Source organism: Streptomyces sp. NPDC043996 (assembly GCF_056435225.1).
Map to the genome: position 1 here is coordinate 1 of NZ_JBWKEY010000009.1, position 114,075 is coordinate 114,075.

92 protein-coding genes and 1 riboswitch (1 of these 93 only partly in view) are annotated in these 114,075 nt (G+C 73.6%); of the genes, 40 read left to right on the forward strand and 52 right to left on the reverse strand.

Going from position 1 to position 114,075, the window contains the following annotated elements; genetic code table 11:
• Nucleotides 1-489 precede the first annotated feature (489 nt).
• On the forward strand, nt 490-939 hold the full coding sequence (locus AC07A4_RS23240) for a PTS sugar transporter subunit IIA (protein ID WP_478601720.1): 450 nt from the start codon (nt 490-492) through the stop codon (nt 937-939).
• An 80-nt stretch (nt 940-1,019) separates the two neighbouring features.
• Nucleotides 1,020-2,690 carry a phosphoenolpyruvate--protein phosphotransferase gene (gene ptsP, locus AC07A4_RS23245; RefSeq protein WP_478601722.1) on the forward strand — a complete coding sequence of 557 codons (1,671 nt, stop codon included), beginning with the start codon at nt 1,020-1,022 and terminating at the stop codon, nt 2,688-2,690.
• Between the two features lie 85 nt (nt 2,691-2,775).
• Here ptsP and AC07A4_RS23250 read toward each other — a convergent pair whose 3' ends face one another.
• Nucleotides 2,776-3,666 carry a hypothetical protein gene (locus tag AC07A4_RS23250; protein ID WP_478601724.1) on the reverse strand — a complete coding sequence of 297 codons (891 nt, stop codon included), beginning with the start codon at nt 3,664-3,666 and terminating at the stop codon, nt 2,776-2,778.
• Nucleotides 3,667-3,741: 75 nt separating this feature from the next.
• Nucleotides 3,742-5,724, reverse strand: coding sequence for an acetoacetate--CoA ligase (locus AC07A4_RS23255; protein WP_478601726.1), 1,983 nt, complete (start codon nt 5,722-5,724; stop codon nt 3,742-3,744).
• A gap of 212 nt (nt 5,725-5,936) precedes the next feature.
• On the opposite strand from AC07A4_RS23255, the gene AC07A4_RS23260 reads away from it, so the two are divergent.
• The gene (locus tag AC07A4_RS23260; RefSeq protein ID WP_478601728.1) at nt 5,937-8,300 is read left to right on the forward strand and encodes a glycoside hydrolase family 31 protein; all 2,364 of its coding nucleotides are present in this window, start codon (nt 5,937-5,939) and stop codon (nt 8,298-8,300) included.
• Nucleotides 8,301-8,373: 73 nt separating this feature from the next.
• On the opposite strand, the gene AC07A4_RS23265 is transcribed toward AC07A4_RS23260, so the two are convergent.
• Nucleotides 8,374-8,907, reverse strand: coding sequence for an NUDIX domain-containing protein (locus AC07A4_RS23265; protein WP_478601730.1), 534 nt, complete (start codon nt 8,905-8,907; stop codon nt 8,374-8,376).
• Between the two features lie 71 nt (nt 8,908-8,978).
• Here AC07A4_RS23265 and AC07A4_RS23270 point away from each other — a divergent pair, with 71 nt between their 5' ends.
• From AC07A4_RS23270 to glpK, 5 genes are all read left to right on the forward strand, one after another.
• Nucleotides 8,979-9,782, forward strand: coding sequence for a M15 family metallopeptidase (locus tag AC07A4_RS23270; RefSeq protein ID WP_478601732.1), 804 nt, complete (start codon nt 8,979-8,981; stop codon nt 9,780-9,782).
• A gap of 107 nt (nt 9,783-9,889) precedes the next feature.
• Nucleotides 9,890-10,315, forward strand: a complete 426-nt coding sequence (locus tag AC07A4_RS23275; protein WP_478602432.1) for a Zn-ribbon domain-containing OB-fold protein — start codon at nt 9,890-9,892, stop codon at nt 10,313-10,315.
• Nucleotides 10,312-11,502, forward strand: coding sequence for a lipid-transfer protein (locus AC07A4_RS23280; RefSeq protein ID WP_478601734.1), 1,191 nt, complete (start codon nt 10,312-10,314; stop codon nt 11,500-11,502). The genes AC07A4_RS23275 and AC07A4_RS23280 overlap by 4 nt, the downstream gene beginning before the upstream one ends.
• Nucleotides 11,503-11,888: 386 nt before the next feature.
• Complete coding sequence (locus AC07A4_RS23285; protein WP_478601736.1) at nt 11,889-12,644, forward strand: MIP/aquaporin family protein; 756 nt, start codon at nt 11,889-11,891, stop codon at nt 12,642-12,644.
• Between the two features lie 77 nt (nt 12,645-12,721).
• Entirely contained in the window at nt 12,722-14,257 is a 1,536-nt protein-coding gene (gene glpK, locus AC07A4_RS23290) for a glycerol kinase GlpK (RefSeq protein ID WP_478601738.1), read from the forward strand.
• A 140-nt stretch (nt 14,258-14,397) separates the two neighbouring features.
• On the opposite strand, the gene AC07A4_RS23295 is transcribed toward glpK, so the two are convergent.
• The 5 genes from AC07A4_RS23295 to AC07A4_RS23315 are packed head-to-tail and all read right to left on the reverse strand — an operon-like array spanning nt 14,398 to nt 22,592.
• On the reverse strand, nt 14,398-15,003 hold the full coding sequence (locus AC07A4_RS23295; protein ID WP_478601740.1) for a GTP-binding protein: 606 nt from the start codon (nt 15,001-15,003) through the stop codon (nt 14,398-14,400).
• A 17-nt stretch (nt 15,004-15,020) separates the two neighbouring features.
• A complete protein-coding gene (locus AC07A4_RS23300) occupies nt 15,021-18,764 on the reverse strand; it encodes a hydantoinase B/oxoprolinase family protein (protein WP_478601742.1) in 3,744 nt (1,247 codons plus the stop codon).
• A 25-nt stretch (nt 18,765-18,789) separates the two neighbouring features.
• Entirely contained in the window at nt 18,790-19,197 is a 408-nt protein-coding gene (locus AC07A4_RS23305; RefSeq protein WP_478601744.1) for a DUF742 domain-containing protein, read from the reverse strand.
• A gap of 9 nt (nt 19,198-19,206) precedes the next feature.
• Nucleotides 19,207-19,647, reverse strand: coding sequence for a roadblock/LC7 domain-containing protein (locus tag AC07A4_RS23310; RefSeq protein ID WP_016642949.1), 441 nt, complete (start codon nt 19,645-19,647; stop codon nt 19,207-19,209).
• Complete coding sequence (locus AC07A4_RS23315) at nt 19,644-22,592, reverse strand: sensor histidine kinase (RefSeq protein WP_478601746.1); 2,949 nt, start codon at nt 22,590-22,592, stop codon at nt 19,644-19,646. The genes AC07A4_RS23310 and AC07A4_RS23315 overlap by 4 nt, the downstream gene beginning before the upstream one ends.
• Before the next feature lie 605 nt (nt 22,593-23,197).
• On the opposite strand from AC07A4_RS23315, the gene AC07A4_RS23320 reads away from it, so the two are divergent.
• On the forward strand, nt 23,198-23,854 hold the full coding sequence (locus tag AC07A4_RS23320) for a hypothetical protein (RefSeq protein WP_478601748.1): 657 nt from the start codon (nt 23,198-23,200) through the stop codon (nt 23,852-23,854).
• Nucleotides 23,855-23,871: 17 nt separating this feature from the next.
• Here the strand turns inward: AC07A4_RS23320 and AC07A4_RS23325 are convergent, their stop codons facing one another.
• The gene (locus AC07A4_RS23325) at nt 23,872-25,203 is read right to left on the reverse strand and encodes an NAD(P)/FAD-dependent oxidoreductase (RefSeq protein ID WP_478601750.1); all 1,332 of its coding nucleotides are present in this window, start codon (nt 25,201-25,203) and stop codon (nt 23,872-23,874) included.
• Complete coding sequence (locus AC07A4_RS23330) at nt 25,203-25,607, reverse strand: bifunctional 3-phenylpropionate/cinnamic acid dioxygenase ferredoxin subunit (protein ID WP_478601752.1); 405 nt, start codon at nt 25,605-25,607, stop codon at nt 25,203-25,205. The genes AC07A4_RS23325 and AC07A4_RS23330 overlap by 1 nt, the downstream gene beginning before the upstream one ends.
• A gap of 418 nt (nt 25,608-26,025) precedes the next feature.
• Here AC07A4_RS23330 and AC07A4_RS23335 point away from each other — a divergent pair, with 418 nt between their 5' ends.
• The 5 genes from AC07A4_RS23335 to AC07A4_RS23355 all read left to right on the forward strand — a co-directional run bounded on the left by AC07A4_RS23335 (nt 26,026) and on the right by AC07A4_RS23355 (nt 33,110).
• Nucleotides 26,026-26,838, forward strand: a complete 813-nt coding sequence (locus AC07A4_RS23335) for an IclR family transcriptional regulator (protein ID WP_478601754.1) — start codon at nt 26,026-26,028, stop codon at nt 26,836-26,838.
• A 284-nt stretch (nt 26,839-27,122) separates the two neighbouring features.
• Complete coding sequence (locus AC07A4_RS23340) at nt 27,123-28,208, forward strand: S-(hydroxymethyl)mycothiol dehydrogenase (RefSeq protein ID WP_478601756.1); 1,086 nt, start codon at nt 27,123-27,125, stop codon at nt 28,206-28,208.
• 38 nt (nt 28,209-28,246) lie between these two features.
• Nucleotides 28,247-30,736 carry a GcvT family protein gene (locus tag AC07A4_RS23345; RefSeq protein WP_478602434.1) on the forward strand — a complete coding sequence of 830 codons (2,490 nt, stop codon included), beginning with the start codon at nt 28,247-28,249 and terminating at the stop codon, nt 30,734-30,736.
• Between the two features lie 56 nt (nt 30,737-30,792).
• Complete coding sequence (gene solA, locus AC07A4_RS23350; RefSeq protein ID WP_478601758.1) at nt 30,793-31,980, forward strand: N-methyl-L-tryptophan oxidase; 1,188 nt, start codon at nt 30,793-30,795, stop codon at nt 31,978-31,980.
• Nucleotides 31,981-31,991: 11 nt separating this feature from the next.
• Nucleotides 31,992-33,110, forward strand: coding sequence for an aromatic ring-hydroxylating oxygenase subunit alpha (locus AC07A4_RS23355; protein ID WP_478601760.1), 1,119 nt, complete (start codon nt 31,992-31,994; stop codon nt 33,108-33,110).
• Between the two features lie 58 nt (nt 33,111-33,168).
• On the opposite strand, the gene AC07A4_RS23360 is transcribed toward AC07A4_RS23355, so the two are convergent.
• From AC07A4_RS23360 to AC07A4_RS23375, 4 genes are all read right to left on the reverse strand, one after another.
• Nucleotides 33,169-37,836 carry a hypothetical protein gene (locus AC07A4_RS23360; RefSeq protein WP_478601762.1) on the reverse strand — a complete coding sequence of 1,556 codons (4,668 nt, stop codon included), beginning with the start codon at nt 37,834-37,836 and terminating at the stop codon, nt 33,169-33,171.
• Nucleotides 37,837-37,906: 70 nt separating this feature from the next.
• Complete coding sequence (locus AC07A4_RS23365) at nt 37,907-38,800, reverse strand: hypothetical protein (protein WP_478601764.1); 894 nt, start codon at nt 38,798-38,800, stop codon at nt 37,907-37,909.
• A gap of 67 nt (nt 38,801-38,867) precedes the next feature.
• On the reverse strand, nt 38,868-40,394 hold the full coding sequence (locus AC07A4_RS23370) for a hypothetical protein (RefSeq protein ID WP_478601766.1): 1,527 nt from the start codon (nt 40,392-40,394) through the stop codon (nt 38,868-38,870).
• 138 nt (nt 40,395-40,532) lie between these two features.
• Nucleotides 40,533-41,237, reverse strand: coding sequence for a GntR family transcriptional regulator (locus AC07A4_RS23375; RefSeq protein WP_478601768.1), 705 nt, complete (start codon nt 41,235-41,237; stop codon nt 40,533-40,535).
• 189 nt (nt 41,238-41,426) lie between these two features.
• Here AC07A4_RS23375 and AC07A4_RS23380 point away from each other — a divergent pair, with 189 nt between their 5' ends.
• The 5 genes from AC07A4_RS23380 to AC07A4_RS23400 all read left to right on the forward strand — a co-directional run bounded on the left by AC07A4_RS23380 (nt 41,427) and on the right by AC07A4_RS23400 (nt 45,882).
• The gene (locus tag AC07A4_RS23380) at nt 41,427-42,731 is read left to right on the forward strand and encodes an MFS transporter (protein ID WP_478601770.1); all 1,305 of its coding nucleotides are present in this window, start codon (nt 41,427-41,429) and stop codon (nt 42,729-42,731) included.
• Complete coding sequence (locus AC07A4_RS23385) at nt 42,728-43,495, forward strand: putative hydro-lyase (protein ID WP_478601772.1); 768 nt, start codon at nt 42,728-42,730, stop codon at nt 43,493-43,495. Before AC07A4_RS23380 ends, AC07A4_RS23385 begins: the two co-directional genes overlap by 4 nt.
• A 61-nt stretch (nt 43,496-43,556) precedes the next feature.
• Nucleotides 43,557-44,321, forward strand: a complete 765-nt coding sequence (locus AC07A4_RS23390; RefSeq protein WP_478601774.1) for a LamB/YcsF family protein — start codon at nt 43,557-43,559, stop codon at nt 44,319-44,321.
• A gap of 23 nt (nt 44,322-44,344) precedes the next feature.
• Nucleotides 44,345-44,959: a 5-oxoprolinase subunit B family protein gene (locus AC07A4_RS23395; RefSeq protein ID WP_478602436.1), complete on the forward strand. Its 615-nt coding sequence runs from the start codon at nt 44,345-44,347 to the stop codon at nt 44,957-44,959.
• Complete coding sequence (locus AC07A4_RS23400; protein ID WP_478601776.1) at nt 44,956-45,882, forward strand: 5-oxoprolinase subunit C family protein; 927 nt, start codon at nt 44,956-44,958, stop codon at nt 45,880-45,882. The genes AC07A4_RS23395 and AC07A4_RS23400 overlap by 4 nt, the downstream gene beginning before the upstream one ends.
• Before the next feature lie 50 nt (nt 45,883-45,932).
• On the opposite strand, the gene AC07A4_RS23405 is transcribed toward AC07A4_RS23400, so the two are convergent.
• From AC07A4_RS23405 to AC07A4_RS23425, 5 genes are all read right to left on the reverse strand, one after another.
• Entirely contained in the window at nt 45,933-46,769 is an 837-nt protein-coding gene (locus AC07A4_RS23405; RefSeq protein WP_478601778.1) for an SGNH/GDSL hydrolase family protein, read from the reverse strand.
• Entirely contained in the window at nt 46,766-48,136 is a 1,371-nt protein-coding gene (locus AC07A4_RS23410; protein ID WP_478601780.1) for a glycosyltransferase, read from the reverse strand. The genes AC07A4_RS23405 and AC07A4_RS23410 overlap by 4 nt, the downstream gene beginning before the upstream one ends.
• Nucleotides 48,133-49,257, reverse strand: a complete 1,125-nt coding sequence (locus tag AC07A4_RS23415; RefSeq protein WP_478601782.1) for a glycosyltransferase family 4 protein — start codon at nt 49,255-49,257, stop codon at nt 48,133-48,135. Before AC07A4_RS23415 ends, AC07A4_RS23410 begins: the two co-directional genes overlap by 4 nt.
• Before the next feature lie 411 nt (nt 49,258-49,668).
• Nucleotides 49,669-51,087 (reverse strand): HEAT repeat domain-containing protein, encoded by a 1,419-nt coding sequence (locus AC07A4_RS23420; RefSeq protein ID WP_478601785.1) that lies wholly within the window; start codon nt 51,085-51,087, stop codon nt 49,669-49,671.
• A gap of 298 nt (nt 51,088-51,385) precedes the next feature.
• Nucleotides 51,386-51,778, reverse strand: a complete 393-nt coding sequence (locus tag AC07A4_RS23425; RefSeq protein WP_478601788.1) for an ankyrin repeat domain-containing protein — start codon at nt 51,776-51,778, stop codon at nt 51,386-51,388.
• Between the two features lie 323 nt (nt 51,779-52,101).
• Here AC07A4_RS23425 and AC07A4_RS23430 point away from each other — a divergent pair, with 323 nt between their 5' ends.
• Entirely contained in the window at nt 52,102-52,296 is a 195-nt protein-coding gene (locus AC07A4_RS23430) for a hypothetical protein (RefSeq protein ID WP_030560547.1), read from the forward strand.
• A 34-nt stretch (nt 52,297-52,330) separates the two neighbouring features.
• Nucleotides 52,331-53,908 (forward strand): hypothetical protein, encoded by a 1,578-nt coding sequence (locus AC07A4_RS23435; protein ID WP_478601793.1) that lies wholly within the window; start codon nt 52,331-52,333, stop codon nt 53,906-53,908.
• Between the two features lie 79 nt (nt 53,909-53,987).
• Here AC07A4_RS23435 and AC07A4_RS23440 read toward each other — a convergent pair whose 3' ends face one another.
• Nucleotides 53,988-55,484, reverse strand: a complete 1,497-nt coding sequence (locus AC07A4_RS23440; protein WP_478601796.1) for an SCO1417 family PLP biosynthesis transcription factor — start codon at nt 55,482-55,484, stop codon at nt 53,988-53,990.
• A gap of 287 nt (nt 55,485-55,771) precedes the next feature.
• Between AC07A4_RS23440 and yczE the strand changes: the two genes are divergently transcribed.
• The 3 genes from yczE (at nt 55,772) to AC07A4_RS23455 (ending at nt 57,891) form a co-directional block, all read left to right on the forward strand.
• A complete protein-coding gene (gene yczE, locus AC07A4_RS23445) occupies nt 55,772-56,392 on the forward strand; it encodes a membrane protein YczE (protein ID WP_478602438.1) in 621 nt (206 codons plus the stop codon).
• On the forward strand, nt 56,389-57,156 hold the full coding sequence (locus AC07A4_RS23450; RefSeq protein WP_478601799.1) for a glycerophosphodiester phosphodiesterase family protein: 768 nt from the start codon (nt 56,389-56,391) through the stop codon (nt 57,154-57,156). Before yczE ends, AC07A4_RS23450 begins: the two co-directional genes overlap by 4 nt.
• 360 nt (nt 57,157-57,516) lie before the next feature.
• Entirely contained in the window at nt 57,517-57,891 is a 375-nt protein-coding gene (locus AC07A4_RS23455) for an RNA polymerase-binding protein RbpA (RefSeq protein WP_030360404.1), read from the forward strand.
• A gap of 169 nt (nt 57,892-58,060) precedes the next feature.
• Here the strand turns inward: AC07A4_RS23455 and fxsA are convergent, their stop codons facing one another.
• The 4 genes from fxsA to AC07A4_RS23475 all read right to left on the reverse strand — a co-directional run bounded on the left by fxsA (nt 58,061) and on the right by AC07A4_RS23475 (nt 62,361).
• Entirely contained in the window at nt 58,061-58,660 is a 600-nt protein-coding gene (gene fxsA / locus AC07A4_RS23460; RefSeq protein WP_478601802.1) for an FxsA family membrane protein, read from the reverse strand.
• Nucleotides 58,661-58,706: 46 nt separating this feature from the next.
• Nucleotides 58,707-59,510 carry a polyprenol monophosphomannose synthase gene (locus tag AC07A4_RS23465; protein WP_478601805.1) on the reverse strand — a complete coding sequence of 268 codons (804 nt, stop codon included), beginning with the start codon at nt 59,508-59,510 and terminating at the stop codon, nt 58,707-58,709.
• Between the two features lie 686 nt (nt 59,511-60,196).
• Nucleotides 60,197-61,834: an amidohydrolase gene (locus AC07A4_RS23470; protein ID WP_478601808.1), complete on the reverse strand. Its 1,638-nt coding sequence runs from the start codon at nt 61,832-61,834 to the stop codon at nt 60,197-60,199.
• A gap of 86 nt (nt 61,835-61,920) precedes the next feature.
• The gene (locus AC07A4_RS23475; RefSeq protein WP_478601811.1) at nt 61,921-62,361 is read right to left on the reverse strand and encodes an Lrp/AsnC family transcriptional regulator; all 441 of its coding nucleotides are present in this window, start codon (nt 62,359-62,361) and stop codon (nt 61,921-61,923) included.
• A 383-nt stretch (nt 62,362-62,744) separates the two neighbouring features.
• On the opposite strand from AC07A4_RS23475, the gene AC07A4_RS23480 reads away from it, so the two are divergent.
• On the forward strand, nt 62,745-63,185 hold the full coding sequence (locus AC07A4_RS23480; protein WP_478601814.1) for a hypothetical protein: 441 nt from the start codon (nt 62,745-62,747) through the stop codon (nt 63,183-63,185).
• Between the two features lie 4 nt (nt 63,186-63,189).
• On the opposite strand, the gene AC07A4_RS23485 is transcribed toward AC07A4_RS23480, so the two are convergent.
• Both AC07A4_RS23485 and AC07A4_RS23490 read right to left on the reverse strand, forming a co-directional pair.
• Nucleotides 63,190-64,281, reverse strand: coding sequence for a phosphotransferase family protein (locus AC07A4_RS23485; RefSeq protein ID WP_478601817.1), 1,092 nt, complete (start codon nt 64,279-64,281; stop codon nt 63,190-63,192).
• Between the two features lie 38 nt (nt 64,282-64,319).
• A complete protein-coding gene (locus AC07A4_RS23490) occupies nt 64,320-65,447 on the reverse strand; it encodes an Rv3169 family protein (RefSeq protein ID WP_478601820.1) in 1,128 nt (375 codons plus the stop codon).
• A gap of 250 nt (nt 65,448-65,697) precedes the next feature.
• Between AC07A4_RS23490 and AC07A4_RS23495 the strand changes: the two genes are divergently transcribed.
• On the forward strand, nt 65,698-66,459 hold the full coding sequence (locus AC07A4_RS23495) for a hypothetical protein (RefSeq protein ID WP_478601823.1): 762 nt from the start codon (nt 65,698-65,700) through the stop codon (nt 66,457-66,459).
• Here AC07A4_RS23495 and AC07A4_RS23500 read toward each other — a convergent pair.
• Nucleotides 66,451-67,623 (reverse strand): acyl-CoA dehydrogenase family protein, encoded by a 1,173-nt coding sequence (locus AC07A4_RS23500; RefSeq protein WP_478601826.1) that lies wholly within the window; start codon nt 67,621-67,623, stop codon nt 66,451-66,453. The genes AC07A4_RS23495 and AC07A4_RS23500 overlap by 9 nt on opposite strands.
• A 558-nt stretch (nt 67,624-68,181) precedes the next feature.
• On the opposite strand from AC07A4_RS23500, the gene AC07A4_RS23505 reads away from it, so the two are divergent.
• A complete protein-coding gene (locus AC07A4_RS23505; protein ID WP_478601829.1) occupies nt 68,182-69,438 on the forward strand; it encodes a glycoside hydrolase family 18 protein in 1,257 nt (418 codons plus the stop codon).
• Nucleotides 69,439-69,503: 65 nt separating this feature from the next.
• Here AC07A4_RS23505 and AC07A4_RS23510 read toward each other — a convergent pair whose 3' ends face one another.
• On the reverse strand, nt 69,504-70,175 hold the full coding sequence (locus AC07A4_RS23510; protein ID WP_478601832.1) for a TetR/AcrR family transcriptional regulator: 672 nt from the start codon (nt 70,173-70,175) through the stop codon (nt 69,504-69,506).
• A gap of 256 nt (nt 70,176-70,431) precedes the next feature.
• On the opposite strand from AC07A4_RS23510, the gene AC07A4_RS23515 reads away from it, so the two are divergent.
• Genes AC07A4_RS23515 through AC07A4_RS23525 form a run of 3 tightly spaced genes read left to right on the forward strand, consistent with a single transcriptional unit; the run spans nt 70,432 to nt 72,834 of the window.
• The gene (locus tag AC07A4_RS23515; RefSeq protein ID WP_478602440.1) at nt 70,432-70,953 is read left to right on the forward strand and encodes a DUF6230 family protein; all 522 of its coding nucleotides are present in this window, start codon (nt 70,432-70,434) and stop codon (nt 70,951-70,953) included.
• Complete coding sequence (locus tag AC07A4_RS23520; RefSeq protein ID WP_478601834.1) at nt 70,944-71,900, forward strand: DUF6114 domain-containing protein; 957 nt, start codon at nt 70,944-70,946, stop codon at nt 71,898-71,900. The genes AC07A4_RS23515 and AC07A4_RS23520 overlap by 10 nt, the downstream gene beginning before the upstream one ends.
• A 10-nt stretch (nt 71,901-71,910) precedes the next feature.
• Nucleotides 71,911-72,834 (forward strand): hypothetical protein, encoded by a 924-nt coding sequence (locus AC07A4_RS23525; protein ID WP_478601837.1) that lies wholly within the window; start codon nt 71,911-71,913, stop codon nt 72,832-72,834.
• Here the strand turns inward: AC07A4_RS23525 and AC07A4_RS23530 are convergent.
• The gene (locus AC07A4_RS23530) at nt 72,812-72,976 is read right to left on the reverse strand and encodes an SCO1431 family membrane protein (RefSeq protein ID WP_478601839.1); all 165 of its coding nucleotides are present in this window, start codon (nt 72,974-72,976) and stop codon (nt 72,812-72,814) included. The two genes, AC07A4_RS23525 and AC07A4_RS23530, sit on opposite strands and share 23 nt — an antisense overlap.
• Nucleotides 72,977-73,166: 190 nt before the next feature.
• Here AC07A4_RS23530 and AC07A4_RS23535 point away from each other — a divergent pair, with 190 nt between their 5' ends.
• Nucleotides 73,167-74,672: a M1 family metallopeptidase gene (locus AC07A4_RS23535; protein WP_478601841.1), complete on the forward strand. Its 1,506-nt coding sequence runs from the start codon at nt 73,167-73,169 to the stop codon at nt 74,670-74,672.
• Nucleotides 74,673-74,724: 52 nt separating this feature from the next.
• Here AC07A4_RS23535 and AC07A4_RS23540 read toward each other — a convergent pair whose 3' ends face one another.
• A complete protein-coding gene (locus AC07A4_RS23540; protein WP_478601844.1) occupies nt 74,725-76,089 on the reverse strand; it encodes a peptidase C39 family protein in 1,365 nt (454 codons plus the stop codon).
• A gap of 144 nt (nt 76,090-76,233) precedes the next feature.
• Here AC07A4_RS23540 and AC07A4_RS23545 point away from each other — a divergent pair, with 144 nt between their 5' ends.
• The 3 genes from AC07A4_RS23545 to AC07A4_RS23555 all read left to right on the forward strand — a co-directional run bounded on the left by AC07A4_RS23545 (nt 76,234) and on the right by AC07A4_RS23555 (nt 81,317).
• Nucleotides 76,234-76,893, forward strand: a complete 660-nt coding sequence (locus AC07A4_RS23545) for a uridine kinase family protein (RefSeq protein ID WP_478601847.1) — start codon at nt 76,234-76,236, stop codon at nt 76,891-76,893.
• Between the two features lie 449 nt (nt 76,894-77,342).
• Nucleotides 77,343-79,229: an AAA family ATPase gene (locus AC07A4_RS23550; protein ID WP_478601850.1), complete on the forward strand. Its 1,887-nt coding sequence runs from the start codon at nt 77,343-77,345 to the stop codon at nt 79,227-79,229.
• A 126-nt stretch (nt 79,230-79,355) separates the two neighbouring features.
• On the forward strand, nt 79,356-81,317 hold the full coding sequence (locus AC07A4_RS23555) for a sensor histidine kinase (RefSeq protein ID WP_478601852.1): 1,962 nt from the start codon (nt 79,356-79,358) through the stop codon (nt 81,315-81,317).
• Between the two features lie 58 nt (nt 81,318-81,375).
• On the opposite strand, the gene AC07A4_RS23560 is transcribed toward AC07A4_RS23555, so the two are convergent.
• The gene (locus AC07A4_RS23560; RefSeq protein WP_478601855.1) at nt 81,376-81,549 is read right to left on the reverse strand and encodes a hypothetical protein; all 174 of its coding nucleotides are present in this window, start codon (nt 81,547-81,549) and stop codon (nt 81,376-81,378) included.
• Nucleotides 81,550-81,872: 323 nt separating this feature from the next.
• Here AC07A4_RS23560 and AC07A4_RS23565 point away from each other — a divergent pair, with 323 nt between their 5' ends.
• Nucleotides 81,873-82,544, forward strand: coding sequence for a response regulator (locus AC07A4_RS23565; protein WP_478601858.1), 672 nt, complete (start codon nt 81,873-81,875; stop codon nt 82,542-82,544).
• A 95-nt stretch (nt 82,545-82,639) separates the two neighbouring features.
• Here AC07A4_RS23565 and AC07A4_RS23570 read toward each other — a convergent pair whose 3' ends face one another.
• The 10 genes from AC07A4_RS23570 to ribD all read right to left on the reverse strand — a co-directional run bounded on the left by AC07A4_RS23570 (nt 82,640) and on the right by ribD (nt 91,196).
• The gene (locus tag AC07A4_RS23570) at nt 82,640-83,701 is read right to left on the reverse strand and encodes a hemolysin family protein (RefSeq protein ID WP_478601861.1); all 1,062 of its coding nucleotides are present in this window, start codon (nt 83,699-83,701) and stop codon (nt 82,640-82,642) included.
• A complete protein-coding gene (locus AC07A4_RS23575) occupies nt 83,698-85,062 on the reverse strand; it encodes a hemolysin family protein (RefSeq protein ID WP_478601864.1) in 1,365 nt (454 codons plus the stop codon). The genes AC07A4_RS23570 and AC07A4_RS23575 overlap by 4 nt, the downstream gene beginning before the upstream one ends.
• Before the next feature lie 198 nt (nt 85,063-85,260).
• The gene (locus tag AC07A4_RS23580; RefSeq protein ID WP_478601867.1) at nt 85,261-85,713 is read right to left on the reverse strand and encodes a PH domain-containing protein; all 453 of its coding nucleotides are present in this window, start codon (nt 85,711-85,713) and stop codon (nt 85,261-85,263) included.
• A 17-nt stretch (nt 85,714-85,730) separates the two neighbouring features.
• On the reverse strand, nt 85,731-86,579 hold the full coding sequence (gene hisG / locus AC07A4_RS23585; RefSeq protein WP_478601870.1) for an ATP phosphoribosyltransferase: 849 nt from the start codon (nt 86,577-86,579) through the stop codon (nt 85,731-85,733).
• 94 nt (nt 86,580-86,673) lie between these two features.
• Nucleotides 86,674-86,946 carry a phosphoribosyl-ATP diphosphatase gene (locus AC07A4_RS23590; RefSeq protein WP_384793960.1) on the reverse strand — a complete coding sequence of 91 codons (273 nt, stop codon included), beginning with the start codon at nt 86,944-86,946 and terminating at the stop codon, nt 86,674-86,676.
• A 35-nt stretch (nt 86,947-86,981) separates the two neighbouring features.
• Nucleotides 86,982-87,467, reverse strand: coding sequence for a 6,7-dimethyl-8-ribityllumazine synthase (ribH, locus tag AC07A4_RS23595; RefSeq protein ID WP_478601873.1), 486 nt, complete (start codon nt 87,465-87,467; stop codon nt 86,982-86,984).
• A gap of 36 nt (nt 87,468-87,503) precedes the next feature.
• Nucleotides 87,504-88,829 carry a bifunctional 3,4-dihydroxy-2-butanone-4-phosphate synthase/GTP cyclohydrolase II gene (locus AC07A4_RS23600; RefSeq protein ID WP_478601876.1) on the reverse strand — a complete coding sequence of 442 codons (1,326 nt, stop codon included), beginning with the start codon at nt 88,827-88,829 and terminating at the stop codon, nt 87,504-87,506.
• Nucleotides 88,826-89,491 carry a nicotinamide mononucleotide transporter family protein gene (locus tag AC07A4_RS23605; protein WP_478601879.1) on the reverse strand — a complete coding sequence of 222 codons (666 nt, stop codon included), beginning with the start codon at nt 89,489-89,491 and terminating at the stop codon, nt 88,826-88,828. Before AC07A4_RS23605 ends, AC07A4_RS23600 begins: the two co-directional genes overlap by 4 nt.
• Nucleotides 89,488-90,102: a riboflavin synthase gene (locus AC07A4_RS23610; RefSeq protein WP_478601882.1), complete on the reverse strand. Its 615-nt coding sequence runs from the start codon at nt 90,100-90,102 to the stop codon at nt 89,488-89,490. The genes AC07A4_RS23605 and AC07A4_RS23610 overlap by 4 nt, the downstream gene beginning before the upstream one ends.
• Nucleotides 90,103-90,104: 2 nt before the next feature.
• Nucleotides 90,105-91,196 carry a bifunctional diaminohydroxyphosphoribosylaminopyrimidine deaminase/5-amino-6-(5-phosphoribosylamino)uracil reductase RibD gene (gene ribD / locus AC07A4_RS23615; protein WP_478601885.1) on the reverse strand — a complete coding sequence of 364 codons (1,092 nt, stop codon included), beginning with the start codon at nt 91,194-91,196 and terminating at the stop codon, nt 90,105-90,107.
• 176 nt (nt 91,197-91,372) lie between these two features.
• Nucleotides 91,373-91,503, reverse strand: a riboswitch (FMN riboswitch).
• Between the two features lie 313 nt (nt 91,504-91,816).
• On the opposite strand from ribD, the gene AC07A4_RS23620 reads away from it, so the two are divergent.
• Nucleotides 91,817-94,138, forward strand: a complete 2,322-nt coding sequence (locus tag AC07A4_RS23620) for a chitinase C-terminal domain-containing protein (RefSeq protein WP_478601888.1) — start codon at nt 91,817-91,819, stop codon at nt 94,136-94,138.
• Nucleotides 94,139-94,323: 185 nt separating this feature from the next.
• On the opposite strand, the gene AC07A4_RS23625 is transcribed toward AC07A4_RS23620, so the two are convergent.
• Nucleotides 94,324-95,490, reverse strand: a complete 1,167-nt coding sequence (locus AC07A4_RS23625; protein WP_478601891.1) for an ROK family transcriptional regulator — start codon at nt 95,488-95,490, stop codon at nt 94,324-94,326.
• Between the two features lie 149 nt (nt 95,491-95,639).
• On the opposite strand from AC07A4_RS23625, the gene AC07A4_RS23630 reads away from it, so the two are divergent.
• A complete protein-coding gene (locus AC07A4_RS23630) occupies nt 95,640-96,860 on the forward strand; it encodes an MFS transporter (RefSeq protein ID WP_478601894.1) in 1,221 nt (406 codons plus the stop codon).
• 14 nt (nt 96,861-96,874) lie between these two features.
• Here the strand turns inward: AC07A4_RS23630 and AC07A4_RS23635 are convergent, their stop codons facing one another.
• On the reverse strand, nt 96,875-98,173 hold the full coding sequence (locus AC07A4_RS23635) for an alginate lyase family protein (protein ID WP_478601897.1): 1,299 nt from the start codon (nt 98,171-98,173) through the stop codon (nt 96,875-96,877).
• A gap of 138 nt (nt 98,174-98,311) precedes the next feature.
• On the opposite strand from AC07A4_RS23635, the gene AC07A4_RS23640 reads away from it, so the two are divergent.
• On the forward strand, nt 98,312-99,748 hold the full coding sequence (locus AC07A4_RS23640; protein WP_478602442.1) for a uracil-xanthine permease family protein: 1,437 nt from the start codon (nt 98,312-98,314) through the stop codon (nt 99,746-99,748).
• Here AC07A4_RS23640 and AC07A4_RS23645 read toward each other — a convergent pair.
• On the reverse strand, nt 99,727-100,893 hold the full coding sequence (locus AC07A4_RS23645; protein ID WP_478601900.1) for a glycoside hydrolase family 6 protein: 1,167 nt from the start codon (nt 100,891-100,893) through the stop codon (nt 99,727-99,729). The two genes, AC07A4_RS23640 and AC07A4_RS23645, sit on opposite strands and share 22 nt — an antisense overlap.
• A gap of 114 nt (nt 100,894-101,007) precedes the next feature.
• Between AC07A4_RS23645 and AC07A4_RS23650 the strand changes: the two genes are divergently transcribed.
• Nucleotides 101,008-101,712, forward strand: a complete 705-nt coding sequence (locus AC07A4_RS23650; protein ID WP_478601903.1) for a DUF5995 family protein — start codon at nt 101,008-101,010, stop codon at nt 101,710-101,712.
• 25 nt (nt 101,713-101,737) lie between these two features.
• On the opposite strand, the gene AC07A4_RS23655 is transcribed toward AC07A4_RS23650, so the two are convergent.
• The gene (locus AC07A4_RS23655) at nt 101,738-103,435 is read right to left on the reverse strand and encodes a flavin monoamine oxidase family protein (protein ID WP_478601906.1); all 1,698 of its coding nucleotides are present in this window, start codon (nt 103,433-103,435) and stop codon (nt 101,738-101,740) included.
• 51 nt (nt 103,436-103,486) lie between these two features.
• Complete coding sequence (locus tag AC07A4_RS23660; RefSeq protein ID WP_478601909.1) at nt 103,487-104,290, reverse strand: carbon-nitrogen hydrolase family protein; 804 nt, start codon at nt 104,288-104,290, stop codon at nt 103,487-103,489.
• 372 nt (nt 104,291-104,662) lie between these two features.
• Between AC07A4_RS23660 and AC07A4_RS23665 the strand changes: the two genes are divergently transcribed.
• Nucleotides 104,663-105,283 carry a Repetin gene (locus tag AC07A4_RS23665; RefSeq protein ID WP_478601912.1) on the forward strand — a complete coding sequence of 207 codons (621 nt, stop codon included), beginning with the start codon at nt 104,663-104,665 and terminating at the stop codon, nt 105,281-105,283.
• 57 nt (nt 105,284-105,340) lie between these two features.
• Here AC07A4_RS23665 and AC07A4_RS23670 read toward each other — a convergent pair whose 3' ends face one another.
• From AC07A4_RS23670 to AC07A4_RS23695, 6 genes are all read right to left on the reverse strand, one after another.
• The gene (locus AC07A4_RS23670; RefSeq protein WP_478601915.1) at nt 105,341-105,796 is read right to left on the reverse strand and encodes an Lrp/AsnC family transcriptional regulator; all 456 of its coding nucleotides are present in this window, start codon (nt 105,794-105,796) and stop codon (nt 105,341-105,343) included.
• Between the two features lie 25 nt (nt 105,797-105,821).
• Nucleotides 105,822-107,312: an amino acid permease gene (locus tag AC07A4_RS23675; protein WP_478601918.1), complete on the reverse strand. Its 1,491-nt coding sequence runs from the start codon at nt 107,310-107,312 to the stop codon at nt 105,822-105,824.
• A gap of 422 nt (nt 107,313-107,734) precedes the next feature.
• Nucleotides 107,735-109,177 carry a GuaB1 family IMP dehydrogenase-related protein gene (locus AC07A4_RS23680; RefSeq protein WP_478601921.1) on the reverse strand — a complete coding sequence of 481 codons (1,443 nt, stop codon included), beginning with the start codon at nt 109,175-109,177 and terminating at the stop codon, nt 107,735-107,737.
• 156 nt (nt 109,178-109,333) lie between these two features.
• Nucleotides 109,334-110,551, reverse strand: a complete 1,218-nt coding sequence (locus AC07A4_RS23685; protein WP_478601924.1) for an MFS transporter — start codon at nt 110,549-110,551, stop codon at nt 109,334-109,336.
• A gap of 213 nt (nt 110,552-110,764) precedes the next feature.
• Nucleotides 110,765-113,641 (reverse strand): helix-turn-helix transcriptional regulator, encoded by a 2,877-nt coding sequence (locus AC07A4_RS23690; RefSeq protein ID WP_478601927.1) that lies wholly within the window; start codon nt 113,639-113,641, stop codon nt 110,765-110,767.
• 43 nt (nt 113,642-113,684) lie between these two features.
• Nucleotides 113,685-114,075 carry the 3' portion of a barstar family protein gene (locus AC07A4_RS23695; protein WP_478601930.1) on the reverse strand. Its footprint extends 47 nt past the window's final position, so only the last 391 of its 438 coding nucleotides appear in the window; the start codon falls outside the window, past its right edge; it ends in the stop codon at nt 113,685-113,687.

The window sequence follows — 114,075 nt, forward strand, 5'->3', positions numbered from 1 at the left end:
AGTTCTCAAGGAACGGACGCTTCCTTTGTACTCACCCTCTCGGGCTTTCCTCCGGGCGCTTCCCTTCGGTATTTCGTGTTTCCGACTCTATCAGATCTTTCCGGCTTCCCGGTCCGTTCCGATTTCCTCGGTGCCTTTCAGGGACTCGCTTTCGCGTTTCCCTTTCCGGCGGTTCCGACTCTATCAAGTCTTTTTCGCTCCGCTGACCACGATCTTCCGTAAGCATGCGGAACCAGACCCCGCGATAGGATCTGACTTAAAAGAGGCTGCCGAGCCGAGGCGCTGATCGCGCCGCTTGGCCTTGGGCAGGAACCCGACTCTACATGGGGGTCCCGGGCTGCGCAAATCGTTTGTGCAGCGCTCCTACGTCCGCCAACCAGGACCTTCGTGCGGAACCGGGACTTCCTATGACTTACCCTTCTGAACAGTGCGTCGTCCAGGACAGGTAGTGGCGGCGGTTACGAATCTCCACCCCCTGGGAGGCTTGCCATGACTAGCGTTACGTCCCCGCTCGCTGGGCGCGCGATCGGACTCGCTGCCGTACCCGACCCCGTCTTCTCTGGCGCCATGGTCGGCCCCGGCACGGCGATCGACCCCGTACGGGAGCCCTCCGAGGCCGTCGCCCCCGTGGACGGCATCATCGTCTCGCTCCACCCCCACGCCTTCGTCGTCGTCGACGACCAGGGTCACGGCGTCCTCACCCACCTGGGCATCGACACCGTTCAGCTCAACGGCGAGGGTTTTGAACTTCTTGTCAATAAGGGTGACACGGTACAGCGCGGCCAGGCCGTCGTGCGCTGGAACCCGGCGGCGGTCGAGGCCGCCGGCAAGTCTCCGGTGTGCCCCGTCGTGGCGCTCGAGGCGACGGCCGAGTCCCTGGCCGACGTCGTCGAGGACGGCGACGTGAAGTCCGGAGACGCTCTCTTCAGCTGGAAGTGACGTCGGCGCCGTCGGGATGCGACGGCAGGCAGTACAACCACCGCGGCGGCCCGGCCCGCCGCACTATCGGAGACGGTGAGATGGAGACAACGCTGCGAGGCGTCGGCGTGAGCCACGGGGTGGCCATCGGCGAGGTTCGGCACATGGGAACGGCGGTGCTCGAACCGCCGGCCAAGCAGATCCCGGCGGACGAGGCGGAGCGCGAACAGGGGCGCGCTCGCCAGGCCGTCGAGGCTGTCGCCGCCGACCTGATGGCCCGCGGCAACCTGGCCGGTGGCGAGGCCCAGGCGGTGCTCGAGGCCCAGGCGCTGATCGCTCAGGACCCGGAGCTCATGTCCGACGTGGACCGGCGCATCGCCGTCGGCAGCTCGGCGGAGCGCGCCGTCTACGACGCCTTCTCCCACTACCGCGAGCTCCTCGCGGGCGCGGGTGAGTACATGGCCGGTCGCGTCGCGGACCTCGACGACGTGCGGAATCGTATCGTCGCCCGTCTCTTGGGCGTTCCGATGCCGGGTGTGCCGGACAGCGACGAGCCGTACGTCCTCATCGCCCGTGACCTGGCGCCCGCGGACACCGCTCTGCTCGACCCGGCCCTCGTGCTCGGCTTCGTGACCGAAGAGGGCGGGCCGACCAGCCACAGCGCGATCCTGGCGCGGGCGCTCGGCGTGCCCGCCATCGTGGCGCTGCCCGGCGCCGGTGAGCTCGCCGAGGGCACCGTGATCGCCGTGGACGGCAGCACCGGTGAGATCTTCGTGGACCCGAGCGCGGAGAAGCGGGCCGCGCTCCAGGCCGCGGCCGCCGAGCGCAAGGCCGCGCTCGCCGCGTCCACCGGTCCTGGCGCGACGTCCGACGGGCACAAGGTGCCGCTGCTCGCGAACGTCGGCGGTCCCGCCGACGTGCCCGCCGCGGTCGAGGCAGGCGCCGAGGGCGTCGGCCTGTTCCGCACCGAGTTCCTCTTCCTCGACGACAGCGCCAAGGCGCCGAGCGAGGAGAAGCAGGTCGAGGCGTACCGCAAGGTGCTCGAGGCCTTCCCCGAGGGGCGCGTCGTCGTGCGTGTCCTGGACGCGGGCGCGGACAAGCCGCTGGACTTCCTCACCCCGGCCGACGAGCCGAACCCGGCGCTCGGCGTGCGGGGCCTGCGGTCGCTGCTCGACCACCCCGAGGTGCTCCGTACGCAGCTGACCGCGCTGGCCAAGGCCGTCGAGGGGCTGCCCGTCTACCTTGAGGTCATGGCGCCGATGGTCGCCGACCGCGCCGACGCCAAGGCGTTCGCCGACGCCTGCCGCGAGGCCGGGCTCCAGGCGAAGTTCGGCGCGATGGTGGAGATCCCCTCCGCCGCGCTGCGGGCGCGCTCGATCCTCCAGGAGGTCGAGTTCCTGTCGCTCGGCACCAATGACCTGGCGCAGTACACCTTCGCCGCCGACCGGCAGGTCGGTGCCGTGTCCCGGCTGCAGGACCCGTGGCAGCCCGCGCTGCTCGACCTGGTCGCGCTGTCCGCTGAGGCGGCGAAGGCCGAGGGCAAGAGCTGTGGCGTCTGTGGTGAGGCGGCGTCCGATCCGCTGCTCGCCTGTGTGCTGACCGGTCTGGGGGTCACCTCCCTGTCGATGGGTGCCGCGTCGATTCCCTACGTGCGGGCGACGCTCGGCAAGTACACGCTGGCCCAGTGCGAGCGTGCCGCGGCCGCGGCACGGGCCGCTGACAGCGCCGAAGAGGCGCGCAAGGCCGCGCAGGCGGTGCTGTCCGGCGAGTAGCCGGACTCGTACCGACGCGGTCCTGTCCGTAGGACGGCTGTTTCCGAGGGGCGCTCCACCACTGGGTGGGGCGCCCCTCGGGCGTTCAGTGGCGGTGGGGTTCTTCCGGGCCGTCGTCGCCGAGGTCGGGTGCCGCGCTGTAGTCGACGCCCGACTCCGGGGAGATCAGGTCGCCGGAGAGGGCGTCCGTGCAGTAGGCGTCGAAGACCTCGGCGGCCGTCAGGGGGTTCAGGCGGTCCCCTGACAGGCGCCAGCCTTGGACGCGGTCGCCCGCGTCGCCGCGCGTGCGCATGACGAGGCCGCCGGGGCCGCGGGTGGCGATGCCCACGGCGAGGACCGTGGTGAACTGCAGGGCTTCCGTCTCGTCCAGGTGCGCGCTGCCGTCCGCGTTCCGGTCGGCGTGCAGCGCGGCGAGGAGTGTCTGGCCGTCACTCGGGACGCTGCACACCAGGTGGCGGGAGCCGGAGCCGGGTGTCGCCAGGACGCGCATGAGCAGGTCCGAGGCGCGGGCGAAGGCGGCCCTGCCGATGTCCACGCCGCAGTCGGCGCAGGCGCCGATGCCGGCCAGGAGCATCGTCGCGTACTCCCAGGTGGTCTGGCGGACGGTCTCGTCGACGAGGTCGGGGACGAGATCGGCCAGGGCCTGGCCGTCGTACGCGACCGTGGGACCCGCCGATGCCAGCTCCGCCGTGAAGCGGGTGCGGCTGGCGGGGGCGTCGGGGTCGAGTCCCGCGTCCGCGCAGAACTCCGCGTACTCCTCCGGGTCGAAGAGGGCGAGGCTGGTGTGTCCGCCCTGGGCTGCCAGGGATTTGAGCAGCCCCTCCACCTGCTGGAGGTAGGTGAGGTGGTCGTCGAAGGTGAAGGTGCGATAGCGGCGCATCGCCGCGAAGTCGTCCGCGTCGGCCAGCAGGCCGATGGTTCCGGCGACTTCGCGGCGCAGCGCGCGGCGCATGGTGTGGTGCTGGGTGTTCCCCATGGTTTCCCCCTGCGGTCAGTCGATCAACGCTCACCCAACGTAGCGGGAGGCACTGACAACGGCCGCCGGGCGGGGTCAGGCGCGGTCGCGGGCGAGCTGCTCGTAGAAGTGGAGGAGCTCGATGTTGTCCACGGAGCCGGGGTTGACGGCCTTGTCGAGTGGCGTGCCCTGGAGGAGTCGCTTGACCGGGACTTCGATGCGCTTGCCGGTGAGGGTGTGCGGGATGCCGGGGACCTCGATGACCTCGTCGGGGACGTGGCGGGGCGAGAGCTGTGCGCGGATGGTCGTCTTGATGCGGGTGCGCAGGCTGTCGTCGAGCGTGGCGCCGGGGGCGAGGTGGATGAACAGCGGCATCCAGTAGCCGCCGTCGGGCAGTTCGACGCCGATGACGAGGGATTCGCGGATCTCCGGGAGGCGCTCGACCGCTTCGTAGATGTCGGCGGAGCCCATGCGGACGCCCTGGCGGTTGAGCGTGGAGTCGGAGCGGCCGTGGATGACGACCGAGCCGCGTGAGGTGAGGGTGATCCAGTCGCCGTGGCGCCAGACGCCGGGGTAGGTGTCGAAGTAGCTGTCGTGGTAGCGGCTGCCGTCGGGGTCGTTCCAGAAGTGGATCGGCATGGACGGCATGGGGTTGGTGACGACGAGTTCGCCGACCTCGTCGACGAGGGGCTTGCCCTGGGGGTCCCAGGCCTGGAGGTCGGTGCCGAGGCAGGGGGCCTGGAGTTCGCCGATGTGGACGGGAAGGGTGGGTACGGCGCCGGCGAAGCAGGAGCAGACGTCGGTGCCGCCGCTGACGGACGCGATCCACACGGGTCCTGTGACCTCGGCGAAGGCGTCGTGCAGCCAGCGGAAGCCGTCAGGAGGCAGCGGTGATCCTGTGGTGGCGACGCACTTGACGCGCGAGAGGTCGAAGTCGCGCGCGGGGTGCACGTCCGCCTTGCGGCAGGCCATGACGTACGCGGCCGAGGTGCCGAAGAGCGTCGCTCCGGTGCGCTCGGCGATGCGCCACTGGGCGCCGGTGTCGGGGTGGCCGGGGCTGCCGTCGTAGAGGACGATCGTCGTCCCCGTGAGCAGGCCGGAGACGAGGAAGTTCCACATCATCCAGCCGGTCGAGGTGTACCAGAAGAACCGGTCGTCGGGTCCGAGGTCGCAGTGCAGGCCGACCTGCTTCAGGTGCTCTACGAGGATGCCGCCCTGGGACTGCACGATGGCCTTGGGCAGCCCTGTGGTGCCCGAGGAGTAGAGCACCCACAGGGGGTGGTCGAAGGCGACGGGCTCGAAGACGGGGGTGGTGTCCGCGGCGGTGAGGGCGGACCACTCCAGGGTGCCTTCTGGGGCCTTGGTGCCGAGCAGGGGGATGTGGACGACGGCGCGCAGGGTGGGCAGTTCGCGGCGCAGTTCGGCGACGGTGTCGCGGCGGTCGTGCTCCTTGCCTCCGTAGCGGTAGCCGTCGACGGTGAAGAGGACCACCGGCTCGACCTGCTGGAAGCGGTCGAGGACGCTGCGGGCGCCGAAGTCAGGTGCGCAGGACGTCCAGACGGCGCCGACGGCGGCGGTGGCCAGGAGGGCGACGACGGCCTGCGGGATGTTCGGGAGGTAGCCGCTGACGCGGTCCCCCGGGCGCACTCCCAGGGCGCGCAGTTCGGCGGCCAGGGAGCCGACCTGGCGGCGCAGCTCGGCCCAGGTGACGGGGGTGGGCTCGTGGGTCTCGTCGACGTGGAGGAGGGCGGGGGTGTCCGCGCGCGCGGGGTCCTCGCCGGCGCGCAGGGCGTGCTCGGCGTAGTTCAGGGTGGCGCCGGGGAACCATGCGGCGCCGGGCATGGAGCGGTCGCCGAGCACGCGTGTGTAGGGCGTGCTGAAGCGCACGTCGAACCACTCGGTGACGGCCTTCCAGAAGGTGTCGAGTTCGTCCACGGACCAGCGGTGCAGTGCCGCGTAGCCGCCCGTGGCGGGAGCTCCGTGGTGTGCGGCCGCCCATGCCTGGAAGCGCGTGATCTGGGCGCCGGCGATCCGCTCCTGGTCCGGCTGCCAGAGCGGCGAGGGGTTCGCTGGGGACATGCGGCTGCTCCTGGGCTCTACGCGTCGTGGGCGTCTGTCGTGCGCACGGGCTCGGTGTGCGCGTGACACGGCTGACAGGACGATCCCACGTGATCGACTCGTGCACCAGGGTGTGCCGTCACAGGGCGGTGGGTGACCTTGGGTTGTGCCCTTGGGTGAACGGCAGTTGAACGCGGTGCACCCGCTGGAGCTTCGGTGGCAGGGTGAGCGGCATGAACGGTCGTGACCTGGTGCGTTCGGTGAAGGCGGTCGGCTTGTCCGACACGGCCCAGAGGGTGCGCCGGGTGCGCTCCGCGTGGCGTCGGCGGCGGGCCGACGCGGCCGGTCTGGTGCCCCGGGGCGCCGAGCGGGCGCGGACGCCCGGTCCGGTGACGATGGTGGAGCCCGGTCCCGGCGGGGGTGTGGTGCGGTTCGCCCGGTCGGAGCTGCGGGTGCGGGTGACGGCGGGCGGGGCTGTGTTCTGGGGCTGGGACGGGGCGGAGCCGGATCCGTCGTACGCGCTGGTGGGAGGCAGCCCCGAGGCGGATCCCAGGGCCGTTCTCGAGCCCGACAAGGAGGGCGGCTGGCGGGTGGTGTCGGAGCGGGCGACGGTGGTTGTCTCGCGGCACGGCGCGGTGGAGCTGCGGACGCCCGGTGGGGTGATGCTGCGCCGCGATCTGCCGCCGCGCTGGTGGGAGCCGGTCGGGGGCGGGACGGCACGCTGGGCGCAGCGGTCGGAGGTGGCGGCGGACGCGCGGTTCTTCGGGCTCGGGGGGCGGGCGGCGGGACCGCGGCTGCGGAACGGGACGTACCGCTTGTGGAACACCGATCCTGGGGGTTCGTTCGGTCCTGGCGACGATCCGCTGTACATCACGATGCCGGTGCAGCTGGTGGTCGCGGACGTGGGGACGCACCTGGTGTTCCACGACAACAGCTGGGACGGCACGGTCACGCTGCGCGAGGGCCAGGAGGGCGCGGGTTCGGGTCATGACCGGACGGGGCTGTGCGAGGTGCGCATGGACGGCGGCCCGTTGCGGTGCTGGGTGATGGTCGGCACTCCCGCGCGCGTGCTGCACTCCTGGGTGTCGCTGACGGGTGCGCCCGCGGTGCCGCCGTCATGGGCGCTGGGGTATCACCACGCGCGGTGGGGCTTCGGGAGCGAGCGGGAGGTGCGGCGGGTCGTCGAGGGCTATCGGGAGCGGGGGCTGCCGCTGGACGCCGTGCACTTGGACATCGACCACTTCGACGCGCATCAGGTGTTCACGGTGGACGAGGAGCGCTTTCCGGGGCTGCCGCGGCTGGCGGCGGAGCTGTCGCGGGAGGGGACGCGGCTGGTGTCGATCGTGGACCCGGCGGTGAAGGCCGCGCCGGGCAACGCCGTGTTCGACAGCGGGCTTGCCGCTGACGCGTTCGTGCGGGACGCGGCGGGGCGGGTGGTGCGGGGGCTTGTGTGGCCCGGGGACGCGGTGTTCCCGGACTTCACGGCGGGGCGGGTGCGCAAGTGGTGGGGCGGCTTGTACGACGAGCGCCTGGAGCGGGGTTTCGCGGGCTTCTGGCATGACATGAACGAGCCAGTGTCCTTCGCCGCCTTCGGGGAGACGACGCTGCCGCGTTCGGCCCGGCACGCTCTGGAGGGCCGGGGCGGGGACCATCAGGAGGCGCACAACGTGTACGCCTTGGGGATGGCGCGCGCGGGGTACGAGGCGGTGCGCGAGCTGCGGCCTTCGGAGCGGCCGTTCTTGTTCTCGCGCTCCGGCTGGGCGGGGATGCAGCGCTACGGAGGGACGTGGTCGGGCGACGTGGCCACCGGTTGGCCGGGGCTGCGGGCGTCGCTGGCGCTGGTCCTGGGGCTCGGCCTGTGCGGGGTGCCGTACTCGGGCCCCGATGTCGGCGGCTTCGACGGCAGCCCCTCCCCCGAGCTGTATCTGCGGTGGTTCCAACTCGGCGCGTATCTGCCGCTGTTCCGTACGCACGCGGCCTGGGACGCCGGTCGCAGGGAGCCCTGGGAGTTTGGCCCCGAGGTGTTGGGGCACGCGCGCGTGGCGCTCGCCGAGCGCCGTCGGCTGCTGCCGTACTTCGTGACGCTGGCGCAGCTGGCGCGGCGTACGGGGGCGCCCTACGCACGCCCTCTGTGGTGGAGCTGTCCCGAGGACAGGGGGTTGCGGGACTGCGAGGACGCCTTCCTCCTGGGCGACTGTCTGCTGGTGGCGCCGGTGTTGTGGGAGGGGGCGACACGGAGGTCCGTGCGGCTGCCTCCGGGACGGTGGTACGACACCGCGACCGGGAAGGCGTACGAGGGGCCCGGGAAGGTGCTCGTGGACGCGCCGCTGTCCCGGGTGCCGGTGCTGGCCCGCGCGGGCGCGGTGCTGCCCGTGCGCGGCGAGGACGGGCGGCTCGCGCTGGAGGTGTGGGCGCCCGCCAAGGGGCGTGCCGGCGGGGGTCTTGTGGTCGCGGACGCCGATGACGGGTGGGACGAGCCGGAGCTCCAGCGCTACGGGGTGCGCTGGAGCGGGACCGAGCTGCTGGTGGAGCGGGAGGGTGAGAGGGCGGGCGCCGGGGCGCGGCTTCCGGTGCGGGTGCGGGGGCTCACGGAGTGACGCGTGGCCCTGGGGCGGCCCGCCGCGGCATCGGGTGCTTCGTGCCGGTCCGGTGGCCTTAGATGCAGCGGCCTTAGATGTAGCGGCCTTCGAACCACGCCCGCACCACTGCCGTGTGCAGCGGGAAGGCGAGTTCGGCGGGCCGGTAGAGCAGCTCCCAGCCTTCGGTCTCGTCCGTGGGCGTGGACTGCGGGAGGTCGGCCGCGGGCCGTTCGGGCAGCAGGCCGAACAGGAGCAGGTGGCCGTCAGGAGAGCTGAGGGCCTCGACCATGCGTACGTCCCGGCTCGCCACGCTGATGCCGGTCTCTTCCTTGAGCTCCCGGGCGACGGCGTGACGCCAGTCCTCCCTGTGGTCCACGTAGCCGCCGGGCAGGGCGGTGCCTCCGCGCGCGGGGGCGATGGAGCGGGTCACGACGACCAGGGCGGTGCCTGTCGTGTCGTACACCGGCTGGAGGGCGATGGCCACGGGGAGGGGGTTGCGGTAGACCACGGCCTCGCACGCGGAACAGGTGCGGGGCCAGCCTGTGACGTGGTCTCCGTAGCGCGCGCCGCAGTGTGAGCAGTGGGAGTCCGGCGCGGAGTCGGTGGGGTGCTGGGATGGGGACACGCGGCGGACTGTATCCGATCTCCGGGTGCCGGTCTTCCCTGGAGGGCCGAGATGCTGATAGACGCTCGGGCATGACTGCTTTCGCCCCCGCTCTGCGGAAACTCGCCGTCACCGCCGCCGCTTTGCTCACTCTGGCCGCCGCGCCCGCGCCCGCCGCGGCACGGTCCGAACCTCAGGCTCCGGAAGGGTTCGTGGCACTCAGAGACGTCGACCCGACGATCATCCAGGAGATGCGGTACATCACGCCGCACAACTTCGTGGGCACGCGCGTGGACGGCTATCGGCAGCCCTTGTGCATCCTCACCGATCCGGCGGCCAAAGCCCTCCGCAAGGCGCAGCGCGCACTGCTCCGGAAGGGCTACTCCCTGAAGGTGTACGACTGTTATCGGCCGCAGCGGGCGGTCGATCACTTCGTGCGCTGGGCGGAGGATCTCAAGGACGAGCGGATGAAGGCGGAGTTCTATCCCCGAGTCGACAAGTCGAGGCTCTTCGAAGACGGCTACATCGCGAAGAAGTCCGGTCACAGCCGCGGCTCGACGCTCGATGTGACGATCGTGCGGCTGCCCGCGCGGCCCACTCGGCCGTACATCCCCGGTGAGCCCTTGAAGCCGTGCTACGGGCCCCAGGCGGAGCGTTTCCCGGACAACTCCGTGGACATGGGCACGGGGTTCGACTGCTTCGACACGCTGTCGCACACGGACGACCCGCGCGTCACGGGCACCCAGCGCGCTCACCGGGACCTGTTGCGCGGCACGCTGGCCAAGGCCGGTTTCGTGAACCTGCCCGAGGAATGGTGGCACTTCACGTACAAGCCGGAGCTGTTCCCGGACACCTACTTCGACTTCCCCGTGTCGCGGCGTTCGCTGCCCCACTGACGCGCCGGCCACCTCCGTACTGACGCGGCGGCCATCCCCGTGACACACTTCTGACGTATCGTCAGATTCGTTGTCCTGGAGGGGTCGTGTCGCGAAAGCGTGCACCAGTGGTGGCGCAGTGGTTCGACGGCGAGGGGAACGCCTTCCGGCTCCTGGGGACGCGGTGCGCGCGGTGCGCCGCCGTGTACTTCCCCCGCGAGGACGACTTCTGCCGCAACCCCGGGTGCGCGGGCGACGAACTGGTCGAGGTGGCGCTGTCCCGGCGCGGGCGGGTGTGGTCGTACACCGACGGCCGCTACCGCCCGCCCGAGCCGTACGTGTCCGACCCGGAACTTCCCTGGCGGCCCTACACGTTGATCGCTGTGGAGCTCGCCGCCGAGCGCATGGTGGTGCTCGGGCAGGCGGCTCCCGGCGTGACCGTCGCCGACCTGGAGGTCGGCATGGAGGTCGAGGTCGTCCCCGGCGTGCTCCATGAGGACGCCGAGACGACGTGGACGACGTGGCACTGGCGTCCCGTGGAGGTGAGGGCGTGACGGACGAGGTGGCGGTGCTCGGCGCGGGCATGCACCCCTGGGGCAAGTGGGGTCGCTCCTTTCGCACGTACGGCACGGCGGCGGCGCGCGCGGCGCTCGCGGACGCCGGGGTCGAGTGGCGGGACGTCGGATCGATCGTCGGCGCGGACACCGTGCGCGGCGGCTATCCGGGGTATGTCGCGGGCGCGACGTTCGCGAAGGCGCTCGGCTGGCAGGGAGCGCGGGCCACGAGCGTGTACGCGGCGTGCGCGTCCGGCGCCCAGGCCATCGGCGCGGCCCGCGCGCAGCTCTTGGCGGGCCTCGCGGACGTCGTGCTCGTCGTCGGGGCCGACGCGGCCCCCAAGGGGTTCTTCCGGCCTGCGGGCGGCGACCGCCCGGACGACCCGGACTGGCTGCGCTTCCGCGTCCTCGGCGCGACGAACCCGGCGTACTTCGGGCTGTACGCCCGGCGCCGGATGGCCGTGCACGGCGACACCCTGGAGGATTTCGCCCGGGTCAAGGTGAAGAACGCCGCCCAGGGGGCGCTGAATCCCTACGCGCGCTACCGCAAGGCCGTCACCGGCGAGGAGGTCGCCGCGTCCGCCGTCGTCGCCGACCCGCTGCGGCTGCTCGACATCTGCGCGACCTCGGACGGCGCGGCCGCGCTCGTCCTGTCCACCCTGGAGTTCGCCCGCCGCCACGGCGCCCGGGACCCGGTGCGCATCCGCGCCGTGTCCACGGTCACGCCGACGTATCCGAACACGGTCCTGGACCTCCCGGACATCGCCACCGACTCCGCCACCGCCGCACCACCCCCCGAGCGCACCTTCCGGGCGTCCATCGCGCACACGGCCTACGAGGAGGCGGGCATCGGCCCGGAAGACCTCTCCCTGGCCGAGGTGTACGACCTGTCGACGGCCCTGGAGCTCCAGTGGTACGAGGACCTGGGACTCTGCGCCGAGGGCGAAGGCGCCAAGCTGCTCCAGGAGGGAGCGACGGCCGTCGGCGGGCGCATACCGGTGAACACCAGTGGCGGGCTCGCCTCCTTCGGAGAGGCCGTACCGGCCCAGGCCCTTGCCCAAGTCTGTGAGCTCACCTGGCAGTTGCGGGGCACGGCGGGCGGGCGGCAGGTCGAGGGGGCCCGGGTGGGCATCACCGCGAACCAGGGGCTTTTCGGCCACGGCTCCTCGGTGATCGCCGTGCGCTGACGGCGGCACACGGCGCTCCGCCGGGCCGTCCGGGGGCGGGCCGCCTCGGAAGGCGACGCGCCGGTTAACCAGTGACGTCGGCGACCTTGACGCTCCATCACCTCCGGTGAACACTTCCCGGTGTCAGTCGGCATCGCCGTTCTCCGGCTCCTTGCCGTTCAGGGCCCGCGCATTCCCAGGCTCCTTCCCAAAGGGCCTGGCCAGCGGGTCATCCCCCCAGGGGCGATGCGACTGTGACGGCACGCTCGCCACCGGGCCGAAACGGGGCGCGGGAGCCCCCTGCCCGCGATGGACGCGGCCGTCCGTGACCGGGCAGCAGTCGTGGGAAACACACCCTGCACGGAGTTCCGGGGCCCGTAGCCCCGGGCGAGGGCCTAGGAGCCGCCATGCACTCAAATGGGGACATCTTCGTCGGTGAGATCATCGGCACCGCCATTCTGATTCTCTTCGGGGCCGGCGTGTGTGCCGCCGTCACCCTCAACCACTCGAAGGCCAAGGCCTCCGGATGGATCGTCATCGCCTTCGGCTGGGGCTTCGGTGTGCTCGCGGGGGCCTACACCGCGGCGCCGCTGTCCGGCGGGCACCTCAACCCCGCCGTCACCCTCGGCATCGCCATCGACACCGACGAGTGGGACAAGGTCTGGATCTACCTGGCGGGACAGATGGTCGGCGCGATGCTCGGCGCCGCCCTCGCCTACCTCGCGTATCTGGCGCAGTTCAACGCCAATGTGCCGCAGGGCGGCAAGGGTGCCACGGCGGGGGCGGAGGGCCCCACGCCGACCCTCGGCATCTTCTCCACCATCCCGGAGATCCGGAACCCGGTCGCCAACCTCATCACCGAGGTCATCGGCACCATCGGCCTGGTCCTGCCCATCCTCGCCTTCGGGCTCACCAAGGGGCTCGGCGAGTCCGGCACCCAGACCCTGATCGTCGCCTTCCTAGTCGTCGGCATCGGGCTCTCGCTCGGCGGCCCCACCGGCTACGCCATCAACCCGGCCCGCGACCTCGGTCCGCGCATCGTGCACCACTTCCTGCCGATCCCCAACAAGGGCACGTCCGACTGGAGCTACGCCTGGATTCCGGTGGCCGGACCGCTGATCGGCGGCGCCCTCGCGGGCCTCATCTACAACGCAGCCTTCTGAGCGGCGGCCCGGGGGACACACCGGCGCTCCGGGCCGCCTCCGACGCCCCCCGAGCAGCCTTCCGACAAGGAGGAGCCATGACGGAAAGCTCCGAGAAATTCGTCGCCGCGATCGACCAGGGCACCACCTCGAGCCGCTGCATCATCTTCGACCACGGCGGTGCCATCGTCGCCGTGGACCAGCGCGAGCACCGCCAGATCTTTCCCAAGCCAGGCTGGGTGGAGCACGACGCCACCGAGATCTGGTCGAAGGTGCAGGCCGTGGTGGCGGGCGCGCTCGCCAAGGCCGGCCTGCGTGCGGACCAGCTCAGCGCGCTCGGCATCACCAACCAGCGCGAGACGACCGTCCTGTGGGACCGCTCGACCGGCAAGCCGGTGCACAACGCCGTCGTCTGGCAGGACACGCGCACCTCGGCCCTGTGCAACGAACTGGGCGGGACGGACGGCCAGGACCGCTTCCGCGAGCAGACGGGACTGCCCCTGGCGAGCTACTTCTCCGGGCCGAAGGCGGCCTGGCTGCTCGACAACGTCCCCGGTCTGAGGGCGCGGGCCGAGCGCGGCGACATCGCCTTCGGCACCATCGACTCCTGGCTCATCTGGAACCTCACCGGCGGCACCGACGGCGGCATCCACGTCACGGACGTCACCAACGCCGGACGCACCATGCTGATGAACCTGGAGACCCTCCAGTGGGACTCCTCGATCCTGTCGGCCATGAACGTGCCCGAGGCGGTCCTGCCGGAGATCAGGTCGTCGGCCGAGGTGTACGGAACGGCCGTCGGGCAGCTCTCCGGCGTGCCCGTCGCCGCCGCCCTGGGTGACCAGCAGGCCGCCGTCTTCGGGCAGGCCTGCTACGACACCGGGACGGCCAAGAACACGTACGGGACGGGCAGCTTCCTGCTGCTCAACACCGGCAACAGGCCCGTGCCCTCGAAGAGCGGGCTCCTGACGACGATGGGCTACAAGATCGGCGGTGAGGCGCCCGTCTACTGCCTGGAGGGGTCCATCGCGATCACCGGTGCGCTCGTGCAGTGGTTCCGCGACCAGCTCGGCATCATCCGCTCGGCCGACGAGATCGAGACGCTCGCGGCGAGCGTGGACGACAACGGCGGCGCGTACATCGTGCCCGCGTTCTCCGGCCTGTTCGCGCCCTACTGGCGTTCCGACGCGCGCGGGGTCGTCACGGGCCTCACGCGGTACGTCACCAAGGCGCACCTGGCGCGCGCGGTCCTGGAGGCGACGAGCTGGCAGACCCGTGAGGTCGTCGACGCCATGTACCAGGACTCCGGCGTACGGATCAGCACCCTGAAGGTCGACGGCGGCATGACGAAGAACAACCTCCTGATGCAGCACCAGGCGGACGTGCTCGGCGTGCCCGTGATCCGCCCGCGGATCGCCGAGACGACGTGCCTGGGCGCCGCGTACGCCGCCGGGCTCGCCACGGGCGTGTGGCACGACCTGGACGAGCTGAAGGCGCACTGGCAGCGCGACGTGGAGTGGACACCGCGGATGGAGGCCCCGGAGCGCGAGCGGGAGTACCAGAACTGGCGCAAGGCGGTGGAGCGCAGCTTCGGCTGGCACGACGACGGCGCCGGTGCGGACGGCGAGGGCTGAGCCGCCGCACGAAGGGCACGCGCGCGTGGCGGGCCGTCGAGCCGCACGCGCGCGCGTGGCAGCGGCTCGTACCCCGGTCGGCGGGGGTACGGGCCGCACCCGCGCACCCCGGTCCGTGGGCCCACGCGCGCGGGCGGGGCTTAGGTGGCGACCGGTTCGCGGGCGGTGGCGCCGATCGCCATGGCGTGCTCCACGACGTCGATCAGGACCTCCTTGACGGACTCCTTCTCGCGCGCGTCGCACAGGACCACGGGCGTGCCCGGGTCGAGGTCGAGCGCCTGGCGCACCTCGTCGGCCGGGTAACGGTTCGCGCCCTCGAAGCAGTTGACACCGACGACGAAGGGTATGGAGCGGCGCTCGAAGTAGTCGACGGCGGCGAAGCAGTCCTCCAGGCGGCGCGTGTCGGCGAGCACGACGGCGCCGAGCGCGCCGGTGGCGAGCTCGTCCCACAGGAACCAGAAGCGGTCCTGTCCGGGGGTGCCGAACAGATACAGGACCAGGTCCTCGCGGAGGGTGATCCGGCCGAAGTCCATGGCGACGGTGGTGGTGTGCTTGCCGGGGACGCCGTTGACGTCGTCGACGGGGCGGCCCGCCTCGCTGAGCGTCTCCTCCGTGCGCAGCGGTTTGATCTCGCTGACCGCGCCGACGAGGGTCGTTTTGCCCACGCCGAAGCCGCCCGCCACCAGGATCTTCAGCGTGACCGGCTCGACGGGGGCCGTGCCGCGCTCAGAACGCTTGAAGATCATTGTTCTCTTCTCCTGCATCAGTCATCGACGGTGTCGCGTGCGTCAGTCGGGTCGGGTGGGGCGGAGTGCGCCGGGAGCGCCGACGCGGGCGGCGGGCCGTAACCGCCGCCTCCGGGGGTCTCGATCACGAGGACGTCGCCGGGGCCCGCGTCCACGGTGTCGCTGCCTTCGAGTCGTACGACGGAGCCGTCGGCGCGCTCCAGGCGGCCCGAGCCGAGCGCGCCCGGCCCGCCGCCCGCCATGCCGTAGGGCGCCACCCTGCGGTGCTGGGACAGCGTGGAGACCGTCATGGGCTCCTGGAAGCGGATGCGGCGCACGGCTCCGTCTCCGCCGCGCCAGCGGCCCTCGCCGCCGCTGCCGGACCGGATCGCGAACTCTTCGAGCCGGACGGGCAGTCGCCACTCCAGGACTTCGGGGTCGGTCAGGCGCGAGTTGGTCATGTGGGTCTGCACGACGGACGCGCCCGGGAAGCCGTCGCCCGCTCCGGAGCCGGAGGCCACGGTCTCGTAGTACTGGTGGCGGTCGTTGCCGAAGGTGACGTTGTTCATGGTGCCGGAGCCCTCGGCCTGGACGCCGAGGGCCGCGTACAGCGCCCCCGTGATGGCCTGCGAGGTCTCCACGTTGCCCGCGACGACGGCCGCGGGTGGCTCGGGCGACAGGAACGTTCCGGGCGGCACGATGATGCGCAAGGGGCGCAGGCACCCGTCGTTGAGGGGGATGTCGTCGGCGACCAGGGTGCGGAAGACGTACAGGACGGCGGCGTTGACCACGGCGAACGGCGCGTTGAAGTTGGTGGTCAGCTGGGGCGAGGTGCCGGTGAAGTCGAGGGTGGCCGAACGCTGCTCGCGGTCGACCAGGACGCGGACGCGGATGACGGCGCCGGAGTCGGTTGGGTAAGTGAACTCGCCCTCTTCTAGGGCGTCGATAACGCGTCGTACCGCGTCTTCGGCATTGTCCTGGACGTGGCGCATGTAGGCCTGGACGACGTCGAGCCCGAACGTGTCGATCATGCGGGTGACCTCGTCGACGCCCTTCTGGTTGGCGGCGATCTGGGCGCGCAGGTCGGCGAGGTTGGTGGCGGGGTTGCGCGAGGGGTGGCGGGCTTCGGTGAGCAGGCGCAGCGTCTCGGCCTCGCGGAGGCGGCCGTCCTCGACCAGGAGCCAGTTGTCGAAGAGGATGCCCTCTTCGTCGATGGTCCTGCTGTGCGCGGGCATGGAGCCGGGGGCGATGCCGCCGATCTCGGCGTGGTGGCCGCGTGAGGCCACGTAGAACAGGATCCGCTCCCCCGGGGTGTCGAAGACGGGGGTGATGACGGTGACGTCGGGGAGGTGGGTGCCGCCGTGGTACGGGTCGTTGACCGCGTAGGTGTCGCCGGGCCGCATGGTGGTGCCCCGGCGGCGGATGACCTCCTTGACGCTGGTCCCCATGGACCCCAGGTGGACGGGGATGTGGGGGGCGTTGGCGACGAGGCTGCCGTCCGGGTCGAACAGGGCGCAGGAGAAGTCGAGCCTCTCCTTGATGTTGACCGACTGGGAGGTGGACTCCAGGCGGGCGCCCATCTGTTCGGCGATGGACATGAAGAGGTTGTTGAAGACTTCGAGGAGGACCGGGTCGGCCTCGGTGCCGGCGCGGGAACTCGCGAGCCGCGCGGCCCGTTCCATGATCAGGTGTCCGTCGTCGGTCGTCGCGGCGCGCCAGCCGTCGTCGACGACGGTGGTGGCGCTGTCCTCGGTGATGATCGCCGGTCCGGTGACGGTCCGGCCGGGCGGCAGCTCCTCGCGGCGGTGCAGGGGGACCTCGCGCCAGGAGCCACCGGTGTGCAGGCGCGCGGTGCGGGGCGTGCCGGAGTTCGCGGCGCCCGGGCGCGTGGCGCCGCCGAGCCCGGAGAGGTCAGGGGGTTCGGTGAGGCCGGTGGCCTCCACGGAGAGGGCTTCGACGACGACGGGGCGGTCCAGGGTGAAGGAGTAGGTGGCGCGGTGGCGTTCCTCGAAGGCGCGGGTCATGGAGTCCGGCTCCGTGAGTGCGACGGTGAGCGTCGTATCGGTGCCGTCATAGCGCAGGTGGGCGCGGCGCGTGACGCGGACGCGGTCGTCGGGCACGTCCTCCGCGCGCAGTTCGGCGCGGGCCGCCGCCTCGAGGTCGTCGGCGGTCTTGTGGACGTGGGGCATCGCGGAGGCCTCCAGGGGCGCCTCCACGGACTGTTCGCGCATCGCCGTGGTGTCGGCGAGGCCGATGCCGAGGGCGGACAGGACGCCCGCCATGGGGGGTACGAGCACGGTGCGGATGCCGAGCGAGTCGGCGACCATGCACGCGTGCTGGCCGCCCGCGCCGCCGAACGTCGTCAGGGTGTAGCGCGTGACGTCGTGGCCCTTCTGGACGGAGATCCGCTTGACGGCGGCGGCGATGTTGGCGACGGCGATCCGGAGGTAGCCCTCCGCGACCTGCTCCGGGGTGCGGTCGTCGCCCGTGCTTTCGGTGATCTCGCGCGCGAGGGCGGCGAACCGCTCGCGGACGAGTGCCTCGTCGAGCCGCTGGTCGCCGTCGGCGCCGAATACCGCGGGGAAGTGGGCCGCCTGGACGCGGCCGAGGGCGACGTTGGCGTCGGTGACGGTCAGGGGGCCGCCGCCCCGGTAGCAGGCCGGGCCGGGGTCGGCGCCCGCCGAGTCCGGCCCCACGCGGTAGCGGCTGCCGTCGAAGTGCAGCACGGAGCCGCCGCCCGCGGCCACGGTGTGGATGTCGAGCATGGGCGCGCGCAGCCGCACGCCCGCGATCCGCGTGGTGAGGACGCGCTCGTACTCCCCCGCGTAGTGCGACACGTCCGTCGACGTGCCGCCCATGTCGAAGCCGATGACGCGGTCGAACCCGGCGAGCGCGGACATCCGGGCCATGCCCACGATGCCGCCCGCGGGTCCGGAAAGGACGGCGTCCTTGCCGCGGAACTGTCCCGCCGCGGCGAGGCCGCCGTTGGACTGCATGAACATCAGGCGCACGCCGCGCAGTTCCTCGGCCACCCGCTGGACGTACCGGCGCAGGACGGGCGAGAGATAGGCGTCGACGACGGTGGTGTCCCCGCGCGGGACGAGCTTCATCAGGGGGCTGACCTCGCTGGACAGCGAGATCTGCGGGAAGCCGATGGAGCGGGCGAGGTCTCCGACGGCCTGTTCGTGGGCGGGGTACAGATGGCTGTGCAGGCACACGACGGCGACGGCGCGGATGCCGTCTTCGTAGGCCTGTCGCAGGGGTCCGGCGAGCTGGTCCAGGTCGGGTGCGCGCAGGACCTCGCCGTCGGCGGCCACGCGTTCGTCGACCTCGAGCACGCGCGCGGCGAGCTCCTCGGGCAGCACGATCTCGCGCGCGAAGATCTGGGGGCGGTTCTGGTAGGCGATCCGCAGGGCGTCGCGGAAGCCGCGGGTGATGACGAGGGCGGTGGGCTCGCCCCGGCGCTCCAGGAGGGCGTTGGTGGCGACGGTGGTGCCCATGCGGACGGCGTCGATAGACACGGTGTCGATGGGCACGGCACTGTGGTCGCGGGCCGCCCGGAGGACCGCGCTCGGGTCGGTGGCGGCCGCGGCTTCCCCGGGCTCCGCGGTCGAGGCGCCCGCCTCGGTGAGGAGGTGGGCGATGCCCGCGACGGCCGCGTCCGCGTAGCGCGCGGGGTTGTCGGACAGGAGCTTGTGGGTGAGGAGGCGGCCGTCCGGGCGGCGCGCGACGACGTCCGTGAACGTGCCGCCCCTGTCGACCCAGAACTGCCAGCCTGTCACGTCTCAATCCCCGCTTCCGCGCTGTTCAGAGCGCCCGGAGGCCATTGATCACGTCGCGCAGGATACTCTCGTCCGGCAGCTCGGCGGGGGGTACGGGGCGGGTCACGTGCACCAGTTGGTCGTCCACGAGATCGCCGATCAGGACGCGGACCACCCCGATCGGAAGGTCGAGTTCCGCGGCGAGTTCCGCGACGGACTGCGGGGTGTCACGGCAGAGGTCGACGATGTCCACGTGCTCCGGCGACAGCGTCTGGTCGGCCTCCGTCTCTTCGGCGCGGGACTCCGCGATCACGACCGCGATCAAGTCGAGGCGGTGCTGGCCCGCGCTGGTGGTGCGGCCGCGCGTCATGGCGTACGGACGCACCACCGGGCCCGCGTCGTCGTCGAACCAGCGCGCCATGGGCGGCGGGGCCTGACCGTCGTCGTCGCTCATGCCCTCCCACTACCCTCCCGTGGGCAGGTCGGTGCGCGGCGCCGAACCCAGGTGCACACCCACCCTCTTGACCAGCAGCGTCATCTCGTACGCCACCAGGCCGACGTCGGAGTCGGCGTCCGCGAGGACGGCCAGGCAGCTGCCGTCGCCCGCGGCGGTCACGAACAGGAAGGCGTCGTCGAGCTCGACGACGGTCTGCCGGACCTTGCCCGCATCGAAGTGGCGGCCGACGCCCTTGGCGAGGCTGTGGAAGCCGGAGGCGACGGCGGCGAGGTGTTCGCTGTCCTCGCGGGTCAGGTTCTTGGACACGCCCGTGGGCAGGCCGTCGCCCGAGAGCACGAGCGCTTTGCGGATGCTGGCGACGCGCTCCACCAGGTCGTCGAGGAGCCAGTTCAGCTCGCCCGACCCCCCGGTCGCGGTGGTGCGTGCGTCGGCCTTCGGTGCGGTCATCGACCGTCCCCCTCAGATGTCGTTCCTGGTGCCGCGCCGTCAGGGGCGTTGTCGCCCGCGGCGTTCTCTTCACGGCCGCGCTGCCAGCCACGCTGCAGCGAGGCCATCCGGCTGCGTACCTCGTCGGCGTCGCGCTCCTCCGGCCGGTCCGGAGCAGGGGCGGCGGTACGCGTGCGGTGGTCGGGGCTCTCTTTGAGCTGCGGGGCGAGGCTGGCCTGCCGGACCCGTCGCGGCAGACCGCCCGGGGCGGGCGCGCCGGAGTCCTGGTGCGCGGCGCGGGGCGGCGTCTCGGTGCTGCCTGCGGCCCGGTCCATGGGTGCTCTGTCCGTCCTTGCCGGCCGGTTCCGGTCCGCGCCGGGCGCTGTCTCCGTGCGGGTGGTGGCGGGGAGCGCGCCGGCCGCGGGGTGGCGCTGGGGCGGGAGCGGCCCCGGGTCGGTCGGGGTGCCGCGGAGGCCCGACTGCGGCTGCGGCTCGATGAGGTCGGGCCAGGCGCCGTCGGGGCGCGGGCGGCGGGGCAGGTCGAGGTCCGCGCGCGTGGGGGCGGGGTCCGGGGGCTCCGCGTCCCGGGTGCGGGCCGGGCCGACGCGTCGGCCGTGCGAGGAGACCAGCTTCGGGGCGCGGCGGCGCGGCAAGGGCACGGCCGCACCGGGCGGGCGCTCGTCGTCCAGGACGTCGTCGGCGCCGGGGGCGTCGAGGCGGGGCGTCGCGGGGGCGCGGGCGGCTTCGCCGGGGCCCGGCTCTCGCTCGTCCCGCGCCTGCTGGTGCTGTTCCCCGGGGTTCGTGGCGGTGCGGCGGCGCGGGCGGAAGAGGCCGCCGCGCTCGCTCTCGCTGTCCTCCAGGTCCGCGAGGGCGCCCGGGAAGCCGTCGAGGCTCGCCATGCCGACCGGTGCCTCCAGCTCGACCGGACCGTCCAGAACGGAGGCGGGCAGTCCGGGCAGCTCCGCGGGGACCCGGGCGAGGGGCGTCGAGCGGTCGCGCGTGGGGTCGCCGCCGCTCAGGGACTTCGCGGGCTGCGGCCGGTCGAGGCGGAAGCCGACGCCATCGGTGTCGGGCACGTCGTCGGTGAGCAGCGACTCCGGGACGAAGACGACGGCGGTGGTGCCTCCGTAGGGAGAGGGTTGCAGGGAGACGCGGACACGCTGGCGCTGGGCGAGACGGCTGACTACGAAGAGGCCGAGTCGGTCAGTGTCGGACAGTTCGAACTCGGGGGTCTCCGCGAGGCGGAGGTTGGCGTCCAGGAGTGCTTCGGAGGCCATGCCGAGGCCCCGGTCGTGGATCTCCAGGGTGAACCCGTTGGCGACGTGCTCCCCCAGGACCTGCACCGCGGTGTGCGGGGGCGAGAACACCGTGGCGTTCTCCAGGAGTTCCGCAAGGAGGTGGGTGAGGTCGGCGACCGCGGGGCCGGTGACGGCGATGCGGGGCAGGCGGCGCACTTCGATGCGCTCGTAGTCCTCCACCTCGGCGACGGCCGCGCGGACGACGTCCATGAGCTGGACGGGCTTGCGCCACTGCCGGGAGGGTGCGGCGCCGGAGAGGATCACGAGGCCTTCGGCGTGCCGTCGCATGCGGGTGGTCAGGTGGTCGAGGCGGAACAGGTCGGCCAGCTCGTCGGTGTCCTCCGTCCTGCGCTCCATGGCGTCCAGGAGGGTGAGCTGCTTGTGCAGCAAGACCTGGCTGCGGCGGGCGAGGTTCACGAACACCTCGGAGACGCCGCGGCGCAGGTCGGCCTGTTTCACGGTGGCCTCGACGGCGGCGCGCTGCAGGGTGTTCAGGGCCTGTCCGACCTGGCCGATCTCGTCCTTCTCGTACGACAGGCGGGGCGCCTCGGTCTCGACGTCGACCTGTTCGCCCGCCGCGAGGCGCCGCAGCAGGCCGGGCAGGCGCACGCCGGACGCCTCGTGGGCGTCCAGACGCAGTCGGCGCAGGTCGCGGATGAGGGCGCGGCCGATGCGTACGGACAGGACGATGGAGACGACCACGGCGACCAGGCCGACGACACCGGCGATGGCCAACTGCACGATCACGTTGACGGCTTCGGGGCGGGCCCGGTCGCGCAGGCGGTCGATGGCGGCGTCGTTCCGCTCGGCGAGGCCGAGGAGGACCTTGCCCGCCTCCTGGTTCCAGACCGACGAGGTGACCGCGCGCGGGGTGCCGGGTGCGGAGCGGGCCAGGTTCTTCTCGGCCTCGCGCAGCCGTGTCGTCTCGGCGCCGTTCCAGTAGCGCTCGTAGCGTTCGCGCTCGGCGTCGGGGAGTTGGGCGAGGCTGGTGTCGAGGAGCAGGGAGCGCTGCGCCATCAGGTCCGTGACCTGGCGGATGTCGCTCCTCGTGACGGTGCCCACGACCAGCGAGGAGGCGATCAACGCGTCCTCGCGGGAGAGGAGTTCACGGGCCTGGTCGACTCCGACGAGCGCGCGGCTCTGCGCGGTGATGCTTACGTCGTCCAGGGCGTTGAGCGTGGTGAGGAAGCCGTAGCAGGGGTCGGTCAGGCGCGTGTACATCACCAGCGCCTTGTCGCGGCTGATGGTGCCTTCCTCCACCGTGCGGCGCAGGGCGTCGATGCCGCCGAAGGCGTCGAGGACGGCGGTCAGGCGTTCCTCGGACCTGCCGTCGAGCACGTCACGGGAGTCGGAGTCGTGGGCGGCCGAGGTGACCTTGGCGATGAGTTCGTCGGTGGCGTCGCGGCTGCTGCGCAGGGCGGCGAGCGCGTCCGAAGCGCGCGGGTCCGCGAGGTAGACGAGGGTCTGGCGGCGCTCCTCCTGGACGACCTGGACGGTGTCCTGGATGGGTTTGGCCAAGTCGTCGATGATGTACGCGGTATCGATCAGCTTGTTGGCCTCACGCCCGGTGACGAAGGTGGCAAATCCCCAGATCGCCGTCAGGGACACGAGCGGCACGAGCAGCAATGCCACGATCTTCCGGCGGATCGACTTCCCGCGAAAGCGCATGGCCTCCCCCAGATCGGGCCCCTTGCAGCCGCGCGAAAGACCCAGGGGCACGCATGTGCGTCAACAAACGGCGCGAGCCTACTACTGACGCACGGGCAACTCGAAGGCACATCCGGACGCTTTTCAGCCGTGACGCGAAAGGGGCGTCAGCAGTTGTCCACCCATTGCGGGAGATTGCCTCCCCCATGAACCGCAGGCCGGGCGGCCTCATCACCCTTGCGACCAAGGCCAGTTGGCCTGATCTATGCGCCGAACGGAACCGATCACCCCATTCAGCGACTCTCGTACGGCGCGGGAATCTTTGGCGGCGCTCGTTCGTCGATCAGTACGAGAGGTGAGCGCGGGGCCGCACGGACGGATGGGGGCGTGAGGGCGGAGCGCGCGAGGGTGAGCGGCGAGGGAGGCCGATGCACGCCGATGTACGCCGAGGCACGTTGCGTAAAACAGCGTAAAACGGGCAGCAAGCAGAGAGTCAGGCGGATGACTCTCGGCGGCCGTGTCACACCGTGCCGCACACCGCGCGTCGTACGGCGCGGGGCGCACGAAGAGCGCAGTGCGGGGCGCGCTGCGACGCGGCGCAAGACAGCGGGGGGAGTGACGAGTTGATGGGAACGACGGAGCGCCGCCGGACGCCTGGGCGGCGCACGAGTGGTGAAGCGGCGCGTGCTGACGTGGAGTTGGGGGCGCGGACGGAAACGGAGCGGGCGGGGCAGGCCGGGTTCACCCGAGCCGGGGCGCGGGACGCGGCTGCTCGGGACGGCGGGGCGGCCGCGTCCGGGGCTCCTCATGAGGCGGAGCCGCGTGCCGAGGCCGGGCGGGGCGGGCCGCCGGGCGGGTTCGCCGCGCTCGAGCACGGCGTGCCCGCGTCGCGGCGGCGGCCGCTGTGGGTCGAGGAGCCCGCACGCCGCCCCCGGCTTCCGGACTCGGTGCGCACGGCCGCCGTGCGGGCCGTGCTCATCGTGGCGTTGACACTGATCCAGGCGATGACCGCGTTCTTCTGCGCGATGGCCGAGTCGTGGCTGGCCTTTCCCATGATCCTCAGCAGTGTGGCCGGCACCGTCGTGGCCACGTGGGGCGTGCTCGACGTCTGGGTCACCCGGCAGGTGTGGAACCAGCGCGACGGCGTGGTGTCGGCACCCAGCAGCACGGCCCGCCGCCTCCGGCGCGAGCGGCGCCGGGCCCGTCGCGCGGCCCGAGCGGCCGCCCGGGCCAAGGAGGACATACGCGGGCGGGGCGCGGCCCGGCAGCTGTCCCACTCCTGAGCCCTGCCGATGCCGTCTCACACGGCGGCCGCGTCCCGCGCCAGCAGTCCTCGCCGTGCCCGTGTGAAGGCACGGGTCCGGTTCACCCCCAGCACGGCCGTCGGGCGGCCCTCATGCTCATAGACCGCGAGGAAGCCCTCGTCATCGGGACCGGTGCCGCCCTCCATGAGGCGGACGGTGGCTCCGGGCGGGCGGTGGCCCGCGAACTGAAGGCGCGATCCGTACTGATCGGACCAGAAGTACGGCACTCCGCCGACGGCCTCCACCGTGCGTCCGGCGAGGAGGTTCCGTATCGCCGTGCGGGGTTGCTCGGTGGCGCTCGTCCAGTGCTCCGCGCGGGTACCGGCGACGCGGGCCACGTCTCCCACGGCGACCACCTGCGGCAGCGCAGTGACGCAGCCGCCGTCGCAGGCGACGCCGTCGGGTCGCGGCCCGTCGCCCGGGTGGAGCGATGTCCCGGCGAGCCAGGCGGTGTTGGGGCGGGCACCGATGCCGACCACGACCACGTCGGCGGGCAGGAGGCGGCCGTCGGACAGCTCCACGGCGGCGACGGCTGCCCGGGGGGCGGATCTGGAGCCGGTCCTGGAGCCGGATCTGAAGCCGCCGGGCCCGGTGGCGGCGCCGGAGCTTCCGCCGCCAGGGCTGGTCACGGCGGCCGGGCCCTTGGTGGGCCGCGCCGGGTGCAGCCGCGCTACTCCTGTGCCGGTGAGGAGCCGTGCACCACCGCGCCGGTGCAGATCGGCGCAGAACGCCGCCATGTCCGGGCCGAGTTGGGGGATGAGGGGCAGGGGCGCCGCCTCGACGACGGTCACGTCATGGCCGAGCGTCACGCACGACGACGCCGTCTCGGCCCCGATGAAGCCGCCGCCGATCACCACGACCTGGTGCGGGCCGCCGGTCAGGGCGGCGCGCAGCGCGCGGGCGTCGTCGAGGGTGCGCAGGGTGTGCACGCCCCTGAGGGGCGGACCGGGCAGGTGGCGGGCCGTGGCGCCGGTCGCGATGACCACACCGTCGCCGACCACCGCGTGGCCGTCGGCGAGCAGGACCGCGCGGCCGCCCGGGTCGAGGCCGGTGGCGGGGGTGCCGAGGAGCCACTCGGCGTCCAGCTCCGCCAGTTCGTCGTCGTCGGCCAGGGCGAGGTGGGTCGCATCGCTCTGGCCACCGGTGGTGCCGGGCTCCGTGCCCGGGGGCGGAGCGGTGAGGAACTCCTTGGACAGGGGCGGGCGGTCGTACGGTGCGTGCGGTTCGGCTCCGACGACCACGAGGCGGCCGTCGAAGCCCTGGGCGCGCAGCGCGCGGACGGCGTGGAGTCCCGCGAGCGAGGCGCCCACCACGGTGACGGTCCGCATCACGCGGCGGAGCCCTCGCCCGCCATCGGGCTCGCCTCGGCCGGGACCGGGGGCGAGCCGGTGACGTGGGCATGGGTGTGGACGGGGGCATGAGTGTGGGCGAGGGCGGGGGCGTGTACGTGGATCACGCCGTCGACCACGCTGACGCGGTGCGTGCGTACGGGGCGGCGCGCGGGCAGGCACGTCGGCTCCCCCGTCCTGAGGTCGAACGAGGCGGCGTGCAGGGGACATTCGATGAGGCAGCCCTCCAGCCAGCCGTCCGCGAGGGAGGCGTCCTGGTGACTGCAGGTGTCGTCGATGGCGTACAGCCCGCCGTCCGCGTGGAACACCGCGATGGGCGGGGTCGTGTCGAGGCGGACGGACTCGCCCGCGGGGAGGTCGTCGAGGCGGCAGACGGGAATCATGATGCGTCCCTCTGGATCTCTCGGTCTGGATCTCTCGGTCGGACGGTGTCTCGGCGCTGGGAGCTCGGATGTGCGGGTGGGGCGGGCTGCGGGTGGGGCGGGCTGTGCGGGCGTGCGGCTGTGCGGCTGCGCGGTCGCGAGGGCCGCGCGGTCGCGACGGCTGCACGGTCAGGAAGGCGGCGCGGTCGCGAAGGCTCGGCTCACGCGGCCCCGGGGGGACTGGCTTCGGTTCCGGCCCGGAGCCGGGACCTCGGCTCGCGTCCGAGGCCGTTTCAGCCTGGGACCGTTCGGTAACATGAAGTTTCATATGGCGCACCGGAGAGTGCTCTGCGCAACAGAATCCGGGGGGAGGCCCACGCCGTCAAGGGCCTCCCCGACACGCGGCACCAACCGGCCGCCCAAGGGTGAGAGTTGAGATATGACGCGCACGCCGAAAAGCCCTGACCAGACCGAGGAGCGGCGCAAGTCCCGGCCCGCCGCGGGCTCGGTGCAGTCCGTGGACCGAGCCGTGAGCGTCCTGGAGATCCTCGCGCGGCACGGCGAGGCCGGGGTCACCGACATCGCCGACGAGCTGGGCGTACACAAGTCGACGGCGTTCCGGCTGCTCGGCGTCCTGGAGAACCGCGGCCTGGTGGGCCAGGCCAAGGACCGCGGCAAGTACTTCCTCGGCGCGGGCGTGCTGCGCCTCGCGGGCGCGGCGGCCGTGCGCATGGACATCTCCCAGGAGGGCGGCGCCGTCTGCCGCGAACTCGCCGACGAACTGGGCGAGACGGTCAACATCGCGGTCCTGGACGACGACGCCGCGGTCAACATCACGCAGGCGCGCGGCCCCGCGTCCGTGACGGCCCAGAACTGGCTCGGCAGGCGCACCCCGCTGCACGCCACGTCCAGCGGGAAGGTGCTGCTCGCGCACCTGCCGACGACGCTGCGCGAGGGCCTGATCGCCCGTACGCTGCCCCGGCTCACCGAGCACACGGTGACGGGCACGGCGGCGCTGCGCGGCGAGCTGGAGACCGTCGTCGAGCAGGGCTTCGCGAGCGCCATGGAGGAGCTCGAGGTGGGCCTCGCGGCCGTGGCGGCCCCGGTCCGCGGGCACGACGGCAAGGTCATCGGGGCACTCAGCGCGTCCGGTCCTGTGTACCGGCTGACCGAGGACCGGCTCACCGAGCTGGCCAAGCGCACGGTCACGGCGGCCATGGAGCTCTCCCGCCGCATGGGGTACGGCCTCTGAGGGCACCCCCCACCGCCTGCCGCCTGCCGCCTGCCGCCCACCGCCTGCCGCGCGCCGGGAAGCGTCGGGAAAGTCAGGGAACGCCAGCGAACGCCCGGCCATCGCGCCGCGCCGGACCATCCCGCCGCAGCTCGCCGCGCCGCACCCTTGACGGCTCCTTGATGCCGCTCGCACGATGTCCCTGGATGTCTCCGGATGTCTCTGATGACGCAACTGATCGTGGAGTACGCAACAAGAGCCCGCGTTGCGCGCCATCGCGCACCGTTCCGCAGAGGAGCCTGGCCGTGCCACACGAGGTCCGTGGCGTCGTCGCCACGAAGAAGGGCGCACCCGTCGAGGTGCAGACGATCGTCGTCCCGGATCCCGGACCGGGAGAGGTACTGGTGTCCGTGCAGGCCTGCGGCGTCTGCCACACGGATCTGCACTACCGGGAGGGCGCGGTCGGCGACGGCTTCCCCTACCTGCTCGGGCACGAGGCCGCCGGAACCGTCGAGGCGGTCGGCGAAGGCGCCCACGACCTGCGGCCGGGCGACTACGTGGTCATCGCCTGGCGCGCCCCCTGCGGCTGCTGCCGCTCCTGTCTGCGCGGCCGCCCCTGGTACTGCTTCGACTCCCGCAACGCCGCCCAGCCCATGACGCTCCTGGACGGCACCCCGCTGACCGCCGCGCTCGGCATCGGTGCCTTCGCGCAGAAGACGCTGGTGGCGGCGGGCCAGGCCGTGAAGGTCGACCCCGCGGCACGCCCGGAGGCGGCGGGCCTCATCGGCTGCGGTGTGATGGCCGGGTACGGCGCCGCCGTGCACACCGGCGGCGTGCGCCGCGGCGACACCGTAGCCGTGATCGGCTGCGGCGGCGTGGGCTGCGCCGCCGTCGCCGGGGCCGCACTCGCCGGGGCCCGGCGCGTCATCGCCATCGACGTCGACGACGCGAAGCTCGACGGCGCGACGCGGTTCGGGGCGACGCACACCGTCAACTCCCGGGGCACGGACGCGGTCGAGGCCGTGCGCGGACTCACCGGGGGCTTCGGCGTCGACGTCGCCATCGACGCGGTCGGCACCCCGGAGACGTACCTCCAGGCCTTCCACATGCGCGACCACGCGGGCGTCCTCGTCCAGGTGGGCGTGCCCGACCCGGCGATGACCGTCGAACTGCCGCTGATCGAGCTGTTCTCGCGCGGCGGCGCGCTCAAGTCCTCCTGGTACGGCGACTGCCTGCCGACCAGGGACTTCCCCATCCTCGTCGACGAGTACGTGCGGCGCAGGCTCGACCTCGGCGCCTTCGTGAGTGAGCGGATCGCGCTGCACGAGGTCGAGGAGGCGTTCGCCCGGATGCGGGGCGGCAAGGTGCTGCGGTCGGTGGTGGTCCTGTGACCGCCGTGCCCGGTGCGCCCGGTGCGTCCCACGGTCCGCTGGCCGCCGCGTCCGGTGCGCCCCGTGGTCCGCGCGTCGTCGTCATCGGCGCCGGGATCGTCGGCTGCTCGCTGGCCGACGAGCTGACCGCCCGGGGCTGGAGCAACGTGACCGTCCTCGAACAGGGCCCGCTGCCCGCGCCCGGCGGCTCCACCTCGCACGCGCCGGGCCTTGTCTTCCAGACCAGCCCGTCCCGGACGCTCAGCCGGTTCGCCGCGTACACCGTGCGGAAGTTCGGCTCCCTGACCGTGGACGGCCTTTCGTGCTTCCATCCGGTCGGCGGTCTGGAGCTCGCCACCACCCCGGAGCGCTGGGCCGATCTGCGCCGCAAGGCGGGCCTCGCGGCGTCCTGGGGCATCCGCGCGGAGGTCGTCGGCCCCGAGCGCTGCGCGGAGCTGTGGCCGCTCCTCGACACCGGCCAGGTCCTCGGCGGTCTGCACACCCCCGACGACGGCATCGCGCGCGCCGTCCTCGCCTGCCGCGCCCAGATCGAGCGGGCCGCGGCCCGCGGCGCCCGCTTCCTCGACCGGCACACGGTCACCGGCGTCGAACGCGCCGAAGGCCGCGTCAGCGCGGTCGTCACGGACCGCGGCACGTTCCCCGCCGACCACGTCGTGTCGGCGGCGGGCCTCTGGGGCCCGGTGATCGGACGGATGGCGGGCGTCGACGTACCGCTGCAGCCGCTCGCCCACCAGTACGCGTGGACCCGGCCGCTGCCCGAACTCGCCGGCGTCAACGACCCCCGGACCGAGGCCTCCCGGCCGATCCTCCGGTTCCAGGACCGGGACCTGTACTTCCGCGAGCACACCGACCGCGTCGGCATCGGCTCGTACGCCCACCGCCCGCTGCCCGTCGACCCGTTCGCCGTGCCCTCGTACGACGACGCCGCCGCCGGTGGTGGCACCCCGGCGGCGGGGCCCGCGGTGCGCCCGATGCCGTCGGTGTACCCCTTCACCGAGGAGGACTTCGCACCGAGCTGGCAGGACTGCCGCGCGCTGCTGCCCGCGCTGAAGGAGTCGGCGGTCGAGGGCGGCTTCAACGGCGTGTTCTCCTTCACTCCCGACGGCATGCCCCTGCTCGGCGAGTCCCCGGCACTGCGCGGCTTCTGGCTCGCCGAGGCCGTGTGGGTCACACACTCCGCGGGCGTCGCCAAGGCCGTCGCCGAGTGGATGGTCGACGGCAGGCCCGCGACCGACGTCCACGACTGCGACCTGACGCGCTTCGAGGGCGCGCAGCGCTCCCCCGCGTACGTGGCGCGGCGCGGCGCCCGGCAGTTCGTCGAGGTGTACGACGTGATCCACCCGGCGCAGCCCCTCGACCAGCCGCGCCCCCTGCGCGTCAGCCCCTTCTACCCCCGGCAGCTGGAGCTCGGCGCCCACTTCCTGGAGGGCGGCGGCTGGGAGCGCCCGCACTGGTACGAGGCGAACGCGCCGCTCGCCGAGCGCCTGGAGGTGCCCGCGCGGGACGCCTGGTCCGCCCGCCACTGGTCCCCGATCGCCGCGGCCGAGGCGCGGGCGACGCGCGAGCGGGTCGCCCTGTACGACATGACGCCGCTGCGCCGTCTGGAGGTCACAGGACCCGGCGCCCTGGCCTTCCTTCAGCGCATGACCACCAACAACCTTCGCAAGAAGCCCGGTTCCGTCACCTACGCCCTCCTTCTCGACGAGGCGGGCGGCATCCGCTCCGACCTGACCGTGGCACGGCTCGCCCCCGACCGCTTCCAGGTCGGCGCCAACTCCCCCGCCGATCTCCACTGGCTACAGTGGCACGCCCCGGACGACGTCCACATCAGGGAGATCACCCAGGGGACGTGCTGCGTCGGCGTGTGGGGGCCGCTGGCCCGCGCGCTCGTCCAGCCGCTGACGCGCGAGGACTTCTCGCACGAGGCGTTCGGCTACTTCAAGGCGCGCGAGACCTACGTCGGCCCCGTGCCGGTGACGGCGCTGCGCCTCTCTTACGTCGGCGAGCTCGGCTGGGAGCTGTACACCAGCGCCGACCTCGGCCTCCATCTGTGGGACACGCTGTGGGAGGCCGGGCGCGAGCTCGGCGTGGTCGCGGCCGGGCGCTCCGCGTTCACGAGCCTGCGCCTGGAGAAGGGGTACCGCGCCTGGGGCCAGGACATGACAGCCGAGCACGATCCGTACGAGGCGGGCCTCGGCTTCGCCGTCCGCATGGACAAAGGCGACTTCGTCGGCCGCGCGGCGCTCCAGGGCCGCGGGCCCCTCACCCGCAGGCTCACCCCGCTGCTCCTGGACGATCCGGCCGCCGTGGTCCTCGGCGATGAGCCGGTGTACGTCGAAGGGGCGCGCGCGGGGTACGTCACCAGTGCCTCGTACGGCTACACGCTGGGCCGCTGCGTCGCGTACGCCTGGCTGCCGCCGCTGCCCGCGGGCACCGCCGCGCACCTCGCGTACTTCGGTGAGCGGGTGCCCGCGACGGTCGCCGACGAGCCGCTGTTCGACCCCCGGATGACCCGTATCAGACGCTAGCCGAACCACCGGGCACACCGTGCTCCCGGTGTCCCGCCACTCTCCCTGGAGGCTTCGTGTCCCGCACCACCCCCACGTACGACGTGATCGTGCTCGGCCTGGGCGGCATGGGCAGCGCCGCCGCCCACCACCTGTCCGCGCGCGGGGCCCGCGTCCTCGGCCTGGAGCGGTTCGGACCCGTGCACCGGCGCGGCTCCAGCCACGGCGGCTCCCGGGTCACGCGCCAGTCCTACTTCGAGGACCCCGCGTACGTACCGCTGCTGTTGCGCGCGTACGAGCTGTACGAGCGGTTGGAGCGGGACACCGGCCGCGACATCGCCACGCTGTGCGGCGGCATCATGCTGGGCCTGCCGGAGGGGCGGGTGGTCGCCGGGGCGCGGCTGTCCGCCGAGACCTGGGGGCTGCCGCACGAGATGCTGGACGCCCGCGAGATCCGCCGCCGCTTCCCGACGCTGACGCCGCGCTCCGAAGAGGTCGGTCTCTACGAGGAGCGGGCCGGTCTGGTCCGGCCGGAGAACACCGTCACCGCCCATCTCCAGCTCGCCACCCGCCAAGGCGCCGAACTGCGCTTCCAGGAGCCCGTCATCCGGTGGGAGCCGTACGGGGGCGGCGTGCGCGTGCACACGCCCGAGGACACCTACACCGCGGGCCAGCTGGTGATCTGTCCGGGGGCGTGGGCGCCCGAGCTGCTCGCGGACCTCGGGGTGCCGTTCACGATCGAGCGGCAGATCATGCACTGGTTCCAGCCGACCGGCGGCGTGGGCCCGTTCCTGCCGGAGCACCATCCGATCTACGTGTGGGAGGACGCGCGGGGCGTCCAGGTGTACGGCTTCCCCGCGATCGACGGCCCCGACCTCGGCGCGAAGGTCGCCTTCTTCCGCAAGGGCACCGTCTGCACCCCCGACACCATCGACCGCACCGTGCACCCGCACGAGGTCGCCGCGATGGCCGACCACATGGCACCGCGGATACCGCTCCTTCCGGGACGGCCGCTCAAGGCCGTGACCTGCATGTACACCACGACACCCGATGAGCACTTCGTGATCACGCGCCATCCCGCGCACCCGGAGTCGGTGACGGTCGCGTGCGGGTTCTCCGGGCACGGCTTCAAGTTCGTGCCGGTCGTCGGCGAGATCGTCGCCGACCTCGCCCTCGACGGCACCACCGCGCACCCCATCGAGCTCTTCGACCCGCGCCGGATCACCGGACCGGCCGCCCCCGCGCCCGCCGCCGCGCCCGTTTGAGGAGGACCGACGTGACGACTCAGGTGACCGCGAGCCTCATCGCGACGCTGCCCGGCCGTGCGTACACCGACCCCGAGGTGTTCCGGCGCGAGCAGGAGCACGTCTTCGAAGCGCTGTGGGTGTGCGCGGTGCGCGCGGGCGACCTCGCCCGCCCCGGCGCGTACCGCACCGTCCAGATCGGCCGTGAGAGCGTCCTGGTCACCCGGGGCCGCGACGGCGGCCTGCGCGCCTTCCTGAACGTGTGCCGCCACCGGGGCGCGCGGCTGTGCGCGGACGCCGAGGGCGAGGTCCGGCGCGCCCTCCAATGCCCGTACCACGCCTGGACGTACGGCCTGGACGGCCAGCTCGTCGCCGCGCCGAACCTCAGCAGGATGCCCGACGTCGACCGGTCCGCCTACGGCCTGGTCGCGGTGGCGCTGCGGGAGTGGCTCGGGTACGCGTGGGTGTGCCTGGCCGACGAGCCGCCGCCGTTCGAGGAGACGGTGGTCGCCGAGGCCACCGAGCGGCTCGGCGACGCTGCGGCCGTCGAGCGCTACCGGCCCCAGGACCTGGCGCTCGGCCACCGCGTCCGCTACGACGTGCGCGCCAACTGGAAGCTGATCGTCGAGAACTTCATGGAGTGCTACCACTGCGCGACCATCCACCCCGAACTGACCGACGTCCTGCCGGAGTTCACGGACGGCTTCGCCGCGCAGTACTACGTCGGGCACGGGGCCGCGTTCGGCGACGGGGTGCGCGGCTTCACCGTCGACGGCAGCGAGGGCTTCGGCCGCCTTCCGGACGTCGCCGACGCGCAGGACCGCCGCTACTACGCGATCACGGTCAAGCCGTCGGTGTTCGTGAACCTCGTACCGGACCATGTGATCCTGCACCGCGTGTTCCCGCTGGCCGTGGACCGCACGGTCGTCGAGTGCGACTGGCTGTACGCGCCCGGCGTGGTGGCCTCCGGGGCCGATCTGTCGAAGTCGGTGGAGCTGTTCCACCGGGTCAACGAGCAGGACTTCGCGGCGTGCGAGCGCACCCAGCCCGCCATGGACTCGCGCGCCTACCGGCACGGCGGGGTGCTCGTGCCGACCGAGCACCACATCGGGGGCTTCCACGCGTGGGTGACGCGGCGGGTGGGCGCCTGACCCCGGTTCCCCGCCCCCCCCCCGATGAGCGGCGGTCGACGGTCGGGCGCCCCGGGCCTCAGGCCGTCGCGGGCCGCTTGAACATGCGCGTCGCCGTGATCTCCCCGTGCACCGTCTCCTCGGCCGGGGCCTGCTGCTCCTGCGGCAGGCCGGGCCGCAGGTGCTCCTCGACGCTGATGTACTTCAGACCCGCCCGCAGGTCCGCGTCGTTGCGCAACCGGATGACCAGGGGGAACTCGGCGAGCGCGGTCGTGTCGAACAGGCCGGTGGTGTAGAGCAGCTGGACGCCGAGGGCGTCGGACACCGCGCGCTGCAGCTCCAGGAGGTAGGTGGCGTTGGCGCGGCCGATGGGGTTGTCCAGGAACAGCGTGCCCGCGTGCCGGTGCTTGTCGCGGCCCCGGTCGTTGGACCGCAGCGCGGCCATCGTGCAGTACAGGGCGATGGCGGCGGTCAGCAGCTGGCCGCCGGAGAACACGTCGCCCATCTGGCCGACGGGGACGCGCTCGGCGCGCAGCACGGCGTCCGGCTTGAGGATCTCCACGGCGATGCCGCGCGGCTCCAGGGCCGCCTGAACGCCCCTGAGCAGCAGGGACATTCCGTCCCTTCGCAGGTCGGAGTTCTTCCTCACGGCCGCGCGGGTGGCGTCGTCGATGACCACGCCGAGGCGCTCCACGAGGGTGGCCTGGTCGGGCTCCTCGAAGCGGATGCGCAGGAATTCCTGGCCCGACCACTCACCGAGGCCCTCGGGGAGCCGGGACAGGCGCTGGGCGGACCGCAGGGTCGCCAGGGCCGACTCGACGAGGCCGCGCAGCCGGTCGACGATGCTGTCGCGGTTGCGTTCCAGCTGCTCCAGCTCGTCGGTGAGGACGCGCAGGCGGGGCGCGAAGGCGTCGGCCCACTTCTTGGCGTGCTCGGGCAGGGCGGCGGCGGGCAGCTCGCGGATCTGCTGGCGCGCGGGGGTGCGCACCTGCTCGTAGCGGGTGGAGTTGGCGTGCCGGACGAGGACGTCGCCGGCCTCGCGCACGGACGTCTCGGCGGCCGACAGGTCGGCGGCGCAGCCGCGCAGCGAGCGGCGGGCCTCGGCGGCGGCCTGCCTGGCCTCCTCCAGGGTGCCCGGGTGGGGCTCGGGCCGCTCGTCGTCCTCCGGTTCGTGGTGCTCGCGCAGCAGGTCGCGCAGGAGGGCCGCCGTCTCGTCGAAGCCGCCCGCCGCGTCCTCGGTGGCGCGGTGGGTGCGCAGGAGCACGGCGTGCGCCTCCTTCGCCCGGGTCAGCGCCTCCGTGTGGGCGGCCAGTTCGCCCGTGGCCGTGCGCAGCAGCGCCTGGGCGTGCTCGGCGTCGGCGGGGACCAGGTCCGCGGGCAGTTCGGTGTGCGCTTCGCCGTCCTCGGGCGCGTGCCGCTCGGCCTCGCCGCGCAGGCGGCCGAGCTGCTCGCTGGCGGTGGACGCGCGGGACTCGATCAGCTGGACCTGTGCCTCGGCGCGCGCGGCGGCGGCCTGCCGGGAGGGGCCGTCCGCGCCGTCGGTGCCCTCCAGGAGCTGGGCGGCGCGGGTGCGGACCTTGTTGCTGAGGCGGTCGAGCTCGGCGAGCGCGGCGGACTCGTCGCTCTCGGCGCGGGCCTGCTCGGCGCGCAGGTCGGCGCCGACGCCGACCTTCTCGTACAGCTGCGAGGCCGCGCGGTAGGCCTCGCGCAGCGCGGGCAGCGCGGTCTTGGGCGCCTCGTCGTCCAGGGCGACGTCTTCGGGGGCGCCCGCGATCTCGGCGCGCTCGGCGCGCAGCGCGCGGGCGGTGCGGCGGGCGTCGTCGGCGGCGCGCTGGGCGGCGCGGCGGTCCTCGTCGGCGGCGCGGGCGCGGTCCAGGCAGGTCTGGGCGCGGGCCTCGGACTCGACGGCGTCGTCGGCCAGCTCGCGCAGCTTGGTCTGCCATCCGGCGCGCTCGCGCAGGCGGAACGCGAGCCCGGCGAGGGCGTCGGCGGCGCGGCGGGCGCGCTGGGCGGCGTCCTGCCGCTCGTCGCGCACGCGGGCGGCGTCACCCGCCGCCTCGTCGGCCTCGGCGCGCACGGTGCGGGCCTCGGCCAGCTCGGCCTCGGTCTCCTCGGCGAAGGCGCGGGCCCCGCTCGCCGCGGCGGCGAGCTCCGCCAGGCGTCCGGCCGGGCAGCCGGAGCGCCAGGACGTGAGCCGGGCGGCCAGCTCCCGGTCCTTGGCGAGGCGCTGGGCGAGCGCGCGGATCTCGTCGTCGCGCCGGGTGGCGCGGGCGCGCAGGGCCTGCCGCTCCTCGTCGGCGGCGAGCTCGTCGTGCATGGCGGGGTTCGGCGGTACGAGGAACACGTCGCCGTCGGCCCCGGCGTCGGCCGCCGGGGCCGGGGCGAGGAGGGCGGCGGCCGTGCCGACGGCGACCGTGGAGCGCGGCAGGAGCGCGGCCCCGGCGAGGGCCTCGCGGGCCCGCGCGTGGGTGTCGGGGTCGGTGATGACGACGCCGTCGACCAGCTCGGGCCGGGCGGCGAGCACGCGCGCGTGGTCGACGGGGTCGACGGCCTGCGCGAGGTAGCGCCAGCCGGGCAGGGCCGGGATGCCGTGCTCGCCGAGGAACTCGACGGTGGCGAGGACGTCGGGGCCGGGTGGCAGCAGCCCGCCGTCGCCGAGGGCGCCGAGGATGCGGGCGTCGTCCGCGGCGGCGGTGCGCAGCTCGAACAGCTGGCGCTCGGCGGCGGCCACGCCGTCGTCCAGGAGGCCGCGGAGGTCGTCGGCGGCGCGGTCGAGGTCCTCGGCGGTGAGCGCGGGGGCGGTGGTCGCGTCCGTGTCGGTGGCGTCCGGTCGTCCTTCGCCCTCGGTGGCGTCGGCTCCGGCGTGGCGCGGCCGCGGCAGCCCGCCGGGCGTGCCCGGCGCTCCCGGGAGGCCGAGGAGTTCGGCGAGGCGCTCGTCCTGGGCGAGGGACGCGGCGGTGCGGTGCTCCGCCTCGTGGGCCTGCTCGGCGGCGGTCGCGGCGTCCGCGGCGCGGGCCGCGGTCAGCTCGGCGCGGGACTCCGCGGCGGCGGTCTCGCGGGCGCGCTCGGCGGCCGTGCGCGCGGCCTCGCGGGCCACGTCCCACGCGGCGACCGCGGTCTTCTCGGCGTCGCTGGCGGCGAGCGCGGCGCGGGCCGGGTCGGCGTCGGGCGCGCTGTCGTCGAGCCAGCCCGCGCGGACGGCCTCGGCGGTCTCCTGCTCGACCTCGGCGAGGCGCTGGCGCAGGTGTCCGGCCTCGCTGCGGGCCCGCTGGGCCTCGGTCGCGGCGGCGGTGGCGTCGCGGTGGGCGGCCTCACCGGTCTCCTGGAGCGTGGCGGAGCGCTCCTCTTCCTCGTTCGCGTGCGTCTCGGCGCCTTCGGCGGCGGTGTGCAGCGCTCGTACGAGATCGGCGGCGGCCGTGGCGCGGGCGGCGAGCGCGGGGGCCGCGTCCCGCTCGGCCTCGCGGATCGCGGCGGCCACGCGCGCGGAGCGGTCGGCGGCGGCGCGGTGGCGCAGGACGGCCTCGGCGGCCTGCCAGGCGGAGTGCAGGGTGCGGGCGTCGGCGAGCTCGCGGCGCTGGGCGGCCGCGGCCTTCTCGGCGACGGTGAGCGCCAGGGACGCGTGGCGGTAGGCCAGTTCGGCGGAGATCAGCGCGGAGCGCTCGCGGGCGAGCTCGGCCTCGGTGACTGTGTGGGCGGCGGCCGTGACCTGCTCGGCGAGGTCCGCGGCGCGGCCGCGCTCCTCGACGGCGCGGGCCGAGAGCCGCCGGGCCAGGGTGCGGGTGCGCCGCTCGGCGCCCGCGTGCACGTCACGCGCGCGTGCCCGGGTCTCGGCGGCGTCGACGATGCGGCCGAGCAGGTCGACGGAGCCCGCGGTGAAATCCCGTTCGGCGATCAGCTCGGAGCGGCGGCCGAGCTTGTTGCCGAAGCCGTGGACGAGGTCGGCGAGGCCGTCCGTGTCGCGGGTGTCGGTGACGGCGCGCAGCAGCAGGTCGGTGAAGTCGGAGTCCTTCTTGACCGCGAACAGGCCCGCGGCCTCGCCTTCGTCGGCGTTCATCTCGCGCTGGTAGCGGAAGAGTTCGGGGTCGAGGCCCAGGTCTCCGAGGTGTTCGTTCCAGCGGTCGTGGATCTCCTCCCAGTGCGCTTCGAGGTGCGGGTACGCCTTTCCGGCGTCCGTCAGGGCGTCGCGGAAGCCCTTCATGGTGCGGCGGCGGCCCTGCGCGCCGGAGGCGCCTTCCGCGGCGGGCCGCACGGCGGTGGCCTCGGCGACGGGCAGCGAGTCCAGGCTCAGGCCGGGGCCCGGCCGGAAGGAGTACCAGGCCTCGGCGAACTTCCGCGGGTCGTTGGAGACCTGCCGTCCGCGCCACTCGCTGACCTTGCCGACGACGACGCACTCGCCGGTGAGCGTGTGCTGCCACTCCAGGGCGACGTGGCCGCAGTCGTCGGCGAGGAGGAACTTGCGGAGCACGCCGGAGCTGGCGCCGCCCAGGGTGTTGCGGTGGCCCGGCAGCATCACCGAGAAGATCAGCTTGAGCAGGACGGACTTGCCGCCGCCGTTCTCCAGGAAGAGCACTCCGGCGGGCGCGGGCCTGCGCGGCGGGCCGACGGGCTCCTCCTCGAAGAACTCCGCCTGCGCGGGCGCCGGGTCGGGCACCACGTCGCCGACGCCGCGCAGGTCGAGGACGGTGTCGGCGTAGCGGGCACCGGCAGGACCGATGGAGTAGAGGCGGACCCGGGACAGCTCGTACATGGCGGCGGACTCTCGTCGTAAGTCGGTGACTCGTGCGGAACGGCGGGGCGTCGGGCCCCGGCGGGGGGCGTCAGGAGTGGAACGGCAGGCCCGCGTCGGCCGCCAGCTCCAGGTCGTCGGTGTCGTCGGGGGGCAGGAGCGTCGCGGAGCCGTCCGTGACGGGGACGACGCCGAGTTCCAGGAGCTCGGCCATGGCGGCGGTGCCCGCCATGTCGCGCACCTGGAGCTGGTAGCGCGCGGTCGTGCGGTACGTCCCTCCGGAGTCGTCGCCGGTGCGCTGGAGGAAGCCGGATTCGGTGAGGAAGGCGGCGGCCTTGCCGACGATGCCGGTGGTGGAACCGGCGAGCCTGCGGGCGTCCTTGGTGGCTCCGGTGGCGCTGCGCCGGGCCCAGATCCGCCAGGCGGCTTCGAGGCCGGGGGCGTCCGTGGCGGGGTCGGTGTTCTCGCCCTGTTCCTCGGCGCGCTCCTCCAGGCGGCGGCAGGCCTGGCGGACGAAGGCATCGACGCCGTTGACCGTGACCCGGCCGATGTAGCCGTCGTCGGCGAGGTCCTCGGGGCGCGGGAAGGCCAGGGCGGCGACGGCGAGGTGGGCGAGGCCGTGCAGGAAGCGGTCGGTGGAGTCGGCGGCGGCGCGGCGCGCGTAGTCGCCCATGCGGACGGCGAAGACGGAGTCCTCGGCGGCGGTGACCGCCATCCCCGCGCGGGGGGACACCTCGAGGACGACGAGCCCGAGGCCGGTGGCGACCGCGTCGGCGAGGCGGGCGAAGGGCGGGTCCTCGCGGTAGCGGCGAAGGAGTTCGCCGTACTCCTGGTCGCGGGCGGGCTGGAGCTTGGTCTTGAGGCCGAACGCGACGAGGCGGGCGGCGTCGGCGGCGTCGGCCGGGGTGAGCGCGGCGGGGGCCTGCGGAGCCGCGGCGGAGTCCGGCTCGCCCCACGCGGCGTGCTCTGCGGGGTGGTCGGTCACGGCTGCGGCTCCTTGCGGTGGTGGGGGGTGCGTGCGGCGCCCGGGGTGGTGGCGCGGGCGGTGGTCATCAGGCGGCCTCCGTCCGGTCGGCGGCCATGCCCGCCGCGTCGAGCAGGGCCGTGCCGACGATGAGGTCGGCGCCGCCGAACTCCGGGTCGTCGAGTTCGGTGCCGTCGTCGACGGCGAAGAGCAGCTTCTCCTCGCCCTGGCGGTAGGCCGTGCCCACCGGCGGGCTGGCGGCGTGGACGGCGAGCAGGGCGACCAGATACGGCAGTTCGCCGTCGCGGGCGCGGGCGTCGGCGAGCAGCCCGGAGAGCCTGCGCGGCGCGTCCGGCGGCAGGGCGAGCAGCTCCATGGCGCTCGCCAGCTGCTCCTCGGTGAACCGGCTGTCGTCGGGGGTGGCGATGAGCTCGGGCTCGGGCATCTCGGCGCCCAGGTGCTCGCGCTCTATCGGCGGGGTCAGCAGTATCTCCACCAGGTCGCCGACGCGGACGGACACCGGGGTGCGCAGGCCGGTGCCGTGCGCGAAGAACGCGTCCGTGACCTGGGTGGCCCGCTCGGCGGGGAGCGGGAGCAGGGGGGCGAGGAGCTGGCCGTACAGGTCGAGCCCGGTGCGGGCGGTGGGGGTGGTGAAGGCCTGCCGGTCCTGCTCGGCGCGGAACAGGGGGCCCGCTTCGAGGAGGCGGGACTGGAGCTGGGTGTGGCGCCGGATGCAGTCCTTGACGATGTCGACGAGCTCGGCGGCGCGGCGCTTCTGCTCGGGGTCCTCGGACTCGTCGCGGGCCTTGCGGATGTTCGTCAGGATCGCGTTCTCGTGGCGGTAGCGGTCGGCCACGTGGTCGAGGGCTTCGGCGATCATGTCGGGGACGGCTTGCAGCCAGTCCACCGCGCGCACGTTGCGCCGGGTGGCGTCCAGGGCCTTGCGGAGCGTTTCCGAATACTGCACGGTGCGGTAGCGCGCCTGCTCGGCGGCGAGCTGGGCGTCGGCGAGGCGGCCGCGGCTGATGAGCACCTCCAGCTTCACCTCGGCGGCGATCTGGGCGCTGGTCACGTCCGTGTCGAGGGCGCCCACCAGGACGTTCACGGCCTCGTCGGTGGTGCGCAGATAGACCCCGCCGCCGTAGCCCGGCACCTCCTCGATGAGCTTGAAGTCGTAGTCCCGCCGGACGTACGTGCCGTCCTGGTCGAAGGTGCCGTAGACCGCGCGGAAGCCCCGGTCCACGCTGCCGACGTTGATCAGGTTCTCCAGGACCCAGCGGGCGACGCGCTCGTGCTCGGCGGCCGGGCGGCGCGGGGCCTGGGCGGCGATGCGGGGCAGCAGGCGGGCGACGATCTGCTCGTGGTCGGCGCCCGTGTCGAAGTCCATGTTCAGTGTGACCAGGTCGATGGCGGAGAGGGCCACCTCCGCCATCGCGTACACCGAGTACTCGCCCGCGAGGTTGGCCTTGCGGGCGTCCAGGTCGTGCAGCGGGGCCGTGCACGCGAGCGCGCGCAGGCGCCGCGCCAGGCCCTCGTCGGCGGCCGGGCCCGGCGCGGGCCGCGGCCCCGCGCTGAGCTGGGGCGGAGCGGTGTCCGTAACGGCAGGCGAAGTCACGGTGCACAGACTAGGTCCTCGGTCTGACAACGGTCGAAACGACGCAGATGCCCCCCGCCGGGCCGGGGGGCCGCGACCGGCGTCCGCGGCCCTCGGGAGCGCCCGGGACAGGCCCCAGCGGCAGCGCCCCGCCGCGTCTCACCGGGTGCCGAGGCCGCCCTCCGCCACCCGCCGCGCGTAGGTTTCGGCCAGACCGCGCCGCGAGTCGTCCAGGTACACGGCGAGCAGCCGCTCGGCCTCGGGCCCCTCGCCGGCCTCGAGTGCCTCGAGGAGCTGCTCGTTGCGGGCGAGGTAGGGCTCGTGCAGCCGGCGCGGGTCGTCCACCACGTGGAAGGCGAGCCGCAGTTCGGCGAAGACGCTGCGCATCAGCTCGTCGGTGCGGGCGCTCCCGGCGAGCGCGACCAGCTCCCGGTGGAAGTGGATGTTGGCCGTGGAGACGCCCTTCCAGTCCCGCGCGCGGGCGGCCTTCTTCCCTTCGGCGACCGCGGCGGCGAGCCGGTCCACGGCATACGGCGGGCTGCCGAGGCCGCGGACGACGGCGCACTCGACCAGGCACCGGACGCGGTAGATGTCCTCGACGTCGTCGACGGTCAGGACCCGCACGAAGACGCCGCGGTTGAGCTCGTGGACCAGCAGCCGTTCGTGGGTGAGCAGCCGGAAGGCCTCGCGCAGGGTGTTGCGGGAGACGCCGAGCGCGCCGCCGATGCTGTCCTCCGACAGGCGCGTCCCCGGTGGGAAGTACCCCTCCGCGATCCGGCTCCGCAGGATGTCCGCGACCCGCTCGGCGGTGCTGGTGCGGCCCAGCAGCGCCCGGTCGTCGGCGAGTCCGGTCAGTTCAGCCATGCTCCGCCATCCCCTCAGCCATGCCCGGATTCAACCGCAGGGACAAGAACGAAACAACATGGGTATTGAGGGATCGTTGAACAATCCTCTACGTTGTCCGGCAAGCGGCTCCCGCTCCCCGCACGGCGCCGCCATGCTCAGCCCCTCAGACGCGCCCTCCAGCACCGCCGACCCCTCTGCGAGGTGCCCATGAGCTCGACCCCACCACCCACGCCGATATCGCTGGACGACAAGGGGGGCGACGACACCCGACTCCCGGACGACAGCGGCGCGTTCGGCTGGCTGCGCGCGCTCGGCCCGCGCGGCCGCCGCGCCTTCACCGGCGCCTTCGGCGGCTACGCGCTCGACTCCTACGACTACTTCACGCTGCCGCTGACCATGGTCGCCCTCAAGGCGTACTTCGACCTGGACAGCGGCCAGACCGGACTGCTCACGACCGTCACGCTGGTCGTCTCCGCCGTGGGCGGCGCCGTCGCGGGCATCGTCGCCGACCGCATCGGCCGGGTGAAGGCCCTGATGATCACGGTGATCACCTACGCGGTGTTCACCGTCGCCTGCGGCTTCGCGCCCAACTACGAGACGCTGCTGGTCTTCCGCGCCCTCCAGGGCCTCGGTTTCGGCGGCGAGTGGGCCGTCGGCGCGATCCTGGTCGCCGAGTACGCGAGCGCCAAGAACCGCGGCCGCACGCTCGGCGCGATCCAGAGCGCCTGGGCCGTCGGCTGGGGTCTCGCCGCGCTCGTGTACACCCTGGTCTTCCAGTTCATGGACGACGACGTCGCCTGGCGCGTGATGTTCTGGACGGGCGCGCTGCCCGCGCTGCTCGTGGTCTACGTACGCCGCAACGTCCACGACGCCCCGGAGGCGGCCGCCGCGCGCGAGAAGAGCGCGGAGAAGGGCTCGTTCACGGCCATCTTCAAGCCGGACCTGCTGCGCGTCACGTTCTTCGCGGTGCTGCTGTCCACGGGCGTCCAGGGCGGCTACTACACGCTCGCCACCTGGGTGCCCACCTACCTCAAGGACGACCGCGGCCTCACGGTCGTCGGCACCGGCGGATACCTCACGTTCCTGATCTCCGGCGCCTTCCTCGGCTATCTGACCGGCGGCTACCTCACCGACAAACTGGGCCGCAAGCGCAACATCACCCTGTTCGCCTTCCTGTCCGCCGCCAGCATCGTCGCGTACACGAACATCCCCGACGGCGCCAACGGCCTTCTCCTAGTGCTCGGTTTCCCGCTGGGCTTTTGCATGTCGGCCATCTTCAGCGGCTTCGGCTCGTTCCTCAGCGAGCTGTATCCGGCCGCCGTGCGCGGCACGGGGCAGGGCTTCACGTACAACACCGGGCGCGCGATCGGCGCGGTCTTCCCCACCACCGTGGGCTTCCTGGCGGACAGCTGGGGCACGGGCGGTGCGCTGATCTTCGGAGCGTTCGGGTACGCGCTCGCCGTCATCGCCCTGTTCGGGCTGCCGGAGACGCGCGGAAGGGAGCTGCTGTGACTCCCCAAGAGGCGCGCGCGAGGTTCCGGGCGGGCCTCAGCACCCCGACGGCGGGCTGGGCGCCGGGACACACCCAGGCCAACCTGATCGCGGTCCCCGCGGACTGGGCGTACGAGATGCTGCTGTTCTGCCAGCGCAACCCGAAGCCCTGCCCGGTCCTCGACGTCACCGACGCGGGCGCCTGGACCACCCCGCTCGCCCCGGGCGCCGACCTGCGCACGGACCTGCCGCGCTACCGGGTGTGGGAGCACGGGGAGCTGGTCGACGAGCCCACCGACGTGCGCGGGCGCTGGCGCGAGGACCTGGTGGCCTTCCTCATCGGGTGCAGCTTCACCTTCGAGCGGTCCCTGGCCGAGGCCGGAGTGCCACTGCGCCACATCGAGCAGGGCCGCAACGTCTCCATGTACGTCACCGACCGCCCGTGCAGGCCCGCGGGGCGGCTGCGGGGGCCCATGGTGGTGTCGATGCGGCCCGTCCCGCCGGCGCGCCTGTCGGCGGCGATCAGGGAGAGCGCGCTGCTGCCCGCCGTGCACGGCTCGCCCGTCCACTGCGGCTACCCGGCCGGGCTCGGCATCGCCGACCTGGACAAGCCCGACTTCGGCGACCCCGTGGACGCCGAGCCCGACGACATCCCGGTGTTCTGGGCGTGCGGCGTCACGCCCCAGGCCGCCGTGATGGCCTCCCGGCCGCCGTTCGCGATCACGCACGCGCCGGGGCAGATGTTCCTCACCGACGCCCGCGACGAGCAGTACCGCGTCGCCTGAGCGGCACGAACGGCGTGCCCACACGCGTGGGCACGCGACAACGACGGGAGCGACTACGTTCATGACCTGGGCCTCGATCGACCTCAACGCGGACCTCGGCGAGGGCTTCGGACGCTGGCGGCTCACCGACGACGAGCAACTCCTCTCCGTGGTCACCAGCGCCAACGTGGCGTGCGGCTTCCACGCGGGCGACGCGGCCACCATGCGGCGCGTGTGCGAGCGGGCGGCCGAGCGGGGCGTGCGCGTCGGCGCCCAGGTCTCCTACCGCGACCTGGCGGGCTTCGGACGGCGCGCGATGGATGTGCCGCCCCTGGAGCTCGCGGCCGAAGTGGCGTACCAGATCGGCGCCTTGGAGGTGTTCGCCCGCGCGGCGGGCACGCGCGTGTCGTACGTGAAGCCGCACGGCGCGCTCTACAACCGGGTGGTCCACGACACCGGGCAGGCGGCCGCCGTCGTCGAAGGGGTGCTGCTGGCCGGTGACCGGCTCCCGGTGCTCGGCCTGCCCGGATCGCGCCTCCTGGAGGCGGCCGAGAAGGCCGGGCTTCCCGTCGTCACGGAGGCGTTCGCGGATCGCGCGTACACCGACGAGGGCACGCTGGTGCCGCGCGGCAGCGACGGCGCCGTCATCACCGAGACGGACGCCGTCGTCGAACGCTCCCTCGGGCTCGCCCGCTTCGGCGCCGTCACCGCGCACAGCGGGCGGCGCATCCCGGTCAGCGCGCGCTCCCTGTGCCTGCACGGCGACACCCCAGGGGCGGTGGGGCTCGCCCAGCGGGTACGGACACACCTGGAGGCGGCGGGTGTGCGCGTGGAGGCCTTCGCGTGAGCGTCCCCGCCGAGCGTCCGCCCCTGAGAGTGCTGCCCATGGGCGAGCGGGCGCTGCTCGTCGAGGTCGCCGACGGCCGCACGGCCCAGGCCCTGCACGCCGAGCTCCTGCGCCGCCGCGCCGACGGCGACCTCGCCGTGCGCGAGATCGTGCCCGCGGCCCGCACGGTGCTGCTAGACGGCCTGGACGACCCGGAGCGGCTCGCGGCGCGGCTGCCGGGATGGGAGATCCCGCCGCTGCCCCCGCGCGCGCGGGAGGCCGTCGAGCTGCCCGTGCGGTACGACGGTCCTGACCTGCCGGAGGTGGCGGCCGCCTGGGGCGTGCCGGTGCGGGAGGTGCCCCGGATCCACGCGGCGGCCGAGTTCCGCGTCGCCTTCTGCGGCTTCGCGCCCGGCTTCGGCTATCTGACGGGCCCCGAAGGACTGCCCGACGTGCCGCGCCGGGCCACGCCCCGCACGGCGGTGCCCGCGGGCTCCGTCGCCCTCGCCGGTCCGTACACCGGTGTGTACCCGCGCCCGTCGCCCGGCGGCTGGCAGCTGATCGGCACTACGGAGGCCGTGCTGTGGGACCACGCGCGCGTACCGGCCGCGCTGCTGACGCCGGGCACGCGGGTCCGTTTCGTGCCGGAGGCCCGATGACCGACCGGGCCTTCGCGGTCGTGCGGTCCGGGGCGCTGACCACCGTGCAGGACGAGGGCAGGCCGGGCCACGCCCACTTGGGGGTGCCGCGCTCCGGGGCACTCGACCGGCCGACCGCCGCCCTGGTGAACCGGCTCGTCGGCAATCCGGCCGGAGCCGCCGTCCTGGAGACCACCCTCAACGGCTGCGCACTGCGGCCCCGGTGCGCGGTCACCGTCGCGGTGGGCGGGGCGCCGTCCCCCGTGACGGTGGACGGACGACCCGTCCCCTGGGGGGCTCCGGTACGGGTCCCGGCCGGGGCGCTCCTCGATGTGGGAACCGCTGTCTCCGGAGTACGCGGATACCTCGCCCTCAGCGGTGGTGTGGCCGTCGATCCGGTGCTCGGCAGCCGCTCCACCGACCTGCTGTCGGGCCTCGGTCCGCCACCCCTGGCGGACGGCGCGGTGCTGCCGCTCGGCGGCACGGATGTCACCCCCCACGCGCGCGTAGGCCGACTGGACTTCGCGCCGCAGCCCGCGCCTCCGCGCGAGCTGGTGCTGCGGATGGCGCCCGGCCCGCGCGCGGACTGGTTCACACCAGAGGCGCTGCGCACGCTCACCACGCGCGCGTACCGCGTGTCCTCGGCGAGCAACCGCATCGGCCTGCGCACGGAAGGGCCACCCCTGGAGCGAGCGGCGAGCGGCGAGGCCAGCGGTGAACTGCCCAGCGAGGGCATGGTGCTCGGCGCGGTGCAGGTGCCGCCCGACGGCAGGCCCGTGGTGTTCCTCGCCGACCATCCGACCACGGGCGGCTATCCGGTGGTGGGGGTGGTGCGGCAGGCGGATCTCGCGGGGGCGGCGCAGGCGGCTCCGGGGACGCCGGTGCGGTTCGTGGCCACCGGGCGGGCCGAGTGGGCTGGGTGGGCTGAGCGGGCGGTGGGCTGAGCGGGCGGTGGGCTGAGGGCAGGGGGCAGGGGGCTGAAGAGCGGGGGGTGCTACGGGCGGGTGAGTCCGGCGAGCGCCGCCGTGACGGCGTGCCCGGTGCCCAGGTCGAGGCCGCCGCTCGTGCCGCGCAGCCCGTGGCGCACCTCCGCCGCGGCGAGCGCGAGGAGCTGGGGCAGCAGGTCAGTGCAGCGCCGGGCGACCCAGCCGGTGCCCTCCGTGGCCAGCCACCACAGGCTCGCCGACCGGCTGGGCGGCGGCAGTTCGGGCTCACGTCCTGGCGGCGCCCCCAGGGCCAGGCCCTCGGCGGCCAGCAGGGCGTGGACGTGCGCGGCGAACATCCGGTGGCCGCGCTCGCCGGGGTGCAGCCGGTCCGCGCTCCACAGGGTGCGGTCGGCGACCCACTCCGGGCCCGCGGCGTGCAGGTGCAGGGCGCCGTGGCGCTCGGACAGGGCGTGGACGACGGCGTTGACCGCCCGCTGCCGCCGGGCCAGGGGGCGGCCAAGAGCCCCGGGCAGCCCGAGCATCGCTCCGGGGTCGGGCAGGCAGGCGGTCAGCAGGACCGCGCGGTGCTCAGTGAGCGCGCCGTAGACCGCGTCGAGGCGCCCGGCCACGGCACCCAGGTCGAAGGTGCGGCGCAGGGTGTCGTTGACGCCGACGACGACGGAGACCACGTCGGGCCGCAGGGCGCGGGCCCGCGGCACCTGCCGGTGCAGGACGTCCCAGGTCTGCGCGCCGTTGACGGCCAGGTTGTGGAACCGCGCGGGCGCCTCGGGCGGGCCGAGCCCGGCGGCGAGCAGCGCCGCCCAGCCCCTCCAGGCGCCGTCCACGGGGTCGCCCACACCGGCGGTGAGCGAGTCCCCCAGGGCCACGTACGTCAGCGCGCTCATCCCCCACCGCCGCGCCCGGGAAGCACGGCGAGGCCATGGCGGCCCACCGCTGCCCCTCCGCTGCCTCGCGGCCCTACGGCGCGTACGCCCTCGCCGGTGCTGGTGCCGTCAGCGTCCCGTACGCCCATGCCGTCATGTGCCGCGAGGAACGCCGCGACGGCCGTGTCCCATCCGAAGCGTTCCGCACGCGCGCGTGCGGCCGCTCGGCGGTCCGGCTCGGGCCGGTCGAGGACCTCCCGGACCGCGTCCGCGAACGCGAGCGGCGTGTCGGCGGCCACCGCGCCCGCCCCGCCGACGATCTCCGGCAGCGCGGACGAGGCGCTGACCACCACGGGCGTGCCGCAGGCGAGGGCTTCCAGCGCGGCGAGCCCGAACGTCTCGCAAGGCCCCGGCGCCAGGCACACGTCGGCGGTGGCCTGGAGCGAGCCGAGCGCGGCGCGGTCGCCGACGTGGCCGAGGAACGTCACCGGCAACCGGCGCTCCCGGGCCCGCTGTTCGAGCCGGCCGCGCAGCGGCCCGTCCCCGGCGACCACGAGCACGGCGGGCACCCCGCGCCCGCGCAGCGTCTCCAGGGCGTCCAGGGCCATGCCGGGCCGCTTCTCCACGGACAGCCGTGAGCACAGCAGGAGCAGCACGTCCCCCATGCGCACGTCCCCCACGCGCGCGTGCCGCTCGCGCAATCGTGTGTCCCTGAGGCCCGGGTGTCTGTCCTCCAAGTCGACGCCCAGAGGGGCCCGTACGACATTGCGCGCCCGTATCCGCTGGAACTCGCGCTCCGCCCATGCCGTGGTGCAGACCACGCGCGCGTAGGCGTGCGCGGTGCGGGAGTTGAGCGCGTCGGCCGCGCGGCGGGCCAGGTGGGGCGGCAGGCCCCAGGTGCGCATGACGGCGTCGGCGGCCTCGTGGGAGACCATCACGGCCGGGACCCGGGCGTGCCGCGCCCACGCGCCGGTCCAGCGCAGCGTCGTGCGGTCGGACACTTCGAGCCGGTCGGGGGCCAAGCGCTCCAGGAGGCGGGTCACACCGCGCCGGTCGGCGAGGACGCGGTAGCCGCCGGTGCCGGGCAGCACCGGGCCAGGCAGGGTCACGACGAGGCCCTGCTCGGTGTCGTGGGCCTGGAGGCGCTCGCCGGGCACGATCAGGACGGGCTCGTGTCCGGCGGCCAGATAGCCGCGGCCGAGTTCGCGCAGGGCGGTGCGCAGCCCGCCCGAGGAGGGCGTGACGAAGTTGGCGAGGCGCACGATCCGCAGCCGCCTCGCCGAAGGCGCCGAAGGCGTCGCGCCGGTGCCGTCCGTCGGGTGCCTGACGCCGTCCGTCGCGGGCCCGGTGCCGTCCGCCGGGTGCCCCGGTGCCGTCGTCGACGTCATGCTGCCACCGCCGTCCGCTCGGCGAGCACTTCTTCGTAGTGCCCGATGAGCCGCTCCCCGACGGTGTCCCAGGTCCGTCCCTCGACCGCCGCGCGGCCCGCCGCTCCGTACGCCGCCCGCAGCGCGGGGTCGGCGGCCATGGCCCAGACCGCGTCCCGTACGGCGTCGGCGTCGCCCGGGGCGACGAGGCTCCCGGTCCGCCCGGGGACGACCAGGTCGAGCGGTCCGCCGACGGCGGGCGCCACCACGGGCACCCCGCTGGCCATGGCCTCCTGCACGGTCTGGCAGAACGTCTCCAGGGGGCCGGTGTGCACGAAGACGTCCAGGGAGGCGAAGACGCGGGCCAGGTCGTCCCCGGTGCGGCGGCCGAGCAGCAGGGCGCCGGGCAGCGCGGTGCGCAGCGCCGCCTCGCTCGGCCCGTCGCCCACGACGACGACCCGCACCCCGTCCAGGCGGCACACCTCCGACAGGAGCTCGACGCGCTTCTCCGGGGCGAGCCGCCCCACGTAGCCGACGAGGAGTTCCCCGCGCGGGGCGAGATCGCGCCGCAGCTCCTCGTCGCGCCGCGCGGGGTGGAAGCGCTCGGTGTCGACGCCGCGCGGCCACAGCCTGACCCTGGGCACGCCGTGCGCGGCCAGGTCGGTGAGGGCAGCGGTGGACGGCGCGAGGGTGCGGTCGGCGGCGGCGTGGACGGACCGGATGCGGCGCCACGCGGTGGCCTCGCCCATGCCCATGTAGGTGCGCGCGTAGCCGGCGAGGTCGGTCTGGTAGACGGCGACGGTGGGGATGCGCTGGCGCGCGGCGGCGGCCATGCCCCGGGCGCCGAGCACGAAGGGGCTCGCCAGGTGGACGAGCACGGCGCGGTGCGCACTCAGCGCCGCGGCCAGCCTGCGGCTGGGCAGGGCCACCCTGACCTGGGGGTATCCGGGCAGCGGCAGGGAGGGGACGCGGACGACGGGGCAGGGCGCGGCGGCGTCGGTATCGGCTCCGGCGGCGGTGGCCGGGGCGATGACGAGGGGGTCGTGGCCGCGGGTGACGAGCTGTCGGGCGGTCTGCAGGGCGCAGTGCGACACCCCGTTGACGTCGGGCGGGAACGATTCGGTGACGATGGCGACACGCATACCGGTGTTGTCGTCAGACGGGGCGTGCCCACGTCAACGTGGATCTTTCCTGGCGAGGAACGTCCCATGAGCGTTCCGCACCGCCGCCGCGCCGCGCTGTCGTGTCACGAAGCACCGCCGAGCCGCGAAGCCCCCGCGCCGGGGCACCCCGCCGAGCTGGGAGGCACCGCCGAGCCGCGGCACATCGCCGTACAGCGACAGAGCGCCGTACGGCACGACAGACCACAGCCTCACGACAGACAGCGGCCTCACGACAGACCGCGGCACCGCGACGGACCGCCGCACGGCGGCAGACCGCCGCGCCGTGGCGCACCGTCACGCCGTCGCCGTCGGCGCACCGTCACGCCATCACCGTCACCCCGGGGCAGGCCGTCCCGCTCGTCCGCCGGGAGCGCCCCGCCCCGCGGCGGGTCACACGGCGGGGGCGTCCGGGCCGATGCGGCTGCGCACCGCGGACTGGACGTCGTCCTCTTCGGCGGGATCGGTGGCGAGTCGGCGGAGCCGGGCGACGACGCGGGTGTCGCCGGTCTCGGCGTGCCGGGCCGCGACCTCGCGGGTGGACTCCTCGCAGTCCCAGAGGCACTCCACGGCGAAGCCCGCGGCGAACGAGGGGTCGGTGGCGGCCAGCGCCCGGGCGGCGCGGCCGCGCAGATGGGAGGAGGCGGTCTCGCGGTAGACGTGGCGCAGCACGGGGGCCGCGCAGGCGATGCCGAGGCGTCCGGCGCCGTCGACGAGCGGCCACAGCGTCGGCGCGTCCGGGCCGTGGCCGCGTACCGCCTCGCGGAGCGCGGCGAGCACCAGGTGGCTGTCCTCGGCTCCGCCTCTGCAGGCGAGGACGCGTCCGGCGGCGGCGCCGAGGGCGTCCGGGCGCCCGGCCCACTGGCGGGCCCGCTCCACGGCGGCCACGGAGCGCATGCGCTCGAAGGTCTCGGTGGCGATGTCCACCACGGCGGGCGTCGCGCTCTGTGCCGCCTCCTCCAGGAGGCCGAGCACGTCGGGATCGTGGACGTCGGCGAGGTAGCGCAGGGCGGTGCCGCGGGCTCCGTCCGCGCCGTGCCGGGCGGCGGCCAGGATCTCGGCGCGGTCCTCGGGCCCGGCGACCGCGCTCAGGCAGCGGGCGGCGGGGACGTGCAGCGCGGCGCCGCGTTCGAGCCCTTCCTGGGCCCAGGCGAGCACGGCGTGGACGCTCCAGCCGGGGCGTGGCCCCGAGGGTTCGAGCTGGCGCTGCCAGCGGTCGAAGGAGCCCCGTTCCTGTGCGGCGCGCACCCGGGCGCCGATCTCCGCGCGCGGGTCGTCGGCCCACAGCCGCCAGGGCCGTGGTTCGAAGGCGTCGCGTACGGCCACGGCGAGGGCGGCCTCGCCCTCGGGGTCCGCGGGGAAGCGGGCGAGCACGGGGGCGGCGAGGGCGCGCAGGGCCTCGTCGTCGTCGCGCAGGGCCAGCTCGTCCAGGGCCCAGGCCCAGTTCGTCCCGCTCGCGGCGTAGCGGCGCAGGAGCTCGAGGGCGTCGCGCCTGCCGTAGGAGGCGAGGTGGCCGAGGACGGCCAGGGCGAGGCCGGTGCGGGAGTCGTCCGTGATCAGGACGTCGTCGGGGTCGAAGAGATGGCGCTCGATGGCGCCGAGTTCGCCGCGCAGGTCCACGTACAGGCGGGCGTAGTACAGGGAGCGGTTCTCCACCTGCCAGTCGTGCCGCGGGTCGTTCGACACACAGTGGTCCAGGGCGGAGAGCGCCTCGGGCCGTGGTGCGGTGAGCGCGTGCAGGGTGCCGTCGCCGCGGCCCCGTTGCAGCAGGCCGAGCAGCGTACCGCTGGGCGCTATGACCGGTTCGAACATGGGAAACAGCCTCACATCAAGCGTCGACGCAACCGGGAATCCGCATTACCTGGCCGTGCGCCAACACGTCGGGCCGCCCGCCGTCTCTTGCTTGTCGAAGACCATTTTCCTCTGCCTCTCGTCGATGGCCCGGAGGGGCCCGGACACCAGGTCCGGGGCCGAGCCGTTCACGGGCCGCGCGTGCGGCGACATCTGCCCCGACGTCGCGTCCGTGAATCACGTCGTCATGATGACCCAGCGGTTCCGCCCGCCGCGACCACATTTCCGGCGCCCCCGCGCACCAGGTCCGCTACCCCGTTCAGGCGGCCCCGAACAGGGCGAGCAGTTCGGTCTTGCCGAACATGCGCGCCGTGTCGACCGCGGACGGCGTGCCCGCGGCCGGATCGGCACCCCCGTCGAGCAGTGCCCGCACCACGTCGTCGGCCCCCTTGAAGACGGCGCCCGCGAGCGGCGTCTGGCCCCTGTCGTTGGCGCGGTCGGCGTCCGCGCCGCGCTCCACGAGGGCGCGCACGGCGGGGGCGTGGCCGTGGTAGGCGGCCAGCATGACGAGCGAGTCGCCGCTGTCGTTGGTGAGGTTCACCGGGACGCCCGCGTCGACGTACGCGGCGAGCGCGTCGGCGTCGCCCGCGCGCGCCAGGTCGAAGACCTTGCCCGCCAGCTCCACCACCTCGGGGTCGAGGGGTTCGCTCATCGTGGTGACCGCCCTTTCGCTCTGCGCGTGCGACGGGCCCCCAGAAAGTTCGGAGGCCCTGGTTCCGGGCTGCGCTGCCGTGCAGCCGTACGAGTGAATCGACAGGGTACTGCCCGTCACGGCACATGACCGACCGCGTCTACGGCAAAGCTCACCGCGGGCGGCGACCGCCCCACCCCTTCGCTCCCGTTCGGCCCGGAAGACCGCCACCATTCAGGGGAAATATCGCCAATTTCCCCCATTTGCACCCCATCTCGTATGGATACATGCTGTGAGCCTGGAAGTACTGATGGTGACTGTCCCCCTCAATCAGGAGAACTCTCATGGTTCTGTCCATCTCCGGAGTCGTGCTGCTCGGCATCATCGTCTTCCTCTTCTTCCGCAAGGACGGACTCAAGGCCTCCCACGCCCTGGTCTGCGCGCTCTTCGGCTTCTTCCTCGCGGGCACCGCCATCGCGCCGAGCATCAAGGCGGGCAGCGCGTCCCTCGCCAGCCTGCTCGGCGGCATCAAGTTCTGACGGCTCCACCCCCTGACCACCCCAGGAGACCGACGTGGCCCGGCGCCCTCTCCCCCGCATCCTGAGCACCGGCACGGACCGGATCGCCCGGAGCCGGGAACACCTCGCCCGCAGCCGTGAGCTGGCCCGGTCGGCCGCGGACAGCGCCACCGACGTCCTCCATCCGCTGATCACCCTCAGCCGAGGGCTGCGCCGCCTCGCCGGAGCCGGGCGGCGCAAGTGGTCGGACACCCCCAAGGACCGGCGCGGGCCACTGCTGTTCCTGGTGGCCTCCGTCATCCTCGTCGTGGCGCTGATTCCCTACGGTCCGCTGCTCGCCGTCATCTGCCTGATGGCGGCCGCCGCCTGGACCGGCCGCGAGCGCACCGCGCCAGAGCCCACCGGCCCGGACGACACGCAGGCCGAGCGCCTGCGGTCGCTCTACGAGGCGCTCGTGCCGTACTTCTCCGTCCCCGAGGACCCCGACCCGCTGTTCGCGCACGGCGGCGACTGGGAGAAGGCCTTCCCCGCGCACGAATTCGACGACACCGGCCGCGTCGCCCACCTCGTGGTGCGTTATCCCGCGTACTTCACGGACGGCGAGGCGTCGTCCCGCGCGCGGATCGAGCAGCTCCTGCACGCCAAGTCGGGCCGCGGCCGCGAGTACCACTTCGCGTGGGACGAGGAGGGCAACAGCCTCACCGTGGACGTGCTGCCGCCGCTGCCCACGGACATCGCCGCCCAGCGCTTCGTCACGGCACCCGGTGAGACCGTCCTCGGCCTCACCGACCCGACCGCCGTCCAGCGCACCCTGCCCGTCATGGACGGCGACGAGCAGCGCGACGTGCCGCCCGTCGTCTGGCGCACAGGCCCCCGCTCGACCGAGCCGCACCTGCTCGCCGTGGGCCAGCCCGGCAGCGGCGTCACCACCCTGCTGCGCTCGATCGCCCTGCAGGCCCTCCAGCACGGCGACGTCGTCATCGTCGAGGGCAGCGGCACCGGCGACTACGCGTGCCTGACCGGGCGCCACGGCGTCCTCGCCGTCGAGTGCGGGCTCTCCGGGGCGCTCGCCAGCCTGGAGTGGGCCGCCCACGAGACGGAGCGGCGCCTCATCGCCGCCAACCGCGCCCGGCAGGCCGGTCACCCCCCGCCCGACGACACCAAGCGCCCGCTGTGGATCCTCCTCGACCGCCCCAGCACCCTCGGCCACCTCGCGGCGGCCGACGGGCACCGCGATCCACAGACGCTCCTGCAGGTGCCGCTGCGCCACGGCCGCGCGGCGGGCGTCACCGTGGTGGTGGGCGACCAGCTCGACAGCCCAGGCGCCCTGAGCGACGCGGTGCGCCAGCACACCCGCGCGCGCGTGGTGCTCGGCCCCGCCGCCCCCGAGCAGGTGGAGGAGATCCTCGGCGCGGCACCGCACACGACCCCCACGTCCGAGGTCCCCGCGGGCCGCGGCTACGCCCGGCTCGGCACGGGCCCCGTGCACCGGCTCCAGGTCCCGGCGACGCCCGACCCGTACGACGACGCGACGAGCGAGGCGCACCGGCGGGCCGTCATGGAGCTGCTTCCGGAGCGCACGACGCCCGGGGACACGGCGCTCCTGGGCACGCCCGCGGTGGCGGAGGGGTGACGTCCGGCGGGCCGACGCGACACCGCGCGGGCCCGCCCTCACCGCCTTCGCGCATCACCCCGCGCGGTCGCGCGTCACCTCACGCCACGAACGACTGCGGCGCGTGCGCCCCCGTGCCCGCGCCCTTCTCCACCAGTCGCGCCGCCGCCGCGAGCCGTAGCGCCGCCTCGTCCGCGACCGCTCCGCCGACCGTGAACGGCAGCCGTACGTACCCCTCGAAGGCCCCGTCCACACCGAAGCGGGGCCCGGACGGCACCCGGACGCCCACCCGTTCGCCGACCTCGGCGAGCCGGGAGCCGGAGAGGCCGCCGGTGCGCACCCACAGCGTCAGGCCGCCGTGCGGCACCTCGAACTCCCAGTCGGGCAGCTCCCGGCGCACCGCGGCGACCAGGGCGTCGCGGTTCTCCCTGGCCTGGGCCCGGCGCACGTCCACCGCCTGGCGCCAGCCTCCGGTGCTCAGCAGCCAGTTGAGGGCCAGCTGTTCCAGGACGGGTGTGCCGAGGTCGGCGTAGGCGCGCGCGGCGACCAGGCTGCGGATCACGTCGGGCGCGGCCCGCACCCAGCCGATGCGCAGGCCCGCCCAGAAGGCCTTGCTCGCCGAGCCGACGGTGATCACGGTCGCGCCCGCCGGGTCGAAGCCGCAGACGGGCCGCGGCATCTCAAGATCGTCCAGGCCGAGTTCGCTCATCGTCTCGTCGACCACGAGGACGGTGCCCGCGGAGCGCGCCGCGTCCACGAGCGCCCGGCGCTGGTCCTCGTCGGCGAGGGCCCCGGTCGGGTTGTGGAAGTCGGCGACGACGTACGCGAGGCGCGGCGCCGCATCACGCAGCACCTGCCGCCAGCGGTCGAGGTCCCAGCCGCCGAGCCCCTCGGCCATGGCGACGGGCACCAGGCGCGCGCCCGCCTCCCGCATCAGCTGGAGGATGTTGGCGTACGAGGGCGACTCCACGGCGATGCGCTCCCCGCGGCCCGCGAAGAGGTGGCAGATCGCGTCGATCGCCCCCATGGCGCCGGTCGTCACCATGATCTGTTCGGGCATGGTCGGGATGCCGCGCGCGGTGTAGCGCTCGGCGAGCATGGCGCGCAGGGCGGGAAGGCCCGCGGGGTAGTCGCCGTGGGTGTGCGCGTAGGGCGGGAGCTCCTCCAGGGCGCCCTGCACGGCGCGGGTGAGCCAGGGCTCGGGGGCGGGCAGGGCCGCGCAGCCGAGGTCGATCATCGAGCCGAGCGCCTCGGGCGGCAGGGGTTCGAGCCCGCGCGCGGGAAGCGGGTTACCGGCAGGTACGGCGGTCCAGCTGCCCGCTCCCCTGCGGGATTCGAGAAACCCCTCGGTGCGCAGCGCCTCGTAGGCGGCGGCGACGGTGGTGCGGCTCACGGAGAGCGCGACCGCGAGTTCCCGCTCGGCGGGCAGGCGCGCGGCCACCGGGACGCGTCCTTCCAGGACGAGAAGCCGGATGCCGTCGGCGAGGGCACGGTAGGCGGGCGGGCGGCGGGTGCCCGCGCCCGCGGGGCGCGCCTGCTGGGAGGTGAGCAGCCGGGCGAGCTGGGTCGAGCCCACCGCCGATGTCCACTGAGCCATGATCCCAGTCCACCTTCATCGAATTGGCCATGGTTGGCGTCTTCCGTCAAGCCACAGAGTGTCATGGGTCAGGCCACTACCACCACGGGGGGCACATCTTGTCCACGGAGCCGTCAGATCCGTCAGATCCGTCAGAAGATCCGTCAGACTCGCCAGACCGGTCGGATCCGTCAGACCGGTCAGATCCGTCAGGGGCTCTGTCGGCGTCAGGACGGACGCCGGAGCCGGGGCGCCCGGAGCCGTCCGCCGCGCCGCGTCCGGACGACCGCCACCTCACACGCAGGCTCATCCAGCTCTACGCGGGCCTCGTCCTGTACGGAGCGAGCTCGGCGCTGCTGCTGCGCGCCGGTCTCGGCCTGGAGCCGTGGAGCGTGCTGCACCAGGGGCTCGCCGAGCTGACCGGCCTTTCGATCGGCGTCGTGTCGATCTTCGTGGGGGCCGCGGTGCTGCTGCTGTGGATCCCGCTGCGGCAGCGGCCGGGCCTCGGCACGGTGTCGAACGTGTTCGTCGTGGGCCTCGCGACGGACGGCACGCTGGCCCTCGTCCCGGACGCCGAAGGCCTCGCCGTCCAGGTGCCGCTCATGGTGGCGGGCATCGTCCTCAACGGCGTGGCCACCGGCCTGTACATCGCCGCCACGTTCGGCCCGGGGCCGCGGGACGGCCTGATGACCGGCCTGCACCAGCGCACCGGCCGCTCCATCCGCCTGGTGCGCACCCTCGTGGAGATCGCGGTGGTCGTCACGGGCTTCGCCCTGGGCGGCACCCTCGGCGTCGGCACGGTCCTGTACGCCCTGTCCATCGGGCCGCTCGCCCAGTTCTTCCTGCGCCTCTTCGCCGCGCCCGCGCCAGCGACGGGAGGCGTGGTGGCCGCCAGCGGGCCATCGGGGCGGGCGATACTGCAGCGGTGACCACGCGCGTACGCCATCCGTACCTCGACCACCCCGGCCCGATCGCCTTCGCCCACCGCGGCGGGGCGGCCGACGGCCTGGAGAACACCGCGGCCGCGTTCCAGCGCGCCGTCGCCGCGGGCTACCGCTACCTCGAGACGGACGTGCACGCCACCGCGGACGGAACGCTCGTCGCCTTCCACGACGCCACGCTCGACCGGGTCACCGACGCCCGCGGGCGGATCGCGGACCTGCCGTGGAGCGAGGTGCGCCACGCGCGCGTGGCGGGCCGCGAGCCGGTGCCGCTCTTCGAGGAGCTCCTGGAGGCGTTCCCCGAGGCGCGCTGGAACGTGGACGTGAAGGCGGAGCCCGCGCTCCTGCCGCTGCTCGACCTGATCGAGCGGACGGGCGCGTGGGACCGGGTGTGCGTCGGCTCGTTCTCCGAGGCGCGCGTGGCCCGGGCCCAGCGGCTCGCGGGCCCCCGCCTCGCCACCTCGTACGGCACCCGCGGCGTCCTCGCGCTGCGCCTGCGCTCCCTCGGCGTACCGGCACTCCCGCGCGTCTCGGCGGTGTGCGCTCAGGTGCCCGAGGCCCAGTCGGGCGTCAGGGTCGTCGACCGCCGCTTCGTGCGGACCGCCCACGCGCGCGGGCTCCAGGTGCATGTGTGGACGGTCAACGACGCCGCCCGTATGCACGCGCTCCTCGACCTGGGAGTCGACGGGATCATGACGGACGACACCGAGACGCTGCGCGCGGTGCTCAAGGACCGCGGCACCTGGACCTGAACCCGTCCGCACCCGCGCCTGACGCCCGTCCGCACCCGGATCCGGGGCCCGGCCGCGCACGACGCGGAGCAGCGCGATCCGGGCCGGATTTAGCAACTGAAGCCGAAGGCCGGTAGTGTACGCGTTTGGCCTGCCAGGCGTACCGTTACTGCGCGCTGAGCTTTGGGAAGCGCTGGGTGACATCTGCTGCCAGATGTGACAAACCGGGCGTTGGTGGGTACAACAAGGGGCGGCATACGACGGCGACGCTTGACCCGGTACTGACCCGGTACGGGAATCTTTACCGCCGACCGGACGTTGTCCGGATGACGACGACAGCGACACCTGTCCTGTGGGCGACAAGCCCGGGAGGCACGATTCATGAGTGAGCGAGCTCTTCGCGGCACGCGCCTCGTGGTGACCAGCTACGAGACCGACCGCGGCATCGACCTGGCCCCGCGCCAGGCCGTGGAGTACGCATGCCAGAACGGACATCGTTTCGAGATGCCGTTCTCGGTCGAGGCGGAGATCCCGCCGGAGTGGGAGTGCAAGGTCTGCGGGGCCCAGGCACTTCTCGTGGACGGCGACGGACCGGAGGAGAAGAAGGGCAAGCCCGCGCGCACGCACTGGGACATGCTCATGGAGCGCCGCACTCGAGAAGAACTCGAGGAGGTGCTTGAGGAGCGTCTCGCGGTCCTCAGGTCCGGAGCGATGAACATCGCGGTGCACCCGCGTGACAGCCGCAAGTCCGCGTAGGCGCGCGGCGATCTAAGAAGTAACGACGAGGGCCGGCCCGCTGCTTGAGCAGCGGGCCGGCCCTCGTCGTGTCTCCAGCGGTGTTCGTCCAGCGGGCTTCCCCGGCTGACGCGGCGCCCGGCCTCCAGGGTCCCTGAGGGAAGCTCTGGTGGGGCCGGGCGGCGTCGGCTCAGCGCGGCAGCTGGGGGCCCTCAGGCCGGTCGCCCGGATGCGGCGAGGCCGCAGAGCCGTCCTCGCGGATGACCTCGCCCTGGACGACCTTGCCGCCGGGGTGGTGCGTGCGCGCCTGCTGGAAGGCGTCCCCCAGGCCGCCGGGGGCCGTCGCCGCGGCCTGGCGGAGCTTGCGCTCGACGGCGCGCTCCGCGCTGCGGCTGAGGACCTTCTGGAGCGGCGGCACGAGCAGCAGCAGCCCCAGGACGTCCGAGATCAGGCCCGGCAGGATAAGGAGCAGGCCGCCGAGCATCGTCAGGGCGCTGCCGCCGCCCTGGTCGGGCGCGGGCGCCGGGCCGCCCTGCTGCTGCTGGCGCAGCGTCTCGCTCAGGTTCCTGAACGCGCGGCGCCCGGCGCGCTTGATGACGAACGAGCCGAGCACCAGGCCGCCCACGAGGAGCAGGAACACGGTCAGGCCGCTCGATGCGCCCGCCACCACGATGAGGAGCCAGATCTCCAGGACCAGCCACGCGGCGACGCCGAGGGGCAGGAACCTGAGGACGCGCGAGCGCCGGGGCCGGGCAGGGGTCGAGTAGGGAGGCGGTGCGCCAGTCGTCATGCTCCCAGTGTGCCTGGCCGCGCCTCAGACCGGGATAAGAGGGGGATCAAGAGCGGGGGTCGGACGGCTTGCGGCCGAGGACCTTGCCGACGCGCTCCCCCACACCCCAGGCGGTGACCCGCCACAGCGCCTCGGCGACGATGTCGCGGCTCATCTTGCTGTCGCCGTGCTCGCGCTCCACGAACGTGATGGGCACCTCCACCACGTGGTAGCCCGCCTTGACGGCGCGCCGGGCCAGGTCGACCTGGAAGCAGTAGCCCTGGGAGGCGACGTCCGCGAGGCCGAGCCCTTCGAGCGTTTCGCGCCGGAAGGCGCGGTAGCCGCCCGTGACGTCGCGGACCGGCACGTCGAGCAGCAGCCGGGAGTAGGTGCTGCCGCCGCGGGACAGGAACTCGCGGGACTTGGGCCAGTTGACGACCCGCCCGCCGGGCACCCAGCGCGAACCGAGCACCAGGTCCGCGCCCTTGAGCGCGGTGAGCAGGCGCGGCAGTTCCTCGGGCTGGTGGGAGCCGTCCGCGTCCATCTCCACGAGGACGCCGAAGTCGTGCTCCAGGCCCCAGGTGAAGCCCGCGAGGTAGGCGGCGCCGAGGCCTTCCTTGCCCTTGCGGTGCAGCACGTGCACCTGCTCGTCGTCGCCCGCGAGCTCATCGGCGATCTTGCCGGTGCCGTCGGGGCTGTTGTCGTCGGCGACGAGGACGTGCGCCTCGGGCACGGCGGCGCGCACCCGGCCCACGATCGCCTGGATGTTCTCCGCCTCGTTGTAGGTCGGGATGATCACCAAGGCCCGGCCGAGCGGACCGAACTCCCGCCCCGCGCCCGCTGCTTCGCCGATCCCGCCGCCGTTGCTCACTACTGCCCCTTCGTTCGTACGCAGGGGACCACCATAGTGGCCCGGGCCTGGGGCTCTTGCGACGCCACGGGTACCGGGCGCCGCGCGGCACTGGCGGGCGCCCGCGCCCGGTGGCACAGGCGGGGAAACGATCCCTCGGCTCCGGCGGGGAAACGATCCAGCGACGGGCGCCCGGGATCGGCCCTACGCGCGCCCGGGATCAGCCCTACGCGCGCCCGGGACCGGCCCTACGCGCGCTCGGAAGCGCTCCTGCGGGTCGGGGCCCGGTGCCCTTCGGGCCGGCCTGGGGCCCGCTGGCTGCGGGTCGACCGAGAGCCGTTGTCTACTGAGCGTCCGGGCCCCACCCGGGTCGCACCTCCCCCGCGCCGCCAGGGAGCGGGAGGGACGCCCTTGCCCCGGTGATCGCGTCCCGCGCCCTCGCGTCGCGGGCGCTGGACCTGGCTCCCGGTGGTGGTGCGCCGGTGCGGCGCGCCACGCGTGGCCCAGCGGCGTTCGACGACTGCGTGCGGGTTCACCGGTCGGACGTCCTGTGGTGGACGCGGCCGAAACTACCCGCCGACGGCGGCCGTCTGTCAATAGCCGCCTGACCTGCGAACCTTCCGTAGATCAGCAGGTCAGTGGCGAGGGGGACCCGGTCGTGCGACGCGCCGCGTGGCCCCGTTCGGAGCCGCGCGGCGGCAAAGCCGTCACTCGCCCGGCCGTACGAAGACGGGCCGCCCCGCCACCACCGTGCGCAGACAGACGGGCAGGTCGGCGCCGGGGGCGAGGTCGGGCAGGCCGGGGGTGCCCGAGCGCGGGTCGGTGGACCAGCGGGCGACGCGGTCGTCCGGGGCCTGGACGACCAGCTCCCCGGCGCGCCACACGGCGTAGTCGGCGGGGGCGCCCGGCACCAGGACGCCCGCGTCATCGCGGCCGATGGCGCGCCAGCCGCCGCGCGTGTGGGCGGTGAACGCGGCGCGCACGGACACCCGGTGCTCGGCGGTGTGGTGGAAGGCGGCGGCGCGGACGGTGCCCCAGGGGTCCAGCGGGGTCACGGGGCTGTCGGAGCCGAAGGCGAGCGGGACGCCCGCGCGCAGGAGCGCCGCGTACGGGTTGAGGGCGTGGGCGCGCTCGGCGCCCAGGCGCTCGGCGTACATGCCGTCGCCGCCCCACAGCGCGTCGAAGGCGGGCTGCACGGAGGCGGTCAGGCCGAACTCGGCGAACGCGGCGACGGTCTCGGGGGTGAGCATCTCGGCGTGCTCGACGCGGTGGCGCGCGGCCCTGACCCGGGCGAGGCCGACCTTCTCGGCGGCGGCGCGCACGCCGTCCGCCACCGCGCTCAGGGCGGCGTCGCCGATCGCGTGGAAGCCCGCCTGCAGGCCCGCATCGGTGCAGGCGACGACGTGGTCGGCGACGTCGGCGGCGCTCAGGTAGCTGTTGCCGGTGCCCTGGGCGTCGGCGTACGGCTCGTGCAGCCAGGCCGTGTGTGAGCCGAGGGAGCCGTCCACGAAGAGGTCGCCCGCCGCGCCCGCGGCGCCCAGCTCCCGCGCGCGGGCGACGCCGTCCGCGCCCCGCTCGCCCCAGTACCCGACGACGCGCGGCCCTGCCTCCTCGGCGGCGAGCCGCAACAGCCCGGTGAAGTCGTCCTCTCCGGAGATGGTGGGGCCCGCGCACTCGTGCACGGAGCCGATGCCGAGGGACGCGGCGCGGCGCAGCGCGGCGCGCTGGGCCTCGGCGCGCTGGACCGGCGTGAGGGCGCCGTGGGCGGCCTCGCGCACCACGTGGTGGGCGTCGGCGGTCAGCGGCGCGTCGGCGTGGAACCCGGCCGCGTCGGCGACGCCGGGCACCTGGTCGAGGAGCGCGGTGGTGACGACGGCCGAGTGGACGTCGATCCGCGACAGGTACAGCGGGCGGCCGCCCGCGGCCTCGTCCAGCTCCGCGCGCGTGGGCGGCCTGCCGTCGGGCCAGCGTGCGGAGTCCCAGCCGTGCCCGAGCAGCACGCGGTCGTGCGGGCGCGCGGCGGCGTGTTCGCGTACGAGAACGAGTGCGTCGGCGAGAGTCCTGGCCCCCGACAGGTCCAGGCCCGTCAGGGCGACGCCGGTGCTCGTGAGGTGCGTGTGGGAGTCGGTGAACGCCGGGGTGACCAGGGAGCCTTCGAGGTGGACGATGTCGTCGACACCGTCAGCGAAGGCGTCGGCGGCGCCTTCGGAGCCGACCCAGGCGACATGGCCGCGCTCGACGACCATCGCGGTGGCGAAGGGGTCGGCGGGGCTGTGGACCTCTCCGCCGCGGAGCAGGACGGTGCGGTGCCCGTGTCCGCTTTCGGGGGTGATGCGCTCGCTCATGGGGAACAGTCTCGCGCCTGCGCGCGGGCGGCACGCCGCCGGGGTGGCCGCGCCCGCCGAGGGCTCGTGCGGGGGCACCGCGCGCCTCAGACGCGCGGCGGGCGGGCCTCGTACGGCGTGGAGAGGACGACCGTGGTGTGCGTGGAGACCCCGGCGAGCGAGCGCAGCCGCGCCAGCAGGTTCTCCAGTTCGTGCGGGGTGGCGACCCGGACCTTGAGCAGGTAGTTCTCGGCTCCGGCCACGCTGTGGCAGGCCTCGATCTCGGGCACTCCGGCGAGGCGTTCGGCGATGTCGTCGGGGGCGCTGGGGTCGAACGGCTTCACCGCGATGAACGCGGTGAGCGGCAGGCCGACGGCCTCGGGGTCGACGACCGCGGCGTAGCCACGGATCACTCCGCGCTGCTCCAGCCTGCGCACCCGCTGGTGCACGGCCGATGTGGACAGGCCCGTGGCCTTGCCCAGGTCGGTGTAGCTCATCCGCCCGTCCTTGACGAGCAGCTGCACGATCTGTCGGTCCAGCTCCTCCATGGGCCCGAACCTACAGTGCGCTTGATCCTCACCGATACCTGAGGGACACCCGAACGACACCGGTGCGCTCGCCCGGCGCCGCCCGCGCGCGGGCGGGAGCGGCGCGAGCAGGGCGCCCGCGGCCCGGAACCGGGTGCGGGCGGCCGTGGCGGCGGCCATGGCGGTTGGATCAAGTCCGCATTAGTCTTCGCAGGTCCGCATACCTGCGCGGAGCTCCGGAGGCGCCCCGCGCGCGCTGGCATCTCCCGTTGGCATGTGACGAACGCCACAGATCCAGCACGCGCTCCGTCCAGCTGCCGCGATTACCCCCGGGAGCGGACGGGAAGTGCTTGCTGTGGTCGAGGCCGCAGTGCCTTGTCGGCCCACCCGAGGGGGAGATTCCCATGCAGAACCTGAAGCGCCCGGGTCGTACCGCGCGCCGCAAGCAGCAGCTCGTCGAGCTCGAGCCCGCACCGGAGGGTGTCGAACCGGCCGATCTCGAAGACGACGAGCCCGAGGCCTACGACACCCTGGAGATGTACCGCGTGACCTGCCCGGACTGCGGGCAGCCCATCGCGCTCCTGGCGGACGAGGACGTCCTGCCCGAGCACGCGCTGTGCCCCACCCCGTGGAACCCCTTCGGGCTCACGGTCTGCGTGGGCACGGGCCGCGCGGCGGCCGAGGCCGAGGCGACGGACGAGTCCCCCGAGCCCCAGGAGCAGGACACGGCCCTGCTCCTGACGCTCCCTCAGGGGCTCGACTGGCGCACGCAGCCGTTCTCGCACGTGGGCGGCCCCGGCTCGCACCCCATGCGGGTGCCCAGCCAGCGGCGCGCCGCCGCCTGAGGGCTCACCAGTAGCTGCCCTGCACCATCGCCGCCAGGCTGGCGTGGTGCAGGATCAGCGTGTCGGGGTCGTCGGGCACCACGGCTTCCCCGAAGCGCACCTGCCGGTGGGCGACGCGCAGCATGACGATGGCGTGCCGCAGCGCGGCGTACAGCGTGTAGAAGTCCATGTCGCGCGGCCGGTGGCCGGTCAGCTCCGCGTAGCGCTCCTCGATCCGGTCGCGGCGCAGGAAGTCGGGCAGCCCCGGCTGGCCGAGGCCGACCGTCAGGTCCTGGAAGAAGCGGTGCAGATAGACCGTCCAGCCGAGGTCGATCTCACGCGGGCCGAGGCAGGCCATCTCCCAGTCGAGCACGGCGGCGGGTGTGAAGCCGTCGTAGACGATGTTGCCGATGCGGGCGTCGCCCCAGTTGAGCACGGGCTCGCCCGCGTCGGCGGGCCACAGCTCCTCAAGCCGCCCGAAAGCGCTTTCGATGAGCGGGGAGCGGGGCAGCCCCGCGACCACCCACGCATAGTAGGCGCGCTGGGCCTCGACGTGGCGGCGCAGCGGGCTGCCCTCGCCCGGCAGGGCGAGGAAGTCCGCCCGCTCCACGGGGACTTGGCCGTGCAGCCGGGCGAGGACGTGGACCGTGCCGTCCTCGAGGCGGGCGCGCTCGGCGTCGCTCGCCGCGTGCAGCCAGTTGCCCTCGTACGTGTAGGGCATGACGTCGGGCGGCACCCGGCCCTCGACGCGCTCCATCACGAAGAACGGGGCGCCGAGCGGCCCCGGTTCCTCCTCCAGCCACAGCACGCGCGGCACCGGCACGTCGGTGTGCTCGGCGACGAGCCGCAGGGTGCGGTACTGGCGCTCCATGTCGTACACGGGAAAGACCGTGTACGCGGCCGGGTCCGCGGCCAGGCGCAGCACGCAGTGGCGCAGCGGCGGCGCGGGGTGGTCGACGGTGAACAGGAGCGTCTCGCTCGACATGCCGTTGGACTCGGGGACGCTCACGTCGACCGCCCGCGCGCCGGGCAGGCGGGTGCCGAGCCAGCGGGTCAGGCGGCGGGCGAGCTCCTCGGGGTCGCGCGTGCTGGTGCGGGGCCTGGGTGCCGTGGTCATGGCGGCGCTCCTCTCGGGGGGCGGCCCGCGGGCGCCGCTCAGGGCGCGACGGAGCCGAAGCCGGTGAATCCGCTCGGGTCGTGGCGGCCGAACGTGCCGTGCTCGAAGATCCCGTGGCCGACGCGTCCTTCGAGGGTGCAGCGGGCCGCGTGGTCGACGACGCCGTACGCGGCCAGGGGGTGGGCCGCCGGGTCCGCCAGGTCGTAGGAGCGGCGCTCGCACCAGGCGCGGCCGCGCCACGTCCCGTGCTGCCAGTCGTCGGCGGGCGGGTAGCCGGCCCCGACGGCGAGCGGCAGCGAGGTGAGGACCTCCACGCCGAGCTCCAGCGGCTTGCGGCTTGCCGGGTCCGTCAGGTGGATGACGGCGCCCGTGGGCCGCCGGGTGCCGGAGGCGTAGCTGATGTCGGCCTGGGGCCAGCCGAGTTGGCGGTCGGGATGGCCGGGGCGGACGAGGGTCGCGTCGTTGAGGTCGCGGTAGCCGTCGGCGTCCTCCTGGGCGATGACCATCAGGAAGCGGTCGGCGAAGCGGACCGGGCACCAGATCCAGTGGAACCCCTCCGTCGGGAACTCCTCGGCGAGGCGGCCGCCCTCCTCGCCCGGGATGGGCCGCACGCCCCAGCTGCGGTCGCGGGTGGCCGTCCACTCCCCCGCGCTCACCTGGAGTTCCTCTCCCCCGAAGCGGATCGTCCCCTCGCAGTGCCCCGCCTGCACGAACCGGCGTCCTTCGAGGGTGAGGCGGCCGCCGCGGCGCTGGGTGTGGTGCGGCTCCCACAGGGCCGGGAAGTCGGCGTTCCAGGTGAGGTCGCAGGCCAGGGAGCCGGGGTCGTCCGGGTCCGCGGCACAGCTCAGGCGGAGCCTGCGCAGGGGTTCCTCGACGAGGACGCGCAGCGGGCCGACGGAGAGGTTCGTGCGGTCGTCGGCCAGTGCGTCGGACGCGCGTACGGCGTGCAGCGTATCGCCGGTGCGCAGGGTGGCGTAGGCGTCGATGACGCCCGTGTTGGGATAGACCCCGAGCCCGAGGATCAGCAGGGCCGTGCCGCGGTGGTCGAAGACGTGGAAGATGCACCGGTCGTAGGCGTTGCGGTCGCCGGTGGCCACGTACCTCATGGACAGCGGCACTTGGTGGACGGGGTACTCGTCGAGCGGGACGGGGCGGTCCTCCGGCACGGCGCACCTCCCTGGGCGGGGTGGTCTGGGAGCGGGGCAGCCTGCCCCGGGCGGGAGTTGACGGTACGTCAGATACCGTGTCGAGGCCATACGCGGGCCCGCACCCGGCGCGCGGGAAGCGCGGGGCGTGCCGCGCGGGACGGCGGCGCTGGCGCGACGCGCCGCACGCGCCGCGCCCCGGACGGGCCCTGAACGCACTCTCGATTCAGCCCGATGGTGACCTGTCCCCAACGCCGCGCGTTGGCCGGACATGACCCCCACACACGCTCCGGCCGGCCAGCATCGGCGCACTCTCGCGTCGCCGCCCGCCAGTGCAGAATCGGTTCCCCACAGGTCTCAGTACACCCCTCAGCCCCCGTACCCCCATCAGTCCCCGTACCCCCATCAGTCCCCGTACTCGCCTCAGGCCCCGTACTCCCCGCAGTCCCAGCCGTCGCCGCCCCCGCCGCAGCCCGCGCCGCCCCAGGATCCGCCCATCTACCGGGCCCTGATCCGCCACTGGGCCGACCGCGGCCGGACGCTGCCGGGCCGCCACGACCCGGAGTGGGTCCGCCTCGCGGCGCCGCTGGCCGGGGCCGGGCAGTTCACCGCCGCCTACGGCTCACCCCGGCACACGCCGTTCGGCGAGAGCCTCGGGTCCGCGTACGACACCGGCCGGGGCGGCCCGTACGGAGGTGCCAGGAGCGCTCCGTACGACCCCCGCCGGGGCGGGCCGTACGGCGGGCCGCCCGGCTCTCCGTACGAGACGGGCCGGGACGCTGCGTACGCCACGGGCCATGCCGTGAACCCGTACGAGACGGGCGGCGGCGCCTCGGACGACACGCTGCCCATCGGCGGTCCTTGCGGCCCCTACGAAACGGCTCAGCGCTCGCGCGCCTTCCCCGCCGCGGACGCGGAGGCGGACGCGCGGGTCCACGACGGGCAGCGCGGGGCGGACCCGAGGCTGCTGATCAGCCCCGCGCCGCAGAGTTCCTTCGGGCTGCGGCCCGGCGCGGACTCCGGGTCAGCGTGAGTCGGGGCCCGCGAGGTGGCGGGCGATGACCATCCGCTGGATCTGGTTGGTGCCCTCGACGATCTGCAGGACCTTCGCCTCGCGCATATAGCGCTCGACGGGGAAGTCCTGGGTGTAGCCGTAGCCGCCGAGGACCTGCACGGCGTCCGTCGTGACCTTCATCGCGGCGTCGGTGCACAGGAGCTTGGCCATCGCGGCCTGCTTGGAGAACGGCCTGCCCGCGTCGCGCAGCCGCGCCGCCGCCAGGTAGAGCGCCCGGCCCGCCTCGATCTGCGTCGCCATGTCGGCGAGCATGAAGCGCAGGCCCTGGAAGTCGGCGATGGGCCGCCCGAACTGCCGCCGCTCGGTCGCGTACGTCAGCGCCTCATCCAGCGCCGCCTGGGCCACGCCGATCGCGCACGCCGCGATCCCGAGGCGCCCCGAGTCCAGCGCGGACAGCGCGATCGCGAAGCCCTGGCCCTCCTCGCCGAGGCGCCGGGCGTCGGACACCCGGACGCCGTCGAGGTGGAGCTGCGCCGTGGGCGAGCCCTTCATGCCCATCTTCTTCTCCGGCGCCGCGGCCGAGAGCCCCTCGGCGTCGCCCGGCACCAGGAAGGCCGTCACGCCCCGCGCGCCCTCGCCGCCGGTGCGGGCGAGCACGGTGTAGAAGTCGGCGATGCCGCCGTGCGTGATCCAGGCCTTCGTGCCGTCGAGCACCCAGTCGTCGCCGTCGCGCACCGCCTTCGTGCGCAGCGACGCGGCGTCCGATCCCGAGGACGGCTCCGACAGGCAGTAGGCGCCGAGCAGCCCGCCGCCGAGCATCCGCGGCAGGTGCTCCGCCCGCTGCTCCTTGGTGCCGTACCCGGCGAGGCCGTGGCAGGCCAGCGAGTGCACGCTGACGCCGAGGCCGACGGTGAGGCGGGCCGCGGCGAGCTCTTCGAGGACCTGGAGGTACACCTCGTAGGGCTGGTCGCCGCCGCCGAAGGCGGAGTCGTAGGGCAGACCGAGCAGGCCCGACTCCGAGAGCAGTGTGAAGAGTTCGCGCGGGAAGTGTCCCGCGGCCTCTTCCTCCGAGGCCTTCGGCGCGATCTCGCGCTGGATCAACTCGCGTACGAGCGCCAGCAGATCGCGGGCCTCCTCCGTCGGCAGGTGACGTTCCACCGGCTGCGCGGCTCCCTCGGGCATCCCGCTCTCCTCTCCCTGTCGGGTGCTTGAAGCGACACGCGCACGGGGTGTGGCGGCGCCGCCGGACACTGCCACGCCGATGCTGCCCCTCCGGGTCGCGAAGGGTGCTGATCAGCGTCTGTGGCGCGTTGAGTATGCCCGATCGGAGGCATGGCGTCACGGGTGCTCCCGGCCGGAATCCGATCTTCCCCAGCCATCCGCGCGCTCGGCCGCACCGGCGCCCACATGGGGCGGGACGGGTGCGGCCGCGGGATGCCGCGAGGGGCCCGTGGGGCCACGGGAGATCGTTCCGGAGACCGCCCCGGAGACCCCCTGGCGATCCCCCCCGACGATCCCCCAGCGATCCCCCGGAAGGTCCGGCCCGAGATCGGCTGAAGATCGGTGGCAACGGCGGTCCATGACCACGTAATTGGTCCGAACCATTGACGCAATGGTCTAGTCCTCCTAGAGTCCAGCGGCACGGAACATCGCGTTCATGCCAATTCAATCCGCGACTGTTCGTTGGTCAACCGCACCACCCCCCTTGCTCCCCTCTCCCTCCCCCACGAGGAGACAGCGATGCCAAGACCACACCGTCCCCGCGCCTTCCGGGCGCTCGTGGCCACCGCCTGTACCGCCGTCCTGGGCGCGGGCCTGCTCGCCGGTGCGGGCACCGCCACGGCCGACCAGAGCGCCGCCCCGAAGGCCGCCCCCAAGGCCGCCGAGGCCCAGGCGGGCTCGCGCGTCGTCGGCTACTTCACCGAATGGGGCGTCTACGGCCGGAACTACCACGTCAAGAACGTCGAGACGTCGGGCTCCGCCAACAAGCTCACGCACATCAACTACGCCTTCGGCAACGTCCAGGGCGGCAAGTGCACGATGGGCGACGCCTACGCCGCGACCGACAAGGCCTACTCCGCCGACCAGAGCGTCGACGGCGTCGCCGACACCTGGGACCAGCCGCTGCGCGGCAACTTCAACCAGCTGCGCAAGCTGAAGAAGAAGCACCCGAACCTCAAGGTCCTGTGGTCCTTCGGCGGCTGGACCTGGTCCGGCGGCTTCACCGAGGCCGCGAAGAACCCGCAGGCCTTCGCCCAGTCCTGCTACGACCTGGTCGAGAACTCCAAGTGGGCGGACGTCTTCGACGGCATCGACATCGACTGGGAGTACCCCAACGCCTGCGGTCTGAGCTGTGACACCAGCGGCCGCGCGGCCTACAAGAACCTGATGTCCGCGGTGCGCGCCAAGTTCGGCTCGAACAACCTGGTGACGGCCGCCATCCCGGCCGACGCCTCCTCCGGCGGCAAGATCGACGCCGCGGACTACGCGGGCGCCGCCCAGTACGTCGACTGGTACAACCCGATGACGTACGACTTCTTCGGCGCCTGGGACGCCAAGGGCCCGACGGCGCCGCACTCGCCGCTCAGCTCCTACACCGGCATCCCGAAGGCCGAGTACCACTCGCAGGCGACGATCGCCAAGCTCAAGGGCCTCGGCATCCCGTCCGACAAGCTGCTGCTCGGCATCGGCTTCTACGGCCGCGGCTGGACCGGCGTGACCCAGAAGGCCCCCGGCGGCACCGCCACCGGACCCGCGCAGGGCACGTACGAGCAGGGCATCGACGACTACAAGGTGCTCAAGACCAAGTGCCCGGCCAACGGCACGGTCGGCGGCACCGCCTACGCGCACTGCGGCACCAACTGGTGGAGCTACGACACCCCGGCCACCATCGCGGGGAAGATGAACTACAAGAACCAGCAGGGCCTGGGCGGCACCTTCTTCTGGGAGCTCAGCGGCGACACGTCGAACGGCGAACTGATCAAGGCCATCAACTAGCCGTTACCCCACGGGGAACAGGGGCGGGAGCCGGCCGGCTCCCGCCCCTTCGCCGTTCCCGGCCGCTACGGCGGCGGCGCCGGGCAGGTCGGCTCGAACTCCTCGATGACGTTCAGGGTTTCGCGCAGGGTGCGCACGAGCAGCGCGCGCACGACGTCCCGCGCGAGGCCCCGCTCGTGCGCGCCGCCGACCCAGTCGAGCGTGATCCCCTCGACGCTGCACAGCCAGCCGAGCAGCGCCGTGCGCGCGAGCGGCGGGATCGTCCTGCGGCCGTACGCCCCGTCGGCGATGGTGCCGATGATGGCCTCGCGCACGCCGTCGCGTATCGCGTGCACCTCGGCGTCGAAGCCGACGCCGCCGCTGACGATCGTGCGGTAGGCCGCCTGGTGGTGCTCGGCGTAGCGCAGATAGCCGTCGATGGTGCGGTGCACCCGCTCCACCGGCGGCAGTTCGGTGTCACCGCTCGCCCGCTCCACGAGATCGGCCACCGAGTCCTCGATGATCGCCAGGTAGTAGCCGCGCTTGGACTTGAAGTAGTAGTAGATCAGCCCCTTGGCGACCCGCGCCTGTCTCGCGATGTCGTCCATCGACAGCGCGTCGTAGGACGTGTCGGCGAACAGCTTCCGGCCGATGGCGATCAGTTCGGCGCGGCGCGCCACGGAGCGGTCGGTGCCGCGCGCCTGCGGACGGTCCTGATCGACGGAATGGTCGGTACCGCGCTGTTGACTATTATTCAATATCGGCCCTAGTCTCCAACTGCCTTGGGAATGAGCCGCAGTATGGCAGACCCACGCCGCCGGTCAGGACCGGCGCGGCCCCTCCCGAGCGCGCCCTGCACGCAACTCCCCCTTCGCACGCGCGGTACGACTGACTCGTACGGGAGGCACAGTGAGCGCACACCAGCGGCCCGGACGCGGGACCTTACGCGAGGGCAGAACCAACTGGAAGAAGACGGCCGTCATCGCGCTGCCCGCGTTCCTCGCGGTCGGCGCGATGGCGTCGGTCATGGCGGAAGGCGCGCTCGCCGCGTCGTTCGCGGTCTCGGGCACCAGTTTCCAGGTGTCGTCGGGCAAGCTGTCGAGCCAGGGCCTGGCCAGCTATGTGGAGACGGACCGCAGCGTCGACGGCAAGGGCCACCCGGTGGCCCTGCTCGGCATCGGCGACGCCACCCTCTCCGACATCTGCCAGGCCGCCTCGGTCAAGACGCCGCTTGGCACGGTGGTGTTCAAGCTGACGGCGGGCGGCGACGCGGGCAAGGTCACCGCCACCAACCTGGTCATCGACGCCGAGGACCTCGTCGGCGACGCGCGCTTCGGCACCGCGCAGATCGGCCGGGACGCCTCCACGCTCGACGAGGTGCCCGGCGTCAAGGGCGAGAAGGGCAAGTTCGGCCTCCAGGCCGGGGACATCGAGGTGTCCGGAGTCCGCTCGCACGCCTGGTCAGCGACCGGCGGGAACTTCCGCCTCAAGGGCATGCGGGTCGACGTCAGCCTGGGCGGGAAGCAGTGCTTCTGACCAAGCCGGGCGCCCCGCGCCCCGGCGGCTGGCTCGACGAGCGGCTGCCGCTCAGGGACCTGCGCCGGGCGCTCCGCCGCTGGCGGCGCACCCGGCCCTTCTGGGGCGGACTGCTGCTGATCATGGGCGGCGCGGAGCTCCTCGTCGTGCCGCTGTCGCCGCTGACCGTCCTGGTGAGCCTCGGCCTCGGCGGGATCGCCGCGATCGGCATCGGCATCGCGCTGATGGCCGCCGGGGTGTTCCTGTGGCTGCTGCCGCACGCGCACCACTACGTGTCCGTCAACGCCCTCATCCTGTCGGTGCTCTCCTTCGCGGCGACGAACCTGGGCGGCTTCCTGGTCGGCATGCTGCTCGGCATCGTCGGCAGCGCCATGGGCTTCGGCTGGACTCCGGTGCCCGAGGACGGCCAGGAGGAGGCACGGCCGCCGGGCATCCGCGACGGGCAGGGCACGCGGACCCTCGCCGTGCTGCTCCCCGTGGTCCTCGCCGGGGCGGCGTTGTGGGGCGCCGTCCCGGCGAGGGCCGCACCGGGCGAGGTGGTGGCGGCGCGGACCCCGCCGACGGTCACGACGACGCTGTTCGCGCCCCAGGGCTTCATCGTCGCGGGCGTCCGCGACATCCCCACGGCCGCGGGGCCGCTGAAGGTGATGGTGCTGCGCATGAACGCGGCCTCGCTCACCGACTACCGGCTCACGACCCGGGACGGCAGCCGTGAACTCGCCCTCGGCGCCGACACCTTGGACCTGAGCGGCAAGGTCACGCTGTATCTGACCAAGTTCCGCGGCTGTATCGAGGGCATCCTCTGCATCACCTTCACGCCGGACAAGCTGCCGGTGCCGCCGCTGGTGCCGCCGTTCGTCTTCATGACCGACGTGAGCGCCGAGCAGGCCCTGGTCACCTCGGACGTGATCACCGCGGGCGGGCTCAGCCTGCGGGCGCACCCCTAGTGAGGCCACCGTGATCCAGATCCAGGCAGCGCTGTTCTGGGCGTACGCGGTGGGCGCGACCTTCGCGCTCGCCGCCGGGCGCCAGCTCCAGGTGTGGGAGCGGATCAACGCGGGCGAGGGCCCGCGCACCCGCAGCCGCGCCGCCAACCCGTATCTGGCGCTCACCCTGCTGTTCGCCGCCGTGCTCATGGTGCCGACGGGCCTGTTCGTGCTGTGGCAGAACCCGTCGTGGGCGACCATGCACGTGGCGGGCGGCCACGACGGCGTGTGGGCGGGCTTCGTCCTGCTGTACGCGGGCGGCATCCCGGTGGCCGCGCTGCTCGGCTTCCTCGCGGCGCAGGTCCTGGTGCTCGTGGGCGTGGGCTACTGGGCGTACCTGAACTGCGTGGGCGGCTACTTCCTGCTGTTCGGCACGCTCGTGCACGGCTGGGACGGCAGCGGGTACGAGCGGTTCCTGTCGCCGGGGGCCCGCGACTGGGCCGACTGGCCGCGGGACAGCGTGGTGAACAACGCCCTGGACTTCCTGACGTCCGGCACGTTCCTCGCGCTGCTCGTCTTCGGCGCGGCCGTCATCGGCACCATGCTGATCACGGAGATCGGCTGGCTGCTTGAGGGCTGGTCGCTGCCGGGCGCGGACGAGGACCGCAAGGTGCACCCCGTCCTGGCCGTCGCGATCGCCGCGGCCGGGGTCTACGGCCTGCCGTTCCTCGGCGCCGTCACCGCGAGCCTGCTCGTGCGGCTGCTCGGGGGCTTGCTCGGCCTGCCGCTGTTCGCGGTGGTCGCGGGCGTCGTCCTGCTCACCCGGCGCTCGCCGGTGCGGCGCCTGTACGACCTGGTGGGCGTCCCCCACCAGCATTGGCGGGCCGGCCTTGACACCACCGGCGCCGCCGACCCCACAGAGGTGACTCAGGTCACAGGAGACCGGCCTGGGTGACGAGCATCGCGAGGACGACGACGAGCGTCCAGCCCAGCAGGTGTTCAAGCAGCTTCGGGCCGTCCTCCCTGGGGCCGCCCGTGCGGGCCTTGGCGCCCGTGGTGGCCTTCAGGGCGATGGCGGTGGCGGAGCTCGCGGTCATGGCAACTCTCGGTGGATCGTCCGGCAGTGGCTTCCCCCCACTGGCCCCTCCACCATGCCAGCGAATCCGCGTCCCCCGGGAGAGACGTTGGTCACCCATGCGGTCGATCGCCCACAACTAGCGGCGGGGGCCGTGCGTCTACCACGGCGTACGTCGCACGTCCGCGCACCATCCGACCGAAAGGTTTCCGATGAGTACGTCCTCGACGCCCCGCCGCAGAGCACGGCTCGCCCTCGCGGCGGCCGTCACCGCGGCGGCCGCCCTCACCGGACCGGTCTCGTACGCCACCGACTCCGCCACCGACTCCGCCGCGGCCGACGGCAGGCCCGGCAAGCCGACCCCCGGGGCCCCCGGCCTCGGCGACCCGATGTTCCCGCTCGACGGCAACGGCGGCTACAAGGTCGACCGCTATCTCCTCGACTTCGACTGGCAGGCCCCGAAGACGCCGTTCGCGGCGAGCGCCACCATCAAGGCCACCGCCACCCAGTCCCTGTCCCGCTTCAACCTCGACTTCGGCGGCAACACCCTGCACGCGGTGACCGTCGACGGGAAGGCCGCGGGCACCTCGCGCGAGGGCGACGAGCTGACCGTCACGCCCAAGTCGCCGATCGCCAAGGGCAGGGCCTTCACCGTGAAGGTCACCTACACCGCCGACCCGACCCAGGTCCGCCACCGCGACGACGCCATCGAGGACTACGGCTGGATTCCCACGCCCGACGGCACGGTCGTCTATCCGCAGCCCAACGGCGCCCGCCTGATCTTCCCCGCCAACGACCACCCCAGCCAGCGCGCGCCGATCACCTTCCGCATCACCACGCCGAAGGACCGCACGGCCGTCGCCAACGGCAAGCTGGTCGGCAAGGGCGACCGGCCGGGGGACCGCGTGCGGTGGACGTACGACTCCGAGCAGCCGCTGTCGACGCAGCTGGTGCAGCTCGCGGTCGGCAAGTTCACCTTCGACGACCGCGAGGGCCCGCGCGGCCTGCCGATCCGCGACGTCGTCCCGGACGCCCTGGTCGAGCCGACCGCGAAGTTCCGCGCGCTCACCTCCGGCCACCTGGCCTGGCTGGAGGAGCGGCTCGGCCCGTACCCGTTCAACCGCTACGGCGTCCTCGTCGGCGACACCGACCTCGGCGTGGCCCTGGAGACGCAGACCCTCTCCCTCGTCCCCAAGGCCGACCTCCTCGGCACCCAGGTGGACGCCGAGCGGAACCTGGTGCACGAGCTCACCCACCAGTGGTTCGGCGACAGCGTGGCGCTCAAGGGCTGGTCCGACCTGTGGGTCAGCGAGGGCCACGCCCGCTTCTACGAGCGGCTGTACTCCGAGGCGCACGGCGGCACCAGCTTCGAGGCGGCCATGAAGGCCGCGTACAAGGCGCACGACCAGTGGCGCAAGGACTTCGGCGCGCCCGCCGAGCCCACCGAGCCGAACCTGTTCAAGCGCATGCGCTACGACGGCTCGGCCCTGGTGCTCTACGCGCTGCGCGAGAAGGTCGGCGACGCCGCCTTCCAGAAGATCGAGCGGGCCTGGGTCACCCAGTACCGCGGGAAGGCCGCGAGCACCCAGGACTACGTCGACCTCGCGTCGAAGGTCGCGGGCGAGGACCTCGCGGGCTTCCTGAAGCCGTGGCTGTACGGCTCGAAGACGCCGCCGATGCCAGGGCACCCGGACTGGGTGGTGGACCCGGCCACCTGATCGTCCACGCGTGAGGGGAGGTTCCGCCCCGCGCGGAACCTCCCCGGGGCGCTCAGCGCACCCCGACCGCCGCGAGCGCCCGCACCTGCGCCTTCGTGGGCCGCAGCGGGAAGTACAGGTAGCAGACCCCGCCGGTGCCGGAGACGACCTTCCCTGCGGCGTTCCTGCGCTTGGTCCGCAGCCAGATGTTCTCCCACTCGCGCCGCCGGTAGACGCGGCGCACGGCCGCGTTGCTCGGGGACGCCGGGTCGTTGGCGATCACGTCGCCGGCGTCGGTGAAGCCGATCACGGTCATCAGATGGCCCGCCGTGCCGTATCCGGCGCCGGTCAGCTCCTCCTTCAGGAACGACTGGGAGGTGATGACGGGGATGCCCGCCGCGATGAGGGTCTCCAGGTCGGTGAGGGAGCCGAGCCGGGTGACGACGCCCTGGATGCCGGGGTACGTCGCCGCGTAGGCGGCGTTGAACGGCCAGTTGCCGCAGCCGCCGTACTGGTAGTCGTAGGTGAGGCGCGCCGCGTGGCACACCTGCGGGTCGGCGTAGGCCGGGTCGACCCAGGCGAGCTGGTCCGGGGTCGGCCGCCGGCCCCAGTACTCCAGGATCATCTGGGACGAGGTGGGGCTGCACCAGGCCTCGCCGCCGTTGTCGTACTCCGGGTACTGGCCCTTGTGGATCTCCTGCGAGTAGCGCGGCACGGCCAGCTCCCCGGCGGGTCCCGGCGTCGACGCGGGCACCTCGAAGCGGTCGGGCACCGCCGATGCCATCGCGCCGACGCGCCACACCGTGGGCGTCAGGGTCGTGCCGGGCAGGCGGTGCAGGGTCAGCCGCAGGCGGTAGGCGACCAGGCGCAGGCCGGTCGTGGTGTCGTCGAGGGACAGGGTGTCCGTCCAGACCGTCGACTTGCCGTCGCTCTGGTCGTCGACCGAGGTGCGGCGTATGACGGGGGCCGCCGGGTCCTCGCGGTCGTCGCCCGACGCCCAGCGGCCGAGGACGTACCACGGGGTCGTGGTGCCGTCGGAGTACGTGCCCTCGAGCTCGATCTGGATCCAGGTGCCGGTGGGGGTGCGGGCGTTCCAGGAGGCGATGGCCTCGGTGGCGGCCACGGCGGGGCGGTGCGCGGGGGACGTCCAGCGGGCGTACTCCCAGGTGGTGGTCCGGCCCGTGTGCGGGTCGGCGTAGGCGGTGGTGCCGAGCGGCTCGGCGATCTCCACGCCGGGCCGGTGCCCGCCGACGACGCGGGTGCCCTCGCCCCTGCCCCCGCGCCAGTGGGCGCGGGAGGTCCAGAAGCGGTTGTCCACCGGGCGGGCCGCGCCCGGCGGGCGGCGGCGTGCGCCCGGCGCGGCGCCCGCCGGGGCGGCCGCGAGGGCCGTGACCGCGGCGGCGCCCGCCGCGGTGGCGAGGAGTCTTCTGCGGGACATGCCGTCAGCTTGGTCCATGGAGGGCCCCCGGTTCGACGTGGGGTCCGGCCGCGGCCGGACGGGTTATCACTGGTATGACCTGGGACAGCGCCCCGAACCGCGCACGCGTACGAAAACGCGCCGGGGCGCCTACGCTGGCGGTTGATGACATCGACGCCGCGCCCCACGCCACCCCCCAGCCTCGCCCGCCTCGCCCGCGCCCTGCGCGCGCTGCCGCCGTCCTGCGGTCCTGTCCGGCTCGTCGGCGTCGACGGACACGCGGGCTCGGGCAAGTCGACGTTCGCCACGCGCCTGGCCGAGGCCCTGGACGGCGCGCCGGTGCTGCGGCTCGACGACATCGCGAGCCACGAGGCGCTCTTCGACTGGACCGAACGCCTGCGGCGGCAGGTGCTCGACCCGCTGTCCCGTGGCGAGACGGCGCGCTACGAGGCGTACGACTGGAACACGCGCCGCTTCGGCCCTGCAAGACGCCCACTGCCCGCCGCCCCCGTGATCCTCCTGGAGGGTGTCGGCGCGGGCCGCCGCGTGCTACGCCCGTTCCTCGCGCGACTGCTGTGGATGGAACTGCCCCAAGAAGCCTCCTGGGCCCGCGGGCGCCACCGCGACGGACCGGCGCTCAGCGACTTCTGGGACGGCTGGGAGGCCGCCGAGCGACGCCATTTCGCCGGGGACCCCTCCCGGCCGTGCGCCGATTTCCTGGTACGGGAGTTGCCTGAGGGGTACGAGGTGCTCACGGGGCCCGCAGGAGCGGCAACAGAGCCCCAGATCATCACGCACGGTGAAGGACAGTCGGCAGCGCGCTGAACCTTTGGAAAGTCCCTTCCGCGCGCCGTGGCCGGATTCCGAGACCGCTTCAACTCGGCTTGACCCAGGGGCCTTACAGGACTTACGTTCTCAATGTGCGGCCTTTCGGGTCGCCCACACCCGCGAAGCCCCCGGTTGTTCCCCCGTGATCGGGGGCTTCGTTCTGCCCTGAAGCCCCGCTCCCCCGGCCGCCGCGAGCCGCCATTCGCTCACCCAGGGTCACCGAAGTGCCCTCTTCCCCCAGGGCTGGGGCCGGGGCGAAGCGCGCCGATCCCACCCCGCCGCACCCTACGGCCGGGCCCCACCTCGCAGGTACGATGCCTTTCGGTGAGAGCGACGGACGGCGGCTTCGCGCACCGAGTCAACTCCCGTCCGCGGCACGGCGGTTCAGATCGGTGGCCAAGGGGCACCGACCCGGTGACACGGGGGCACGGTTTGTGGGGGACGTGATGGACTTCGGCACGCAGGGCCGGGCCGCCCCGGCCGACCTCGCCTGGCTGCGGGGCGTCGACGCCTACACGATGGGCGCCTATCCGCAGGCGGAGGAGGAGTTCCGGGCCGCGGTGCGCATGGACCCCGGCATGGCCGACGGCTGGCTCGGGCTGCACGCGCTGCGCGTCGACACCACGACGGCCCTGCTGCGGATGTACCAGCACCGGGACCGCTTCGGCGAACAGCGCGCCCGCCACACCCGCACCCTCAACTCCTGGTACTGGCTCGGCTGGTGGGTCCAGCCCGTCCTCGAGTCCACCCGCGACCTGCTGCTCGCGCACGCCTCGCACTGGCTGGACGGCCGCCACGTCCCCGAGCTCGACCGGGCGCTCGCCGGGTTGCCGCCCGTCGACGCCGACGCCCAAGTGCGCTTCCTGCACGCCTGCCGCGCCTACCTGGTCAAGGACTGGGAGCAACTGGTGCGGCACACCGACTCCTTGATCGACGACGCCATGCTCGGCATCGAGGCCGGGCTCTTCGGCGGCATGGCCCGGGTCCGCCTCGACATGTACGGCCAGGCCGAACCGCTGCTCTCCGCCGCCCTGATGCGCTGCCGCAGCGAGCAGCCGCAGCGCAAGGAGCTGCGCTACTGGCTCGCCCGCGCGCACGAGGGCACAGGACGCTCCGCCGCGGCGCTTCCGCTGTACCGCGCGGTGCACCGCGTCGACCCCGCCTTCATGGACACCTCCGCCCGGCTCGCCGCGATCGCCGAGGGCGACGGCTACGACGACGCCGAGGGCGTCGACCTGGCCGCCGTCGCCCTCACCGGCCTCGGCCAGGACGCGCTGGACGGGCCCGACGGCGTGGACGCGCTGTTCGGCGCCGAGGGCCGCGACCTGAAGGTCACCGAGCCCGAACTGCCGCCCCCCGGCGGGCCGCCCGAGCCGCCCGGCGCCGACCCGGTGCGCCAGAAGGCGATCCTCCCGGTCAAGCCCGCCGCCCAGCTGCCGTCCGGCCCCACCGACCCGGAGCTGCTCGCGCAGGCCCTCGCCGAACTGGAGCGCATGGTCGGGCTCGAACCCGTCAAACGCCAGGTCAAGGCGCTGTCCGCGCAGCTGAACATGGCCCGTCTGCGCGCCGCCCAGAACCTTCCGGTGCAGCCGCCGAAACGACACTTCGTCTTCTCCGGGCCCTCCGGCACCGGCAAGACCACCGTCGCCCGCATCCTCGGCCGCGTCTTCTACGCCCTCGGGCTGCTCGGCGGCGACCACCTCGTGGAGGCCCAGCGGGCCGACCTGGTCGGCGAGTACCTGGGCCAGACCGCGGTCAAGGCCAACGAGCTCATCGACTCCGCCATCGGCGGCGTCCTCTTCGTCGACGAGGCCTACGCCCTGTCCAACTCCGGCTACGGCAAGGGCGACGCCTACGGCGACGAGGCGCTGCAGGTCCTGTTGAAGCGCGCCGAGGACAACCGCGACCACCTGGTCGTGATCCTCGCCGGATACCCCGAGGGCATGGACCGCCTCCTCGCCGCCAACCCCGGCCTGTCCTCGCGCTTCACCACCCGCGTCGACTTCCCCTCGTACCGCCCGCTGGAACTCACCGCGATCGGCGAGGTGCTCGCCGCCGAGAACGGCGACGTGTGGGACGAGGAGGCCGTCGACGAACTGCGGTCCATCAGCGGGCACGTCGTCGACCAGGCGTGGATCGACGAGCTCGGCAACGGCCGCTTCCTGCGGACGCTGTACGAGAAGAGCTGCGCCTACCGCGATCTGCGCCTGTCCGGCTACGCGGGCGAGCCGTCCCGCACGGACCTGGCCACGCTCCGCCTCCCCGACCTGATGCAGGCGTACGGCGAGGTCCTCTCCGGGCGGGGGCCCACGGGCCCCTCGGGGCCGACGTGAGCGCCCCGCCCGTGCACCCCTGATCCGTCACCCCTTAGAGGCGTTTGACCCCCAAGGCCCCCGGCCCCGGGCCGAAAGTCCGCGACCCTGACCGCAAAGGCGCGGACACGGTGGGGGTGCGCGACGGTGACCACCTGGCTGGCATGGGGCTCCTTCGCCGCCGTCACGGCGGCCACCTCCACCGGAGTCGCGCTGTGGATCGCGTGCGGGCTCGGCTTCCAGCTCGCCGTCGACAGCTTCGTCGTGACGGACACCGTGCTGTCCCTCGTCTTCGCCGCCTGCGGCGTCGCCGTGGCCTGGCGCCGCCCCCGCAACCCGATCGGCTGGCTGCTGCTGGGCGGCGGGGCCGCCCACGCCCTGACCGTCGCCGCCCTCGGCTTCCTCGCCCTCGGCCTGCGCGACGGCTGGAGCGAGGGCGCGCTGCGGGTGCTCGTGACCACCGCGCTCGCCTCCTGGCCGCTCGGCCTGCGCCTGTTCGTGCCACTCGCGCTGCTGCTCTTCCCCACCGGATGCCTGCCGGGCCCGCGCTGGCGGCCGGTCGCCTGGGGCACCGCCACGATCGGGGTCCTGTTCTGGCTGTGGAGCGTGACGACGCCGCAGCCGTACGCGCTCGGCGGGCCCTCCGGCTATCTGCACGTCCTGAGCTGGCCGCCGCTCGAGCCGTACCGGGCGCAGACCGACCTGCTCGGCATCTTCGTGCCGCTGCTCATCGACCTCGCCGCCGTGATAGCGCGCTACCGCTGGGGCGACGAGCGGCTGCGCCGCCAGATGCTGTGGCTGATGCTCGCCGTGCTGTGCGCCATCCCCTGGTGGCCGCTTGGCATGCGGGCGGAGGGGCTCCAGGTGTTCATCGTCGCCCAGCCGATCGCGATCGCCGTCGCGATCCTGCGCCCGCATCTGCTGGACATCCAGTGGGTGGTCTCACGGGCCCTGCTGTACCTGGCGCTCTCGCTCGGGGTGCTCGGCGTGTACACGGCGGTGGTGCTCTTCCTCGACCACGCGCTGCGCGAGACCTTCCACCTCGGCGGCGCCGCGCTCGTCGCCGTCGGCGTGGCGATCGCCTTCCACCCCGTGCGCGGCGTCCTCCAGCGCGCCATCGACCAGCTCCTTTACGGCGACCGCGGCGACCCCGTGCGCGCGCTCAACCGGCTGGGTGCCCGGCTGACCGCGGAGACCGGCCTGGACGGGCTGCTGCTCGCGGTGCGGGACGCGCTGCGGCTGCCGTACGCCGCGTTCCTCCTGGAGGGGCGGGCGGTGGCGGCGTCCGGGACCCGGCCGCCGGGGTGCGTGGTGGTGCCGCTGCCCGCGCCCGGCACCAAGGAGGCGGAGCTGGTCGTGGGCACCCGCAGGGGCCAGCCCCGCCTCGGCGCGGAGGACCTGCGCACCCTGAAGGTCCTGGTGGTGCCGCTCGGCGTCGCGGTGCGCGCGACCGTACTCTCCAAGGAGCTGCAGTCCTCGCGGGAGCGCCTGGTGTCGGCCCGCGAGGAGGAGCGGCGGCGGCTGCGCCGCGATCTGCACGACGGGCTCGGCCCCACCCTCACCGGCCTGGCCTTCACCGCCGACGCGGTGCGCAACCTCGTGCGCACCGACCCGGACACGGCCGAACAGCTCCTCGACCAACTGCGCGGGCACGCGAGCGGCGCCATCGACGAGATCCGCCGCCTCATCGAAGGGCTGCGGCCGCCCGCCCTGGACGAGCTGGGGCTGATCGTCGCCCTCACCCGGCAGGCGGAGCGGCTGAGCCACCGCGACGGCGGCGCCCCGCTCGCCATCACCATCGACGCGCCCGGCAGGCTCCCCCGGCTTCCGGCCGCCGTCGAGGTGGCGGCGTACCGCATCGCGACCGAGGCGCTCACGAACGCGGCCCGGCACTCGCGGGCCGACCACGCCCTGGTGCGGCTGCGCGTGGACGACGCGCTGCGCGTCGACGTCACCGACAACGGCGGCCCGTCCGCCGTGGCGTGGCGGCCCGGTGTGGGCATGTCCACGATGGCGGAGCGGGCCGCCGAGGTCGCCGGCTGGTGCGACTGCCGTCCCGGTCCTGAGGGCGGCGAGGTCAGCGCCGTCCTGCCGTTGCGGTCGGGCTAGCGCCCAGCGCGGCACCGTACGGCTGAGGTTTCGGGCCCGTCAGCCGTACGGGCCCCCGTCAGCCGTACAGGCCGAGCAGCGCCCGGTGGTAGAGGTACTCACCGGCGGTCATGACGCTCGTGGCGGCACCACCTCCCCCCACCGCCCGCGCCGCTGTCGTGCCGGCGAAGCCGGCGCAGAGGGCCGCCGCGGCAAGGGTCGCCACGCCAACTGCCTTGAGGTTCTTGCGCATAGCCGTTCTCCTTGGGATGCGGACCTGCGGGGACGAGCACGTGCCGGAGCGCGCACGTACCGGCGTGAGGACGCACGGAGCTCCCCTTCCTGAGTGGCAGGGGGGTTCGGCCTTCGGCCGGGCCCGGTGGCACGGGCCCGGCCGCCCCCGTTCGACGCTCAGGATGACGCGCGGCACTCCCCCTTGGTGAGGGCGCCCGCTCCCGCGCGTCCCGGGAAAGCCTCCCGGCCCGCGCGGGAACCGGCACCCAGGACAAAGGAGTCGGCCGTCCCCGACGATGGGTAGATACGGACCGACGCACCGCCGCTGTGGGGAGCCGCGCCTTGACGACGCCCGCCGAGCCCTGTGAGCTCACCGTGGTTCTCGCCGACGACCATCCCGTGGTGCGCGGCGGGCTCAGGGCCCTGCTCGGGTCCATCGAGGGCATCCGGGTGGTCGGCGAGGCGGCGGGCGGCAGGGACGCGGTGCGCGAGACGCTCCTGCACCGGCCCCGGGTGCTCGTCATCGACCTGGAGATGCCGGATCTGGACGGGGTCAGCGCGACGCGCGAGGTGCTCGCCTCCGCGCCGGACACGGCGGTGCTCGTCCTGACGATGTTCGAGGACGACGAGTCGGTGTTCGCGGCGATGCGGGCGGGCGCCCGCGGCTACATCCTCAAGGGCGCCGCGCAGGACGAGATCGTGCGGGCGGTGCGCTGCGTGGCCGCCGGGGAGGCCATCTTCGGTCCCCGCATCGCCCGGCGCGTCGCCGAGTGGATGTCCCGGCCGCGGGAGGCGGCGGCGCGCTCACCGTTCCCGGAGCTGACGGCGCGCGAGCTCGAGGTGCTCGACCTGATCGCGGCGGGCCTCGCCAACCCGGCGATCGCCCGCAGGCTGCGGCTCGCCCCGAAGACCATCAGCAACCACATCTCGGCGATCTTCATAAAGCTCCAGGTCGCCGACCGGGCGGCGGCCATCGTCCGGGCCCGCGACGCCGGGCTTGGCCGGAGGCCTTGACCCGTTTGTCGCGCCGCGCGCTCGTCCTCAAGCGCCGGACGGGCTGAATCTCCCCGTCCGGCGCCGAAGGGCGCGACCCGTCCGGCGCGGGCGCGTCAGCTCACGAGTTCCCTCCCCCGTACCGCCCGTGGCACCGTCACGCGGTGGGCCGGGTCCCTGACCTCGCCGACCAGGAGTTCGAGCACGTCCTCCAGGGCGACGAGGCCGAGCACCCGGCCCGTGGCGTCGGCGACCTGCGCCAGGTGCGTCGCGGCGTGCCGCATCACCGTGAGGGCGTCGTCCAGGGGCAGTTCGGCGCGCAGCGTGGTCATCTGGTGCCAGACCTGCTGGGGCACCGCGCGGCCGGTGTCCTCCAGGTCCAGGACGTCCTTCACGTGCAGATAGCCCATGAAGGCGCCGCCGTCGGCGCGGACCGGGAAGCGGGAGTAGCCGGTGCGGGCGGTCAGCTCGATGACCTGGTCGGGGGTGACCGAGGGGCCGACGGTGACCAGGGACGCGCCGTCGAGCAGGACGTCGGTGACCGGGCGCGAGCCCAGTTCGAGGGCGTCCTCCAGGCGTTCCTGCGCCCGCGGGTCGAGCAGCCCCGCCTGCCCCGCGTCCTCGACCAGACGGCCGAGCTGCACGCTGGTGAAGACCGCCTCGACCTCGTCCTTCGGCTCGACCTTGAACAGCCGCAGGACCAGCCGGGCGCAGGCGCCGAGCGCGGCCGTCAGCGGGCGGCAGAGCCGGGCGAAGGCGACCAGGGCCGGGCTGAGCCACAGCGCGGTCCGCTCCGGCGCCGCCATCGCCAGGTTCTTCGGGACCATCTCGCCGATGACGAGGTGGAGGAAGACGACGACGGCGAGCGCGATCACATACCCGAGCGGGTGGATCACGCCCTCGGGCAGGTGCGCCGCCGCGAACAGCGGCTCGAGCAGGTGCGCCACGGTCGGCTCGGCGACGGCGCCGAGCGTCAACGAGCAGACGGTGATGCCGAACTGGGCGGCGGCCATCATCTGCGGCAGGTGCTCGAGGCCGTACAGGACCTGGCGGGCCCGCGCGGTGCCGAGCGGCTCGATCTGGCTGCGGCGCACGGAGACGAGCGCGAACTCCGCGCCCACGAAGAAGCCGTTGGCGCACACGAGCAGGAGCGCGAACAGCAGTTGCAGAGCGCTCATCGCACGGCCTCCACGACGCCCCGCTCCACCGCGGGCCTGGGCCCGGGGGCCGCGTCCCCCGCGGTGCGCACGAGCCGCACCCGCTCGGCGCGGTAGTGCCCGACCTGCCGCACCGACAGGCGCCAGCCGGGCAGTTCGGCGCGGTCGCCGGGCGCCGGGATGCGGCCGAGCAGGTCGGCGACGAGCCCGGCCACGGTCTCGTACGGGCCCTCGGGCACGTCGAGTCCTATGCGCCGCAGCGTGTCGACGCGGCAGCCGCCGTCGGCGTCCCAGGCCGGGCGGCCGTCCTCGGGCGCGGCCGCGGCGAGTTCGGGCAGGTCCTGGCGGTCGTGCTCGTCGCGGACCTCGCCGACGAGTTCCTCGACGATGTCCTCCAGGGTGACGACACCGGCCGTGCCGCCGTACTCGTCGACGACGACCGCCATCGGCTGCTCGCTGCGCAGCCGCTCCAGGAGGGGCTGCACGGGCAGCGTCTCGGGGACGAGGAGCGGCGCCTTGGCGATGCGGCTGACGGGCGTGCGCAGCCGGGCGTGGCCGGGCACGGCGAGGGCGTCCTTGAGGTGGACCGCGCCGACTATTTCGTCGATCCGCTCGCGGTAGACCGGGAAGCGGGACAGGCCGGTGGCGCGGGTCAGGTTGACCACGTCCTCGGCGGTCGCGGTGGCCTGCAGCGCGCTCACCTTCACCCGGGGCGTCATGACGTGCTGCGCGGTGAGCTCCCCGAGCGAGAGGGTGCGGACGAACAGGTCGGCGGTGTGCTGCTCCAGGGCTCCGGCGCGGGCCGAGTGCCGGGCGAGCGAGACCAGTTCGCCGGGGGTGCGGGCGGAGGCGAGCTCGTCGGTGGGCTCGACGCCGAAGGCGCGCACGCAGCGGTTGGCGACGGCGTTCAGGGCGGCGATCACCGGCCGGAACAGGCGCGAGAACGCGGCTTGTGGGCCCGCGACGAACCGCGCCACGTGCAGCGGCCTGGACACGGCCCAGTTCTTCGGCACGAGTTCGCCGATGACCATCTGCACGGCGGCCGCCAGGAACATGCCGACGGCCACGGACACGCCGGGGACCGCGGCCTTGGGCATGCCGGTGGCCGTGAACGGGCCCGTGAGCAGATGTGCGAGGGCCGGTTCGGCGAGCATGCCGATGACCAGGGAGGTGAGGGTGATGCCGAGCTGGGTGCCCGACAGCTGGAAGGACAGCTCCTTGAGGGCGCTGACGACGGTGCGGGCGCGCCGGTCGCCGTCGGCCGCGGCCTTCTCGGCGTCCGGCCGCTCGACGGTGACGAGGCCGAACTCGGCCGCGACGAAGAAGCCGTTGGCGAGGATCAGCAGGAAGGCCGCTCCGAGGAGCAGCAGGGGGAGGGTCATGAGGCCGCCGCCTCGTCCGCGAAGCGGGTGCCCGTATGTCGACAGGGGGCGGCGCAGGTACTACAGGACGATCCGTCCATCGCCGGAGGGAGTCACTCCTCGGTTAGCAGGAGCCCCCGGGAGCCTTGGGCCCGGCGGGGGCGGGGAGGCGTACCGGGCCTGCCCCGCCACCAGATTAATCAAGACACCCGCGAAAGGTCAGCCGCCGTCGCTCGCGGAGCGCGCCTCGGCGAGGGCGCGCAGGGCGCGGGCGTCGGCGATGGCCTGCTGCTTGGCGATGCCCGGCTGGATGCCGAGGGCGGGCAGGCTGGTGCCGTCGGCGAGGTTGAGGAACACCCACGGGTCGCCCGGCCGCAGATTGACCTGGACGATCTCGGCCCACTCCAGGCGGCGCCGGGTGGCGATGTTGACGACGGTCACCCCGGAGTCGTCGGCGACGACCTTGGGCCTGCTGAGCAGGGCGAGGGCGCCGGAGAGCAGCGCGCCGGTGAAGACGAAGCTGACCCGCTCGCCCGGGTTGAGGTCGGGCAGGATCACCGCGATCACCACCAGGACCGCGAAGATCGCGACCGCGGCGCCGAGCAGGACGACGCGGGTCCGTGCGGGCCGGAAGGTGACGGGCAGGGCGGGCGGTGCGGTGGGCTCGGTCATGGCGTTCGCTCCGGCCATCAGAGGCGGCAGGCGTGGATCGCGGTGGTCAGGATGGCGCGCGCGCCGATGGCGTACAGGTCGTCCATGACCCGCTGCGCGTCCTTGGTGGGGACCATGGAGCGGACGGCGACCCAGCCCTCGTTGTGCAGCGGCGAGATCGTCGGCGACTCCAGGCCGGGGGTGAGGGCGACGGCCTGCTCCAGGTGCTCGGCGCGGCAGTCGTAGTCCATCATCACGTACGTCCGGGCGACCAGGACGCCCTGGAGGCGGCGCAGGAACTGCTGCACCTTCGGCTCTTCGGCGCCGGCGCCGGTGCGCCGGATGACGACGGCCTCGGACTTCATGATGGGCTCGCCGAAGACTTCGAGGCCCGCGTTGCGCAGGCTGGTGCCGGTCTCCACGACGTCGGCGATGACCTGGGCGACGCCCAGCTCGATGGCGGTCTCGACGGCGCCGTCCAGGTGGATGACGGAGGCGTCGACGTCGTGGTCGGCCAGGTGCTTGGCCACGATGCCCTCGTACGAGGTGGCGATCGTGCGGCCCTTGAGGTCCGCGAGGCCGTCGGCGGTGCCCGGCCTGGCCGCGAAGCGGAAGGTGGAGCGGGCGAAGCCGAGCGGCAGGATCTCCTCGGCGTCGGCGCCGGAGTCGATCAGGAGGTCGCGTCCTGTGATGCCGATGTCGAGCTTGCCGGACGAGACGTAGATGGCGATGTCGCGCGGGCGCAGGTAGAAGAACTCGACCTCGTTCTCGGGGTCGACGATGACGAGTTCCTTGGACTCGCGGCGCTGCTGGTATCCGGCCTCATGCAGCATCGCCGACGCAGGTCCGGACAGTGAACCCTTGTTGGGAATGGCGATGCGCAGCATGAGGTCGGATTCCTTTGCGTGACAGTGCGGGTACGTGGGTACGTGGGTGCGAGGCGGGCGGCGTACTGCACGCGCGCTGGATAGAACGTTCGTCCTAGAGGTGGGCGTACACGTCGCTGAGGGAGATGCCGCGGGCGACCATCATCACCTGTACGTGGTACAGGAGCTGCGAGATCTCCTCGGCGGCGGCTTCCTTGCCCTCGTATTCGGCGGCCATCCACACCTCGGCGGCCTCCTCGACGACCTTCTTGCCGATCGCGTGGACGCCCTTCTCCACCAGCTCGGCGGTGCGGGAGGTGGCCGGGTCGCCGTGCGCGGCCTTCTGCTGGAGCTCGGTGAAGAGCTCCTCGAAAGTCTTCTTGGACATGATGTCGCTTACTCTACGCGCCCGTGGAACGCCCCTCAGCGCCAGGGCTCGGAGACGGTCCGCAGCGTGGCCGCCGTGGCCACGGCGGCGGTGACCGCCTCGTGGCCCTTGTCCTCGGTGGAGCCCTCGATGCCCGCGCGGTCCAGGGCCTGCTCCTCGGTGTCGCAGGTCAGGACGCCGAAGCCGATCGGCACCCCGGTGTCCACGGTCACCTGGGTGAGGCCCTGGGTGACGCCCTGGCACACGTACTCGAAGTGCGGGGTGCCCCCGCGGATGACGACGCCGAGGGCGACGATCGCGTCGTAGCCGCGGCCCGCGAGGACCTTGGCGACGACCGGCAGCTCGAAGCTGCCGGGCACGCGCAGGAGGGTCGGCTCGTCGATGCCGAGTTCGTGCAGGGCGCGCAGCGCGCCGTCCACGAGGCCGTCCATGACCTTCTCGTGCCACAGGGCCGCGACGACGGCCACGCGCAGGTCGCCGCAGTTCTTCACGCTCAGTTCGGGGGCACCCTTGCCGCTCACGCGCTTCTCCTCAGGGGGTCGTCTACTGGGGTCGGATCACTGGTTGCCGCAGGCGGACATGTCCGTGGCGTCGAGCCAGGGCAGGTCGTGGCCCATGCGGTCGCGCTTGGTGCGCAGGTAGCGCAGATTGTGCTCGCCCGCGGTGACGGGCATGGGCTCGCGGGCGATGACCTTCAGGCCGTGGCGGGCGAGCGCCTCCGTCTTGTCGGGGTTGTTGGTGAGAAGGCGCAGGCTGCGCACGCCGAGGTCGTCGAGGATCTGCGCGCCCGCGCCGTAGTCGCGGGCGTCGGCGGGCAGGCCAAGTTCGAGGTTGGCGTCCAGGGTGTCGCTGCCGCGCTCCTGGAGTTCGTAGGCGCGCAGCTTGGACATCAGGCCGATGCCGCGGCCCTCGTGGCCGCGCAGATAGACCACGACGCCGCGCCCGGTGTCGGCGATGCGCCGCATGGACTCCTGGAGCTGCGGGCCGCAGTCGCAGCGCAGGGAGTGGAAGACGTCGCCGGTCAGGCACTCGGAGTGCAGGCGCACCAGGACGTCCTCGCCGCCGTCGATGTCGCCGTGGACGAGCGCCACGTGCTCGACGCCGTCGGCCGTGGAGCGGTAGCCGTACGCGGTGAACTCGCCGAAGGCGGTGGGCAGGTGGACCTCGGCCTCGCGGCGGACGGTCGGCTCGGCGGAGCGGCGGTAGTCGATCAGGTCCTCGATGGAGATGATGGTCAGTCCGTGCTTCCGTGCGAAGGGGATGAGCTGGGGCAGGCGCAGCATGCGCCCGTCCTCGCCGGCGATCTCGACGATGGCCCCGGCGGGGCGCAGGCCCGCGAGCCGCGCGAGGTCGACGGCGGCCTCGGTGTGGCCGTTGCGGGCGAGGACGCCGCCCTCCTTGGCCCGCAGCGGGAAGATGTGGCCGGGGCGCACGAAGTCGGCAGCACTGGCCTTGCCCCCGGCGAGCATCTGGAGGGTGGTGGCGCGGTCGGCGGCGGAGATGCCGGTGGTCACGCCGTGCGCGGCGCTGGCGTCGACGGTCACGGTGAAGGCCGTGCGCATGGACTCGGTGTTGTCCGTGACCATCTGCGGCAGGTCGAGGCGGTCCAGTTCGGAGCCCTCCATCGGGGCGCAGATCAGGCCCCGGCACTCGCTCATCATGAAGGCCACTATCTCGGGGGTGGCCTTCTCGGCGGCGATGACGAGGTCGCCCTCGTTCTCCCGGTCCTCGTCGTCGACGACCACGACGGGGCGGCCTGCGGCGATGTCGCGGACGGCCAGCTCGACGGGGTCGAGGCAGAGGTCCTCGGAGTTGTCCGTCGTGTAGTAGAAGGGGTGCACGGTCCCGGCGTCGTCCGGGGCTGCGGTGGGCTGCGTGGTCATGCCGGGGCTCCTTCGATGACGGGCTGCTGCTGCGGAGTGACCGTGCGGCGCGACCTGAGCCACCAGTCGCGCATGCCCCACAGGACCAGGGCGAGGTAGACGACGTACACCAGGCCGGAGAAGGCGAGGCCGCTGGAGAACGCGAGCGGGACGCCGACGACGTCGACGAGCAGCCAGGCGAACCAGAACTCGATGAGGCCGCGCGCCTGGGCGACCATCGCGGCGAGCGTGCCGACGAAGATGTAGGCGTCCGGCCAGGGGTTCCAGGAAAGATCGGGCACGGCGGAGAACAGGGCGCCGACGGCGAGGGTGCCCGCGGCGGTGGCGCCGAGGAGCAGTCCGCGCTCCTTCCAGGTGGCGAAGCGGACGGCGATGGAGCCGTCCTGCGCCTTCTGGGTGCCGCGGGTCCACTGCCGCCAGCCCCACGCCGCGACGCCGATGACGAGCAGCTGCTTGCCGACGCCGCCGGACAGCTGCGCGGAGGCGTACGCGCCGACGAGGATCACGCCGGAGAGGAACTGCGCGGGCCAGGTCCACACCGAGCGGCGCCAGCCGAGCGCGAGGGCGATGAGGCCGATGCTGTTGCCGACCATGTCGGACCACAGGATGTGCTGGCCGAAGGCCGTGAAGGCCTCGGAGTTGAGCCAGTTCAGCGGGTTCATCGGCTCGCCTCTTCGGTGTGGGCACGGGTGCCGAGCAGGCGCTCGACGTACTTGGCGATGATGTCGACCTCGAGGTTGACCGGGTCGCCGGGCTGCTTGACGCCGAGGGTGGTGAGCGCGAGCGTCGTGGGGATCAGGCTGACGGTGAAGTAGTCGGGCCCGGCGTCGACGACGGTCAGGCTCACTCCGTCAACGGTGATGGAGCCCTTCTCGACCACATAGCGGGCGAGGTCCGCGGGCAGGGAGACCTTGACGATCTCCCAGTTCTCGGAGCGCTTGCGGTCGAGGACGGTGCCGGTCCCGTCGACGTGGCCCTGCACGATGTGGCCGCCGAGGCGCGCGCCCACGGCGGTGGGGCGCTCCAGGTTGACCCGGGCGCCGGGGGCGAGCGCGCCGAGGCTGGAGCGGTTGAGGGTCTCGGCCATCACATCGGCGGTGAACTCGTCGCCCTCGTGGTCGACGACGGTCAGACACACGCCGTTGACGGCGATGGAGTCGCCGTGCTTCGCGCCGTCGGTGACGACGGGGCCGCGCAGACGGAAGCGGGACGCGTCACCGAGGTTCTCGACGGCGGTGACCTCGCCCAGCTCTTCGACGATTCCGGTGAACACGCTCAGTTCTCCTTCGGTGCGACGGTGGCGGTGACGCGCAGATCGGTGCCGACCCGGACGGCCTCGGTCAGGTCCAGGCGCAACGCGTCGGTGATGGTGGTGATTCCGGCGCTCGCGAGGACGGTGGGTCCTTCGCCGAGCAGCGCGGGGGCGAGATAGCCGACGACGCGGTCGACGGCGCCCGCGGCGACGAAGGCCCCGGCCAGCGTCGGGCCGCCTTCGAGCAGCACGGACCGGACGCCGCGCGCGTGCAGCGCGGTGAGCAGGGCGCCGATGTCCACGCCCCGGTCGGTGCGCGGCAGGCGCACGGTGTCGACGCCGGGCAGGGCGAGCGCGGGGTCGGTGTCATCGGCGACGGCGACGAGCGTGGGCGCGGCGGCGTCGAGGACGCGGGCGCCGGGCCGCACGGCCGTGGCGTGGGTGTCGACGACGACGCGCAGCGGCTGCGGGGCGCCGTCGATGCCGCGGACGGCGAGGTGCGGGTCGTCGGCGCGCTGGGTCCCGGAGCCGACGACGACGACGTCGCACTCGGCGCGCAGCCGGTGGACGTCGGCGCGGGCGGCGGCGGAGGTGATCCAGCGGCTGGTGCCGTCGGCGGCGGCGGCGCGGCCGTCGAGGGTGGCCGCGTACTTCCAGGTGACGTGGGGGCGGCCGCGGCGCACGGAGGTCAGCCAGGCGGCGTTGACCTCCTCGGCCTCGGCCGCGAGCAGGCCCTCCTCGACGTCCACGCCGGCGGCGCGCAGGGTGCGGGCGCCGCCGGTGGCGTCCGGGGTCGGGTCGCCGACCGCGTACACGACGCGGGTGACGCCGGCCTCGATGAGGGCCTGGGCGCAGGGGCCGGTGCGGCCGGTGTGGTCGCAGGGTTCGAGGGTGACGACGGCGGTGGCGCCGCGGGCCTTGGCACCGGCCGCGCGCAGGGCGTGGACCTCGGCGTGCGGGCCGCCCGCGCGCTGGTGGTGGCCCTCGCCGACCGTCTCACCGGCGGCGTCGATGACGACGCAGCCGACGACGGGGTTGGGGCTCGTGCGGCCGCGTCCGAGCGCCGCGAGGGCGAGCGCGCGCCGCATGGCGGCTGCTTCGGCCTGGGTGGCCACCGGGTCCTCCTGCCTCTTCGGGCACGGACTCCGGGGCGCGTCGATGACGACGACAACGTACGAGCGAGGACACACGGGGCCGAGGACGCCGAGCGAGACCTGTCCAGGAATCCCACGTAGGTCACGTGGGGAACAAGCCACTACGGCGGCTCGGCACACAGGGGTGTGCCTGCTCGCCGCGCACTGCCTCCCATCCGGACTTTCACCGTCGGTCCAGGAGTTTCACCTGGTCAACCGGCCACTGGAGGTGGCCGGGTCGCGGACTATAACCGCCGGTTCGGAATTACACCGACCCCGGAGTGCGCTGCTTTTGGTACGCAGCCAGTGTGCCACGCCTGGTAGTGGCCGTGCGGGCCGCCCGCTGTGGGCTGGCTCACAGGCCCTGGCCGCACGGCTCCGGCCGGATCGTGTCGCCCCCTTCTGACCGGAAATCCATCGATCCCGGCCCGCGAACTGGCAGATCACCCTCCGCAAGCAGGATGGTCCATACCTATTGACGCTCTGGTCTAGTCCTTTTAACGTCTGCGTCACTCTGCGGAGAGGCCCGCCCGGTGTGCGCACATCGTGGGCCGCAGTCCCCGTTCGCCGTGCGACACCGAGCCTCCCCAGGAGGAACCGACGTGCCCACCCCCACTCGGGCGAGAACCACGCTCCTCGCCACCGGCGCCGCCGTGGCCGGTCTGCTCCTCAGCACCCTCGCCGCCACCTCGTCCCAGGCGGCGGACCCCGCCGCCAACGAGTCCTGCCGCCCCGACGGCCTGTATAAGACGCCCGGCGTCGACGTCCCCTACTGTTCCGTCTACGACGCCGACGGCCGCGAGAAGATGGGCGCCGACCACCAGCGCCGTGTGATCGGCTACTTCACCGGCTGGCGCACCGGCAAGAACGGCGAGCCCGCCTACCTCGCCTCCGACATCCCCTGGGACAAGGTCACCCACCTCAACTACGCCTTCGCGCACGTCGACAAGGACAACAAGATCTCCGTCGGCTCCGACGGCGAGAAGAACGCCGCGACCGGCATGACCTGGCCGGGCGTCGCGGGCGCGGAGATGGACCCCGGGTTCTCCTACAAGGGCCACTTCAACCTCCTGAACAAGTTCAAGAAGAAGCACCCGAACGTGAAGACCCTGGTCTCCGTGGGCGGCTGGGCCGAGACCGGCGGCTACTTCGGCGACGACGGCAAGCGCGTGAACTCCGGCGGCTTCTACTCGATGGCCACCAACGCCGACGGCTCGGTGAACCAGGCGGGCATCAACACCTTCGCTGACTCCACCGTCGACTTCATCCGCAAGTACGGCTTCAACGGCGTCGACATCGACTACGAGTACCCGACGACCATGAAGGACGCGGGCAACCCGCTGGACTGGCAGCTCGCCAACGGCCGCCGCGCGGGGCTCGTCAAGGGCTACGCCGCGCTGATGAAGGCGCTGCGCGAGAAGCTCGACAAGGCCGGTGCCGCCGACAGCAAGCACTACCTGCTGACCGTCGCCGCGCCCTCCTCCGGCTATCTGCTGCGCGGCATGGAGACCTTCCAGGTCCAGAAGTACCTGGACTACGTCAACATCATGTCGTACGACCTGCACGGCGCCTGGAACGAGTACGTGGGCCCGAACGCCTCGCTGTACGACGACGGCAAGGACGGCGAGCTCGCGGCCGCGGGCGTGTACGGCAGCCAGCAGTACGGCGGCGTCGGCTACCTCAACACCGACTGGGCCTACCACTACTTCCGCGGCTCAATGCCCGCGGGCCGCATCAACATCGGCCTGCCCTACTACACGCGCGGCTTCAAGAACGTGCAGGGCGGCACGGACGGCCTGTGGGGCAAGGCGGCCACGACGAACTGCCCGGCCGGGTCCGGGCTCACCAAGTGCGGTGACGGCGCCGTCGGCATCGACAACCTGTGGCACGACAAGGACGACAACGGCAAGGAGTCCCCGGCCGGGTCGAACCCGATGTGGCACGCCAAGAACCTGGAGAAGGGCGTCGTCGGGGACTACGTGACCAAGTACGGCTTCCCCGCCGACACCAAGCTCTCCGGCACCTACGCCCGCAAGTACGACTCCACGCTGGTCGCGCCCTGGCTGTGGAACGCCGACAAAAAGGTGTTCCTGTCCACCGAGGACGAGCAGTCGGTGAAGGCCAAGGCCGACTACGTGGTCGACAAGGGCATCGGCGGCACCATGGTGTGGGAGCTGGCCGGTGACTACACGTACAACGCCGCCAAGGGCCAGTACGAGATCGGTGACACGCTCACCACGGCGATGTACGAGAAGTTCAAGTCGGCCGCTCCGTACGGCGCGAAGGTCGCGGGCAAGGACCTGCCCGCCAAGGCCGTCGACATCGGCGTGGACTTCGGCGACTTCAAGCTCGGCGACTCCAACTACCCGATCACTCCCAAGCTGAAGATCACCAACAACACGAAGACGACGCTGCCCGGCGGCACGGAGTTCCAGTTCGACTACTCCACCTCGGCCCCGGCCAACGCCTCCGACCAGTCCGGCTTCGGCACGAAGGTGATCAGCACCGGCCACACCGGGACCAACGTGGGCGGCCTGAAGGGCGACTTCCACCGCGTCTCGCTGAAGCTGCCCGCCTGGCAGACGCTGGCCCCCGGCGCGTCCGTCGACCTGTCCTTCAACTACTACCTGCCGGTGTCCACGCCGTCGAACTGGACGGTGAACATCGGCGGGACGACGTACGCGCTCGCCGGCGGCCTGGCGCGCGGCACGACCGTCGTCGAGCCCGGTGGCGGCGGCCCGACCGACCCGCCCACCGACCCGCCCGGCAAGTGCACCGCCCCCGCGTGGAGCACGGGCTCGGAGTACGGCTCCGGCACCACCGTGTCCCACAAGTCGCACACCTGGAAGGCCAAGTGGTGGACGAAGGGCGAGGAGCCCGGCGCCTCCCAGTGGGGCCCGTGGCAGGACATGGGCGCCTGCTGACCCGCTGACCAGCGCATCGGTCACCCCCTAGACGCCCGGCGGCGGGAAGAACTGCCCTTGCCCCGCCGCCGGGCTTTCCCGTGCATCTCAGAGGGCGGGGCGAACCGCGCCCGAAGGGGCGCGGGGAACTGCGCGCCCAGCCCCCACAACCCGCAGAGACCAAGACAGCCCATCCGCAACGGCGCTCACGTCGTGAAAAGCTCGTCCTGCGCGGCGTCCCGAGCGGTGAGCAACGCCCCCCGCAACACGGCAGCGCCCCCCAGCGCACTAGCGCGAACCTCCGTGCGCAACGGCGACATCGCAGCGACCCGCTCCGCGACGCGGCCCGCCAGGGCCGCACCCCCCGCCCGCCCCAGCTCCCCGCCGAGCACCACGCACCCGGGATCGAGCACGGCCGCGACGGAGGCGGCGCCGATGGCCACGCGGTCGGCCAGCTCGGCGAGGAACGGGGCGTGCCCCGTCTCCACGGCGTGCCGCAGCAGGGCGGCGGCGGGCAGCTCCCCCGGCTCGGGCTCCGCCTTGATCCCGTGATCGGCGGCGAGGTCGGCCACCGCTCCCGACCCGGCGAGCGTGTGGAAGCCGCCGTCGCAGGCGGTCGCGGTGGGCAGGCCAGCGGTGCCGGGCACCGGCAGGAAGCCGATCTCGCCGGTGCCGCCGGAGGCGCCCCTGCGCAGCGTGCCGTCCAGGACGACGGCCGCGCCGGTGCCCGCGCCGAGCCACAGGAGCACGAAGGTGTCGCGGTCGTGCGCCGCGCCGTCGCGCTGTTCCGCGCGGGCGGCGAGGTTGGTCTCGTTCTCCACCAGGACCCGCGCGGGCAGCCGCTCGGTCAGGGCGGCGACCAGGCGGCGGTGCCAGGCGGGCAGGCCCGCCGAGTCGCGCAGCTCGCCGGTGCCGGGGTCGATCAGGCCGGGGGCGCCGACGCCGACGGTGTGCAGGCGCGTGGCGCCGCCCGCGCGGGCGGTGCTCTCCACCAGGGCGACGGCCCGTTCGACGGCGGCGCTGGTGCCGGTGGTGGTGTCCATGGGCAGCGACGCCTCAGCGAGCGGGCGGCCGAGCAGGTCGGTGACGGCGACGGCGACGCTCTCGGTGCGGACGTCGAGCGCGGCCAGCTGGGCCCGGTCGGCGACTATCCCGTACAGACGGGCGTTCGGGCCCCGGCGCCGCTCCCCCGCCTCGCCGACGACCGTGATCAGGCCGGAGCCCTGGAGCCGCTCGACGAGGTCGGCGACGGAGGGCCGGGAGAGGCCGGTCAGCTGCTTCAACTGCCCCGCCGTCAAGGGACCCTCGCTTTGCAGCAGCCGCAGGGCGAGCCGGTCGTTGATGGCCCGAGCGGTGCTCGGTGATGCGGGCATGGCCGGATCCTTCCACAGCGCGCGCACCGGTCCGCCGGGCGGCGATCCGGACGCGCGCGATATTCGGTTCCCCGGCCCTCTTCTATCAGGCAGGGTTCCTGATAGTTTACTGCGGCGGTCCCGGACGGGACCGTGGAGGGGTGGAGCGGATGAGTGCGGAGCAGGGTCAAGGGGTCCTTGGCGGGCGGGAGTTGAGCCGGGCGCGGATCGCCATCGCGGTGATCTTCTGTGTGCACGGCTCGGTCGCCGGGTCGTTCGCGACCCGGGTGCCGTGGATCCAGGACCACGCCGACGTCAGCGCGGGCCTGCTCGGCCTCGCGCTCGCCTTCCCGGCGATCGGCGCCTCGGTGGCGATGCCGCTCGCGGGCTGGCTGAGCCACCGCTTCGGCGCGCGGGCCGCGCTGCGCGGGCTGCTCGCGCTGTGGACGCTCGCGCTCACGCTGCCCGCGCTCGCGCCGAACCTGGTGACGCTGTGCGCGGCGCTGTTCGTGTACGGGGCGACGTCGGGCATGGCGGACGTGGCCATGAACGCGCTGGGCGTCGAGGTCGAGACCCGCATGCAGAAGTCGATCATGTCGGGTCTGCACGGCATGTGGAGCGCGGGCGCCCTGATCGGCTCGGCGGGCGGCACGGTCGCGGCCCATCTGCACGTGGACGCCCGGGTGCACCACCTCTTCGCCGCCGCGGTCCTGACCGTCCTCGGTCTTATCGCCTGCCAGGGCGTCCTCGACCTGCGCAGCGCGCCGGAGGAGGAGGCGCCGCCGCGGTTCGCGCTGCCGCCGAAGTCGGCGCTGCTCATCGGCGCTGTCGGCTTCTGCGCGGTGTTCGCCGAGGGCGCGAGCCTGGACTGGTCGGCGGTGTACCTGAAGGACGTGCTCGACTCCTCCGCGGGCCTGGCCGCCGCGTGCACCACCGGCTTCACGCTCACGATGGCCGTCGCCCGGTTCGCGGGTGACAAGGTGGTGGACCGGTTCGGCGCGGTCCGCACCGTGCGCGTGGGCGGAGCGTGTGCCGCGCTCGGCGGGCTGCTGGTGGTGACGGCGCAGCACGCGGCGATGGCCATGACCGGCTTCGCGCTGATGGGCCTCGGCATCGCGGTCGTCGTCCCGCTGGCGTTCGCCGCGGCCGGGCGCAGCGGCCCGAACCCGAGCCAGGCCATCGCGGGCGTCGCCACCATCACGTACACCTCCAGCCTGATCGCGCCGTCGGCGATCGGCGCGCTCGCGGACGCCACCAGCCTGGTCGCGTCCTTCAGCCTGGTGACGGTGCTCGCCTGCGGCCTCATGGCGTTCGCCGGGGTGCTGCGCACGGACGGGCGCCCGAAGGCGGGGACGCCCGCCGCGCAGCCGGCGGCGGAGCGCAAGGGCTGACGCGGGCCGGGGCCCTAGCCCGTGATGGAGTCCAGCTGTTCCGCCGCGGGCCGCAGTACCCACAGGTCGCCGCCGGGCGGCTCCTGGAGCCTCGGCACCGCGGCTTTGGCCGCCGCGTCGCCCGCGGCCGCGGCCGCGTGCACGACGTCCGTCGCCGCGTACCGGAGGAACTCCAGCTCGGGGTGGCGCCAGGGGCGTTCGCCGGTGGCGGCGGGCAGCAGATAGCGGACGGCCTTGAACAGGCCCTGCCCGGCGGGGCCTTCGTGCGCCCAGAGGTCCACGCCGACGTGGCGGCCGATGTCGGCCAGGCGCGCGTGGGCGACCAGGGCGAAGGTCGAGTAGTGCCAGCTGCGGGTGCGGCTCAGCTCCTGCGGCTGGCCGCCGTCGGCGGCGATCTGCGGGTCGACGCGCTTGGCGCGCGCGTCGCGGACGGTGGCGCGGGCGAGCGACTCGTCGCCGGTGGCGAGGGCGAGGGCGGCGAGCTGGAGGTCGTGGAACGTGCCGTGGTTGTTCTTGGCGGCGGCCTCCTGCTCACCGAAGTCGCTGTGCGCGAGCCAGTCCCGGAAGTCCTTGTTCCAGTCCCTCATCCGGGCGCGGTCGCCGCCCGTCCAGCCGGGGGCGCCGGTGGCGAGGATCGCCTGGGCGTCGAGGACGCTGGTGTAGGACTGCGAGAAGTCGATGATGCCGATGGCGCGGCCGTCGTACTTGCAGGGGATGAACTGGCCGTGGTTCAGGTGCGGGTTCATCCGGGTCGCCGGGTCGAGGAACCAGGTGCGCAGGATGGTCGCGGCGTGTTCGGCGTACCTCTTGTCGCCCGTGTAGTACCAGGCGAGCGCCAGCTCGTAGGTGGAGTCGAAGACGTTCTCCGCGTCGCGGCGGTCGGTGCCGGTGTCGACCTCGGGGTTGCGCTCGCCGTCGCGCTGTTCGTACGGGCAGCCCCAGGGGTTGGCGGGGGTCTTGGGCGCGGTCGGCCACCAGTAGGGGGCCTGGCTCAGATAGTCGTGCGGGTCGCCGCTTGGCGCGGGCCTCGGCTTGTCGACGACGGTCCAGGGGCCCTTGCCGAGCCAGCCGTCGGCGCGGCGCGTGAGGTCGCGCAGCGCGCGGCGCGCTCGCGGGTCGCCCGCGTCGAGGCGGCGCTTGGCCTCGGCGAGGCGGTGGCCGTCGAGGACCACGGTGACGGGGACCTTGGGCTTCGCGGCGGCGGCGGGCGGGGCGGGGACCTTGGGCTTCGCGGCGGCGGGCGGGGCGGCCACCGCGAGCAGGGCGCTCAAGGCAGTGGCGAGCAGGGTGCTGAGGACGGAGCGGGCTCTCATCGCACTCCAATCAGATACGTGAACATGGTTCATCGACCTGGCTGGGTCACCGTACCGGAAGCGGCCGGAAAGAAGTCGCCCTTACGTCGCATTAACATGTCGAAGCTGATCGTTCCCGTGCAGAAAGCGAACTCACCCATGGATCTCGGCGTGCGCTGGAAGCTGCACGGCGACGGGCGCACCCCCGCGCCCGGCGCGGTCGTCCGTCCCGACGAGCGGCTCTCGTGGCCCCGCACGGCCGGGCTCGGCGCCCAGCACGTGGTGGCGATGTTCGGGGCGTCGTTCGTGGCCCCCGTCCTCATGGGCCTCGACCCGAACCTCGCGATCATGATGTCCGGGGTCGCGACCGTCCTCTTCCTGCTCGCCACGCGCGGCCGCGTGCCCAGCTACCTCGGCTGCTCGCTGTCCTTCGTGGGCGTGGCCGCGGTGATCCGTGCCCAGGGCGGCTCCAGCGCCACCGTGACGGGCGCCGTCTTCGTGGTGGGCGCGGCGCTGTTCCTGGTGGGCCTGGCCGTGCGGCGGTTCGGAGCGCGGATCATCCACGCGGCGATGCCCCCGATCGTCACGGGCGCGGTGGTCATGCTCATCGGCTTCAACCTGGCGCCGGTGACCGCGTCGACGTACTGGCCCCAGGACCAGTGGACGGCGCTCCTGGTGATGCTGTTCACCGGTCTGGCCGTGGTGTGCCTGCGCGGGTTCTGGTCCCGGATCGCGATCTTCCTCGGCCTGATCTTCGGGTACGCCCTTTCCTGGGTCCTGGACGCGGTCTTCGGCAAGATCCACTCGGCGGACGGCTCCGGCAAGGTCACCGACCACTGGCGCCTGGACCTGTCGGCGGTCGGCGACGCGGACTGGATCGGCCTGCCCGCCTTCCACGGCCCGAGCTTCGAGTGGTCCGCGATCCTGGTGGCCCTGCCGGTCGTGATCGCGCTGGTCGCGGAGAACGCGGGCCACGTCAAGGCCGTCGGCGAGATGACCGGCGACGACCTCGACGGCAAGCTGGGCACCGCGATCTCCGCGGACGGCGCCGCGTCCATGCTGTCCACGGCGGTCGGCGGCCCGCCCAACACCACGTACTCCGAGAACATCGGTGTGATGGCCGCGACCCGCGTCTACTCCACGGCCGCCTACTGGGCCGCGGCCGCCTTCGCGCTCCTCTTCGGCCTGTGCCCCAAGTTCGGCGCGGTCGTCGCCGCGATCCCCGGCGGCGTCCTCGGCGGCATCACCGTCATCCTGTACGGCATGATCGGCCTGCTCGGCGCCCAGATCTGGATCAACGCCAAGGTCGACCTGCGCAATCCGCTGAACCTGGTCCCGGCCGCCGCGGGCATCATCATCGGCGTCGGCAACGTGTCCCTGAAGTTCACCGACACCTTCTCCCTGAGCGGCATCGCCCTCGGCACCATCGTGGTCATCACCGGCTACCACGTGCTGCGCGCGTTCGCGCCCGCCCACCTGAAGTCCCAGGAGCCGCTCCTCGACTCGGGGACCTCGTCCTACGACGAGCCGGAGCCGGAGGCCGGGACCGCCGAGAGCGCCGAGGGGTCCGCCGCTCAGCCGCGCGCCAAGTCGTAGGCGTAGCCCGGCGAGAAGGTCCCAGGGCGGCCCCGGCAGCCGTCGGACTCCCCCGGCAGCTTGATCCACAGATAGGCGTCGACGCGGGCCGCGCCGGTGCGCAGCGTGGGCGGACGGCCGATGCCGCGCCCCGGCGGGTCGCACCAGCGGCCGTCCGCCGGGGCGCCGTTGCCGTTGCGGCTGGTGTCGATGACGGCGCCGAGCCCGCGCGGCCCGCCGAGGGCGGCGAGCACCCGGCGCGCGTACGCCACTTCGCGGGCCGTGCGGTGGAAGTTGGACACGTTCGTGAACACGCCGTCGGAGGACGCCGGTGCCGCGGCCCCCGCCCGGCGCAGCCAGTCGGCCTGGCGGGCGGGCGCGTGCCAGCCCGAGTGACCGCCGTCGTGGTACACCCGCGCCTGGGGGTTGGCCCGCTTCAGGACCCGGCCCGCGCGGGCGAGGGCCGCGAACCGCCGGGCCCGCTCGCCGGGCGACAGGCAGTGCGACAGGGCGATCGCGTCCGGCTCCAGGATGACCACGGCCTCGCGGGAGCCGAGGCCCGCCGCGAACCGCTCGATCCACCTGCCGTACGCCGCGAGGTCCGGGGCGCCGCCGCCGGAGTGGCCGCCGCAGTCGCGGCCCGGGATCGCGTACGCCACGAGGACCGGCACCCGGCCGCCCGCCCTGGCCGTCACGGCCCGCACCCGCGCGGTCAGGGCCCCGGCCCGATGGTCCGCGAACCAGACGGCGGTGGGCCGGGCGGCGATCCGGGACGCGATGAGCGGGCGCCGCGGGTCGCTCGCGTGGGTCCGCACCCAGGCGGCGGCCTGCGTGTCGGCGTGGCGGTACAGGCGGTCTGCGGCGGCCTCGGGCGGCCGCGGCCTGGGCGGCGGCGACGGCGGCGGCGCGGTCGTAGGCCGGGACGGCGCCGGGGCGGACCGCGGCCCCTCCACCGCGGCGGTCCGCTCCGGGCCGAGCCGGGCTCCGTCCTTCGCCCCCGTCGGCGCGGCGCGCGCGACGCCGCCCGCGCCGCCGGTGTGGTCCCCGCCTTCCCCCGCCACCGAGACCGCCCCGGCCGTCAGGCCGACGGCCGCCGCGACCAGGGCCGCCGTGCGGATGACCCCGCGCCGTCGCCCGGCGCGTCCGCGCACCCGTATGTCCCCCATGTCCGGTCCCCCCCTCGAACCGCTCCCCCGGGGTCCGCGCGGCCGTTCCCCCGTTTCGGGGAAGCGTCCGCCCGGCGGACCCGTGCGCAAGGCTAGGGCTGGGACGCTGCCCCCATGGCGCGGTTGGAGCGGTCGGCCGAGTGCACTCACCCGGCGCACGGAGTGAACGTGGTGGTGGCGCGCATGCGCGCGCTTGACACGCAGTGGGCGCGCCGGGACGGCGTCGCGGTCTTCAACCGCGTGTATCTGGAGGTGACTCAGGAGGTCGGCCGCCAGGTCGGCGCGGGCGCGTTCCCGGACGCCAGAGCCGCCGTCACGCTGGACGTCCGCTTCGCGGAGCGCTATCTGGCGGCCGTGGACGCGGTGGCCGCCGACCGGCGGCCACCGGCCTGCTGGCGGCCCCTGTTCCAGCTGCGGCGCCACCCCGGCGTACGGCCGCTGCAGTTCGCCCTCGCGGGCATCAACGCGCACATCGGGCACGACCTGGCGCTCGCCGTGGTGGACGCCTGTCACAGCATCGGCTGCGAACCGGCCGACCTGGAGGACGAGTTCGACCGCGTGGGCGACATCCTCGTGTCGCTGGAGGAGCGCGTCCGCGAACAGCTGATGCCGGGGCCCGACGTGCTCCAGGTCGCCGATCCGCTCACGCATCTGCTCGGCTCCTGGAGCCTGGAGCGGGCCAGGGACGGCGCGTGGTCGGCGGCCCGCGCCCTGTGGGCGCTGCGGCGTCTCCCCGGCGTGGCCGAGGAGACGCGCGAGCGGCTCGACGCGGCGGTGGGCCTGGTGGGGCGGATGCTGCTCACGCCCCTGCCGGACTGATCCGCCCCCTGCCGGACTGATCCGCTCAGTCCTCCGGCAGTTCCACCGGCTCGATCTCGTCGTAGAGGTCGCCGGGGCCGGGGTTCGTCGGGTCGGTCTGCCCGCCCAGCTGGTGCATGACGCCCCACACGGCGTTCAGGGCCGTCGTCACGGCGCCCTCGGCCCAGCCCGCCGTCCAGGAGATGTCGTCGCCCGCGAGGAAGATGCCGCGCTTGTCCTCGGGGAGGCGGTCCTGCATGAAGTGCGTGAACAGGCGCCGCTGGTAGCGGTAGTGGCCCGGCAGGTTCGCCTTGAACGCGCCCATGAAGTACGGCTCGTTCTCCCAGGACACGGTCACCGGGTTGCCGATGATGTGCTTCCTGATGTCGACCTTCGGGTAGATCTCGCCGAGCGACTTCAGCATGACCTCCATGCGCTCGTTCGCCGACAGCGGCAGCCACTTGAGGCTGTCGTCGCACCAGGTGTACGACAGGCAGATGGTGGCGGGCTTGTCCGGGCCGTCGTCCAGCAGGTAAGTGCCGCGCGTCATCCGGTCGGTGAGCGTCATCGACATGACGTCACGCCCGGTCTCCTCGTCCTTGTCCAGCCAGAACGGCCGGTCCACCGGCACGAAGAGCTTCGAGCTCTCCATGTAGTGGGTGCGCTCCATCGCCGTCCAGTGGTCGATGGGGAACAGCGAGTCATCACACTCGATCTTGGAGAGCAGCATCCAGGACTGCGCGGTGAAGATCGCCGCCGGGTAGGTGCGGATGTCGCCGTTGGCGTCGGTGACCGTGACGCGGTTGCCCGCGGTGCGGTGCAGCCGGGTCACGGCGGGCTTGGGCGCGCGGCCCTCGTGCAGCCCCGCCAGGGAGGTGCCGAGCGGCCAGTGGACGATCTTCTGCGGCTCGCGGTCCCACAGGCGCAGCGGCAGCTGCTGGGAGCCGCCGACGATGCCGCGGTGGTGGTCGTCGGCCTCGGTGTAGACGACGCGCAGGATCTCCAGGATGGAGTTGGGGAAGTCGGTGTCCCAGCCGCCGGTGCCGAAGCCGACCTGGCCGAAGATCTCGCGGTGCCGGAAGGACTTGAAGGCCTCGGACTCGCAGAGGAAGCCGTAGAAGGTCTGGTTGTCGAGCTTCTCGACGAGCTTCGCCCAGATCTCCCGGATGCGCGGCACGTCGCGCTCGCGCAGCGCGCGGTTCATGTCGGAGAAGTCCGCGCCCTCTTCGAGGCAGTCGCTCCACGCCTTCGCCACGTCGCGGTAGACCTGCGGCAGGTCGTCCACGGTCTCGGCGTAGTGCGACTCGCCCTTGAGGTCGACGACCGTCGAGGGGGTGGACTCCGCGAGCGGGTTGGGGAACGGGCTCGTCCGCAGGCCCACCAGGTCGATGTAGTGCTGCAGCGCCGTCGAGGACGGCGGGAAGCGCATCGCGCCCATCTCGGCGGTGAGGCCGTCCGTGCCGGTGCCCTCGAAGCCGACGGTGCGAAGGCGCCCGCCGATCTGGTCGGCCTCGTAGACGACGGGCTTGAGGCCCATCTTCATCAGCTCGTACGCGGCCACGATGCCGGAAAGGCCGCCGCCGATGACGGCGATCTCGGTGCCGTGCTCGGTCGCGGGTATCTGGCCGAGGCCGGCCGGGTGCGCGAGGAAGTCGTCGTAGGCGTACGGGAAGTCCGGCCCGAACATGGTGATGGGCGGCTGCGCGTCGGTGTGCTGGACGGCGTTGGGCACCGTGGACGTCATGGGGTACGGACTCCTTGCACAGTACGGAAGAACGGGTGGTGCGGGCTGGCTTCAGCCTCGGGTCAGGGGTGCGTACAGACCGGGTCGGCGGTCCAGCAAATAGGGGTTGGCCTCGCGGGACGCGGCGAGGAACGCGGGGTCGGCGTCGGCGAACACCAGCTCGTCACCGCGCCCGGCGCGGGCGCGGGCCACGCCGTCGGGGCCGACGAGCGCGGACAGGCCGACGAACTCGAACTCGCCCTCGGGGCCCACGCGGTTGACGTACGCGACGTACAGCTGGTTCTCGAAGGCGCGCACCGGCACGACGGACTCGGCGACGAACTGGAAGGGGTGCATCTGCGCCGTCGGGACGAGCAGCAGGTCGGTGCCCGCGAGGGCGTGCGCGCGGACGTTCTCCGGGAACTCCACGTCGTAGCAGATCATCAGGCCGATCCGGACGCCGTCGAGGTCGGCCTGGACGACGGCCTCGTCGCCGGGCGTGAAGTGCTCGCACTCGAAGCAGCCGAAGAGGTGGGTCTTGCGGTAGTTGGCGAGCCGGGTGCCGTCGGCGTCGATCAGCTGCACGGCGTTGTACACCAGCTCGCCGTCGCGCTCCGGGTAGGCGTAGGCGATGGCCAGGCCGTGGCGGGCGGCGATGTCGGCGACCGCGTCGGCCGCCTCGCCGTCCGCGGGCTCCGCCAGGCGCGGTACGTCGTCACCGATCGCGTAGCCCGTCAGGAACATCTCCGGGGTCACCAGGAGCCGCGCCCCGGCCGCGGCGGCGCGCGCGGCGGCCTCGTCCAGGGCCTTGAGGTTGGCGGCGACGGAGCCGGGACGCCCCGAGCTCTGGAGCAGGGCGGTGCGCAGCGGCGGCATGGCGGACCTCGGGGGCGCGGAAGGGCACGGGCAGGGGCAGGTGAGTCGCATAGACCGTACGTTTCGCGGGCGCGACGGGACAAGAGACGACCGTTGCGCCTGCCCGTGCGATCCGTTGCGCGTCAGGGGCCCGGGGCGGAGATTCGTTGCGAGGGGGCGTACGGGTGGCGTATGGACGGCGTACGAGGCACGTACGCGCGACGCCCTTTGTGTTACGGGGGATGCGACCTGGGGCGCAGACGGCCGCCCGGCGGCTCCCCCGTGCGGGGGAAGCGGAGAGCAGCCTGGAGCCCGACGTGCCGGGACCCCGTCGCGGGACATCGTGGGGTCACCCGGAACGACCGGGCCGCTTCGACCGACGGAGGACCTCCCGTGAGCCGCATCACCTTCACCCGCAACAGCACCCGCGCCCTCGCCGTGGGCGCCGCGCTCCTGGTCACCGCCGGGGCGGCGGGCGTGGCAGTCGCGTCCGGCGAGGACGTCACCCGCCCGGCCAGAGCCCAGCACGCCGAGAAGAAGGCGGAGACCCGGGAAGCGGCCGCGCTGACCGGCAAGGCCAAGATGTTCCGCAAGACCACCGAGGACGTGACGTTCACGTTCGACGCCCACCTGGCCAAGCGGCACAACGGCGACCCGAGCAAGGCCACCGGCACCTTCACGTTCGTGCACCTGGACAAGCCGGGCGGCAAGGGCGGCTGGGCCAAGGGCCGGATCGACTGCCTGGTGACGGGCGGCAAGGTGGCGACGGCCACCGGCGTCATCACCGACACCAACCTCAAGAAGATCGACGGCGGCCGCGTCGGCTTCAGCGTCCACGACAAGGGCCCGGGCAAGCTGGACCGCGTCGGCTACAGCTGGGCCGCGACGGGCGCCCCCACCGGCGACAAGAAGCTCCCGAAGTGCAACAGCGCCGCCCCCTTCGAGGTGGTCAAGAAGGGCACCGGCGACTTCCACGTGACCCCGTGGAACCCGCCCTACCCCGAGGGCGACTAAGAGCCGGGGCGCGGGCTGCCCGCACGGGGGTGGGGCGGCCCGCGTCCCTCGGGGGAGCTAGGCGGGAGACCCCGAAGAAAACCGCCGCATCAACGGCGAAAGGACGAGCACCGACTTGGTGCGCTCCACGAACGGCTCCCCAGCGATCCGCTCCAGAACCCGCTCGAAGTGACGCATGTCGGCGGCGAAGACCTGCACGATCGCGTCCGCCTCCCCGGTGACGGTGGAGGCGGACGCGACCTCGGGGTACCGCTCAAGACCCCGCTGGATCGCCTCCGGCGAGGTGTTGCGGCGACAGTAGATCTCGATGAACCCCTCGGTCTCCCAGCCGAGCGCGGCCGGGTCGACGCGGACCGTGAATCCGGTGATGGCTCCGGTGGCCCGCAGCCGGTCCACGCGCCGCTTCACGGCGGGCGCGGACAGGCCGACGAGCTGGCCGATGTCGGCGTAGGAGCGGCGGGCGTCCTCGGCGAGGGCGTGCACGATGCGTTCGTCGAGATCGTTCAGTCGCACAGGGGGTCGTTCACTTCTCTGCGTGTCACTTCACCGCGGGGACCTCGGGGGTCTCGGCGGTCTCCAGACGGGAGCGGCGCATCCCGTACAGGAAGTAGAACACGAGCCCGACGACCATCCAGACACCGAAGACCTTCCAGGTCGCCGCGTCGAGGTTGTACATGTTGTACGCGCAGAAGCCGAAGCCGAGGACCGGGAAGAGCCAGCCGAGCGGCACCCGGAAGGTGCGCGGCATGTCGGGGCGGGTCCGGCGCAGGATGACCACGGCGACGTTGACCAGGCCGAAGGCGAACAGCGTGCCGATGCTGGTGGCGTCGACGAGCTTGCCGAGCGGGATCACCGAGGCGAGGGCGCCGCAGAACAGGGACACGATGACGGTGTTCACGCGGGGCGTGCCGGTCTTGCCGCTGACCTTGGCGAACGTCTTGGGCACGAGGCCGTCGCGGGACATCGCGAACAGGACGCGGGTCTGGCCGTAGAGGACGGTCAGGACGACGCTGGCGATGGAGATGACGGCACCGGCGGCGAGGAGCGTGCCCCAGAAGGTCTGGCCGGTCACATCGTTCATGATCGCGGTCAGCGAGGCCTCGGAGCCCTCGAAGTCCTTCCAGTTCCAGGCACCGACGGCGACGGCGGCGACCAGGACGTACAGGGCCGTGACGATGATCAGCGAGAGCATGATCGCGCGGGGCAGGTCGCGCTGCGGGTTCTTGGCCTCCTCACCGGCGGTGGAGGCGGCGTCGAAGCCGATGTAGGAGAAGAACAGGCTCGCCCCGGCCGCGCTGACCCCGGCGACGCCGAGCGGCATGAAGTCGGAGTAGTTGCCGGACTTGAAGCCGGTGAAGCCGACCGCGCAGAACAGCACGAGGGCCGCGATCTTCACGATGACCATGATCGTGTTGGCGCGGGCGGACTCCTTGGCGCCGCCGAGCAGGAAGACCATGGCGAGCAGGACCACGATCAGGCCGGGCAGGTTGATGATCGCCCCGTCGACCTCGCCGGGCGCCGCCGAGAGGGCGTCCGGGATGGTGACGCCGATGGTGCCGTCGAGCAGCTCGTTCAGGTACTCGCCCCAGCCGACGGCGACGGCCGCGACGGACACGCCGTACTCCAGGACCAGGCACCAGCCGCAGACCCAGGCGACGAGTTCGCCCATCGTCGCGTAGGCGTACGAGTACGAGGATCCGGCGACGGGGATGGTGCCGGCCAGCTCGGCGTAGGAGAGGGCCGAGAAGAGGGCGGTGAGACCGGCGATCACGAAGGAGACCGTGACCGCGGGGCCCGCCTTCGGGACGCTCTCGCCGAGCACCACGAAGATGCCGGTGCCGAGGGTGGCACCGATGCTGATCATGGTCAGCTGCCACATGCCGAGGGTCCGGCGGAGCGTGCCGCCCTCGCCCTGGCCGCCCTCGGCGACCAGGCGGTCCACCGGCTTGCGCCGCGTTATTCGGCTGCCGAAACCGCCGCCGCCCTGGGGGCGGGGGCGGGTCTTCGGGGGGGCGCCCTGGTCGAGCACGGGTGGCTCCTTAATCGCTGCCGGTCGAAATGGCCGGGACCCACGGCAGCCCGAGCATCACCACGGGAACCCACCGAGCAGGCAGTCCCCGCCACGCCACGTACAGCGCCAGACTCTAAGCGGTTCCGGTTCCCAGCCGAAATGCAGCAACGTTGCGCACCGGCACAAGATCGTTGCGTGAGCTTCGATTGTACGGACCTTTATTGCGCCGTCCCTTTCGTCCGTTGCGTGACGCCCGTTTTGTCCGCTCCTCGGGATTCCGTTCGCGCACGGCGTCCCGGGCCCCGGCGCAGGTGCCGTACACCTCCCGTCCGCCGATCCGTATTCCGTTTGTGATCTTTCCGGGGGCTCGCGGGAACGCCGACGGCCCCCGCGAGCGAACTCGCGGGGGCCGTCGATGAGTTGGCCCGAGGGGCCTGGGGTCAGCTCCAGCTGGCGTGCAGCGGCTTGCCCTCGGCGTATCCGGCGGCGCTCTGGATGCCGACGGTGGCCTTGTCGGCGAACTCCTCCAGGGAGCCCGCGCCGGCGTAGGTGCAGGAGGAGCGGACGCCCGCGATGATCGAGTCGATCAGGTCCTCGACGCCCGGACGCGCCGGGTCGAGGAACATGCGGGAGTGCGAGATGCCCTCCTCGAACAGCGCCTTGCGGGCGCGGTCGTACGCGGACTCCTCGGACGTGCGGTTGCGCACCGCGCGGGCCGAGGCCATGCCGAAGGACTCCTTGTACAGGCGGCCGTTCGCGTCCTGCTGGAGGTCGCCCGGGGACTCGTACGTGCCCGCGAACCAGGAGCCGATCATGACGTTCGAGGCGCCCGCGGCGAGCGCCATGGCCACGTCGCGCGGGTGGCGGACGCCGCCGTCGGCCCAGACGTGCTTGCCGTACTTCTTGGCCTCGGCGGCGCACTCGAGGACGGCGGAGAACTGCGGGCGGCCGACGCCGGTCATCATGCGGGTGGTGCACATGGCGCCGGGGCCCACGCCGACCTTGATGATGTCGGCACCGGCCTCGATCAGGTCGCGGACGCCCTCGGCGGCGACGATGTTGCCCGCCACGATCGGGACCTCGGGGTCGAGCGCGCGCACGGCCTTGACCGCGGCGATCATCGACTCCTGGTGGCCGTGCGCGGTGTCCACGACGAGCGTGTCGACGCCCGCGTCGAGGAGCTGCTTGGCCTTGCCCGCCACATCGCCGTTGATGCCGACGGCGGCGGCGATCCGCAGCTTGCCCGCCGCGTCCACGGCGGGCTTGTAGAGGGTGGCGCGCAGGGCGCCGGTGCGGGTCAGGATGCCCGCGAGGCGGCCGTCCTTGTCGACGGCGGGCGCGTAGCGGCGGTTGGCGCCGTCCAGCTTGTTGAACGCGTCGCGCGGGTCGATGTCCGCGTCCAGGAGCACCAGGTCCTTGGCCATGACCTCGGACAGCTGCGTGAAGCGGTCCACACCGGTCAGGTCCGCGTCCGTGACCACGCCGACCGGCTTGTGGTCCGCGTCCACGACGACGCCCGCGTTGTGGGCGCGCTTGGGCAGCAGCGCGAGCGCGTCCGCGACGGTCTGCGAGGGGGAGAGGACGATCGGGGTGTCCAGGACGTGGTGGCGCGTCTTGACCCAGGAGATGACCTCGGTGACGACCTCGATCGGGATGTCCTGCGGAATGACGACGAGGCCGCCGCGGCGGGCGACGGTCTCGGCCATGCGACGGCCCGCGATGGCGGTCATGTTGGCGACGACCAGCGGGATCGTGGTGCCGGTGCCGTCCGGCGAAGCGAGGTCGACGCCCTGGCGGGAGCCGACGGCGGAGCGCCTCGGGACCATGAAGACGTCGTCGTACGTCAGGTCGTACGCAGGCTGGATGTCATTGAGGAAACGCACGTGCTGCTCATCCCAGTCGATCAGAGGTGGCCCCCGAACAGGACAGCCGGGGGAAAAGCACGTACTTCATTGTCCCATGCCGAACGGATTGCGCCGCCTGGGACGATCACCCAGGCGGCGCGGGAAGGGGCTGGTCGGATCCTCCAAGGGCGGCACTCAGATCTTCTTCGCGCGGATCACCGCCAGCGAGGTGAGGGCGCTGAGGACCGCGCCGAAGACGAGGACCGCGTTCAGTGCCGTCGCGCTCACGACCGCGCCGCCAAGGGCCGCGCCCGAGGCGATGGCGAGGTTGAACATCGAGGTGTTCAGGGCGGTCGCCGCCTCGGTGGAGTCCGGTGCGGCCTTCAGGACCCAGGTCTGCACGCCCACCGGGATGCCGCCGAAGGAGACGCCCCACAGCACGAGCAGCGCCGTACCGGCCACCGGACCCCGGCCGACCAGCGGGAACAGCGCGAGCACCGCGGCGAGCAGCAGGCTCATGCCGATGATCGTCGCGCGGACGTCCCGGGTCGCGGCGATGCCCGCGAGGACCGTGCCCGCGATGCCCGCCACGCCGTACACCAGGAGCAGCGGGCCGACCATGCCCTCGCTGACGCCCGCGGTGTCCTGCAGGATCGGGCTGATGTAGGTGAAGGCGGCGTAGTGGCCGCCCACGAGCAGGCCGGTGGCGATGACACCCGCGCGGACCGTGCGGTTGCGGAACTGCCGGGGCAGCTCGGCCAGGCGCACCGGCTCGGTGGCGGGCAGGCCGGGCAGCAGGACCACGAGCCCGGCGACGACGAGCAGGCCGAGGCCGCCGACGGCGAGGAACGCCACGCGCCAGTCGCTGAGTTCGCCGACGAGGGTGGCGGCGGGGACGCCGAGGACGTTGGCGGCGGTCGCGCCGCCGAAGACGAGGGCGGTGGCCCGCGGGATGTGCCGCTCGGGCACCAGGCGTACGGCGATGCCCGCCGCGAGCGCCCAGAAGCCGCCGATGCTGACGCCGACCAGGAACCGGGCGACGAGCAGCACGGTGAGGCCGGGCGCGGCGGCCGACAGCGCGTTCGCCCCGACCATCAAGGCCATCAGGCCGAGCAGGACGAGCCGCCGGTCCAGGCGGCCGATCAGGACGGGGAGCACGGGCGCGGTCGCCGCGGCCACCAGGCCCGGCAGGGTCACCATCAGGCCGACCGCGCCGGACGACACGTCGAGGCCGCCGCTGATGGAGGTCATCAGGCCCACCGGCAGCGCCTCGACGGTGACCATGGCGAAGGTGCCGAGCGCCATGGCGATGACGGCCAGCCAGTTCTTGAGCGGGACGCGGTCGGGCGCCGGGGCGGCGGACGGGGACGGGGCGGCGGGAGCGGAGGAGGTGGGCGAGGTGGTGCCGGACATGGCGTGACTCCCCTTCCTAGGGGATCGTTTCGGGTGCCTGCTGCGGGGACTTCTCCGGGGACGAGCTGCGGATCATCGGGCCGCGAAAGACACGCTAGGAAGGGGAGCCGCGCCGCGAATCAGTCATGTGACTGGTGCACGTCAGTCGCGGGTCTTATGTCCGGGTACGGGACCGATGGGGGGCGCCCGGGGACCGCCGAGGCGGGCGTCGTGTCAGGTGCCCAGGTCCATCCGGGCCAGCTCGCCGCGCGCGGCGATGCCGAGCTTCGGATACGCCTTGTACAGGTGGTAGCCGACGGTGCGGGGGCTGAGGAACAGCTGCGCCGCGATGTCCCGGTTGCTCAGGCCCGTCGCCGCGAGCCGCACGATCCCCAGCTCCTGCGGGGTGAGCCGGTCGAGCAGCCCCGGCTCGCGCCCGGCGGCGGGCAGCGCCTCGCCGGTGGCCCGAAGTTCGGCGCGGGCGCGTTCGGCCCAGGAGACGGCGCCGACCGCGTCGAAGAGCTCAAGCGCTGACCGCAGGTGCGGGCGGGCGTCGCTGCGGCGCAGCCGGCGGCGCAGCCACTCGCCGTACAGGAGCTCGGTGCGGGCGCGTTCGAACGGCCGGTTGTCGTGGCGGTGGGCGTGGACGGCCTCGGCGTAGAGGCGGTCCGCCGCGTCGGCGCCGCCGGAGTCGCCGAGGTCGCTGTGGTCGCCGTGGTCGCCGTGGTCACTGTGGTCGCCGGAGTACGACGCGCTCCCTCCGCCCCCGGCGCCCCCGACCGTGGCGAGCAGCGCCCGGCAGCGCAGCGCGACGGCCCGCGCCCAGGGCTGGCCGGTGGCGTCGGCCCACGTCGCGAACGTCGCGGCCGCGGCCTCCGCGCGCGCCGCCCGGCCCACCCGCACCGCGCTCTCGACCAGGTCGGGCAAGGCGTACAGCGCGAACCCGGTGTGCCCGTGCGGGCCCGCCCACAGCTCCTCCAGGCGGTGCAGGGCCTCCTCGTGGCGGCCGTGCCCGAGGTCGAGCAGGCCGAGGGCGCCGCCCGACCAGGCGCCCGCGATGGGCAGCCCCTGCGCGGTGAGCTCCTTGGCCAGCGCCCGGCAGCGCTCCTCGTCGCCCTCGACGGCGGCGACGTGCGCGAGGACGCCGCGCAGGTTCCCAGTGAAGAGGCCCTGCTCCGTGTCCTCGGCGATCCGGATCCCTTCGGACGCCGACGCCGTGGCGTCGCGCGGGCGCCCCAGGAGCAGCTGGGCCCGGGCGAGGTGGAACAGCGCGGCGGGCAGCAGGCCGAGCGCGTCACCGGCCCTGCAGTCCCGCTCCAGGGCGCGGGCCCGTTCGTACGCCGCGTCCAGGTCGCCGATGAGCTGGTGCCACCAGTGGGTGCTCGCGCGCTCATAGAGGCCGGCGCCGCTCAGCGCCCCGCTGGGGGGCGCGACCAGGACGCGCACCGCGGGCAGCCCGCGGGCCGGGTCGCCGAGCGCCACCGTCGCCAGGCCCTGGACGGCGGCGATCAGATCGGCGGCCGCGGGCGAGGGGCGCACGGCGGTGAGCCGGGCCGAGGTCCGCTCGATCATGCCCGGGTCGTTGAGCGCCCAGGCCGCGGACATGGCCTCAAGGAACAGGAAGGCGGCGGTCTCGGTGTCGTGCGGGGCGAGCGCCGCCGCGGCCTCGACCAGCAGGGCGTGGGCGGTGCGCTGGTCGCCGCGGGCGTTCGCGGCGGCGGCGCGGATACGGGCGAGGCGGGCGCTGGTCGCGGGCGGGTGCGGATGCCCCGCGGCCCGCTCGGCGAGCTCCGCCGCGCGCTGGGGGCTGCCCGCGCTCTCCACGGCCCCGGCGGCGGCCGCGAGCCGCCGGGCGCGCCGCTCGGCGCTGGGCGTCAGGGCGGCGGCGCGCTCGTAGGCGGCGGCCTCCGCCTGGCGGCCGCCGCGGCGGCGGGCGTCCTCGGCGGTGCGCTCCAGGTCGGCGGCGACGCTCTCGTCGGGTCCGGTGGCGGCGGCCGCGCGGTGCCAGGCGCCGCGGTCGGCGGTCGTGGCCGCGGCCAGGGCGCGGTGCGCGGCGGTGCGCCGGGACAGGGCCGCCGCGCGGTAGACGGCGGAGCGGATCAGCGGGTGCGTGAAGGCGAGGTGCCCGTCGGCGACCCGGATCAGGCCGCTGTCCTCGGCGGCGGTCAGGTCGTCGGGGGCGGCGCCGAGGGCCAGGCCCGCCGCCAGGACGGCGCTCACGTCGCCCGCGGCCTCGGCGGCGGCGACCAGGAGCAGGTCCTGGGCGCGGGCGGGCAGGGCGCGGGCCCGGTCGAGGAAGGTCCGCTCGACGCGCTCGGACACGGGCTGGGTGCCGAGGTGGAAGAACTCGGCGTGCAGCTCGCCCGAGCGCTGGGCGGCGCTGAGCGCGGCGGGCAGTTCGAGCAGGGCGAGCGGGTTGCCGCGCGCTTCCTGGAGGATCAGGGCGCGCACGTGGGAGGGGAGTGCGTCGGCGTGCCGCCGCAGCAGCCGGGCGCCGGTGCCCTCGTCAAGGCCGGTGAGCCGCAGCTCGGGCAGGCCCGGGGCGGCGAAGGGGTGTCCGTCACGGGCGGCGAAGACCAGCGCCACGGGGTCGGAGCCGAGCCGTCGCGCGGCGAACAGGAGCGCCTCCACGGACGCCTGGTCGAGCCACTGGGCGTCGTCGACGAGGACGAGCAGCGGCCGCTCCTCGCTGATCTCCCCGAGCAGCGAGAGCACGGCGAGCCCGACGAGGAACCGGTCGGGCGCACCGCCGCGCGCGGCCTCCGCCCCGGCCGCCGCCCCGGCCGCCGTCTCCTCCGTCGGCGTGGCCATCCCGAACACGGCCCGCAGCGCCCGCGCCTGCGGGGCGGGCAGCACGTCGATCCGGTCGGCGTCGGCGTACGGGCCGAGCAGCAGGTGCAGGCCCGCGAAGGCCAGCTCGGACTCGGCCTCGATGCCGAGGCCGCGCAGCACGCTCAGGTCCGTGGCGCTCCCGGCGGCGTGGTCGAGCAGCGCGGTCTTGCCGATCCCGGCCTCGCCGCGGACGACGAGGGCGCCGCCGCGCTGCGCCCTCGCCCCGCGCAGGAGCTCGTCGACGACGGCCCGCTCCTTGTCCCGCCCGTACAGGTCCATCCTTGTTCCCCCCGTTTTCCCCCGATGTGCCCCGCCGGTGCCCTCAGGCAGGCGGGCCCAGTGCCAGCACGATCTCCAGTGCCGCGTCCTGGCCGCGCCAGTGCGCGACCGCTTCCGCGAAGACGTCCTGGGCGATCTCCCAGTCGTCCGGTGCCTGGCGCGCGTACTCCTGCCAGCCGGACACGACGATGAGCCGCCCGATCGCGGGCGGCGCCCACGACAGGTCCGTCAGACAGTCGGCGAGCGCGTCCCAGTTGCCCCCGAACCAGTCCGGCAGCGCGAGCGCGACAGCGCAGCGCTCCATGAAGGCGGCCTTGTCGCGCACGCCGTCGAGGCCGAGCGCGAGGGTGCTCCAGCCGCCGCCGCGCACCGCGTCGAGCACGGCCGCGAACGCCCCGTCCCCCGCCGCCGGGCCAGGGGCCCCGCCGACCTGC

What these genes read in the sequence shown, in the direction of transcription:
- AC07A4_RS23240 (WP_478601720.1), top strand. Translation starts at nt 490, where the DNA reads ATGACTAGCGTTACGTCCCCGCTCGCTGGGCGCGCGATCGGACTCGCT.
- ptsP (WP_478601722.1), top strand. Translation starts at nt 1,020, where the DNA reads ATGGAGACAACGCTGCGAGGCGTCGGCGTGAGCCACGGGGTGGCCATC.
- AC07A4_RS23250 (WP_478601724.1), bottom strand. Translation starts at nt 3,666, where the DNA reads ATGGGGAACACCCAGCACCACACCATGCGCCGCGCGCTGCGCCGCGAA.
- AC07A4_RS23255 (WP_478601726.1), bottom strand. Translation starts at nt 5,724, where the DNA reads ATGTCCCCAGCGAACCCCTCGCCGCTCTGGCAGCCGGACCAGGAGCGG.
- AC07A4_RS23260 (WP_478601728.1), top strand. Translation starts at nt 5,937, where the DNA reads ATGAACGGTCGTGACCTGGTGCGTTCGGTGAAGGCGGTCGGCTTGTCC.
- AC07A4_RS23270 (WP_478601732.1), top strand. Translation starts at nt 8,979, where the DNA reads ATGACTGCTTTCGCCCCCGCTCTGCGGAAACTCGCCGTCACCGCCGCC.
- AC07A4_RS23285 (WP_478601736.1), top strand. Translation starts at nt 11,889, where the DNA reads ATGCACTCAAATGGGGACATCTTCGTCGGTGAGATCATCGGCACCGCC.
- glpK (WP_478601738.1), top strand. Translation starts at nt 12,722, where the DNA reads ATGACGGAAAGCTCCGAGAAATTCGTCGCCGCGATCGACCAGGGCACC.
- AC07A4_RS23295 (WP_478601740.1), bottom strand. Translation starts at nt 15,003, where the DNA reads ATGATCTTCAAGCGTTCTGAGCGCGGCACGGCCCCCGTCGAGCCGGTC.
- AC07A4_RS23305 (WP_478601744.1), bottom strand. Translation starts at nt 19,197, where the DNA reads ATGAGCGACGACGACGGTCAGGCCCCGCCGCCCATGGCGCGCTGGTTC.
- AC07A4_RS23310 (WP_016642949.1), bottom strand. Translation starts at nt 19,647, where the DNA reads ATGACCGCACCGAAGGCCGACGCACGCACCACCGCGACCGGGGGGTCG.
- AC07A4_RS23315 (WP_478601746.1), bottom strand. Translation starts at nt 22,592, where the DNA reads ATGCGCTTTCGCGGGAAGTCGATCCGCCGGAAGATCGTGGCATTGCTG.
- AC07A4_RS23320 (WP_478601748.1), top strand. Translation starts at nt 23,198, where the DNA reads ATGGGAACGACGGAGCGCCGCCGGACGCCTGGGCGGCGCACGAGTGGT.
- AC07A4_RS23325 (WP_478601750.1), bottom strand. Translation starts at nt 25,203, where the DNA reads ATGCGGACCGTCACCGTGGTGGGCGCCTCGCTCGCGGGACTCCACGCC.
- AC07A4_RS23330 (WP_478601752.1), bottom strand. Translation starts at nt 25,607, where the DNA reads ATGATTCCCGTCTGCCGCCTCGACGACCTCCCCGCGGGCGAGTCCGTC.
- AC07A4_RS23335 (WP_478601754.1), top strand. Translation starts at nt 26,026, where the DNA reads ATGACGCGCACGCCGAAAAGCCCTGACCAGACCGAGGAGCGGCGCAAG.
- AC07A4_RS23360 (WP_478601762.1), bottom strand. Translation starts at nt 37,836, where the DNA reads ATGTACGAGCTGTCCCGGGTCCGCCTCTACTCCATCGGTCCTGCCGGT.
- AC07A4_RS23375 (WP_478601768.1), bottom strand. Translation starts at nt 41,237, where the DNA reads ATGGCTGAACTGACCGGACTCGCCGACGACCGGGCGCTGCTGGGCCGC.
- AC07A4_RS23380 (WP_478601770.1), top strand. Translation starts at nt 41,427, where the DNA reads ATGAGCTCGACCCCACCACCCACGCCGATATCGCTGGACGACAAGGGG.
- AC07A4_RS23390 (WP_478601774.1), top strand. Translation starts at nt 43,557, where the DNA reads ATGACCTGGGCCTCGATCGACCTCAACGCGGACCTCGGCGAGGGCTTC.
- AC07A4_RS23400 (WP_478601776.1), top strand. Translation starts at nt 44,956, where the DNA reads ATGACCGACCGGGCCTTCGCGGTCGTGCGGTCCGGGGCGCTGACCACC.
- AC07A4_RS23405 (WP_478601778.1), bottom strand. Translation starts at nt 46,769, where the DNA reads ATGAGCGCGCTGACGTACGTGGCCCTGGGGGACTCGCTCACCGCCGGT.
- AC07A4_RS23410 (WP_478601780.1), bottom strand. Translation starts at nt 48,136, where the DNA reads ATGACGTCGACGACGGCACCGGGGCACCCGGCGGACGGCACCGGGCCC.
- AC07A4_RS23415 (WP_478601782.1), bottom strand. Translation starts at nt 49,257, where the DNA reads ATGCGTGTCGCCATCGTCACCGAATCGTTCCCGCCCGACGTCAACGGG.
- AC07A4_RS23420 (WP_478601785.1), bottom strand. Translation starts at nt 51,087, where the DNA reads ATGTTCGAACCGGTCATAGCGCCCAGCGGTACGCTGCTCGGCCTGCTG.
- AC07A4_RS23425 (WP_478601788.1), bottom strand. Translation starts at nt 51,778, where the DNA reads ATGAGCGAACCCCTCGACCCCGAGGTGGTGGAGCTGGCGGGCAAGGTC.
- AC07A4_RS23430 (WP_030560547.1), top strand. Translation starts at nt 52,102, where the DNA reads ATGGTTCTGTCCATCTCCGGAGTCGTGCTGCTCGGCATCATCGTCTTC.
- AC07A4_RS23440 (WP_478601796.1), bottom strand. Translation starts at nt 55,484, where the DNA reads ATGGCTCAGTGGACATCGGCGGTGGGCTCGACCCAGCTCGCCCGGCTG.
- AC07A4_RS23455 (WP_030360404.1), top strand. Translation starts at nt 57,517, where the DNA reads ATGAGTGAGCGAGCTCTTCGCGGCACGCGCCTCGTGGTGACCAGCTAC.
- fxsA (WP_478601802.1), bottom strand. Translation starts at nt 58,660, where the DNA reads ATGACGACTGGCGCACCGCCTCCCTACTCGACCCCTGCCCGGCCCCGG.
- AC07A4_RS23470 (WP_478601808.1), bottom strand. Translation starts at nt 61,834, where the DNA reads ATGAGCGAGCGCATCACCCCCGAAAGCGGACACGGGCACCGCACCGTC.
- AC07A4_RS23475 (WP_478601811.1), bottom strand. Translation starts at nt 62,361, where the DNA reads ATGGAGGAGCTGGACCGACAGATCGTGCAGCTGCTCGTCAAGGACGGG.
- AC07A4_RS23480 (WP_478601814.1), top strand. Translation starts at nt 62,745, where the DNA reads ATGCAGAACCTGAAGCGCCCGGGTCGTACCGCGCGCCGCAAGCAGCAG.
- AC07A4_RS23485 (WP_478601817.1), bottom strand. Translation starts at nt 64,281, where the DNA reads ATGACCACGGCACCCAGGCCCCGCACCAGCACGCGCGACCCCGAGGAG.
- AC07A4_RS23495 (WP_478601823.1), top strand. Translation starts at nt 65,698, where the DNA reads ATGACCCCCACACACGCTCCGGCCGGCCAGCATCGGCGCACTCTCGCG.
- AC07A4_RS23500 (WP_478601826.1), bottom strand. Translation starts at nt 67,623, where the DNA reads ATGCCCGAGGGAGCCGCGCAGCCGGTGGAACGTCACCTGCCGACGGAG.
- AC07A4_RS23505 (WP_478601829.1), top strand. Translation starts at nt 68,182, where the DNA reads ATGCCAAGACCACACCGTCCCCGCGCCTTCCGGGCGCTCGTGGCCACC.
- AC07A4_RS23515 (WP_478602440.1), top strand. Translation starts at nt 70,432, where the DNA reads ATGGCGTCGGTCATGGCGGAAGGCGCGCTCGCCGCGTCGTTCGCGGTC.
- AC07A4_RS23530 (WP_478601839.1), bottom strand. Translation starts at nt 72,976, where the DNA reads ATGACCGCGAGCTCCGCCACCGCCATCGCCCTGAAGGCCACCACGGGC.
- AC07A4_RS23535 (WP_478601841.1), top strand. Translation starts at nt 73,167, where the DNA reads ATGAGTACGTCCTCGACGCCCCGCCGCAGAGCACGGCTCGCCCTCGCG.
- AC07A4_RS23540 (WP_478601844.1), bottom strand. Translation starts at nt 76,089, where the DNA reads ATGTCCCGCAGAAGACTCCTCGCCACCGCGGCGGGCGCCGCCGCGGTC.
- AC07A4_RS23545 (WP_478601847.1), top strand. Translation starts at nt 76,234, where the DNA reads ATGACATCGACGCCGCGCCCCACGCCACCCCCCAGCCTCGCCCGCCTC.
- AC07A4_RS23550 (WP_478601850.1), top strand. Translation starts at nt 77,343, where the DNA reads ATGGACTTCGGCACGCAGGGCCGGGCCGCCCCGGCCGACCTCGCCTGG.
- AC07A4_RS23560 (WP_478601855.1), bottom strand. Translation starts at nt 81,549, where the DNA reads ATGCGCAAGAACCTCAAGGCAGTTGGCGTGGCGACCCTTGCCGCGGCG.
- AC07A4_RS23570 (WP_478601861.1), bottom strand. Translation starts at nt 83,701, where the DNA reads ATGAGCGCTCTGCAACTGCTGTTCGCGCTCCTGCTCGTGTGCGCCAAC.
- AC07A4_RS23575 (WP_478601864.1), bottom strand. Translation starts at nt 85,062, where the DNA reads ATGACCCTCCCCCTGCTGCTCCTCGGAGCGGCCTTCCTGCTGATCCTC.
- AC07A4_RS23580 (WP_478601867.1), bottom strand. Translation starts at nt 85,713, where the DNA reads ATGACCGAGCCCACCGCACCGCCCGCCCTGCCCGTCACCTTCCGGCCC.
- hisG (WP_478601870.1), bottom strand. Translation starts at nt 86,579, where the DNA reads ATGCTGCGCATCGCCATTCCCAACAAGGGTTCACTGTCCGGACCTGCG.
- AC07A4_RS23590 (WP_384793960.1), bottom strand. Translation starts at nt 86,946, where the DNA reads ATGTCCAAGAAGACTTTCGAGGAGCTCTTCACCGAGCTCCAGCAGAAG.
- AC07A4_RS23600 (WP_478601876.1), bottom strand. Translation starts at nt 88,829, where the DNA reads ATGACCACGCAGCCCACCGCAGCCCCGGACGACGCCGGGACCGTGCAC.
- AC07A4_RS23605 (WP_478601879.1), bottom strand. Translation starts at nt 89,491, where the DNA reads ATGAACCCGCTGAACTGGCTCAACTCCGAGGCCTTCACGGCCTTCGGC.
- AC07A4_RS23625 (WP_478601891.1), bottom strand. Translation starts at nt 95,490, where the DNA reads ATGCCCGCATCACCGAGCACCGCTCGGGCCATCAACGACCGGCTCGCC.
- AC07A4_RS23630 (WP_478601894.1), top strand. Translation starts at nt 95,640, where the DNA reads ATGAGTGCGGAGCAGGGTCAAGGGGTCCTTGGCGGGCGGGAGTTGAGC.
- AC07A4_RS23635 (WP_478601897.1), bottom strand. Translation starts at nt 98,173, where the DNA reads ATGAGAGCCCGCTCCGTCCTCAGCACCCTGCTCGCCACTGCCTTGAGC.
- AC07A4_RS23640 (WP_478602442.1), top strand. Translation starts at nt 98,312, where the DNA reads ATGGATCTCGGCGTGCGCTGGAAGCTGCACGGCGACGGGCGCACCCCC.
- AC07A4_RS23645 (WP_478601900.1), bottom strand. Translation starts at nt 100,893, where the DNA reads ATGGGGGACATACGGGTGCGCGGACGCGCCGGGCGACGGCGCGGGGTC.
- AC07A4_RS23650 (WP_478601903.1), top strand. Translation starts at nt 101,008, where the DNA reads ATGGCGCGGTTGGAGCGGTCGGCCGAGTGCACTCACCCGGCGCACGGA.
- AC07A4_RS23655 (WP_478601906.1), bottom strand. Translation starts at nt 103,435, where the DNA reads ATGACGTCCACGGTGCCCAACGCCGTCCAGCACACCGACGCGCAGCCG.
- AC07A4_RS23660 (WP_478601909.1), bottom strand. Translation starts at nt 104,290, where the DNA reads ATGCCGCCGCTGCGCACCGCCCTGCTCCAGAGCTCGGGGCGTCCCGGC.
- AC07A4_RS23685 (WP_478601924.1), bottom strand. Translation starts at nt 110,551, where the DNA reads ATGTCCGGCACCACCTCGCCCACCTCCTCCGCTCCCGCCGCCCCGTCC.
- AC07A4_RS23690 (WP_478601927.1), bottom strand. Translation starts at nt 113,641, where the DNA reads ATGGACCTGTACGGGCGGGACAAGGAGCGGGCCGTCGTCGACGAGCTC.